General features: G+C 47.1%; 103 protein-coding genes (1 of these 103 running past the window's edge). 62 read left to right on the forward strand and 41 right to left on the reverse strand.

From position 1 onward, the window contains the following. Window positions 1–169: 169 nt before the first annotated feature. Entirely contained in the window at window positions 170–1,417 is a 1,248-nt protein-coding gene (locus tag Q1V85_RS23410) for a PQQ-dependent sugar dehydrogenase (protein ID WP_300604046.1), read from the reverse strand. A gap of 41 nt (window positions 1,418–1,458) precedes the next feature. Between Q1V85_RS23410 and Q1V85_RS23415 the strand changes: the two genes are divergently transcribed. The 4 genes from Q1V85_RS23415 to Q1V85_RS23430 all read left to right on the forward strand — a co-directional run bounded on the left by Q1V85_RS23415 (window position 1,459) and on the right by Q1V85_RS23430 (window position 4,381). Continuing rightward, on the forward strand, window positions 1,459–1,695 hold the full coding sequence (locus Q1V85_RS23415) for a hypothetical protein (protein WP_300604049.1): 237 nt from the start codon (window positions 1,459–1,461) through the stop codon (window positions 1,693–1,695). 65 nt (window positions 1,696–1,760) lie between these two features. Further along, the gene (locus tag Q1V85_RS23420) at window positions 1,761–2,585 is read left to right on the forward strand and encodes an SCO family protein (protein ID WP_300604052.1); all 825 of its coding nucleotides are present in this window, start codon (window positions 1,761–1,763) and stop codon (window positions 2,583–2,585) included. Further along, entirely contained in the window at window positions 2,557–3,096 is a 540-nt protein-coding gene (locus tag Q1V85_RS23425) for a DUF420 domain-containing protein (RefSeq protein WP_300604054.1), read from the forward strand. Before Q1V85_RS23420 ends, Q1V85_RS23425 begins: the two co-directional genes overlap by 29 nt. Before the next feature lie 229 nt (window positions 3,097–3,325). Further along, window positions 3,326–4,381: a PDDEXK nuclease domain-containing protein gene (locus tag Q1V85_RS23430; RefSeq protein WP_300604057.1), complete on the forward strand. Its 1,056-nt coding sequence runs from the start codon at window positions 3,326–3,328 to the stop codon at window positions 4,379–4,381. Window positions 4,382–4,407: 26 nt separating this feature from the next. Here Q1V85_RS23430 and Q1V85_RS23435 read toward each other — a convergent pair whose 3' ends face one another. The 3 genes from Q1V85_RS23435 to Q1V85_RS23445 are packed head-to-tail and all read right to left on the reverse strand — an operon-like array spanning window position 4,408 to window position 7,275. Further along, window positions 4,408–5,073, reverse strand: coding sequence for a hypothetical protein (locus Q1V85_RS23435; RefSeq protein WP_300604059.1), 666 nt, complete (start codon window positions 5,071–5,073; stop codon window positions 4,408–4,410). A 58-nt stretch (window positions 5,074–5,131) separates the two neighbouring features. Next, window positions 5,132–6,178: a hypothetical protein gene (locus tag Q1V85_RS23440; protein ID WP_300604062.1), complete on the reverse strand. Its 1,047-nt coding sequence runs from the start codon at window positions 6,176–6,178 to the stop codon at window positions 5,132–5,134. 38 nt (window positions 6,179–6,216) lie between these two features. Next, window positions 6,217–7,275 carry a hypothetical protein gene (locus Q1V85_RS23445; protein WP_300604065.1) on the reverse strand — a complete coding sequence of 353 codons (1,059 nt, stop codon included), beginning with the start codon at window positions 7,273–7,275 and terminating at the stop codon, window positions 6,217–6,219. A gap of 215 nt (window positions 7,276–7,490) precedes the next feature. Here Q1V85_RS23445 and Q1V85_RS23450 point away from each other — a divergent pair, with 215 nt between their 5' ends. From Q1V85_RS23450 to Q1V85_RS23510, 13 genes are all read left to right on the forward strand, one after another. Next, window positions 7,491–8,726 (forward strand): hypothetical protein, encoded by a 1,236-nt coding sequence (locus Q1V85_RS23450; protein ID WP_300604067.1) that lies wholly within the window; start codon window positions 7,491–7,493, stop codon window positions 8,724–8,726. A 58-nt stretch (window positions 8,727–8,784) separates the two neighbouring features. Further along, window positions 8,785–10,095, forward strand: a complete 1,311-nt coding sequence (gene murA / locus Q1V85_RS23455) for a UDP-N-acetylglucosamine 1-carboxyvinyltransferase (RefSeq protein WP_300604070.1) — start codon at window positions 8,785–8,787, stop codon at window positions 10,093–10,095. Continuing rightward, a complete protein-coding gene (gene murI / locus Q1V85_RS23460) occupies window positions 10,092–10,961 on the forward strand; it encodes a glutamate racemase (RefSeq protein ID WP_300604073.1) in 870 nt (289 codons plus the stop codon). Before murA ends, murI begins: the two co-directional genes overlap by 4 nt. A 98-nt stretch (window positions 10,962–11,059) precedes the next feature. Further along, a complete protein-coding gene (locus Q1V85_RS23465) occupies window positions 11,060–11,923 on the forward strand; it encodes a sugar phosphate isomerase/epimerase (protein ID WP_300604076.1) in 864 nt (287 codons plus the stop codon). A 143-nt stretch (window positions 11,924–12,066) separates the two neighbouring features. Then, window positions 12,067–12,222 carry a 50S ribosomal protein L34 gene (gene rpmH, locus Q1V85_RS23470; RefSeq protein WP_026309617.1) on the forward strand — a complete coding sequence of 52 codons (156 nt, stop codon included), beginning with the start codon at window positions 12,067–12,069 and terminating at the stop codon, window positions 12,220–12,222. A gap of 22 nt (window positions 12,223–12,244) precedes the next feature. Further along, entirely contained in the window at window positions 12,245–14,611 is a 2,367-nt protein-coding gene (locus Q1V85_RS23475) for a glycoside hydrolase family 95-like protein (RefSeq protein WP_300604086.1), read from the forward strand. 385 nt (window positions 14,612–14,996) lie between these two features. Further along, window positions 14,997–15,398: a ribonuclease P protein component gene (rnpA, locus tag Q1V85_RS23480; RefSeq protein ID WP_300604089.1), complete on the forward strand. Its 402-nt coding sequence runs from the start codon at window positions 14,997–14,999 to the stop codon at window positions 15,396–15,398. Beyond that, window positions 15,382–15,612: a membrane protein insertion efficiency factor YidD gene (gene yidD, locus Q1V85_RS23485; protein ID WP_300604092.1), complete on the forward strand. Its 231-nt coding sequence runs from the start codon at window positions 15,382–15,384 to the stop codon at window positions 15,610–15,612. Before rnpA ends, yidD begins: the two co-directional genes overlap by 17 nt. A 139-nt stretch (window positions 15,613–15,751) precedes the next feature. Next, a complete protein-coding gene (gene acpS / locus Q1V85_RS23490) occupies window positions 15,752–16,126 on the forward strand; it encodes a holo-ACP synthase (RefSeq protein WP_300604094.1) in 375 nt (124 codons plus the stop codon). Window positions 16,127–16,189: 63 nt separating this feature from the next. Beyond that, complete coding sequence (locus tag Q1V85_RS23495) at window positions 16,190–17,935, forward strand: hypothetical protein (RefSeq protein ID WP_300604097.1); 1,746 nt, start codon at window positions 16,190–16,192, stop codon at window positions 17,933–17,935. 497 nt (window positions 17,936–18,432) lie between these two features. Continuing rightward, window positions 18,433–20,343: a DUF5123 domain-containing protein gene (locus Q1V85_RS23500; protein ID WP_300604100.1), complete on the forward strand. Its 1,911-nt coding sequence runs from the start codon at window positions 18,433–18,435 to the stop codon at window positions 20,341–20,343. Between the two features lie 151 nt (window positions 20,344–20,494). Continuing rightward, entirely contained in the window at window positions 20,495–21,694 is a 1,200-nt protein-coding gene (locus Q1V85_RS23505; RefSeq protein WP_300604103.1) for a hypothetical protein, read from the forward strand. 181 nt (window positions 21,695–21,875) lie between these two features. Next, the gene (locus Q1V85_RS23510) at window positions 21,876–23,171 is read left to right on the forward strand and encodes an AMP-binding protein (RefSeq protein ID WP_300604105.1); all 1,296 of its coding nucleotides are present in this window, start codon (window positions 21,876–21,878) and stop codon (window positions 23,169–23,171) included. 477 nt (window positions 23,172–23,648) lie between these two features. Here Q1V85_RS23510 and Q1V85_RS23515 read toward each other — a convergent pair whose 3' ends face one another. After that, entirely contained in the window at window positions 23,649–23,882 is a 234-nt protein-coding gene (locus Q1V85_RS23515) for a hypothetical protein (protein WP_300604108.1), read from the reverse strand. Between the two features lie 274 nt (window positions 23,883–24,156). On the opposite strand from Q1V85_RS23515, the gene Q1V85_RS23520 reads away from it, so the two are divergent. The 6 genes from Q1V85_RS23520 to Q1V85_RS23545 all read left to right on the forward strand — a co-directional run bounded on the left by Q1V85_RS23520 (window position 24,157) and on the right by Q1V85_RS23545 (window position 29,640). Then, window positions 24,157–24,720 carry a hypothetical protein gene (locus tag Q1V85_RS23520; RefSeq protein WP_300604111.1) on the forward strand — a complete coding sequence of 188 codons (564 nt, stop codon included), beginning with the start codon at window positions 24,157–24,159 and terminating at the stop codon, window positions 24,718–24,720. A 218-nt stretch (window positions 24,721–24,938) separates the two neighbouring features. Beyond that, complete coding sequence (locus Q1V85_RS23525) at window positions 24,939–26,060, forward strand: family 20 glycosylhydrolase (protein WP_300604114.1); 1,122 nt, start codon at window positions 24,939–24,941, stop codon at window positions 26,058–26,060. A 69-nt stretch (window positions 26,061–26,129) separates the two neighbouring features. Further along, entirely contained in the window at window positions 26,130–27,665 is a 1,536-nt protein-coding gene (locus Q1V85_RS23530; RefSeq protein ID WP_300604117.1) for a histidine ammonia-lyase, read from the forward strand. A 68-nt stretch (window positions 27,666–27,733) separates the two neighbouring features. Further along, window positions 27,734–28,462: a 3-oxoacyl-ACP reductase FabG gene (gene fabG, locus Q1V85_RS23535; RefSeq protein ID WP_300604121.1), complete on the forward strand. Its 729-nt coding sequence runs from the start codon at window positions 27,734–27,736 to the stop codon at window positions 28,460–28,462. Between the two features lie 48 nt (window positions 28,463–28,510). Further along, window positions 28,511–28,975 (forward strand): hypothetical protein, encoded by a 465-nt coding sequence (locus Q1V85_RS23540; RefSeq protein WP_300604124.1) that lies wholly within the window; start codon window positions 28,511–28,513, stop codon window positions 28,973–28,975. 185 nt (window positions 28,976–29,160) lie between these two features. Beyond that, the gene (locus tag Q1V85_RS23545) at window positions 29,161–29,640 is read left to right on the forward strand and encodes an RDD family protein (protein WP_300604127.1); all 480 of its coding nucleotides are present in this window, start codon (window positions 29,161–29,163) and stop codon (window positions 29,638–29,640) included. A 196-nt stretch (window positions 29,641–29,836) separates the two neighbouring features. Here the strand turns inward: Q1V85_RS23545 and Q1V85_RS23550 are convergent, their stop codons facing one another. The 7 genes from Q1V85_RS23550 to Q1V85_RS23580 form a co-directional block, all read right to left on the reverse strand. Continuing rightward, window positions 29,837–30,136 (reverse strand): hypothetical protein, encoded by a 300-nt coding sequence (locus Q1V85_RS23550; RefSeq protein WP_300604130.1) that lies wholly within the window; start codon window positions 30,134–30,136, stop codon window positions 29,837–29,839. A 127-nt stretch (window positions 30,137–30,263) separates the two neighbouring features. Continuing rightward, complete coding sequence (locus Q1V85_RS23555; RefSeq protein ID WP_300604133.1) at window positions 30,264–31,802, reverse strand: TPM domain-containing protein; 1,539 nt, start codon at window positions 31,800–31,802, stop codon at window positions 30,264–30,266. Between the two features lie 124 nt (window positions 31,803–31,926). Then, the gene (locus Q1V85_RS23560) at window positions 31,927–33,177 is read right to left on the reverse strand and encodes an alkaline phosphatase family protein (RefSeq protein ID WP_300604136.1); all 1,251 of its coding nucleotides are present in this window, start codon (window positions 33,175–33,177) and stop codon (window positions 31,927–31,929) included. Between the two features lie 10 nt (window positions 33,178–33,187). Next, window positions 33,188–34,081, reverse strand: a complete 894-nt coding sequence (locus Q1V85_RS23565) for a metallophosphoesterase (protein ID WP_300604139.1) — start codon at window positions 34,079–34,081, stop codon at window positions 33,188–33,190. Window positions 34,082–34,099: 18 nt separating this feature from the next. After that, a complete protein-coding gene (locus tag Q1V85_RS23570) occupies window positions 34,100–34,558 on the reverse strand; it encodes a hypothetical protein (protein ID WP_300604141.1) in 459 nt (152 codons plus the stop codon). 63 nt (window positions 34,559–34,621) lie between these two features. Further along, window positions 34,622–36,418, reverse strand: a complete 1,797-nt coding sequence (locus tag Q1V85_RS23575) for a RagB/SusD family nutrient uptake outer membrane protein (RefSeq protein ID WP_300604144.1) — start codon at window positions 36,416–36,418, stop codon at window positions 34,622–34,624. A 27-nt stretch (window positions 36,419–36,445) separates the two neighbouring features. After that, window positions 36,446–39,694 (reverse strand): SusC/RagA family TonB-linked outer membrane protein, encoded by a 3,249-nt coding sequence (locus tag Q1V85_RS23580; protein ID WP_300604147.1) that lies wholly within the window; start codon window positions 39,692–39,694, stop codon window positions 36,446–36,448. 314 nt (window positions 39,695–40,008) lie between these two features. Between Q1V85_RS23580 and Q1V85_RS23585 the strand changes: the two genes are divergently transcribed. Next, window positions 40,009–40,626 carry a TetR/AcrR family transcriptional regulator gene (locus Q1V85_RS23585; RefSeq protein WP_300604150.1) on the forward strand — a complete coding sequence of 206 codons (618 nt, stop codon included), beginning with the start codon at window positions 40,009–40,011 and terminating at the stop codon, window positions 40,624–40,626. Here the strand turns inward: Q1V85_RS23585 and Q1V85_RS23590 are convergent. From Q1V85_RS23590 to Q1V85_RS23610, 5 genes are all read right to left on the reverse strand, one after another. Continuing rightward, on the reverse strand, window positions 40,601–40,876 hold the full coding sequence (locus Q1V85_RS23590; RefSeq protein ID WP_300604153.1) for a hypothetical protein: 276 nt from the start codon (window positions 40,874–40,876) through the stop codon (window positions 40,601–40,603). The two genes, Q1V85_RS23585 and Q1V85_RS23590, sit on opposite strands and share 26 nt — an antisense overlap. A gap of 258 nt (window positions 40,877–41,134) precedes the next feature. Beyond that, the gene (locus Q1V85_RS23595) at window positions 41,135–41,365 is read right to left on the reverse strand and encodes a hypothetical protein (RefSeq protein ID WP_300604156.1); all 231 of its coding nucleotides are present in this window, start codon (window positions 41,363–41,365) and stop codon (window positions 41,135–41,137) included. Between the two features lie 11 nt (window positions 41,366–41,376). Next, window positions 41,377–41,673 (reverse strand): hypothetical protein, encoded by a 297-nt coding sequence (locus Q1V85_RS23600; protein ID WP_300604159.1) that lies wholly within the window; start codon window positions 41,671–41,673, stop codon window positions 41,377–41,379. A gap of 70 nt (window positions 41,674–41,743) precedes the next feature. Next, window positions 41,744–44,008, reverse strand: a complete 2,265-nt coding sequence (locus Q1V85_RS23605) for a hypothetical protein (protein WP_300604161.1) — start codon at window positions 44,006–44,008, stop codon at window positions 41,744–41,746. 141 nt (window positions 44,009–44,149) lie between these two features. After that, on the reverse strand, window positions 44,150–45,472 hold the full coding sequence (locus Q1V85_RS23610) for a hypothetical protein (protein ID WP_300604163.1): 1,323 nt from the start codon (window positions 45,470–45,472) through the stop codon (window positions 44,150–44,152). A gap of 348 nt (window positions 45,473–45,820) precedes the next feature. On the opposite strand from Q1V85_RS23610, the gene Q1V85_RS23615 reads away from it, so the two are divergent. The 3 genes from Q1V85_RS23615 (at window position 45,821) to Q1V85_RS23625 (ending at window position 51,363) form a co-directional block, all read left to right on the forward strand. Beyond that, the gene (locus Q1V85_RS23615) at window positions 45,821–47,974 is read left to right on the forward strand and encodes a cation-translocating P-type ATPase (protein WP_300604166.1); all 2,154 of its coding nucleotides are present in this window, start codon (window positions 45,821–45,823) and stop codon (window positions 47,972–47,974) included. Window positions 47,975–48,378: 404 nt separating this feature from the next. Next, the gene (locus tag Q1V85_RS23620) at window positions 48,379–50,295 is read left to right on the forward strand and encodes an ATP-dependent DNA helicase RecQ (protein ID WP_300604168.1); all 1,917 of its coding nucleotides are present in this window, start codon (window positions 48,379–48,381) and stop codon (window positions 50,293–50,295) included. A 339-nt stretch (window positions 50,296–50,634) separates the two neighbouring features. Continuing rightward, on the forward strand, window positions 50,635–51,363 hold the full coding sequence (locus Q1V85_RS23625; protein ID WP_300604171.1) for an SMI1/KNR4 family protein: 729 nt from the start codon (window positions 50,635–50,637) through the stop codon (window positions 51,361–51,363). A 10-nt stretch (window positions 51,364–51,373) separates the two neighbouring features. Here the strand turns inward: Q1V85_RS23625 and Q1V85_RS23630 are convergent, their stop codons facing one another. The 6 genes from Q1V85_RS23630 to Q1V85_RS23655 all read right to left on the reverse strand — a co-directional run bounded on the left by Q1V85_RS23630 (window position 51,374) and on the right by Q1V85_RS23655 (window position 57,809). After that, on the reverse strand, window positions 51,374–52,045 hold the full coding sequence (locus tag Q1V85_RS23630) for a lysoplasmalogenase (RefSeq protein ID WP_300604174.1): 672 nt from the start codon (window positions 52,043–52,045) through the stop codon (window positions 51,374–51,376). A gap of 58 nt (window positions 52,046–52,103) precedes the next feature. Continuing rightward, window positions 52,104–53,504 carry a Gfo/Idh/MocA family oxidoreductase gene (locus tag Q1V85_RS23635; RefSeq protein WP_300604177.1) on the reverse strand — a complete coding sequence of 467 codons (1,401 nt, stop codon included), beginning with the start codon at window positions 53,502–53,504 and terminating at the stop codon, window positions 52,104–52,106. A gap of 232 nt (window positions 53,505–53,736) precedes the next feature. Further along, window positions 53,737–54,693 (reverse strand): 2-dehydro-3-deoxygalactonokinase, encoded by a 957-nt coding sequence (locus Q1V85_RS23640; protein ID WP_300604180.1) that lies wholly within the window; start codon window positions 54,691–54,693, stop codon window positions 53,737–53,739. Window positions 54,694–54,703: 10 nt separating this feature from the next. Continuing rightward, window positions 54,704–56,014 carry an MFS transporter gene (locus Q1V85_RS23645; RefSeq protein ID WP_300604183.1) on the reverse strand — a complete coding sequence of 437 codons (1,311 nt, stop codon included), beginning with the start codon at window positions 56,012–56,014 and terminating at the stop codon, window positions 54,704–54,706. Between the two features lie 11 nt (window positions 56,015–56,025). Continuing rightward, on the reverse strand, window positions 56,026–57,174 hold the full coding sequence (gene dgoD / locus Q1V85_RS23650; RefSeq protein WP_300604186.1) for a galactonate dehydratase: 1,149 nt from the start codon (window positions 57,172–57,174) through the stop codon (window positions 56,026–56,028). A gap of 11 nt (window positions 57,175–57,185) precedes the next feature. Continuing rightward, on the reverse strand, window positions 57,186–57,809 hold the full coding sequence (locus Q1V85_RS23655; RefSeq protein WP_300604188.1) for a bifunctional 4-hydroxy-2-oxoglutarate aldolase/2-dehydro-3-deoxy-phosphogluconate aldolase: 624 nt from the start codon (window positions 57,807–57,809) through the stop codon (window positions 57,186–57,188). Between the two features lie 288 nt (window positions 57,810–58,097). On the opposite strand from Q1V85_RS23655, the gene ispG reads away from it, so the two are divergent. Then, the gene (gene ispG / locus Q1V85_RS23660; RefSeq protein ID WP_300604190.1) at window positions 58,098–60,113 is read left to right on the forward strand and encodes a (E)-4-hydroxy-3-methylbut-2-enyl-diphosphate synthase; all 2,016 of its coding nucleotides are present in this window, start codon (window positions 58,098–58,100) and stop codon (window positions 60,111–60,113) included. Between the two features lie 120 nt (window positions 60,114–60,233). Here ispG and Q1V85_RS23665 read toward each other — a convergent pair whose 3' ends face one another. The 7 genes from Q1V85_RS23665 to Q1V85_RS23695 form a co-directional block, all read right to left on the reverse strand. Then, window positions 60,234–63,038: an outer membrane beta-barrel protein gene (locus tag Q1V85_RS23665; protein ID WP_300604192.1), complete on the reverse strand. Its 2,805-nt coding sequence runs from the start codon at window positions 63,036–63,038 to the stop codon at window positions 60,234–60,236. A 216-nt stretch (window positions 63,039–63,254) separates the two neighbouring features. Then, window positions 63,255–63,728 carry a YdeI/OmpD-associated family protein gene (locus Q1V85_RS23670; RefSeq protein WP_300604194.1) on the reverse strand — a complete coding sequence of 158 codons (474 nt, stop codon included), beginning with the start codon at window positions 63,726–63,728 and terminating at the stop codon, window positions 63,255–63,257. A 128-nt stretch (window positions 63,729–63,856) separates the two neighbouring features. Next, window positions 63,857–64,423, reverse strand: coding sequence for a hypothetical protein (locus Q1V85_RS23675; protein ID WP_300604197.1), 567 nt, complete (start codon window positions 64,421–64,423; stop codon window positions 63,857–63,859). Between the two features lie 92 nt (window positions 64,424–64,515). Beyond that, window positions 64,516–64,905, reverse strand: a complete 390-nt coding sequence (locus Q1V85_RS23680) for a DUF1801 domain-containing protein (RefSeq protein ID WP_300604199.1) — start codon at window positions 64,903–64,905, stop codon at window positions 64,516–64,518. Between the two features lie 216 nt (window positions 64,906–65,121). Beyond that, window positions 65,122–65,661 carry a type 1 glutamine amidotransferase domain-containing protein gene (locus Q1V85_RS23685; protein WP_300604202.1) on the reverse strand — a complete coding sequence of 180 codons (540 nt, stop codon included), beginning with the start codon at window positions 65,659–65,661 and terminating at the stop codon, window positions 65,122–65,124. Window positions 65,662–65,818: 157 nt separating this feature from the next. Next, window positions 65,819–66,154: a TfoX/Sxy family protein gene (locus Q1V85_RS23690; protein WP_300604205.1), complete on the reverse strand. Its 336-nt coding sequence runs from the start codon at window positions 66,152–66,154 to the stop codon at window positions 65,819–65,821. 11 nt (window positions 66,155–66,165) lie between these two features. Further along, window positions 66,166–66,546 (reverse strand): nuclear transport factor 2 family protein, encoded by a 381-nt coding sequence (locus tag Q1V85_RS23695; protein WP_300604208.1) that lies wholly within the window; start codon window positions 66,544–66,546, stop codon window positions 66,166–66,168. A 97-nt stretch (window positions 66,547–66,643) separates the two neighbouring features. On the opposite strand from Q1V85_RS23695, the gene Q1V85_RS23700 reads away from it, so the two are divergent. Next, the gene (locus tag Q1V85_RS23700; RefSeq protein WP_300604211.1) at window positions 66,644–67,051 is read left to right on the forward strand and encodes a helix-turn-helix domain-containing protein; all 408 of its coding nucleotides are present in this window, start codon (window positions 66,644–66,646) and stop codon (window positions 67,049–67,051) included. A 3-nt stretch (window positions 67,052–67,054) separates the two neighbouring features. On the opposite strand, the gene Q1V85_RS23705 is transcribed toward Q1V85_RS23700, so the two are convergent. Then, a complete protein-coding gene (locus Q1V85_RS23705; RefSeq protein ID WP_300604213.1) occupies window positions 67,055–67,939 on the reverse strand; it encodes an alkaline phosphatase in 885 nt (294 codons plus the stop codon). A 251-nt stretch (window positions 67,940–68,190) separates the two neighbouring features. Here Q1V85_RS23705 and nadB point away from each other — a divergent pair, with 251 nt between their 5' ends. The 5 genes from nadB (at window position 68,191) to Q1V85_RS23730 (ending at window position 74,504) form a co-directional block, all read left to right on the forward strand. After that, complete coding sequence (gene nadB, locus Q1V85_RS23710; protein WP_300604215.1) at window positions 68,191–69,807, forward strand: L-aspartate oxidase; 1,617 nt, start codon at window positions 68,191–68,193, stop codon at window positions 69,805–69,807. A 107-nt stretch (window positions 69,808–69,914) separates the two neighbouring features. Next, the gene (locus Q1V85_RS23715) at window positions 69,915–70,793 is read left to right on the forward strand and encodes a lysophospholipid acyltransferase family protein (RefSeq protein ID WP_300604217.1); all 879 of its coding nucleotides are present in this window, start codon (window positions 69,915–69,917) and stop codon (window positions 70,791–70,793) included. Window positions 70,794–70,883: 90 nt separating this feature from the next. Further along, a complete protein-coding gene (locus Q1V85_RS23720; RefSeq protein WP_300604218.1) occupies window positions 70,884–72,014 on the forward strand; it encodes a transglutaminase-like domain-containing protein in 1,131 nt (376 codons plus the stop codon). Window positions 72,015–72,042: 28 nt separating this feature from the next. Then, window positions 72,043–73,638, forward strand: coding sequence for a histidine kinase (locus Q1V85_RS23725; RefSeq protein WP_300604220.1), 1,596 nt, complete (start codon window positions 72,043–72,045; stop codon window positions 73,636–73,638). Window positions 73,639–73,754: 116 nt separating this feature from the next. Further along, a complete protein-coding gene (locus tag Q1V85_RS23730) occupies window positions 73,755–74,504 on the forward strand; it encodes a LytTR family DNA-binding domain-containing protein (protein ID WP_300604222.1) in 750 nt (249 codons plus the stop codon). A 20-nt stretch (window positions 74,505–74,524) separates the two neighbouring features. Here Q1V85_RS23730 and Q1V85_RS23735 read toward each other — a convergent pair whose 3' ends face one another. Beyond that, window positions 74,525–74,902 (reverse strand): cupin domain-containing protein, encoded by a 378-nt coding sequence (locus Q1V85_RS23735; RefSeq protein WP_300604225.1) that lies wholly within the window; start codon window positions 74,900–74,902, stop codon window positions 74,525–74,527. Between the two features lie 202 nt (window positions 74,903–75,104). On the opposite strand from Q1V85_RS23735, the gene Q1V85_RS23740 reads away from it, so the two are divergent. The 3 genes from Q1V85_RS23740 to Q1V85_RS23750 are packed head-to-tail and all read left to right on the forward strand — an operon-like array spanning window position 75,105 to window position 76,440. Beyond that, window positions 75,105–75,680 carry an RNA polymerase sigma factor gene (locus tag Q1V85_RS23740; RefSeq protein ID WP_300604227.1) on the forward strand — a complete coding sequence of 192 codons (576 nt, stop codon included), beginning with the start codon at window positions 75,105–75,107 and terminating at the stop codon, window positions 75,678–75,680. A gap of 11 nt (window positions 75,681–75,691) precedes the next feature. Further along, window positions 75,692–76,036, forward strand: coding sequence for a hypothetical protein (locus Q1V85_RS23745; RefSeq protein WP_300604229.1), 345 nt, complete (start codon window positions 75,692–75,694; stop codon window positions 76,034–76,036). A 38-nt stretch (window positions 76,037–76,074) separates the two neighbouring features. Continuing rightward, entirely contained in the window at window positions 76,075–76,440 is a 366-nt protein-coding gene (locus Q1V85_RS23750) for an Hsp20/alpha crystallin family protein (protein ID WP_300604231.1), read from the forward strand. A gap of 28 nt (window positions 76,441–76,468) precedes the next feature. Here Q1V85_RS23750 and Q1V85_RS23755 read toward each other — a convergent pair whose 3' ends face one another. Continuing rightward, entirely contained in the window at window positions 76,469–77,056 is a 588-nt protein-coding gene (locus tag Q1V85_RS23755) for a Crp/Fnr family transcriptional regulator (protein ID WP_300604233.1), read from the reverse strand. A 45-nt stretch (window positions 77,057–77,101) separates the two neighbouring features. Beyond that, window positions 77,102–77,827, reverse strand: coding sequence for a ThuA domain-containing protein (locus tag Q1V85_RS23760; protein WP_300604235.1), 726 nt, complete (start codon window positions 77,825–77,827; stop codon window positions 77,102–77,104). Window positions 77,828–77,984: 157 nt separating this feature from the next. Here Q1V85_RS23760 and Q1V85_RS23765 point away from each other — a divergent pair, with 157 nt between their 5' ends. Further along, a complete protein-coding gene (locus tag Q1V85_RS23765) occupies window positions 77,985–78,611 on the forward strand; it encodes a glycoside hydrolase family 13 (RefSeq protein WP_300604237.1) in 627 nt (208 codons plus the stop codon). A gap of 6 nt (window positions 78,612–78,617) precedes the next feature. On the opposite strand, the gene Q1V85_RS23770 is transcribed toward Q1V85_RS23765, so the two are convergent. Further along, window positions 78,618–79,700, reverse strand: a complete 1,083-nt coding sequence (locus Q1V85_RS23770; RefSeq protein ID WP_300604240.1) for a COX15/CtaA family protein — start codon at window positions 79,698–79,700, stop codon at window positions 78,618–78,620. Between the two features lie 472 nt (window positions 79,701–80,172). Between Q1V85_RS23770 and serS the strand changes: the two genes are divergently transcribed. The 6 genes from serS to Q1V85_RS23800 all read left to right on the forward strand — a co-directional run bounded on the left by serS (window position 80,173) and on the right by Q1V85_RS23800 (window position 84,234). After that, entirely contained in the window at window positions 80,173–81,447 is a 1,275-nt protein-coding gene (serS, locus tag Q1V85_RS23775) for a serine--tRNA ligase (RefSeq protein WP_300604242.1), read from the forward strand. Window positions 81,448–81,583: 136 nt separating this feature from the next. Further along, window positions 81,584–82,042, forward strand: coding sequence for a mobile mystery protein A (locus Q1V85_RS23780; protein WP_300604245.1), 459 nt, complete (start codon window positions 81,584–81,586; stop codon window positions 82,040–82,042). After that, window positions 82,033–82,623: a mobile mystery protein B gene (locus Q1V85_RS23785; protein ID WP_300604247.1), complete on the forward strand. Its 591-nt coding sequence runs from the start codon at window positions 82,033–82,035 to the stop codon at window positions 82,621–82,623. Before Q1V85_RS23780 ends, Q1V85_RS23785 begins: the two co-directional genes overlap by 10 nt. A 4-nt stretch (window positions 82,624–82,627) precedes the next feature. Continuing rightward, window positions 82,628–83,329, forward strand: a complete 702-nt coding sequence (pnuC, locus tag Q1V85_RS23790) for a nicotinamide riboside transporter PnuC (protein ID WP_300604249.1) — start codon at window positions 82,628–82,630, stop codon at window positions 83,327–83,329. Between the two features lie 160 nt (window positions 83,330–83,489). Then, entirely contained in the window at window positions 83,490–83,807 is a 318-nt protein-coding gene (locus tag Q1V85_RS23795; protein WP_300604252.1) for a cytochrome c, read from the forward strand. 97 nt (window positions 83,808–83,904) lie between these two features. Then, window positions 83,905–84,234, forward strand: a complete 330-nt coding sequence (locus tag Q1V85_RS23800) for a cytochrome c (RefSeq protein WP_300604254.1) — start codon at window positions 83,905–83,907, stop codon at window positions 84,232–84,234. A 226-nt stretch (window positions 84,235–84,460) separates the two neighbouring features. Here Q1V85_RS23800 and Q1V85_RS23805 read toward each other — a convergent pair whose 3' ends face one another. The 4 genes from Q1V85_RS23805 to Q1V85_RS23820 form a co-directional block, all read right to left on the reverse strand. Next, on the reverse strand, window positions 84,461–85,252 hold the full coding sequence (locus tag Q1V85_RS23805) for a glycoside hydrolase family 25 protein (protein ID WP_300604256.1): 792 nt from the start codon (window positions 85,250–85,252) through the stop codon (window positions 84,461–84,463). Window positions 85,253–85,312: 60 nt separating this feature from the next. Next, on the reverse strand, window positions 85,313–85,942 hold the full coding sequence (locus Q1V85_RS23810) for a hypothetical protein (RefSeq protein WP_300604258.1): 630 nt from the start codon (window positions 85,940–85,942) through the stop codon (window positions 85,313–85,315). 203 nt (window positions 85,943–86,145) lie between these two features. Then, complete coding sequence (locus tag Q1V85_RS23815) at window positions 86,146–88,503, reverse strand: ATP-dependent helicase (protein WP_300604260.1); 2,358 nt, start codon at window positions 88,501–88,503, stop codon at window positions 86,146–86,148. Between the two features lie 54 nt (window positions 88,504–88,557). Further along, window positions 88,558–89,514: a UDP-3-O-(3-hydroxymyristoyl)glucosamine N-acyltransferase gene (locus Q1V85_RS23820; RefSeq protein ID WP_300604263.1), complete on the reverse strand. Its 957-nt coding sequence runs from the start codon at window positions 89,512–89,514 to the stop codon at window positions 88,558–88,560. Window positions 89,515–90,068: 554 nt separating this feature from the next. Here Q1V85_RS23820 and Q1V85_RS23825 point away from each other — a divergent pair. The 18 genes from Q1V85_RS23825 (at window position 90,069) to Q1V85_RS23910 (ending at window position 112,875) form a co-directional block, all read left to right on the forward strand. Further along, window positions 90,069–90,944 carry a YicC/YloC family endoribonuclease gene (locus Q1V85_RS23825; RefSeq protein WP_300604266.1) on the forward strand — a complete coding sequence of 292 codons (876 nt, stop codon included), beginning with the start codon at window positions 90,069–90,071 and terminating at the stop codon, window positions 90,942–90,944. A gap of 145 nt (window positions 90,945–91,089) precedes the next feature. Further along, window positions 91,090–91,566, forward strand: coding sequence for a gliding motility lipoprotein GldH (locus Q1V85_RS23830; protein WP_300604268.1), 477 nt, complete (start codon window positions 91,090–91,092; stop codon window positions 91,564–91,566). Window positions 91,567–91,568: 2 nt separating this feature from the next. After that, window positions 91,569–92,558 carry an ATP-binding protein gene (locus Q1V85_RS23835; protein WP_300604271.1) on the forward strand — a complete coding sequence of 330 codons (990 nt, stop codon included), beginning with the start codon at window positions 91,569–91,571 and terminating at the stop codon, window positions 92,556–92,558. 24 nt (window positions 92,559–92,582) lie between these two features. After that, the gene (locus Q1V85_RS23840; protein ID WP_300604273.1) at window positions 92,583–93,290 is read left to right on the forward strand and encodes a response regulator transcription factor; all 708 of its coding nucleotides are present in this window, start codon (window positions 92,583–92,585) and stop codon (window positions 93,288–93,290) included. A 16-nt stretch (window positions 93,291–93,306) separates the two neighbouring features. Continuing rightward, complete coding sequence (locus Q1V85_RS23845; RefSeq protein ID WP_300604276.1) at window positions 93,307–95,739, forward strand: hypothetical protein; 2,433 nt, start codon at window positions 93,307–93,309, stop codon at window positions 95,737–95,739. 112 nt (window positions 95,740–95,851) lie between these two features. After that, window positions 95,852–98,779: a glycoside hydrolase family 3 N-terminal domain-containing protein gene (locus tag Q1V85_RS23850; protein WP_300604279.1), complete on the forward strand. Its 2,928-nt coding sequence runs from the start codon at window positions 95,852–95,854 to the stop codon at window positions 98,777–98,779. Window positions 98,780–98,852: 73 nt separating this feature from the next. After that, on the forward strand, window positions 98,853–99,368 hold the full coding sequence (locus Q1V85_RS23855) for a hypothetical protein (protein ID WP_300604281.1): 516 nt from the start codon (window positions 98,853–98,855) through the stop codon (window positions 99,366–99,368). A gap of 206 nt (window positions 99,369–99,574) precedes the next feature. Next, the gene (locus tag Q1V85_RS23860; protein ID WP_300604284.1) at window positions 99,575–100,261 is read left to right on the forward strand and encodes a hypothetical protein; all 687 of its coding nucleotides are present in this window, start codon (window positions 99,575–99,577) and stop codon (window positions 100,259–100,261) included. 106 nt (window positions 100,262–100,367) lie between these two features. Then, window positions 100,368–101,582, forward strand: a complete 1,215-nt coding sequence (locus Q1V85_RS23865; RefSeq protein ID WP_300604287.1) for a DUF2062 domain-containing protein — start codon at window positions 100,368–100,370, stop codon at window positions 101,580–101,582. Between the two features lie 59 nt (window positions 101,583–101,641). Next, on the forward strand, window positions 101,642–101,812 hold the full coding sequence (locus Q1V85_RS23870) for a hypothetical protein (protein WP_300604290.1): 171 nt from the start codon (window positions 101,642–101,644) through the stop codon (window positions 101,810–101,812). Window positions 101,813–101,814: 2 nt separating this feature from the next. Beyond that, the gene (locus tag Q1V85_RS23875; RefSeq protein WP_300604293.1) at window positions 101,815–105,654 is read left to right on the forward strand and encodes a trifunctional MMPL family transporter/lysophospholipid acyltransferase/class I SAM-dependent methyltransferase; all 3,840 of its coding nucleotides are present in this window, start codon (window positions 101,815–101,817) and stop codon (window positions 105,652–105,654) included. Between the two features lie 688 nt (window positions 105,655–106,342). Then, the gene (locus Q1V85_RS23880) at window positions 106,343–106,996 is read left to right on the forward strand and encodes a hypothetical protein (protein WP_300604296.1); all 654 of its coding nucleotides are present in this window, start codon (window positions 106,343–106,345) and stop codon (window positions 106,994–106,996) included. A 766-nt stretch (window positions 106,997–107,762) separates the two neighbouring features. Next, window positions 107,763–108,275, forward strand: a complete 513-nt coding sequence (locus Q1V85_RS23885) for a hypothetical protein (protein ID WP_300604298.1) — start codon at window positions 107,763–107,765, stop codon at window positions 108,273–108,275. 14 nt (window positions 108,276–108,289) lie between these two features. Beyond that, entirely contained in the window at window positions 108,290–108,979 is a 690-nt protein-coding gene (locus Q1V85_RS23890) for a hypothetical protein (RefSeq protein WP_300604301.1), read from the forward strand. Further along, entirely contained in the window at window positions 108,969–110,471 is a 1,503-nt protein-coding gene (locus Q1V85_RS23895; protein ID WP_300604303.1) for an FAD-dependent oxidoreductase, read from the forward strand. The genes Q1V85_RS23890 and Q1V85_RS23895 overlap by 11 nt, the downstream gene beginning before the upstream one ends. Before the next feature lie 21 nt (window positions 110,472–110,492). Then, a complete protein-coding gene (locus tag Q1V85_RS23900) occupies window positions 110,493–110,720 on the forward strand; it encodes a UPF0175 family protein (RefSeq protein ID WP_300604306.1) in 228 nt (75 codons plus the stop codon). Further along, a complete protein-coding gene (locus Q1V85_RS23905; RefSeq protein ID WP_300604309.1) occupies window positions 110,713–111,168 on the forward strand; it encodes a DUF3368 domain-containing protein in 456 nt (151 codons plus the stop codon). Before Q1V85_RS23900 ends, Q1V85_RS23905 begins: the two co-directional genes overlap by 8 nt. A 42-nt stretch (window positions 111,169–111,210) precedes the next feature. Further along, on the forward strand, window positions 111,211–112,875 hold the full coding sequence (locus Q1V85_RS23910; RefSeq protein ID WP_300604312.1) for a C45 family peptidase: 1,665 nt from the start codon (window positions 111,211–111,213) through the stop codon (window positions 112,873–112,875). Between the two features lie 406 nt (window positions 112,876–113,281). On the opposite strand, the gene Q1V85_RS23915 is transcribed toward Q1V85_RS23910, so the two are convergent. Both Q1V85_RS23915 and Q1V85_RS23920 read right to left on the reverse strand, forming a co-directional pair. Then, window positions 113,282–114,565, reverse strand: a complete 1,284-nt coding sequence (locus Q1V85_RS23915; protein WP_300604315.1) for a glycosyltransferase — start codon at window positions 114,563–114,565, stop codon at window positions 113,282–113,284. A gap of 266 nt (window positions 114,566–114,831) precedes the next feature. Next, window positions 114,832–115,343: the 3' portion of a hypothetical protein gene (locus Q1V85_RS23920; protein WP_300604318.1), read on the reverse strand. The gene runs 370 nt beyond the window's last position; 512 of the gene's 882 nt are visible here — the last part of the coding sequence; its start codon lies off the right edge, out of view — the gene reads right to left on this strand; it ends in the stop codon at window positions 114,832–114,834.

Raw genomic sequence — 115,343 nt, forward strand, 5'->3', positions numbered from 1 at the left:
GCGATATCTGATAGACAATATACTATTAATGTTATTTAGCGTTCAGCCCGCTCTCACTCTCCTCTCACCTTTATTAAACTCAAAACTATTGGTAACTTTGATCTATATCTCAAAGAACTTTTTATAATCAAACATAGGAGCCATCAGATCAACTGATGGCTGATTTCGTTTACTTCTTTCCAATCCGGAACAACCTTCCCTTTTCTCCATCGGTGATGGCATATAAAGCACCGTCGGCACCCTGCGCTACATCGCGGAACCGCTGCTGCTGATCGGCCAACAAACGCTCCTCACCCACGACTTTATTATTTTCGATCACCAGCCGCACAATATGCATACCACTCAATGCCCCTATAAACAGGTTATTCTTCCATTCCGGTACCAGGTCTCCGCTATAAAAAATAGCTCCGCTGGGCGAAACTACCGGATCCCAGTAATAAACCGGTTGCTCCAGGCCCTCCTTCTGCGTAATGCCTTCTCCAACTTTTTTGCCGCTATATTCCCGTCCGTACGTAATCGTAGGCCAGCCGTAGTTTTTACCAGGCTCAATCCGGTTCACTTCGTCACCACCTTTGGGACCGAATTCATCCTCCCAAAGATCACCGGTTACCGGGTGTATGGCCAGTCCCTGTACATTACGGTGGCCATAAGACCAGATTTCCGGACGGGCGTCCGCCTCGTTAAATTTGGGATTACCGGGCGCCGGCTTACCGTCTTTGGTAATCCGTACTATTTTACCCAATGCCGAATTTAAATGCTGCGCCTGCGGACGGGATATGGTATCGGAGCGCTCGCCCGTACTCACAAAAAGATTTCCTTCCTTATCCCATACCAGCCGTCCTCCATAATGCAGTTTGCTGGGGAAAGCGGGCAGGGCCTGGTAAATGACGGTTGCACCTTCAACCGTTTTTTCATCTGCCGCCAATTTTCCCTTACCTACAGCTGTTAAGGTTCCGGGAGGAACATCCTGGGAAAAGGTAAAATAAATCGTACGGTTGGTTGTAAAATCCGGGTCAATGGCCACGTCCAGCAATCCGCCCTGTCCGTCACTGTTCACCGCGGGCAACCCGGTGATGGGTGCACTCAGTTGTCCATCGGCGGTGGCAATACGCAGGTCACCTTTTTTTTCTGTGATCAAAAAGCGGCCGTCGGGCAATGCCGTGATCCCCCAGGGATTTACCAATCCGTCCGAAAGCATTTTTACATCCAGCGGTGTTTGGGTATGTACGCCTTTTATACGGGTTTGCCCCTCAAACGCCGGTTTATAATCGCTGTTGGGCTTTTTCGTTTCTACAGGAGCTGCGGAAGAATCCGTATCTCCACCGGATTTTGCGCCATGTGATTGGTCACCATTACAGGCAATGAACAGGGAAGCTACCAGCACCCCTGTTAACAGTGGTTTAGCATGAAAATACATTGTTGGATCGTTTTAGAGAGTTTAAAAATAGCACAATTCCTATGAATTGGAGCGGTTTTGGTCACAAAATCAAGGCTGTGGCATCCGATGATATTGCCGCAGAGGCGCAGATTCCCCTGACCGCTAACGCCAAAATTTGCAGAGCACATGGCGCCCATCTGCGAATCAGTGGCATTTATAAATATAGCGTGCCTAACCGGCCCTTAAATATTTTATACCGCTGTGCTGCTAACAAAACAGCCGCAAAAGCGTTTTCATATAGAAAATATATTTCTTAAAAAAACGAAGCCTTTAAAAGCTTTTTACGACTTTTGCGGCTCGAAATCATTAATTACAGTTTGTTTTGAACAAAAAGGCAATATACGGTCTTCTCATTGCGATCATTTTACCGCTCACCTGCTATTTTATTATCAAGCATTACAGCGACCGGGCCGTGGTATTGCCCCAGCGTTATTTCCCCGATTCCATTAATTCCTCCCTCAGAGATGGTAAAAAGGTTTCGGATACGGTATGGCATCGCCTCAATGATTTTAAGCTGACCAACCAGTTGGGCGAAACGGTTACCCTGGATAAATACCGGGGTAAAATCATCGTTGCCGATTTTTTCTTTACACATTGTCCTACCATTTGTCCGCCGCTCACCTTAAACATGAAGCGGTTACAGGGCTCTATCACCAATTCGGAACGGGTAGGCGACCGTACCAATACCGACGTACAATTCATTTCCTTCAGCATTGATCCGGAGCGGGATTCTGTTCATCAGCTGAAGGCCTGGGCCGACCGGTTCCAGATCAATCCCCAGCAGTGGGATCTGCTGACGGGTGATAAAAAAACGATTTACGATCTGGCTCTGAAAGATATGCGGATCGGTTTGGTAGACGGCAAAGGCATCGATACCAGTTTTATTCATACCGACCATTTCGTACTGATCGATAGCAGTCGGGTGATCCGGGGGTTTTATCACGGCCTTGACAGCGCCTCCCTGGCAAAAATCTCCCGCGATATCGTACTGCTCACGCTTGAAAAAAACCCCAACGAAAAGAGTGCGCTCTCCGGCCAGTTCAATCTACTGTCCATCGTATTCCTCGTAGCAGCTGTATTAGTAGGCCTATTCCTGATCGTGTTTAAAAAGAAAAAAAATGTTGACCCCGTCGTGGACCAAAAATGATAAGAGGGCTAAGCTTCTTATTTATACCTTTTCCGTTATTGTATTTGCTGTTGTAGTAGCCCTGGGACGCGTTCAATTGAACATTCAGCCCGGTTTTGATGTACATATTTTTGCCCTGGTGAATGCCGTAATCAACTCCATTGTTGCCGTGCTGCTGGTAGTAGCGCTGTTTGCTGCAAAAAGCGGTAAATACCTGTTACATAAACGGCTGATGCTGGTGGCCATGGTCCTTTCCATCCTGTTCCTGATCAGTTATATTGCCCATCACCTGCTGGCGGGCGATACCAAATTCGGCGGCACCGGTACCATCCGCTTTATTTATTATTTCATTCTTGGTACGCATATACCACTCGCCGGCGTCATCCTGCCGTTTATTTTGTTTACGGCATACAGAGGATTGATTGGTGAATATCCCCGGCACCGGAAAATAGCCCGCATTACCTGGCCTATCTGGTTTTATGTGGCAATAACCGGTCCGATTATCTACATCCTGATCAGTCCTTATTATTAAGTTGTCCTCCCGTCTTATCTTTATATAAACGGATCAATCTCTGGCATTTTCCGGTACCGTTCCTACAATAACAATTAAAGTTCCCAAAGCCACTACTGCATTGAAGACTCCATTAGTCCGTTGAACACCATTATATAAAAATTATTTTTTATACTTTTTTTGTAGTATCTTTATAGGAGGAGCGTCTCTCTCAACAGCAAGCGCCGGATGAGGCTTTTATATACAACCTATGAAGAAGACAACATCTAACCAAAACAAGGACAAAAACATGTCCTTAAAGAAGCGGTTATTACCGGAACAGGCTTTACTTGCCGATCTCTCAAAGCTTATAGATCAAAGTCAGCACCAATTTGTGCAGCAGGCAAACAGTACCCTTACGATGCTTTTTTGGCATATTGGCAAGCGCATCAATGAAGAGATTCTCCAAAACAGGCGGGCTGGCTATGGCAAACAGATCGTGCCTGCACTAGCAACACAATTAAAAGCCCGCTACGGCCGCAATTTTGAAGAAAAAAACCTGCGCAGGATGCTGCAGTTTGCAGAACAATTCCCATCTGAGGAAATTGTCGTGACAGCGTCACGACAATTGAGCTGGTCGCATATCCTGGTATTGTTACCCCTGAAAGACCCGGAAGCAAAACGGTATTACGCCCGCATAGCCGCCAACAATGTATTGAGTGTAAGGGCATTGCGCCATCAAATAGCCACTAAGGAATATGAACGTACGACTATTGCCAATTTGCAGAACACCAGCAACCATCCGGCGCTTCAAAACAATTTCAAAGACCCTTACTTCCTGGATTTTCTTGGCCTTCAAAATACCTACCTGGAAAAAGATTTGGAAGCCGCTATTTTAAAAGAACTGGAAACCTTTATCCTTGAATTGGGAAGCGGTTTTGCTTTTATTGATCGCCGGAAAAGAATGATCATTGACGGGGAAGATTTTTACCTGGACCTCCTGTTTTATCACCGGGTTTTAAAAAGGCTGGTAGCCATAGAACTGAAGCTCGGGAAATTTGAAGCCAAACATAAAGGACAAATGGAGCTTTATCTCCGCTGGTTGGGTAAACACGAAAGGCAGGAAGGTGAGCTTCCCCCGGTTGGTCTGATTCTTTGCACGGAAAGCAGTCGTGAACAGATCGAATTGCTGGAAATGCATAAGGATGGTATTATGGTGGCGGAATACTGGACTGAGTTACCCCCTAAAAAAGAACTAGAAAAAAAGATACATCATATCCTTATAAATGCCCGCGAACGCATCGAAAATAACCGGTTGCTGGAATAATTAGTGTCTCGGCTGGATCCCCGATTTTATTTTATGATCATTTTCAGGTTTGCAAAAGCACCATCCGACTGATGCCCGGTCCAAAAACCGATGCGGCCTCCGCGCTGGTTGCTTAACCGTGTTACAACCAGGTCCGGTTCCGGATGATCATTTACAAATACACGCACTTTTATATGATCAATGACTACGCGCACATGAAACCATTCATCCGGTGCGGGAGGAGATTTGAGCGCCTGCTCATATTGATCCGGATGTTCGGCTCTGAGTTTTTTCCAGTCATTGTCCGGCAATGAAATATATTGAACGGAATGACTTCTGCGGACGGTATCGGCTGTCTGGAAATTAAACGGCCGGAAATAGATCACTTCCATCGTGCTGTCGTTTAGGCCATGAAAAGCAATGCCCACAAAGCTTTGCTGCAATACATCCCTGCCTTTTACATCAAATTCCAGTATACCATTCTCCAATTGATACCCGGTTAGCCAGGCCACTCCATAATTATCCCTGGCTTCTATATAAAGACCGCTCCTGTTTTTTGAATCCTTCAAAAGCGTTACATTCCGGTTAAATACTTCAAGTTTTTTCCCGGCAACTAATTTTCCCAGGTCGGGTCTTACTGTTTTTGCTGGTTGTCCCACGGAGCCCACAGCAAAAAATGCAAGCGGGATCAGTACCATTGTTTTTAGCATCATAACTGTTTATTGATTAAAATTTATTCCGGTATCGAAGACCCGTTTCACTTCCAACTTTCTATTTGCGTCCTTTCACCCTGTCTATGAAAATACCAGCGGGCATCTCATATCCCTCCGATATTGGAGAAAGATGCAGGTATCCTTTCTGCAGTCCATCCAGCCCCACCTCGTTTAATGTCACCGTAGCGGTCTTCCGGATATCATGCTCTTCAAAATTATTTTTATCGGTAGCGGCCAATCCGCCCTTATTCAGGTACACACCGGCATAATGCTTATTATTGGCAATAATAGAATGATTGAAAACATACGCAGGATCGGAGCCTTCGGGCCGCAGCCAGAAAAAATTGCAACCAGACACAATATTGCCCCGGAAGACAAACGGCGCAGTAAAAGGCCCAAACCAAACAGCCGCTTCATAAGCACCCACAATAATGGAATGGGTAACAGAGAAATCCCTGATGGCCTTAAACATCAGCAACGCATTTTTGCAGCCATAAAAAATACAATGGCTTACGTTGATACCGGCCCCATGCGCCCAAACAGCCCCTTGTATGGGCGCAGAGTTCCGTTCACCAATAAAATAGCATTGCGTAATATCCAGTCCGCTATAAATGGTATCTTCTCTTGTTACGGGATAGTAGTACCTGGTTTCAGGATTTGCATTCCCCAAAAACTTCAGACCTTTAATGATCACCCGGTCTGTTGCAGCAATAAAACCGGATGCATGCGGAAATTGTATCATTGAATTATTGGGGGATACCGACTGAATGACCGGCATTTTGGCGGGGGTCCATAACGGGTCATCCGGCAGCACCGATGCCTCGACCAGGTATACCGATCCCGGATGGCGGACGCTCTGTTGCCGGGTAAGTACGATTTTATCCTCCAGGGTATACAGGCCGGGCAGCAATCGAATCCGAACTGTATCAGCTCCATCATATTCCGCCGCAGCCGCCGCAGCTTTTTTCAAACTTTTAAAAGGCGCGGCCACACTTCCGCTGGCTCCATCGCCGCCCTTTAAGGGGTCCACAACAAAAACCTGTGCACGGGATAAATGGGCACATAGCAAAAACAGGATGCCAATCGCAATTATTCGTTTCATCATCAACTATTGAAATTGTATATTAATAAAAAGTACGCCGGTTATTTAATCGTGATCCCATCCATCGATTCCAGCCGGGCGATAATACCCCAGCCATAAAAATTATTGGCAATACCCATCAGCAGTTCATTGTTTCCGGCTTGCAATGGAAGCAAAAAGCTGGCATTCTCAATAGAAAGGCGTCCGTCCGGCTTCTTACGCAGTCCTTCCAGGTAAAGATTCTTATCTACATACACCATCTTTCCGTTCAGGAATACCCAAACCTCATCACTAAACCCAAGATCCATGATTTGCCGTTGCGCACCCTGCGCCGTTAGCACCACTTTCAGCCAGATCAATTGCCGGTTTAGAAATTGACCGCCGCCGAAGGACCGGGTCAGATTCACCAGGCCTCCCCGCTCGGCTGCCACCGGCCGCCATTGAATCGTACTATCCGGCAAATTTTTTATAGTAATGTCCCGGCCTGCGGCAAAATCAACCGGTGCACTAGCCATCCATTTCCGCAGGTAGCGGGGATCATTCAAGGTGATATCCATCCCCGCTTCAGGCGTTAGTTCCTCCGTATCTCCCTGCCTTATTTTCAAATTACTGATCGTTACTTTACCGTCGAAGGCGATGGTGCCTGTACCGGTATTTCCTTCCAATTGCGGAACCTGCAATGCCGGTTGTTGCATATCATTTACGTAGACCCGCATTTTTTTACCCGATATCACCAACTTTATATGATTGGACCGGGCCGGATACAGATCCGCAGCAGCCTGGTATTGCGGCAACAGGTCCCAGAGATTTACCCCCTTTAAAAAAGGGGCATACTGAACGGCATCCATGGCCACCGGGTTGCCGGCCCGCCCGCCGCGCAGATAAAAGCATTCGGTTTCCTGCAGATCCTGCATCCGGAAATATATACTGGCAAAGCCCCGCTCCTGCAATTGCACGTCATACTCAATTACCCCGTTGGTAAATGCCAGATCTTTTAACCGGATTAGTTTTCCGTTCTCCGCAATCTTCATCACCGCCTGTGCGCCCGTTCCGGAAAATGCCACCGCACCCGGTTCAAAAACCCAGTATTTGGGCTGAAGCAGATCCGTTAGTGACTTCATGCCATTTTTTTGACCAGATACACTCATTATAACACACAGGAAACAGAGCACCGATACCGCTTTTTTCATCGCTTTAAATTGTTTTATGTTAAAAAAGAGGGAGATATATTTACAAAATTTTATGCAGGGGAATCAGGCTCAAAATTGTTTCCCGTTTAATAAATTGTAAATTCATGGCCTGTTCAAGTTTGTTCAAGGCCGATCACGATTAAAAAATGACCGACAATCAACCGTTTTTGGAAAAATGCCGGAAACTCATCGAAGAAAAACTGGGTTGGGGCAATGCTGCTGAATGGCAGAACCAGGATTTTGAGAACCTGGGCGACCAAATTTTCGAGTCGACCGGGGTAGTTTTAAGCGCCAGTACCCTCAAACGCATCTGGGGAAAAGTACCGTATAACAGCAAGCCCAATTTAAGCACACTCGATGCACTGGCCCGTTTTGCAGGTTTTGCCAGCTGGCGGACGTTTACCGCTTCGGAAATTTTCCCCAAGCCAGCGTCCATAACACCCACCCCCTCTTTAAAGAAAAGGCGGCCCTTCAAGGTTGTTCTTTTTCTGCTGCTGCTCGCCGGAGCCTCACTTTTTATCGGTTCCATTTTTGTTCACAAGCCCGGCAGTCTGTTAACTTTTGAGCAGCTTCATTTTTCCAGCAAACCGGTTACCCTTGGAGTGCCCAACACGGTCATTTTTGAATATGATGCGACCCATTCCAATGCCGACAGCATTTTTATCCAGCAAAGCTGGGATCCTAAAAGAAGGTTCCGGGTTAACAAGAACCAGCATACGTACACCAGCACCTATTATATGCCGGGATTTTATAAAGCCAAATTGATTTTGAACGATTCGGTAGTAAAAGAACACGAGCTGATCATTGAATCCGGCGGATGGGTGGGTGCCATCCTGCGGGAACCGGCGCCTCTTTATGTAACGGACCGGCTGCAGCATGTTCCCGGTCAAACAGGGATCAACCAGCAGGACCTGAACGATCTGAACCTGGAACAGGATAAAAAAGCGCCCATATTTACACTGTCCAACGTAAGCCGGCAATTTGATATCAACAGCAATAACTTTCTTTTGAGCCTGGACCTGCAAAACACCTACATGGGAAACAATTCTCCCTGCCTTCATACCAATATTGTTGTACTCGGCACCGATGGTTATTTGCTCATTCCGCTTGGCAAACCGGGCTGTGCCGGTGAATTTAATATGATGTTGGGCGAAAAACCCATTGAAGGAAGGATCAATGACCTCTCTGCATTTGGCGTTGATTTTTCAAAGCCGGTGCCGCTGCAATGCGAAGTCCGCAACCAGCGCATTCACATAACGGTAAACGGTAAAGCAGCCTGGACCGACCGGTTCAAAAAAGACATTGGGAAGATCGTGGGAGTAGAGGTCAACTTCTTTGGTGCAGGCTTTATCCGGAACTTTCAATTAAAAGCGGCCGGATAGATTAAAAAGAACAGGGGTATTAGGCTATCTTCGCCCCATAAATTAATATTCATACAGAATGAACGTATTTGAAGTCCGGGGCGGAAACCGTTTAAAGGGGGAGATCCACCCGCAGGGTGCAAAAAATGAGGCGTTGCAGATCATTTGTGCCGTATTGTTGACGCCCGAAGCGGTAACGATCAAAAACATCCCGGACATCCTGGATGTAAACCTGCTGATCGAGCTGCTGGCGGAAATGAATGTGGAAGTAAACCGGGTTGACCGGAGTACCTGTGTCTTCCGGGCAAATGATGTTAATATTGATTACCTCCATAGCGAAGCCTTCCGTAAAAAAAGCGGTAAGCTGCGGGGGTCTGTAATGCTTGCCGGGGCCATGCTGGCGCGCTATAAAAAAGCCTTTATTCCAAAGCCGGGTGGTGATCAGATCGGCCGCCGCAGGCTGGATACCCATGTGATCGGTTTTGAAAAATTTGGGATCAATATCAATCATAATGAGGCAGATGGTTTTTTCCATTTATCGGCCCAGGAGCTGAAAGGCACTTATATGCTGCTGGATGAGCCTTCCGTAACCGGCACTGCGAATGTAGTGATGGCCGCTACGATGGCTACCGGTACCACCACGATCTATAATGCCGCCTGCGAACCTTACCTGCAACAGCTTTGTAAAATGCTCAATCGCATGGGAGCAAAGATCAGCGGTATCGGCAGCAACCTGCTTACCATTGAGGGAGTCGGTTATCTCTCCGGTACCGAACACGCGATCCTCCCGGATATGATCGAAATAGGTTCTTTTATCGGCCTGGCTGCTATGACCCAGAGTGATATCCTGATCAAAAATGTAAGCGTTCCAGACCTGGGTGTGATCCCCAACCGTTTTGAACAGCTGGGCATACAACTCGAGATCAAGGGAGACGATATCCATATCCCTTCACAGGAAAGTTATACCATACAAAAATATTTTGACGGTGGTGTGCTCACCATCTACGACCATCCCTGGCCGGGCTTTACACCAGACCTCCTGAGCATTGTGCTGGTAACAGCCATACAGGCACATGGCAGCGTACTCATTCATCAGAAAATGTTTGAAAGCCGCCTCTTCTTTGTAGACAAACTCATCGATATGGGGGCTCAGATCATTCTTTGTGATCCGCACCGCGCGGTAGTCATCGGACTGGGCCGCGAGCGGAAGCTACGGGGTATTACCATGAGCAGCCCCGACATCCGTGCCGGTGTGGCATTGTTAATTGCAGCACTCAGCGCCGAAGGAAAAAGTATTATCCAGAATATTGAGCAGATCGACCGGGGATACCAGCAGATCGACACCCGTTTGCAGGCCCTGGGAGCAGATATCAGAAGAGTTCAGAAATGAGCAATCAGCTATCAGATATCAGCCATCAGCCATCAGCCATCAGCAGTAATGCAGCGCCCATCGGTGTTTTTGATTCGGGTTATGGCGGATTAACCGTGCTCAGGGAACTTGTTACAGCACTGCCGCAGTATGATTATTTATACCTGGGCGACAATGCCCGTGCACCATATGGCAACCGTTCTTTTGAAACCGTATACGAATATACCCTGCAATGTGTACAGTGGTTCTTTGAGCAGGGTTGCAGCCTGGTGATCCTGGCCTGCAATACGGCTTCTGCCAAGGCCCTGCGCAGCATCCAGCAAAATGACCTGCCCCGCATAGCGCCGGATAAACGGGTATTGGGCGTCATCCGCCCCACTACCGAAGTGATCGGAGCCTATTCTGAAAACGGTGAGATCGGCATCCTGGCAACAAAGGGTACCGTCCATTCCGGTTCCTACCCCATTGAGATCCATAAATTCTTCCCCGGGGTACGGGTATACCAGGAAGCCTGCCCCATGTGGGTGCCCATTGTAGAGAATAATGAGATCGATACCGCCGGGGCTGATTTTTTTATAAAGAAGAACCTGCATGCCCTGTTTCAGAAGGGCCCGCAAATTGATGCCGTGTTGCTGGCCTGTACCCATTATCCGCTCTTAAAAGACAAGATACAGGAACACTTGCCCATTGATGTAAAACTGGTTTCGCAGGGAGCACTGGTAGCCAGCAGCCTGGCCGACTATCTCCACCGGCATCCGGAAATGGAGCAGCGTTGCAGCAAGAACGGGCAGCAACAATTTTTTACCACGGATTCCACCGAAGATTTTGACAACCATGGCACCCTGTTTTTTGGAGCCCCCGTCAGCAGTACCCAGGTGGTTTTATAAATAAAGGCACCAACGCCACCTGGTATATAGGGCGATTGTAATTTGCCCAATTTCAGTTAACTTCAGGAAACATTTTTTTACATTAAAACCGTATTGCGATGAAAAGAAGCCTTTTCCTGAAAACGATGGCAGCGGGTGCCGCTGGATTATATACGTCTAACCTGTTTGCAGCCGGCGCAAAGAAAAAATACATGGCCATGCAATTGTTCTCTGTAAGAGAAGCAGTGGCCAAAAACCTGGAAGGTACATTGGAAAAACTGGCCGGAATCGGCTATAATGAACTGGAGATTTATGGCTATGACGGAAGCTTCTTTGGTAAAACCCCGGCCGAATTCAGATCCATTTTAAAAAATACCGGTGTTAAAGTGGTAAGTTCGCACCACCTTACCGGGTTTCAGCTAAAATCGAAAGGAACATTAAAAAACGGATGGGAAAAGGCGGTAGAAGATTTACACGCAATTGGCGCCCGCTATATGGCCTGCGCCTATTTATTCCCCGAAGAAAGAACCAGCGAGGTATATGCAGCACTTCCGGACCTCCTTAATAAATCCGGGGAAAAAGCAGCAGTTGCCGGGATCGGATTTGCCTATCATAACCATGATTTTGAATTTGAAAAGTATAACGATACATTGGTATACGATTATTTAATTACCAATACGGCTCCCAAACTGGTCAATATGGAGCTGGATCTTTACTGGATCAGCAAGGCCGGGCACGACCCGGTGGCATATTTTAATAAGTACCCCGGCCGGTTCCCGCTCTGGCATGTAAAGGATATGGAAGCCGGAACAGGGGCCATTACGGAAGTGGGACATGGAACGATTGACTTTGACCGGATTTTTGCGGCACGAAAAACAGCCGGTCTGAAAAAGTGGTTTGTAGAACAGGATACCAGCAAGGGCGATATGTTTGAAAGCCTCAGATTCAGTCATGATTACCTGGAAAAGAAAAAATACATTTAAACCCGGTTGCGCCATTTTCCCGGTTTTTCCCTACCTTTGCCGTCCTTTCACAAACCAACGGGAGTGGTGTCCTGTGGTGGAAACTTGAAAACCAGCATGTTCTCCCATGCGCATTCAAAAAATAGTGAAAATTTAAAGATATTATGAAACGTACATTTCAACCCCATCGTCGTCGTCGTAAAACCGTTCATGGTTTTCGTAAACGTATGCAAACTGCTAACGGCCGTAAAGTGCTGGCAAGCCGTCGTGCAAAAGGACGTAAGAAATTAACAGTTTCCGACGAAAGGAAATTGAAGTAAGCGCTCACAACGCTTGAAAAGAATGGTAGCTCCGGTAACGGGGCTATTTTTTTTGATGGCCGTTATTGCGCAAACGATTGCCTCATTTTCGCCCCCGGCATCCTCAAAAATAGTTGTAAGTTCGGGAATGCTCAATTTCCTACATCGCTTGCCCGGGATCGCTCTTTGCAGCCTTTTTACTCTTTTTCTAACGGCACAACCCACCGCCAAACATAACCTGGAGTTTGACCACCTGGCTGCCCGCTGGGATGAAGCCATGCCGCTGGGCAATGGCATGTTGGGTGCGCTGGTGTGGCAAAAAAAGGACCGGCTCCGGCTATCGCTGGACCGTGCCGATCTTTGGGATGAGCGGAAAGCCCTGGATCTTTCAAAATTCAGTTTCCGATGGGTAGAAGAGCAGGTATTAAAAAAAGATTATAAACCCGTACAGCAATTGGGCGACTGGCCATATGACAATATGCCGTATCCTACCAAATTGCCCGCAGCCGCGTTGCAATTCAACCTGAAGGACCTGGGAACGGTGGTATCCAATACGCTCAATATTGCCACTGCTTTAAATACGGTAACCTTTCAATCCGGCACTGTATTCCGTTCCTATATACACGCCACCCGGCAGGCAGGATATTTTGAATTCGAAAACTTACCAGCGGCTGTCACCCGGCTGCTGATACCGGAACTGGAAATACACAATTATAATTCCGGAAAATCCGCCGCAGAAAATGACAACAGTCATTCAGGCGAAGGCCTGGAAAAACTAGGCTATCCCAAAGGAACCGTAACCACCGGAACAAACAGCATCCGTTATCATCAGCCCACGTATCAGCAGCATTATTTTGAAGTGTTGGTACACTGGACAAAAACCGAAAACCGGCTCACCGGGGCATGGACCATTTCCAATGACCAGGCGGCCGTATTGCCGGAATCCGGTTCAAAAGCAAACCAGCAAAGCCACCGGCAATGGTGGGCGCGCTTCTGGGGCCGGTCTACCGTGCAATTACCGGATGCCGCCATAGAAAAACAATATTACCTGGAGCTGTATAAACTGGGAGCCGTAAGTCGCAAAGGAGCACCTGCAATTACCCTGCAGGCGGTCTGGACCGCCGACAACGGCAGCCTGCCTCCATGGAAAGGCGATTTTCACAATGATTTAAATACCCAGCTCAGCTACTGGCCGGCTTATACAGGAAATCACCTCGAAGAGGCCGCTACATTTACCGATTGGCTTTGGAAGATCCGGGCAAAAAACCTGCAGTATACCCGGCAGTATTTTGAAGTAGACGGCTTAAATGTTCCGGGGGTGGTTACATTGAACGGCGATCCCATGGGCGGCTGGATCCAATATTCCTTATCACCCACGGTAGGCGCCTGGTGCGCCCAGCATTTTTACTGGCAATGGAAGTATTCGATGGATGATCAGTTCCTGAAAACCCGCGCCTATCCCTATATCCATGATGCGGCGGTTTACCTGGAAAAGATTACCCGGTTGCAGCAAGGCACCCGGAAACTCCCCCTCAGCTCCAGTCCGGAATACAACGATAATGCCATCACCGCCTGGTTCCGCAACTGGACCAACTATGACCTGGCGTTGGCAAAATTCCTGTTCACCGCAGCGGCGGAAACGGCAACAGCTATGCACCGGCCTTCGGAGGCCGGAAGATGGAAACAAACACTTGCTGAACTGCCCGCCTACAGCGTAAACGAAACCGGTTTAACCGTTGCCCCCGGCCAGGATATGGAATCTTCGCATCGCCATTTTTCACCTTATATGGCCATTTACCCGTTGGCCTTACTGGATGTGAATCGTCCGGGAGACAGGGCCATCGTAGAAAAATCGCTCCGCCACATCCAGGCCAAAGGCACCCGCGCCTGGTGCGGATATTCCTTTAGCTGGATGGCTTCTTTGTATGCGCGTGCTTATCAGGCAGACAGTGCGCTGCGGCAATTGCAGATCTTTGCCTCCAACTTTTGCTCATCCAATAGTTTCCATTTGAACGGCGATCAAAAAGGCGGGCAATATTCCGGCTTTACGTACCGCCCATTTACCCTGGAAGGCAATTTTGCCTTTGCGCAGGGGGTGCAGGAGTTGCTGCTGCAAAGCAGGCAGGGTTATGCAGCGGTTTTCCCGGCCATCCCAGCCAGCTGGAAAAACATCCGCTTCACCAACCTCCGTATCGAAGGGGCCTTTCTGGTAAGCGGTCAAATGGAAAACGGAACAGTCACCAGCATTAAAATTGTAGCGGAAAAAGGCGGGCGGGCACTGTTCAAACTTCCCTTTTCCAAATGCAGGATCCGCTCACAAAAAAATATGCAGTTAAAGGAAACCGGTAATGGCTTTGCGGAACTGGATGGCAAAGCCGGCGGAATGGTAGTGCTTGGCAGTGCAAATTAACGCTACCAGCTTGCGGAATACGATTATTGGGTCATCGCCGGCACTACTATCAGCTTTGCTTGCGTTGCACCCGTTGGCTTCAGCACTGCTATCAGCAATTTAAAGCCGGTCATTTTATGGGTAAGGAACGCTGTTCTGTATATATAGATGAATGCCGTTTCCCTAAAGCCGCGGATCACGCCCGGGATGTGACAAGTTGCGCTGATTATAAGCGGCACCTAATCTGCGGATCAGCGGCCTTAATTAAGTTGACAACAAAAAATTAAACCATCTTTTGGCAATTAACCCGGCAATTATAAAAATCACTTAAGGAAACAACATTGATATATAAACGACCGGTAGGCACTGAAACAATGCAGATCATCCTATTTTTGCATTTTATCCATTGCAACAAACAAAAACATACCCGTTTCCAAAAAACGCCCGGTTAAAAAGCCGTAAGAAATTACAGGAAGTTTTTAGCGGCGGCAAGCGTTTTCATTCCGGTTTTATAAAACTGCTGTACCTCGCCGGTCCGGCAGCATTGCCCGATGTAAAGTGCGGTGTGGGGGTCAGCAGCCGCTATTTTAAAAAAGCAGTGGACCGCAACCGCATCAAACGCTTGTTGCGGGAAGCCTACCGGTTGCAGCAGGCGCCCTTAAAACAAGCCGTCTTGCAAACCCAACGCCCGGTTTCGTTGTTTTTATTATTTACCGGGAAAGAGCTCCCGGATTATGAAGAAATTTATAAACAAACAGGTTCCTTATTACAAAAATTAGCAGGCAGGATCAATGAAATGGCTCCTTAAAATAGCAAGTCTGCCGTTTATCGTATTAATACGGTTTTACCAGTTGGTCATTTCCCCCTGGATGGGACCCAAATGCCGGTATACCCCCACCTGCAGTCACTATGCGCTGGAAGCATTTAAAAAATATGGCCCTTTCAAAGGGTTCTGGCTCTCTATAAAACGCATTTCCCGCTGTCATCCATGGGGTGGAAGCGGATATGATCCTGTTCCCTAGGACCAGGGCCGTTTCAGGTTCCAGGTTTAAAGCTTAAGGTTAGACAAAACCAGGAACCTCCCCCCCCCGCGGAACATCAAGTATAAAACGGATCTAACGTGAAACCATAAACCTGAAACTTTAAACCTGGAACAAAAATATGATCACCGGATTGGGCCTTGATGTAATAGAAACCGAACGCGTAGCCGAAAAGATCCAAAAGGAGCAGGGCTTCCGCGAACTGATTTTTTCTGCAGAAGAAATTGACTATTGCGAGCCTAAGGCGCACAAATATGAGCATTATGCCGCCCGTTTTGCAGCCAAGGAAGCATTCTTTAAAGCGCTGGGCACCGGCTGGGCAACAGGTACGGCTTTCAATGAAATTGTTATTTTGGGCGATCCGAACGGAAAACCGGTCCTCCGGTTAAAAGGCCAAACCGCGCACACCTTAAAACATTTGGATCTTGAAAAAGTAAGCGTATCCCTCAGCCATCTGAAAAATATCGCCGCCGCCGTGGTGATCATCGAAGCCTGACGGCCGGTTTGAAAAAAGCTTCTACCGCTTTCTGCTTATATTTACAGCACCAACCTAGTTACAGTGAAATTGATACCCCTATTGTGGTACCTTCTGATTAGTACAGCCTCTATTGCCCAGGGGCCGGATATTGCGCCTTATATAAAGGCCTGGAAAGTAGCTGATCGTACGCAAAGCTACCGTTCGCAGGTGTTTTTTGATTCATTGCTGATCCATAAAAACGACCCGGCATACAAAAAAAAATACCTGGGTCATATTGATCAATTGCGGCAATATATAAAAGCCCATCCTGACAGGCGACTGCAGGTGCGCCTGCTGATGTTTGAGATTATGGCGGCGCGGGAATATCATTATGAACAAAAATACTATACGGTTATTGACGAAGCTATAAAAATGGCATATCCCTTACAGGATGACCAGCTCAATGCCGAATTATACAGCATCCGTGCCGACCTGCCCCCTTCTGCGGAAACCCACCTGCTTTACAATTTAAAAGCCCTTGAAATACAGCGAAAGATCGGTTTTCAATATTTCCCTTATACCCAGAATCGCTTTTTTGGCGTAAGTTCATCGTTGTATGGACAGGGCGAATATGCAAAATCCATCACCTACGGCAGGGAATGCCTGAAGCTATGGGATATTGACACCACCCACCGGGATCCCCTGGTATACATTTTCCAGTGCGACCTCCTTGGTGCCTCCTATAAAAAACTAAATCGGTACGATAGCGCCCGCTGGTATTATAACGAGATCCTGCAGACGTTGAAACCAGATACGCATCCTTATATAGTACTACTTTGGGAAGGCATTGCCAAAGGAAACATCGGTCAAACATATACAGCAGAAGGTCGCTACGCGGAGGCCCGGCCCTTGCTTTCAGCCTATCTGCAAAGCAGCATTGAGGCGAAGGATTCGCTGAATATAGCCATGGCACACAATGCCTTTGCGTTATTTTACTTTCGTCAGAAGCAGTATGCACCGACACAGGCGGAAGCCCGGGCGGCCTGGAATATTGCCCTGCCTCAAAACCGATACCCCGAAATCATAGAAGCAGCCAGCCAGTTGAGCGCTGTTTACCGGCAAACCGGGCCAACCGACAGCGCCTTTTACTATTATGATATGTGGAACCGGTACAAGGAACTACAGCGTGAAGCCAATAAGAACAGTGCCTTTTCTGTTATCAAAGCCCAGATTGCCTTTGACAATCTGCAACATTCACTAACCCTCACACAAGCGGTTGCCAGCAGGGAAAAAAGTATACGCAATGCCGTGTTGGCGGGTATTGTGCTGCTTACCATTATCGTGCTCCTGTTGTATAACCGGAAACGGGCAAAGGAACAATACCGGCTGCGGGTGATGGCCCTGCGGCATGCCGCGGCTAAACGCGATATTGAAGAGGCGCGGGAACAAATCGACACATTTACACGCAATATTATTGAGAAAAACAATCTGATTGATTCCTTGCAACAGCAGCTGAATAGCCAGGAAACCGAGGCAGCCGTGCCGGAGCAGCTGCTTTCCTATTCCCTGCTAACAGAGGAAGACTGGGAAAAATTCAGGGACCAGTTCTCCAGGGCTTACCCCGCTTTTTTTGATAACCTGGCACGCCGGATGCAAAATCTTACCCCGGCCATGGAGCGGCTTGCTGCATTAATGTTCCTGAAACTGACCAACTATCAGATTGCCAACACCCTCGGCATCAGCAAAGACAGTGTAGCCCGCAGCAAACGCCGGTTGCGCACCGGCCTCAACCTTACCAATGACCAGTTGCTGGAAGATGAAATTTCGGTGCTGGGTGTCCGTTCCTGAGCTCATCCGTTCTGTCCGCTTTTTGTCCGCCACTAATCCGCCTCCATAATCCGGAATTCCTGTAATTTAGTAGCATCTTTATTTCTATATGAAACGCGGAAAGCATGTATATGTTACCCTCTTAATCATTCTTATAGCGCTTCTGCTGATATTGGCCGTCTGGGTCTATTTCGAGCGCAAAATCTACCCGTTCGATCCATAGAAAACTTTAAGGGGTCGCAATCAATAAAACAAAATGCTTAAAGACAATCGCCGATACGATTGTCTTTTCTTATGCCCCTAATCCAGCCAGCGGATCATATCACACCCCCGGAACCGCTGTCCGTACTTTGTCCGTGCCTTGTCCGGCTTTCGTCCTGCCCTGTTTTTGGTCCGGCTTTTTTCACAATGCACCTTTACAGCAGCAACAGTAGTCATCCCGCCGCCCCGGCGATGATAAACCAGAATTACCACACCTTAACAAACAATAGTTCACTATTTATACAAACGTTCAACAAATGAAAAAACGATACCTGCTTTCTTTTCTGTGCTGCGTCCTTTCCATATCCCTCCTGGAAGCCCAGGTATTATTTGTAAATGCCGCCGCTACCGGGGCCAATAATGGAAGCTCGTGGGCCAATGCCTACAAAAGCCTCAGCCTTGCGTTAAAAACGGCACAAACCAATCCATCTGTTACCGAGATATGGGTGGCCAAAGGCACTTACGCACCGGCAAGCACCAACAACCGCGATTCAAGTTTCTACATAAACCGGAACAACCTCAAACTTTACGGGGGCTTCGCCGGCAGCGAAACCAACCCCGGGCAACGCAATACGGCTGTAAACAGCACCATATTAGATGGCAGGAACATTGCCTATCATACGATGATCATTGAACTGGATACATTATCGGCCAATCCGCCGGCCATTGACAACACCACCCTCGTGGACGGGTTTACGTTTATTAACGGAAATGCCAACAAAGGAGGGGTTACCGGCAATTTTCATCCGCAATATGCCGGCGGTGCGCTTTTTATTTCCTGCAGCGGCGTATCTCAAAATATTACGCCGGCTATTCAGAACTGTACTTTTAAAAACAATTATGCGTTCCAGGGAGGCGGTGCCATTGCATATTATGGCATCAGCACCGCCTCCAATGCATTCAAAATTTTCAATTGTATGTTCCAGGAAAACCGCGCAAGCTACGCCGGCGGCGGTTTAAGCATCATGCAGCTGGATGCCGCTTACTATGAAGTTCCGGGCGTTTATAATGTAGCCCTTTCCCATTGTTCTTTTAAAGAAAATATCGTAGATAACGCATCGCAAAGCCAGGGTGCTGTCGGTGGGGGCGTTGATGCCCTTGGCGATGGGCAACTACGTATACTCAATACCGTGTTTGCCAACAATACCATCAACAAAGCAGGTACCCAGGCCATTTATAAAGGATCTGCCATCAGCCTCCGTACCGGCAACAGCAAACCTGCACCGGCCCTTACACTGGTAAACAGCCTGGTTTATTATTTGGGCGCAGAAAATTTTCCGGTCTTATACAATGCCGCGGGAACGGTGCATACCATTAACAGCACGCTTTTTAATGCACAGGGAGCGGCTTTATACATGAACGCGAACACCAGCAATACAATCGAGAACAGTATTCTCTGGACAGGGACCGCCAACACCGATGTAATGACGGCCGGCAATGGATCGCCCTCGGTCACATTCACTAATTCAATTTATACCGCCACTTACCCGCCATCCATTAACGTTACCGCCCAAAATGCGTCCAACAGTGATCCGTTGTTCAACAACCCGGCCGCAGGCAACTTTACGTTGCAGCCCACAAGCCCTGCGATCAATGCAGGCGACAATGCTCTTTACAATAACAATACGTATGGCAATGCAGACCTTGCCGGCTACAACCGCATTGCAAACAGCATTATTGACATGGGCGCCTATGAGACGAACAGCACCGTATTGCCCGTTGCCTTTGGTACCCTTTCAGCTCTGATACACAACCAGGCATTACAGGTAACCTGGACCACCGAAATCGAAACCAATAACGATCATTTTGAGATAGAAGCATCGGCAGATGGGCTGCATTTTAAAAAAATAGCGACCATCGCATCCCGGGCTCCCGGCGGGAACAGCAGCAACGCATTGGATTATGAATATAGTACCAATGCTGCAGCAGCCATGTCGGTACTGGGTTTGATGGGCGTTTCTTTTTTATGCCTGCTGTTTTCCCCCGTTAAAAGAAGATGGGCCTGGACGCTGGCCGTATTGGCCGCAGGTCTTATTTTTTACAGCTGTACAAAAAAAGAAACAGTCGCCGTTGATACGTCCGGTGCAAAATTCTATATCCGAATAGCACAGGTAGATAAGGATGGCAAAAAAACCTATAGCAAAGTGGTACAGGTAAGCAAAGAATAATCACCATGCAAAAAAAGATCATAGCACTTATTTACCAGGACTGATTACAGCGGCTGCTGCTTAAAAAACCAAACCGGCATTACGGTATCAGCATCTTTTTCGGATATATCTTATAAGGCCCTTGATTCTCTAAACTCAGAAATTTAAAACAATGAAAAATCAATTCAAGCTGCTGCCGGCATTTGTTCTGCTGGGACTGGCACTCAACATTTCATCCTGTAAAAAAGGAGATACCGGACCTGCGGGTCCGGCAGGGCCATCCGGTGCCACCGGAGCTGCAGGAGCCACAGGTTTAATAGGCGCAACCGGTGCCGATGGTACAAAAATCTTTTATGGCAATTCCGCTCCCGCGTCAGGAACAGGTCAAACGGGCGATTTTTTCATCAATACGACAGCAGCGCAACTATATGGCCCCAAAACAACTACCGGCTGGGGTAGTCCCATAAATATGGTAGGTCCCGCAGGAGCAGCTGGTGCTACGGGCGCCACCGGTGCAACAGGAGCTAACGGCAGTAATGGAATCACAGGGGCTACGGGTACCACAGGTGTTACCGGAGCAACCGGAGTTACAGGTGCAACCGGCGCTACAGGAGCCACCGGTGCTACCGGCCTAGCGGGGGCAAACGGTACCAGAATTTTAAGCGGCTTCACCGCGCCGGATGCGGCTACCGGCACCAATGGCGATTATTACCTTTGGATTCCGCTCTACTACCTCTACGGCCCTAAAACAAATGACACCTGGGCCACATTTATAGACCTCAAAGGCGAGAAAGGAAAACAAGGACCCACCGGCGCTACAGGTGCCACCGGAACAACCGGCGCAACGGGTGCCCAGGGGATTACTGGAGCTACGGGTGCCACCGGAACAACCGGAGCGGCCGGAATCACCGGCGCAACAGGAGCAACTGGGGCAACGGGATCAGCAGGTGCCCTGTCAAAAATATTTCTATCGTCGAGTATTAACTGGACAACTTATACAGCATTCGGTATCAACTACAATATTGCAGATTTAGCCATGCCCCAGTTAACAGCAGATATTAATGACAATGGTGCGGTATTGGTGTATATGAGAAACGGGATCGCAAACGACAACTGGACAGCCCTTCCCTTTACTTATGTTAACGATAATGCGGGCAGCGGAGATGTACAGGTAACCCGTAATTACATTTTCTCCTACAGCACCGGAGCTGTAAGAGTTTACCGTAGTTTCTCCGATAATTCAACCTCGAATCCGGCTCCGACTAAGGATTTCAAAGTAGTACTGATACCCGGAACTGCAGTAATGGCCGCTAAAAACAAAGGCATCAATTTTAAAAACTATGAAGCTGTAAGAATGACGTTTAATTTATAACAAACAACGGCCTAAATTCCATACATTCTTCCTGCAGCAACGGGAGGAACCGGGGTAACTCCGGACTGTTGCTGCAGGATTTTTATGAATTATAAGCGTTCGCCCGCCGGCGTACACAACATCACACAAAAAATAGCAGCGGCCATCGGAAGGGAAATATATAAATCCTACTTTTGGCCCAATGAACGAGTTACCATCCCTATCCTTTCAGCCGGCGGAGCAAATAAAAGCCTACCAGGAAAAAAAACTGGTAAACCTGGTACAATACCTCAAAGTGAATTCGCCATTTTATCAACAACTGTTCCAGGAAAACAATATCGATCCTGATTCGATCCGGCACATTGAAGACCTGGTGCGCATTCCGCCTACCGAAAAAGAGCATCTGCAACAGCACAATAAAGCATTCGTTTGCGTGCCCCAGCACCAGATCGTAGAATATATGGCCACATCCGGTACCATTGGTAGTCCGGTAACCATTGCCTTAACCGAGAACGACCTGCAACGCCTGGCCTATAATGAATACAGTTCCTTTGCCTGTGCCGATGGCAGCGCTTCGGATATTTACCAGCTCATGCTGACCCTGGACCGGCAGTTCATGGCAGGCATTGCCTATTACCTGGGTATCCGCAAGCTGGGTGCCGGACAGGTGCGGGTAGGGCCCGGTGTACCATCCCTGCAATGGGAAGTGATTGAACGGCTGAAACCCAATGCCATCGTAGCCGTGCCTTCCTTTATTGTAAAACTGATCCAGTACGCAAAAGAAAACGGCATTGACCTCAACCGTTCTTCTGTAAAAAAGGCCATTTGCATTGGAGAAAATTTGCGGAAGGAAGACCTGAGCCTGAACATTCTCGGCAGCCGGATCACCGAAAACTGGGATATACAACTCTACTCTACCTACGCCTCCACCGAAATGCAAACGGCCTTTACCGAATGCACAGCGGGTAAAGGCGGTCACCAAAACCCCGAGCTGGTGATCCTGGAACTCATTGATGACCAGGGCAACCCTGTGGCACCCGGGGAAATCGGTGAAGTAACTATTACCACACTGGGGGTAGAAGGTATGCCATTGCTGCGGTACAAGACCGGCGACCTTTGCCGTGCGTTTTATGAGCCCTGTTCCTGTGGCCGGCATACCACCCGGCTTTCACCGGTTATCGGCCGTAAAAAGCAAATGATCAAATTCAAAGGTACCACCCTGTTTGCGCCGGCCCTGTTTGAGATCATTCATAAGATCGATGCCATTAAAGAATATGTAGCGGAAGTATACAGCAACGAGATCGGAACTGATGAAGTGCTCCTGTACATCCTGCCCGCCAATACCTCCGAAGAAACGGATGGCAAAATCAAAACCTACCTGCAGGCCCGTTTGCGCGTGATGCCCCATATAAAATACCTCACCAGGGAAGAAATGCAGCAATTGCAGTTTCCTGAAGGCGCCCGTAAACCAGTAAAATTTATTGATAAAAGAGTGTAGTCCTGCTCTTTTTTAAAGCCGCAGATCCGCAAATTTGACAGCCCTTAATCGCACCCAGCCTATGCAAAGGCGCCGCTGGTACAATCAGCGAATCTGCGGCAACCATGCTTTCGGAAAAATCCCGAAGGGATGCCATTATTATAACAAACAGCTTTCCCGGTAAAACAAAACCTGAAGGAGTGATATGCACATCAATCCTGTTTCGTCAAAAGCCGCAGATCCGCAGATTAGCAGCCTTTAATCATACTTCAACGTATGCAGAAAAAGCGCCGCTGCTACAATCAATGTATCTGCGGCAGCCGCAACTTTCGGAAAAATCCCGAAGGGATGCCATTATTATAACAAACAGCTTCCCGGTAAGCCAAACCCTGAAGGGTGATATGCATATCATCTTGTTTCGTCAAAAGCCGCAGATTCGCAGATTAGCAGCACCATTAATCATACTCAACGTATGCAGAAAAAGCGCCCCTGCTACAATCAGCGAATCTGCGGCAACCATCGGAAAAATCCCAAAGGGATGTCATTATTATAACAAACAGCTTCCCGGTAAGCCAAACCCTGAAGGGTGATATGCATATCATCTTGTTTCGTCAAAAGCCGCAGATTAGCAGCACTTTTAATCATACTCAACGTATGCAGAAAAAGCGCCGCTGCTACAATCAGCGAATCTGCGGCAACCATGCTTTCAGAAAAATCCCAAAGGGATGCCATTATTATAACAAACAGCTTCCAGGTAAAGCAAAACCCTGAAAGGGTGATACCACCTGTAACACCAGCATTTCATCCCTGTTTGAATGTAGGATTAATTCCCCTTTTGCTGAAAAAAATCGGCACCACCCGGACCGGTTATAAAATGAATGCAGCTTCCATAGTTCGGGCAGGCACCGCAAACGTTTTATCACAGGCGCTTCTGTCTGTTTGCCTCACCGCAGTATTCTGCACTACCAGATCAGGCACCGTATTTGTTCCGGTATAAAAAAACATTATGGATACCAACAAAAACGAACAGGACCTGCAGGATACGGAAAAAGACAAACAGGCATTACAACCAGACGAAGGAACACTGGATCTGCCCGAAGTAAAAGATATCCCCGGCCAGGAAAATATCCATCCCCCCGATCTGCGGGAAATGGCCGATACTACGATTGCCTCCGATGATGAAGAGGGTGTGGGCATTTTTGATACTGACAGCGAACGCCTTATACGCGGGAATGCGCCGGAAGAAGAGGACCCGGAGGCGGCCCAAGCTCCGGAACCCGCATTTGACGAACAGCCTGGTACTGAAACAACCGGCCTCAACGCCCCGGAAGACGAAATCACCAAAGAAGAGATCGAAGCCCTGGAACAAACAGGGTCTGAAGATGACCGGAACCTGCGCCATGCCCGCCCCGACAATAAAGACGATGAAGGCGATCCGCTAAACGAAACCGCAGAAAATTCAGGAGAAGACCTGGATGTTCCCGGCGAAGAGCTGGATGATGAAGATGAGGAAAAAGGCGAAGAAGACGAAGAAAACAACAGCTACAGCCTGAGTGATGATAACGAATAAAGATCCGGGAAACAAAAAACAGGTCGCTTACAGCACTGCATTCATCCTGGCTGCCCCGGCAATACAGGATTGTTGCATCCCGCTCATTTGCAGGTTAGTCAGCATGCGTGGCTGCGGTTTATTCAATAGCCATCATCTAAAAATATCAGCGGCTGCATCCTTTATTCGTTTGTCTGTTATCATTGTCTAACCCCGGAAAAAGCTTATATTAGTAGGGTATGAGAACGAAAATGCCCCATGGCCTCTTACTGATCTGCTGTATATCGTTTTTCCAGGTTCATAACCTAAAGGCCGCGCCCCTTCCGGACAGTATTTTGCCCGTTCGCGGGTTTTGTATTGAAGCGCCACGGCCCTCAGGTGTAGATTCCTTTGTAACATTCATCAATAATGAACTGGCGCCCAGAAAGGTCAATACGTTGATCCTGCGGGTAGACTTTAATTTTCAGTTTAAAAGCCATCCCGAATTAAGAGACAGCATTGCGTTGTCAGAAGCCGACGTAAAAAAAATGGTACAGGCCTGTAAGCAGTACAATATCCGGCTGATACCGCAGGTAAACCTTCTTGGGCATCAATCCTGGGCCGCAAAAACGCATAACCTCCTGAAAAAATACCCGGAATTTGACGAAACCCCCTGGGTCAAAATGCCGGAAAAATATGTTTGGCCGAACCAGGACAGCCTTTATTGCAAAAGTTATTGCTCAAGGCATCCCCGTGTACATGAAATCGTTTTTGCGCTGGTAGATGAGATCTGCCAGGTATTTGAAGCGGATGCCTTTCATGCAGGTATGGATGAAGTATTTTATATAGGAGACTCCCGGTGCCGCCGCTGTCGTAAAAAAGACAAGGCCCGGTTATTTGCAGATGAGGTATGGCGCATCCGGAACCACCTGGCTACGACCAACCGCACCCTCTGGATCTGGGGCGACCGTATGCTGGATGGCTATGCAACCGGGATGGGCATGTGGGAGGCCAGCCAGAACGGCACACACACCTCTATTGACCAGGTGCCAAAGGATATCGTTGTTTGCGACTGGCACTACGAGCGGGCAGATAAATCTGCAGTATACTTTGCCATGAAGGGGTTTAAGGTTGTTACCTGCCCCTGGCGCGATCCCCAGATTGCCGTTCAACAGGTACAGGACATGGTCAGTTTCCGGAACACGGCCACCCCGCAGCTAAAACCCCTGTTTGCGGGAATCATGCAAACCATCTGGTCGCCTAACGGTGCGTTTCTTAAAGAATTTTATGCCCGCAAACAGCAAACCGGGGCCGTTGACGGAAACAGCAAAACCCAATGGGAATGTTTCACCCGGCTTTTTGATACCATAAATCAGCTATAACATTTTATTTTGATACCAGTGATCTTTTTCGTTTTTTTGCGCCTTGTTTAATAAATTACGAATACAACAATGATCACAGTAGGGGGAAAACGGCTTTCACTGCAGGATTTTAATGCAATTTTAATTGATGGCCAGCCTGTTACGCTTGATGAAGCTGCCTTACAGCAGGTAAACACCAGCTTTGAGTTTCTAAAACAATTTTCAAGTCATAAGCTGATCTATGGCATTAATACGGGTTTTGGCCCGATGGCGCAGTACAAGATCAGCGACGAAAATATTTTAGAACTGCAATACAACCTGATCCGCAGCCACAGCAGCGGCGGGGGTAACGTGTTACCGCTGCAGCAGGGGAAGGCCGTAATGCTGGCCCGGCTTAATAATTTAATGCAGGGGTATTCCGGTGTAGACCCCAAACTGGCCATCCTGCTGGCAAATATGATCAACCACAACCTGGTTCCCTGCATTTACGAGCATGGTGGTGTGGGTGCCAGCGGCGACCTGGTACAACTGGCGCACCTGGCCCTGGGCATCATCGGGGAAGGAGAAGTATGGTATGAGGATACCATTCAGCCGGCTGCCGAAGCCTTTAAAAAAGCCGGACTGGAACCCTTAAAAGTGCAGATCCGCGAAGGCCTGGCGCTGATCAACGGTACATCTGCGATGACAGGGGTAGGCCTGCTGAACCTGTTACAGGCACAGCAGCTCCTCAACTGGTCCATCATGCTTTCGGCCATTACCAATGAGATCATGGAGGTTTATGATGATCACTATTCTCATGAACTCAATATCGTAAAACATCATACCGGCCAGCAGCATATTGCCCGCCAGATGCGCGCCATCCTGGAAGACAGCAAACTCATCCGCAGCCGGTCCGAACATTTATACAACCCCGAGAACATTCAGCACGATGTATTTGAAGACAAAGTGCAGGAATATTATTCCCTCCGCTGCATCACGCAGGTGCTGGGACCGGTTTACGATACGCTTGCACATACGGAAGAAACCGTGGTGAACGAGCTCAATTCTGTAAATGATAACCCGGTAGTGGATGTAGCCAATCACAATATTTTTCACGGTGGTAATTTCCATGGCGACTATGTATCGTTCGAAATGGACAAGATGAAGATCGCCATCACCAAATTAACCATGCTGAGCGAGCGGCAGCTGAATTACCTGCTGAATGCGCGGCTGAATCAGAAATTTCCGCCCTTCGTGAACCATGGGGTACTGGGATTGAATTTTGGTATGCAGGGCATCCAGTTCACGGCTACATCAACCACGGCAGAGAACCAGACCCTCTCCTTCCCTATGTATGTGCACAGCATTCCCAACAATAACGACAACCAGGATATTGTAAGCATGGGCTTTAACGCGGCGCAGATTGCCAAAAAGGTGATTGAGAACGCGTACGAGGTGCTGGCCATCCAGGCGATGACCCTGCTGCAGGCGATCGATTACCTGGACCGGCACAACCAGATGGCCGCCAAAACCACGGCTATTTATGCTGCGTTGCGGGAACAGTTCCCCAAATTCAGCAAGGATTATCCGCTTTATAAAGACCTGGCAAAAGTGCGCGAGTTTATGAAAGCACATCAGCCTTTTTAATTTGACGTTTGAGGTTCATTGTTTGATGTTGACCTCAAACCTTAAACTTTAAACCTTAAACAAACGATATGAACTGGGCATTAGTAACCGGGGGATCCCGTGGCATTGGAAGAGCGATCTGCATACAGCTGGCCAAACAGGGCTTTAACATACTGATCAATTACAAAGGCAATAAAGAAAAGGCCGAAGAAACCCTTGCTGAAGTGGAAAAAGCCGGCGTTAGCGGGGCATTGCTGGCCTTTGATGTGGCCGACCGCGAGGCCGTGCAGCAAACCCTGGGAACCTGGATAGAGGCGAATACAGACAAAACCATTGAGGTACTGGTGAACAATGCCGGCATCAAGGACGATGTGCTGATGATGTGGATGAAGGATGAACAATGGGATGGTGTGGTAAATACCAGCCTGGGAGGCTTCTTTAATGTAACCCGGTTAGTGGTGAATAATATGTTGCGGCAACGCTATGGCCGTATCATTAACGTAGTATCGCTTTCCGGATTAAAAGGATTGGCGGGTCAAACCAACTATTCCGCTGCCAAAGGCGGGGTAATTGCGGCTACCAAGGCCCTGGCCCAGGAAGTAGGAAAAAGGAACATCACCGTAAATGCGGTAGCTCCTGGCTTTATCAAAACCGATATGACGGAAGATATTGACGAAGGCCAGATGAAGCAAATCATCCCGGCTAACCGTTTTGGCACACCGGAAGAGGTAGCACATGCAGTGGGATTTTTTGCCACGAAGGAAGCCGCCTATATTACCGGCCAGGTGCTTTCCATTAACGGGGGACTGTATACCTGATAAAAATTCATATCTTCACAGATATAACTACTGCAATAATATACTTATATGAAACACGCGCTTTTAAAACTAACCGCCTGGGCATTGGTTATTACCATGATCCTGACAGCTACGGGCTGCCAAAAAGAAACCGTTTATATCAAAGACCGGCTTGTTGTGCTTCCTCCGGCCCATACCATTGACGGCATCTGGATGGGGACCTATTCAGTAAACTCAATGCCGGAGATGGGGAAACAATGTTACAGCCTGATTCTAAAACCGGATGGCACCGTCATTAATGAAACAAAGTGGAAGGGGCAAACACATATGAATACCGGAACCTGGGAAATGAAAGGCGATACGCTTGTTTGCAATACCATTTGTATTTACGGATATAAAGACAATATTGGTGTACGGGAAGTGCATACAGCTATTTTCAGCAAAAAGAACGGCACATTAACAAAAGCCGAATGGCGGAACCTGGCTCCGGGCACAGGAAGGGGTGATGTTATTGTAGCGAAAAAGGTCGATTAGCATTGCCCGCTGTTTTTTGCCTGCCGGCCATTGCGGGGCATGGAACAGGAAGGATGCTAAAGCCCATCTGCCACAATTTTTTTTTGTTAGTATCCTCTTGTGACCGCTATCCCGTAAATACATTAACTTTCAGATACAATCGATTGCTTTATTTAAATATTTATTCATTACCAAATCATCACCTTATGCATCAGGATCCAACACCAACGGAAGAGTTTTCTTTATTTGAAACCGATTTCGAATATCTGCGTGCCAGTACCGGCAAGCGTTTTCTCAATTTCCTTATTGACCTGGTTGTTTATTATATGCTGACATTCGTTGTTGGATTTATAGCAGCATCCCTATACCCTCCCATAGCCTTTTATCTCGTTGAAGAGCAGCAACAGGGCTTTTCAATAGTGCTAAGCTTGCTGGCCTTAGTTATTTTCGTGCTCTATATGACGATCACTGAAGCATTTTTAAGCGGCCGGTCTATCGGAAAGCTCATTACCAACACAAGAGCCGTGAACCTGGACGGGACCCGTATTTCATTTAAAACAGCCCTCCTGCGGAGTTTGAGCAGGGCGGTACCTTTTTCAGCATTCAGTGCGCTGGGCGCTCCTTGTGACCCCTGGTGGGATCAATGGACAAAGACCCTGGTTATCGATCAGAAAAAAGCGCAATAGCCCGGGCTTTATCCCAGCCGGCATGGAGGATATCGATGCAGGACAAATGAAGCAATAGCCTTTTCCTGCGCTATTTGGACACTGTAAGGATTGGTTTATTCCTAATAGCAACGTTAATGATGCAATGGTCAATTCAATGCCGTTTCCTTAAGGGGTTTTTATGATTGCTGCAGATATGCCGATGGCGTCTGCGGCTTTAAGGAAACGGGCCCAAAACTATTTCGCCTGTTTTGTTCCATCGGAACAATTTATTGGTAGCCGGGTTATCGCCGAAGATCATTGGGTGTGCCGTAGGTACACCCAATAAAGACAATTTTGATGCCGGTTCATTATTAATAGTCAATGAGCCATCCTTAAAACCAGGTTCCCACATATTTTTCGCTCCGTGACCAGCTGGAGGTTTGTATTCAGGTTTACGCGTGCTGCGGTGTTGCATAAAAAATGTTGTGATCAAAAAATTTGTAATAGCAATTTTTATTACAAAAGTTTTGATCACAATTTTTGTAATCGTATTTTTTGTAATCGCAAAAAAATATTACAACTTTTTTGATTACAAAGGCTTCCCGTATCTAAAGACCAAACGTATCTTCAGCTCATCTTACAACTCTCTCTCTCTTACCATTTTACCAGTTGCTGCCAGCGCCACCGCCACCGGAACTGCCCCCGCCCCAGCTACTGCCGGAGCTGGACGAACTGCCCGATGAGCTGCCGGAGCTGCTGCTGGAACCGGACTCAGATTTTCGGGGAATGGTATACTCCTTACGCTCCTGGTAGTGGCAGAATTTGCAGGTATACACTTTCAATCCAATCCCGCTGCTGGAATAGGTTGCCGGTTCGATGGTTCTGTCGGACTCCAGGTAATACGCCATGGTATTACATTTGGGACAGTGACTATATTTACTGCTCAACAGCACCCCATGCAGCCTGAACGCTTTTCCGCCGTTTTCTGCCCACACATCATAATCCACCGACTGCAGCTGTTCTTCCATTTTTTGAGCATCCGTTAAATAGGCATCATCCTGCTTTTCATTCAGGAGGCGCATTTCGCCACCGGTATCACTGATCACCATTCCCTGCCTCAATTTTACCAGGTACTGCTCTACCCGTTCCCGGTAATAGAGCAATGGAAAGGGAAGTATTTTATTGGCTACCGGCTGCTTCCAGCGTTGCTCCAGTTGCCGGGCATATAAATACAGTACATCATCTTCTGTGCCCCGTTGCTCCTCCCGGCGAAGCTGTGCCAGCAGCCGGAATACCAGCGTAGCCGTTGCCGCCATAGCAAGTACATAGAAAAATGCCACACCGGTAAAAACATTAATGGGCAGTCCGGCAATCACAAAAAAAATGACCGGCAACAGTATATAACACCCCAGGAACCGGAGCAATAAAAACCACCAGGGTGCTGCGGTGTCAAAAAACGACGCCTTATCCTTTTTTCCAAATACACCTGCCAGTCCGGCTACCAGGAAAATCGCATATAACAGCAATACCCAAAAGCCTCCCCAACCCACATGCCGCTGATACAGGTCTATGATCCCTCCCGAACCGGCTGCATTGCCATATGACGACGGAGACGGCAGGGAGGCATCCGGAGGAAAAGCGGCATCTGCCGGCACTGCTTCCGTATGAGGACCCGCCAGAGCGGTTCCGGAGAGCAGCTGCGCCACCTGCTGTACACCATTTAATACGGCCGCATCATAATTTCCCTGTTTGGCATAGGGCACCATATAATCTTCCTGGATCTGTTTGGAAACCAGATCAGTCAGCTTTCCCTCCAAACCGTATCCCACTTCAAATTCCATGCGGCGTTGATCCATCACCAATAGCATCATTACACCGTTATTCTTATCCTTCCGGCCTACGCCCCAATACCGCAGCAGCTCCATGGCAAAATCCCGCGGTACTTTTTTTCCTATGGAATGCAGCACCACAACCGCCACCTGGTCTGTAGTGGCATCTTCCAATCGTTTCAAATATCCATTAATTTCCGCAACGGTACTGCTGCTTAATATTCCATCAGGATTGCTCACATAGTTGAAACCGGGCTGGCTTTTGGGATCCGGCACCTCCTTAACCGTCCATTTCCGCTGCGCTCTCACGGGCACCGGGATCAGCAACAATAAAAAAAGCAGGATGAGGGAAGATCGAAACGGGTGTGTCATGAAAGAAACCTGGGTTAAATAGCAACAAAATAACAAAAAGATCAGGGAACCGGAAATGTATTTATTACATCAGGTTCCCTGAGAACACCGGCCCCTTACCGGGCTACGGTTCAATTGTTGTGTTTTATTTCTTTTCCTCCACTACCACCCAGCGGTTCAGCGTATTGTTTGCTGCTTCCAGCACCACTTTATAAAAACCGGAGGGCTGATCCTTTACATCAAGTGTAACATGTTTCTGCCGGAGGGGCATTTCGCCCATCAGCCTATACGAATCGGTTTCTCCTGTTTTTGCCTGGTTGGTGGTCGTTACCCAAACCTTTACAGTGCCGCTTTCCCCGGGGTTAAGGGGCGTCCAGGTAATATCAAGTTTATGTTGAAAATAATTTACCTGCATGTCTGCCAGCGAAACCTTCCCAATCATCGCAATACCATCCAGTTCCCGGTTTACTTCCAGGGGCACCTTAATATTGAGATAACGGGCAATGGTTGGAAAAATATCTACCACACCCGGAATATAATGGTCCGGGTAGGTATTCAACCCCGGGTTATTGGTAATCATCCAGGTGCTGCGCTGCCGGGGCGACTGGCCGCCATGGCCCATTCCATTGGCTTCCGACCGCCCGTGATCCGTTGTAATAATGATCATCCAGTCTTCTTTAAACCGGTCCTGCCGGTAGCGGATCGCCTCCCATACGCGGCCCATTTGCCGGTCAAGCATTTGCACCGCTTCATAAAACCGGGGGCTATCGCCATAGCCATGGCCCATATCATCCGTATATTCCAGGTAAATCCAGGACAGATCGGGCGCCTGCTTCCGGATGCTTTCTGTGGCCCGGTCCACCACCTGTTCATCAATCAGGTGCATCCGGTGTACCGGTCCGTTTTTGGGAAACTTCAGGGTATCGTGCTCAAAGCCATCTGCGGAAATATCTACATGGATCTTGCCTGTTTCCGGAAGCCCGTCTCCCACCAGCTTGGTACGGTTATCTAACCAGCTGGAGAAAACGGCGATCTTCTTTTGCGGATACTGATCCTTCAGCAGCCGGAAGATGGTTGGATAATGATAATTGGGCGCTGCAATGTTATTATTCCAAACATTATGCTTATTGGCCCAGGTGCCGGTAAGCAGGCTGTTATAGCCTACCGCAGAAATTGTGGGGGTTTCGGAATAGGTTCCCTTACCACCGCCTACATAGGCCCTGCTATACCTTCCGGCGCGTGCAATGGCATCCATCTGTGGTGTGGCCACCGACTCAATCACATCCGCAGGGATTCCATCAGCAATGACAAATACCACTTTTTTAGGCCGCTGGGCAAACAGCGCCACAGAACCCGCAAGGAGGCCAATTGCCACCAATATTCCTTTTCGTATCATCGCATTTGTTTTAAAAACCATGTGCAATATATTCACTTTCAAAACCGCCATTCTTATATAATTTTAACAGGGCATAGCCCGGCGGCGTTTCTAGGTAATAACCAGGTCCTGCAGATTCTTTATCCCCCTGTCCCCACCAGAAGCCGCTCATGGCGCCGTGGCAGCAATACCATACACCATTATAAGACGTTTTATCATAAAGATGATTGTGCCCGCTGAGAGAGGCCCTTACCTTGTCTTTATGCTTATAAAAAATATCTTTCAACTTTTTATGATCACTATGGTTGCCGCCTACCAATATGGGCGTGGCACCAAAAGTAGGGTAATGCGACATTACCAGCGTTGGCGTGTTGGCGGGTGTTTTTTCCAGATCATCTTCCAGCCATTTAAACTGCTCATCATCCAGGGAAATATTGTGATTGTTACCATCCAGCACGATAAAATGCCAGCCGCTCCGGGTAAAACTATAGTACCGGTGCGGTATGTGCAACCGCTTTACTACATACTCTTTTCCATACATGGCATCCTTTTTATCCGGAGCGGCCCACCACATATCATGGTTCCCCAGACAGCTGTAGATATCGTAGTCCTTTATTTCCTTTATACAATCATCCCATATCTGCCATTGTTCGGTGACACTTTCTCTCTTTACATTATCGTAAGAGGCATCATGGATGGAGTCGCCCGTATTCAGAAAAAAATCAACCCCTGTTTTTTTTATTCTTTTCAAACAATCCCTAAAACGCTGGGGCGCATTATCGCCGGCACGGATATGCACATCCGTGATATGTGCCAGCGTAAGCACGGGTTTCTCTGCACTTGACCTACCGGCCGCTTCCAACCCGCCGGCAAATACGCCACCGGTGAGCAAAGACGCGCTTGAAATAAATGTTTTCCTGTTCATTCAAACGTCATTGATTCATTAAAGATTGATTACAAAATTTTCAAACGGTGTCCAGGAACCGCTGTTATCGTAAGATACTTTTATAAGCCGCGAAGAACTGCATCCCGGCTCCGATTTAAAAAATATACCAAAAATATTTGCAGCACTGGTAACCGGCACATACGTAACCGGAGCGCCAGAATTTACGGTATAAAACGGACAGCCATCTACGCTTTCTACCTGGAAATAATTGCCGGATATGCTGCCATATTTAAAGTAAATAGAATTTTGATAGGGCGCCGGGGGCGCGGGAGCAGGGTTAATGGTAATACTGCCAAACTTCAATAGACTTGTTATTGTGCTGTAACCCAACATTGCGGTATACGGAACCGTTACTTTTTCCCCGGAATTATTCTTTTGTGGGCCGGTCTTCGGTATAAAAGATACAACAACCAGGAACACCGGAAGCAGCATCAGTGGTAAGCATTTCTTTTTCATAAAAATGTTTTAAGATATTTTAAATTAAGGAATGACTTCATTCTCCAGGAGTATGATCCTTCATTATTCCCACCCAAAAGGCTGTATCAGTTTGGAGTTCTGTTTGATTTCCAAAGCCGGGATGGGCAAATAATAGTATTTAGGGTCAATAAATGTTCGGGGTGTACTCCCTGTAACAATAGGTCCGCCGCTTTCGCCGTTTTTAAGATAAACAGTGGCCCCGCTTTCCTTATAACCTCCGGCTTTATAATAGATCAGTTTTATACCCAGCGTATTTTTAATCTTGGCATCCTCTTCCGGAATCGACGCCGACTTACTGATCAGGATGATATCCGGTATACTGTCGCCGGTCAGATCATATTGTCCCAGTCCGGGGAAATACAACCCTTCTGCATACCGGGCAAATTCTTTACCGGCGTGCCAGCGCAGCAGGTCATCGTACCGCTGGCCCTCCAGTGCAAACTCAACCCGTTTCTCGCGGCGGATCTCCAGCAGCGTTCCTTTATTACTCCCCGTAACATCAGGATATTTTGCAGCCAGTACGGGGTCAGGATTTGCGTTGGCCGCTGCAAGGGACAGCAGCGGAACTTCCGCTCCGCTCCATGCACGTTTCCGTAATAGCCCAATCGTCTTATCCAGGTCATCCTGGGTAACGGTACCCAGCTCGGTTACCGCTTCTGCGTAGGTCAGCAGCACTTCCGCATACCGTATTGCCGGTACATCCACACTGCCAATAATAATATTGTCGGTGCTATTGATAAATCCTTTCAGCTGATGATAGCCGGTGAAGCTCACACTCAGATCCTGTATATAGGGCCGGGTATCCGGAAGTTTTATAAATCCCGGCGACATAAATGTTGTGTATATCCGCGGATCACGGTCTTTGAATTCATCTACAAACTGCAATTGCTGGTAGTTGGCCTTGTCTGTAAACCGGGTACCGTCTTTCATCAGGTAGGTTTGCACCAGGTCGCGTGAAGGCGACTGTTCATAGTTGCCGCCAATACCGATGTTATTGCCTCCGGAAACCCCTTTATTGGCATCATAAGCTGTATTCAGGATCACTTCCTTATTACCGCTCAGATCCTGGCTGTTAAATAAATCTGCATAAACTGGGGTAAGCATAAATTTGCCGGAGGCCATCACGTCACCAGCCTGCGCTTTCGCAATTTCCAGGAATTTGCCAGCGGTGCCCTGCAGGTTAAGCTCGGGATGGTATTTCCGGTAAGTACCTTCGAAAAGTGCCATACGCGCATACATGGCTTTTACAGCCCATAGCCCGGGTGTGCCGGCCGGTACCTTCTCCCGTACATTGGCCACGGCAAAATCCATATCGGCCAGGATGCTGTCCACAATCAGTGTTCTGGGATCACTCGCTTTGTAAAGAAAGGCAGAATCGGTGGGGTTAATCGTTTGACCATACCAGGGCACACTGGAATAATTTTTAACCTTGGCCAGGTAAAACCTGGCCCGGTAATAACGCGCCAGACCGGCATAATGATTTTTAACGTCATCCGCCACTTTCGCCTTTGAATAGTTTTGTAAAAAATAATTGATAGAGCGCAGTCTGCCCCAGCTCCAGTTGGCCGGTGCGTTCTGCGAGCTGATATTACCAGACAGGATATTTTTCATGGTAACATTGCCCGTTGTGGCATAATCATCAGTAGCCTGTTCCGAGCCACTGGCATAGATCCCGGTTCCCGGCTGGTCCAGCAGCCCGTTTACATAAAGCGCAAGATCGCTTTCTGAATTAAAGAAAAGTTGCGGAGAGATCTCTGTATGAGGATACCGATCGAGGAATCCTTTTTTACACGAAACGGATAAAACACAGATGCCTATTATGTAGAAATATTTTTTCATGTTTCTTTTATTTATACAGGAAGAAGATTAGAAAGTAAGATTCAGTCCCATGGAATATTTACGCTGGTAAGGATATGCCCATCCATAACCATCGATGATGGATTCGGGATCTACATACTTTTTAATTTTAGAAAATTCGAAAATATTTTCACCGGTGAAGAAGACACGGAGGCGGCTGATGCCGATCCGCTCTGTAAGCCGATTAGGAAAAGTATATCCCGCAGTAATATTTTTTATCCGCAGGTAAGCAGCGCTCAGCAGGTATTGGCTCTGGGGTATATCCAGGCCGGCTGCGTTACCGTTGCCATCCCTGTAGTTATTGTCTGCCAGCCAGGATTGCAGCACAGGATAATAAGCGTTGAGATTTGCATTGGCTAAACCGGCATTGATATACGCCTGCGGATAAGTAGCCCTCTCTGCATCCGTAGCGGCTGTGGGACGGTAAAAATCCAGGTTCCAGGGATAAATGTTGGCATAGGGTTGCTGATACAGCCCCCAGAACAGATAATGGTGCGGATAATAATCCATTTTGGCAACGCCCTGTAAAAACAGGGAAAGATCAATATTATTCCATCCCAGGTCCAGGTTAAAGGAATAACGGTAACGGGGTTGCGTATTACCAATAATGCGCAGGTCTTTGGGATCCTTATCACTCAGCCCCAGCTGGATTTTCTTATTTCCATCCAGGTCTTTGTAGCGCGGCCATCCGGGCACAATATCCAGCTCCCCCCAGGGAATAATGGCGGATTGATCCAGGGCTGCGATCTCTTCTTTGGATGCAAAAAGTCCATCGTTTTGCAGTCCCCATAATTCACCTACCGTTTGCCCCTGCCGGTATGCTGCACTAAACAATCCAAGTGGGTTATCGTACCTGGTGATTTTGCTTTTACTATCCCACACCTGCACTTTTGCATTCAGTGAAAAGGGCCTGTTTGCCACATCAAAGGAGGTATTGTATCCGAGGGTAAATTCCCATCCCCTGGTTTCCATATCCGCAGCATTCTGTTTCGGCGCTGCCGTTCCAAGAACCGCCGGCAATACCCTGGCCGGGGCAAGCATGCCCGTGGTTTTCCTGATATAATAGTCAAACGCCAGATTAAGCCGGTCGTTCAGAAAGCCCATATCCGTACCTACATTCGTGGTCGCTACCTGCTCCCATGTATAGTTGGTCGGATCTACGGTTAACCCGGGTGACCCGGTAATTGGCGGACGCACACCATCAACAAGGTATCCTGAAGTACCTTTGGGAAGATTTTGTATATACCCGTAATACTCTCCTACAGACTGGTTTCCTTGTTTTGCATAAGACCCTCTGATCTTAAACGTGGAAAACGCCGTTCCCATTGCTTCCCAGAATTTTTCCCGGTTCACCACCCAGGCACCGGAAATGCCCGGTGTAAATGCCCACCGGTTCGTTGGCGGAAAACGGGATGATCCGTCCCTTCTTGCAATAAGGTCGATGATATAACGGTTACTGAATGTATAGTTTAATCTGCCGAAATAGCTTCTTACGGCATAGTCATAATAGGGGGACCCAAAGCCTGTTTGCTGAATTGTAGGTTCCGTTCCCACCGTAAGGTGGATAAAGGGGAGCCCTGGTGAAATCAGCTGGTTGCGGCTTACACTCAGCGGATCCCACTGGTAATATTCCTGGTTGTAGCCCGCTGTAAGTTTGAACGCATGTTCACCAAACGTTTTATTATAATTTCCAAAAAGATCATAGATATCCTGCTTCACCGTTCCGTTCACATTAGAGATCACACCGGGCTTGTTGACGGCCCGTACATCATCGGGTCCGTAACCCACATTAAAAGGGAGACTTGAGTAATCGCTTTTCCACAGTTCCCGCTTATGACTCATGGTACCGGTAAAGATCAGGTCCCCTTTTAAAAAGGTGGCCACGCCACGCAGGATATTGGTAAACCCAAAACGTGTCTCCATATTCCGGCCACCGTCCACCAGTCCGCCCGCAAGTATCCCCGCACTGTTGTTGCCCCAGGTTCCATCCGGGTTTTTGGGAACGTTCACCGGCTGTGTATAATATACATCGGTCACATTATACGTGGGCATATCCTTGATGAGCTGGTAGGTTGTCAGGTTATCTTCCACCTTCAGCCAGGATACGGGATTGATACCAAGATTTGCCCGGAGGCCATACCGGTTCCAGTCATTCTTGGTAATTTTTATCAGACCGTTTTCTTTGGTATAGTCCGCGGATAACAGATAGGTGATGGGGGCCTTCCCGGCAGATGACCCGCTGAAAGACAACGTGTGATAGGTAGAAAAATTACTATTGCTAAAGAAGTAATCATTAAAGTTATAGTTGCCCATATAAGCCCATTCTGCAGGCTTATCGGGGTTGGGCATCACTTCCGGTGCAGAGGAAGGATCTTCTGACCGTTGTCTGGCCCAGGTTTGCTCCCAGGGTAAAAACGTTCCGTAGTTGGGTGTGTTCCAGGGTGAATTGTCAATAGCCAGCTTGCGGAGTTTTTTATAGATAAAAGGATCTGTGATCGGGTCCGGCATCACGGTTCTTTTAGACAGCGCAAAGTAGTTATTGTAAGATATCACCTGCTTGCCCCCGGTCTTACCCTTTTTTGTGGTGATCATCAATACCCCAAACGCAGCACGGGCACCATAAATAGCCGCAGAACCTCCATCCCGGAGCGTAGTGATCGATTCCACATCCGAGGGATTTAACCGCAGCAGATCATCATTTTGCGAAGCCACACCATCAATCAATATCAGCGGAGAACCTCCGTTGATAGACCCCATACCACGGATGTTGATATTAGGAACAGCTCCAGGTGCACCACCCGCATAAGAAATATTCAGTCCCGCACTCAAGCCCTGTAGTCCCTGGAGGATGTTGGCCACCGGACGTTCAGCGATTTTTTTCCCGGCGATCTGATCCACAGCACCGGAAACATTGATCCGCTTCTGGGTACCATACCCTACCACTACCACCTCATCCATACCCTGATCACTTTTTTTCAGCACTACATTCAGCGTACCTGAAGCAGTTACCGTAACATCTTTGGTTTCATATCCCACGGATGACACGGTGAGCACATCGTTTTCTTTTGCCGGCACCACAAATAGACCGGCGGTATCTGCCAGCGCCGTAATCCTTGTCCCCTTCAACAAAAGGGTGGCATTCACTACCGGAGCGCCACTTTCATCCCTTACAAAGCCGGTTATTTTTTGGGTTTGAGCGAATGCTGTAGTAACGGAAATTGAAAAAAGCAGCAGCGCAAAAAGAATGGATCGGGTCATTATACTTGGTTTTATAATTGACAAAATTATTTAGATAACGGTCCGGGTGTTATTATCTTAATGTTACGTTTTATTCAAAAAAAGAAAGCAGCAAACAAGAAAGCACTCAGTCTCAAACTCAAGCCCATCGCGGCACAAATATATATAAGGATTTTTCCTGAAAAAAATATTTTGAATGAACATTTAATTAATTTATTAATACATAAACAACATGCAATCGTTTGCACATACCCCGCCGATTCCATTTTTTTTCATCACTTTTGGCAGCAGAAGATTTTTTTCATACCTTAAAAGGAAAATCAAAAAGATAACGCATGGGACGTAAAAGTCTTAAAGAAGCCCGACAGAAACAGATCATTAAAGCATTTTACAAGCTTGCGAAGAAAGAGGGGCTCGAAAATGCTTCGATTGCAAAAACAGCCGACCTGCTGAAGATAAATCCCAGCCTGGTGATCCATTATTTTAAAACCAAGGAACATCTTATATACGGTCTTGTGGAATACATACTGGACCGTTACCTTTTAATCTTTGATGTACCGGAAACTTCACAGAACAACCCTAAAAAAAAGCTGCTGGCCGTTATTGACAATATTTTTTCACATAAGTGGAATACACTCTTTGATGATAGTGTTTCTTACAGCTGCTATTCGCTGGCCTTCCGCGATAAGGTGATTAAGGAAAAATACAAGATCCTGCTGGACAGTCTCCGCAAGAACCTGGAAGAGCTGATCATCGAATGTAAGGAAAAGGGATACCTGAAGGTTGATGATACAGCCGCAGCAGCCGACCTTGTCTTTATCCTGGTGGATGGTGCGTATTATTACCTGAGCCTGGTCTCCAACAAAAAAGAATACAACCAGAAACTGAGTGTATACAAGAAAAGAGCACTTGGCCTGTTGAGCTTTTCTACTGCGGCTTCTTCCGGAGGATGAACACGACTGCAGTGATTGCAATGATACCCCAGGCCAGGTTCACCACCAGGTTGGGATAATCTTCCAGTTTTAAGGCATGAATGACCAGTCCCAGGGCTCCGATCATATTCAGCAAATGATAGAGCGGACGCTCCGCCTTTAACCGGTTCATACTTAAAAACAGGTAGGCTAACAGATACGCAATACTACCTACCCATCCCATAACCGATGACATTTTATCGCCTGACAAAAAGAGAAAATTTTGCAGCATGTTTTTTATTGAGCTGATTTCATAATTTAACAGATGCGTACACCCTTACATCCTGGTTATAAAATTAACAGAAACATTCTTTGTGGCTGCCTTTTATTCTATGAAGCATTTAAGAACGACTGCCCGGTAATGGCAAGAACCGTCCCGATCCTGCCCCGGCCGCTGTTTACGCCGGCCGGTACTTTTTCGCCTGCACATAAAAAAAGCGCCCGGAGGCGCCTGATTTGAATGCCGGAGCAAGACTCCGGGTCATGCTTATTACTTTCGCTTTAAAGAAGGAACCAGGAGCATTTTCGCAGCGTCGCGGTAATCGACCAGCAGTACCGCACCCCGCTCCGTAAACCGGTATATGCGCCCCGTAATAAACCCTTTTACGGTTAAGGCAGACCGGCCGGTATACTCAAACCATACATCGCTCCACATACCGGTTCCCGGTGCCTGGCCGCTGCTCAGTACCAGCTGACTTCTTTTGTCGCCACAATTACACATTGTTGTTAATTTTAATCTTCTTTATAAAACGGGACATCCGGCTTCGCCGTTGCCTGTTCCAACAAACAGGCCGCTCCTGAAACAGCCAGCCAGTACAAAAAACGTTCCCACCAGCCAGCGCCCAGCCAGCAGCCAAAAGGAAGCGCCACCCAAATGCTGGTACAATAGAAACAATCCATCAACTTTCCCCAGAAGCTGAGACCTGCTTTTTTGCGGAGGAGGAACACCACATCAAACGGGCCATCTTCTTTGGCGATCAGATGCGTGATCCTCCACACTGCAAAAACGGAGAGCAGGAAGTAAAACATATTGAAACGTTTTAAACATTTGCACGGCAATCTGCCGCAGACCAACGGCACTCCGGAAACATCGGTTCTATCAGGGTTCCAGGGCAAATGCAGCTACCTGGTAGGGCGCATCTTTTCCACTTTGGCGGTACGTTCCATCCGTAGCCATCGCAATCACTGAGAGCGTTTCCGCAAAAGCCGCCTTTCCGTCTCCCCCGGCATAGCAGCTATCCAGCAACTGAACCGGTGTAAATTGCTTGCGGTAAATACCGCCTGCCAGTGTATACCCGGAAGCGTCATCAATGACCATTCCCAACGCACCGGCATTGGCAACCCCACCACAGGTACCTTTTGATACGCCAAAACTGAATACGGCAAAATTGTTAGGATGTGTGGCAAGGAAGGATAGCTCAAGATCCGCTTCCACCCCATCCGGTTTATATTTTACAAAACCGCAGCAATCCGATGCCGCCGGTGTTCCGTTTACATTAACGGTAAACACGGCAGAATTGCAGGCGCTGTTATCCACACGTACCAGCATCTTAAAAGCCGCTGCCGTTGTTGCCGTTACGCCCGCCAGCAGTACATCCGGAGCATTTACGCTGGTATTGGCATCGTCAAACGCTGGTACTTTAAATGTTGTTTTTGGAATATTGGTCAGCAGTACACCAGACTGGTTAAATAATTCCAGCTTAAACTCATATAACCCATCTCCGCCCGGCGTTGCTCCGTTCCTTAATTGCGCGGAATCGATACCAATGGTATGTGTGTTATGCGTACGTTCATACCACTGCGGATCCGTTTGCGGAGCATTGAACGGTGCCTGGCTGGGCCGCTCCGGCGGAATGATATACAGGTTATTCTCGCCGCCAACCGTAAAAGGTCCCAGCTTCACATTGTCGTGACCGATCTGCTGGTCACCATTACCATCTATAAAAATAAAATCATAGCTCTTATACTCCGGGGTATCGATCTGTTCGGTTGTGCCGCTTACAGGATTCAGGTCCGCCGCATTCACCTTCCGGTAGCTCCACCGGTAATAATAGATTTCATTGCGGGGCAGGCCCTGTCCAAAACCCATGTAGAAATGAAATGCTCCACCAAAGGGCCGTTTGTAATCCCCCACGGATGTGCTGAAAAATCCATCGCCAATAGCGGCTGCATCTGTAAGACCAATGCGGTTGTAAGAAACGGACTGACCGGCAGGAGCCTGCAGGTAGCTTTGCTGGTTGATATGGGTAACACTGGTGCCGCCGATACTGCGGATCATTACCAGGTCGCCCGGAAGCGGGCAATTACAGCAGCAATCTACCGGAACACGCGGGTCCGTGATATGAATAGACAATTCGGTTCCGCAATGATAATTCCAATAGGTGTTGCAGGGTTTGGGAGGATTATATACGATTGTCCATACGCCGTTTACCAGGTATTCTATCCAGATATACAGATCCGGCCGGTCTCCAAAACAACGGTAAGTGATATTGGTATCAAAACGTCCGCTGGCATCGGTATACACCAGTTTCCGCTCCGTACAACGGTAGAGCCAGGGCCACCACCAGGGCCGCAAACAAAACCAGGGATGCAGCAGTTCATAGTTCGCAACAATGGTGCTCCGGATCTGGTCCAGGTTCCCGGATAAGAGCTGTTGCCTTACATTGGCACCAATATCCGGAAGCTTTTCTGCCACCTGTAATTGCAATTGCTCCGGAGACCGGGTTTTAAAAACCGATGCATCCGGTACCGCTCCACTCCGGGCTGTTTGTACAAACGGAGGCGGGTCCGGAACGGGAACCGGGTTGCGGATCACTTCGACAGGGTCCAGAAACAGCTCCGGGATTTTTGCGATAATGGGATCGGGGACCCGGTGAATCCAATAAATGATCGGATCTATTTCACAGATATGCACCCTGGCGCGACATACCGGACGGTCGCTCCAGCCATCTCCGGAATGAAACCATTTGGAAACCTTACCGGTGACCCTGCAGCGGCAAACCGGCCAAAAACGGCTAATGGCAGCCGGAACGGGTAAAATAGAAACCTGTCCGTCTTTAACATTGCTGTTTAGAAGGGCCTCGTAAGGTTGCAGCGTTTCCAGGTCTGTAATCGTCTTTATTTTTTGTACTTCTTTATCCGTGCCTGCAGCCAGGAACAGCCGTAGTTCATCGGCACGTACGCCATTTTTATCCGTCCGGAACGCTGTAGCTTTTGCAAGATCAAATTCCAGCAGACTGTTCCGCACCGGTTGCACCTGTAACAACGGCCCGTTGCAGTAAAAAAGAAACCCAAAGACCAATAGTTCCTTTTCCGGCGGTTGCTCATAGTTTACCGCCAGCGATAGTTTTCTTATTGCTTCCATAAAATATATTTAAAGAATGATCTGGTTGAGATTTAAAATTTGTTTTTGCGTATTGCCTTTGGTGATTCGGCTTTTGAGATTTGATTTTTGTGATTTGGTCTTTGTGATTTGGTCTTGTGATTGCGCCAGCACTCTCACCGGTTACACATCGGTATCTTTATCCTCCGCAACCGGACAGCAGCGGTACTCCTGCGATTTTTCCAGCAATTCGATCTGTTTGCGCAACAGGTCGTTTTCCAACTGTAAGCGTTCTTTTAACAGCGGCTCACAAACATCGCAGTCATCCAGGCAGCCTTTTACGATAATGCCGGGTGTGGGCAACGAAAACTCCGCTTCAAACCCGATCATCCGTTTGATCTCATCGCTTACTTTCCCGGCTTTGTCGATCAGACTTTTTGCCGCCAACTGCTCATCTACCTCCCGGAGGGCCTTCGATCTTGTGGCATCATCAATGGGGCTACCCAGATCCGCCTTAATACCGGCACCGGATACAGCCGTAGCCCTGGGCGCTTCAAAGAGCGCATTCAGATTGGTATTTACAGAAAGGGTATTGATCCGGCCCGCCACTGCCGTTTCGGCCACCCTGTTCAGAGCCACGGTAGCCGGTATATCCTGTGGCACGAAGGCGATGGGAAGCTTTACTGCACCGGGTTTCAGCACACCACCCACCGGCGCATTCTCATCCAGTACACGTCGCTCGATGGCCACCAGCTCAAATTTTATTTTTTGCTTTTTATTCAGCCTGTAAAACATGTAGGTAACGGCATGGCATTGGTTCCGGTTACTGAATTCCCTCGAGGATGCTTCAAAATGATCCTGCGACTCGCCTTCGATATGCGTACGGCTGCTGACCTCTCCAATAGATACTGCGTGCGTCTTTTTTGAAGCTTCCGCAGCCTGCGAGGCCGCGCTTTCCATATGCGAACGCTGCTGATTCAGGTAGTCGAAGGTGGAATGACTGTTATGACTGCCCCGGGCATTGGTACTGGCACTGGCGCTAAGACTAAAAGGATTGACACTGCCGCCGGCATCACCATGAAAATCCCATTTTCCCTCTGAAGAGCTATCTGCCTCTCCCGACTGTGCCGCCGAGGCGTCTGCCATATATTTTTGCACGGCCGACATATAATATTGCTCCTCCGAGATCTGCTCGCTCCGGTAGCTGAGTTTGGTTTCGCTGTCATAGCTGAACGTGCTCCTCCGGTCGGTGGTTGTTAACCGCACTTTTTCCCCCGGAAGCAATGTAGTACTGTATACCGGATCGCCCAGTACCAGTCCCAGGGTACATCTTGAAAATTTAAAGCGGAGGATCACCTCCACTACTACGTTCCTTCTTCCGGCAACCAGTGTGGCCGTGGGATAGGTTAGTACACGACTGAAATTGATCACATCACAATGATCATCGGGGACCAGTTCGGGGCAGCAGGGGATCGCCGGCTCTTTCTCCGAAATATGTTTTGACATTTCTATGAGTTTTAAAGGTTAAATAAAGCGAAGGGCTACAGTTTAAAGAGAGGCAGCGAAAGAACATTCAATGGCCCGGCCGGGTACCGATCATTATACCGCTCTGATAATATTACTTACAAACGTCTTTCCTTAAAGGCAGCGTTGATACAAAACTACTGCGTGGCAAAGCCGAAGTCAATCGCCAAATAAAGGGAGCGCCATCCATCCGTCATGGACCGCAGCATAACGCATCCCGCGCCGTTTTTGAAACAGAGTTACAATAAAAGCAGCCCGATCTGCAACATGGTTTTAATAATAACCCGGATTTGAACCAACAGCCATTTTCTGTTGTAGTAATTTTGTATTATGGAAACAGCAGCAAAGATCAAATGGAAAGTGGAGGGTATGGATTGCCCAACCTGTGCCCTTACGATTAACAAATACCTGGAAAAAGAAGGCATGGAAAACGTGAAAGTGAACTTTGCCACCGGTGATGTCAGCTTTGAATTGAAAGGACAGAAAAATGAATCGGTATTATCGAAAGGATTAACCGGTTTGGGTTATACCGTAATGGATCACGATGAAGCACAGGCACATCAGCACACACATACGCATAACCATGACAAACAGCGGGGATGGTTAACCACCAATATGCAACGCTTCTGGTTTTGTTTACCTTTTACCCTGGTATTGATGCTGCATATGATACCGGCGCTTCAGCACTCATGGCTCATGCAACCCTGGATCCAGTTTGCCATTACCCTTCCGGTGTTTGCGGTGGGCATGTCTTATTTTGGCGTCAGCGCCATTAAAAGCATCCGTAACCGTATGCCCAATATGAACGTGCTGGTTACCATTGGCGCCCTGGCGGCGTTTATTTACAGTTTGTATGGCACTTTGACCGGCCAGCATGATTATATTTTTTATGAAACCGCCGCCACGGTGATCACGCTGGTATTCCTGGGCAATTACATGGAAGAGCATACCGTTTCATCCACCCAGGCGCAATTAAAAAAGCTGGCTCAAACACAAGTGGTAATGGCCAATATGATTGCCTACGACCAGGAGCATCATGAAAACATCTTTCCTGTAGAAAGCACTGCCTTAAGGACGGGCGACCTCATCCTTATTAAAAGCGGTGAGCAGGTACCTGCAGATTGCAAAATATTATGGGGGGAGGCGCAGGTAAACGAAGCCATCCTTACCGGGGAAAGCGTTCCGGTAAAAAAGCAGTCGAAAGACATCCTGATCGGCGGCAGCATGATGGCAGACGGTACGGTAAAGGCGCAGGTAACCGCTGTAGGAAAAGATACCGTGATGGCCGGCATCATTAACCTGGTAAACGAAGCCCAGGGAGAAAAACCACCCGTACAGCAGATGGCCGATAAGATCAGTGCCGTTTTCGTTCCCGTAGTCATTGGCATTGCCGTTCTTACATTTATGGTCAACTGGTTTATTTTACAGGATTTTACCCCTGCGTTAATGCGGGCCATTGCCGTGCTGGTGATTGCCTGCCCCTGCGCCATGGGACTGGCCACTCCGGCAGCTATTGCTGTGGGCCTGGGACGTGGCGCGCGCAACGGCGTATTGTTCCGCAATGCCACCAGTCTGGAAAATTTCAAAGACATCCGCCAGGTGGTATTTGATAAAACCGGTACCCTTACCACCGGAAATTTTACGATTGCCGGTTTTCAGATCCTGGATGAACATATCAGTGAAGAAGCATTTAAAACCATTGTATATTCATTGGAAAAATATTCGAACCACCCCATTGCAAAAAGCGTTGCCCGTAACTGGAAAACAAAAAGCGAGATCCGCTGGAAGCAGGTCAAAGAAGAAAAAGGCAGGGGAATGTTTGCTACCGACAAGGAGGGTGTTGAATATGGGGCGGGGTCTTTTGAGATCGCCGGCGAACAAACCAGCGCCGACCATCATAATATTTATATTACCCGCAATCAACAGCTGATTGGCACCATCGACTTGAAGGATGAACTGCGGCCGGAAGCCAAAACAGTCATCAACTACTTTCACAGTAAAAATATTAAGACCATTTTACTGAGTGGCGACCGGCTTTCGAAGGCGAAACAAATTGCGGAAGAACTGGGGATCGATGAGGTTATTGCAGAAAAAACACCGGAAGAAAAGCTACAGATCATTGGTGAAAAAAATGCACAGACGCCCACCGCCATGGTAGGTGACGGCATCAACGATGCGCCAGCCCTGGCAAAGGCTACCATTGGCATCAGCATGAGCGACGCCTCGCAAATTGCAATGCAGACGGCGCAGGTAGTACTCACGAATCATGGCTTAAAACACCTGCCGTTGGCAATGGGATTGGGCAGGCATACCTACAAAACCATTAAAGAAAACCTGTTCTGGGCCTTTTCTTACAATATCATTGCCATACCGGTAGCCGCAATCGGATTGCTGACCCCGATGTTCGGAGCGCTTATTATGGCGTTTAGCGATGTGATACTGGCGCTGAACAGCGGAAGGCTAATGGTGAAAAAAGTGGTGTAACGCCGTGCAATAAGGAGCCAACCACAGGCATGCTTCCTGCTTTAGGACGGAAATGCCCAACCGGATTTTTAAGGATACGGCAGGCAGTGCATGGATTGTATAAAACCGGGTCGAAACAATACTTCAAAGTCAGTTTCAGCGTTCAATTGGGATGCAGATGCTCCATAAATCTATGTTAAAAACCTGCGGAGATGGTATTGCTCCCCTGCTGCATTCCCGGTCTTCAAATGCATGAAACTGCGGCGTTGCCATATCACCTGCGGATTTTCCGGGAATTACGGCTTGTAAATCCGTGAAACGCCCGGCACCCGGTTGCTGCGGCCCTTCGGGATTTGAAAATTCCGTGTACCTTTGAATAGTAAACGAATGGGGCTCAATATCAGGTTATCAGAAGATCAGCATCTATGGAACAGGCGTTGCGGGAAACTTTAAAGAAGTATTTTGGGTATGACCATTTTCGTCCATTGCAGTCAGCAATCATCCAAACGGCCATTGAAGGGAAAGATGTGCTGGCCCTGATGCCTACCGGTGGCGGCAAATCACTCTGTTACCAGATACCGGGTTTATACAAAGAAGGGCTTTGCCTGGTTATTTCGCCGCTGATCGCCCTGATGAACGACCAGGTACAGAACCTGCGCAAAAAAAATATCACGGCCTTCGCCATTCATACCGGTATGCAGCGCAAAGAAGTGATCCATGTACTGAAGACCGCTGCACACAGTAACTGCAAATTCCTGTATGTTTCTCCGGAGCGACTGGAAACTAACCTCTTTAAGGAATACCTTCCGGCACTGCATATAAACCTGGTTGCAGTAGATGAGGCCCATTGTATCTCTCAATGGGGGTACGATTTCCGCCCTCCCTATTTACGTATTGCCCGGTTACGGGAGGAGCTGCCCGGCGTGCCCATCATGGCGCTGACGGCCTCAGCAACCCCAAAAGTACAGGAAGACATTTGTGAAAAACTTTCACCGGAGGGTGCAAACAACTTCACCATTTACCGCCAGTCTTTTGAACGGCCGAATTTATCTTACAGTGTTTTTAAAGTAGCCAGCCGTATCCATAAAATAACGGAGATCCTGAAAAATGTTCCGGGGTCAGCGATCGTTTATTGCAAAACCCGCAAACATACCAAGGAACTTAAGGACCTCCTGCTGATGGAAGGCATTGCCGCCGACTATTACAATGCGGGATTGCCGGCCGAAGAACGCACCCGAAAACAACAGGACTGGATCCGGAACAAAACCCGGGTGATCGTATGCACCAATGCCTTTGGTATGGGCATCGATAAACCGGATGTACGGGTAGTTATCCATGCGGATGTTCCGGACTGCCTGGAAAATTATTACCAGGAAGCGGGACGTGCCGGAAGAGACGGAGAAAAATCCTATGCTGTTTTACTGTATAATGATGCAGAACTGGACGTACTGGAGAAAATGCCCGATCAACGCTTTCCCGATCTGGAAACCATCCGGAAGGTATATGGCAGCGTGATACACTACCTCCAGTTACCGGAAGGAGAACCGCCTGGCGAGTTTTATGATTTTGACCTGAAAGATTTTATTAAAAAATTCGGGCTGGATGTTACCACAGCCATCTATGCCCTAAAGGCACTGGAGCAGGACGGCTGGCTTACCTTTAATGAACAGGTTTTTATACCGTCAACGGTCCGGTTTACGGTGTATAAAGAGGCACTGTATGAATATGAAGCAACCCATGCCGATTCAGAGCCGCTGATTAAAACCCTGCTGCGCACCTATGAGGGGATCTACGATTATCCCATCGGAATTTCAGAAAGTTATGTGGCTTACCTGATGAAAACGGATATTCCCGTTATCAAAGAGCAGCTCCTGCGGCTGCATGCGGATGGCGTTATTGACTACCAGCCGCGGAAAGAAGACCCGCAGCTGATGCTCACCCGCACAAGGATCCGGATTGCTGAACTGCAAATCAATATGAAGAACTACATGGCCCGTAAACGGCTTTTTACCGAACGGATCGAACAGATGAAACAGTTCATTCTCAATGAAAGAGAATGCCGCAGCAAAATGATCGGTCAGTATTTTGGAGATATGGCGATAAAGGATTGCGGCGTTTGTGATAACTGTTTAAAAAGAAGAAATAATCAACTTACACACGAGGTCTTCAAAACCATTCAAACCCGGATCCGGGAAACACTTACAGCCCCCTGCACCATCCCGCAACTGATGACCCAGTTACAGGGTATTGAAAAAGAACATATCTGGACGGTGATCAATTTTCTTACCCGCGAAGAGCAAATCCAGATGCTGGAGGACGGCACCATCAGCTGGAAAAAATAATCTTCAACAGCATGTCATCCGCCAACAGCGTCTGAGTATCCCCTTAAAACATTATGACCATTATTTGACGGGAAGCCGGTATGTGTGGGCATAAAGAAGGCCGATTGTAAAAACAATCAGCCGTTGCTAACCTATGAAAAACACCTACTGTAAAGGTACGAAAAAGATCGTTTAAAAAAATCAGCGCACCGGAATTTTCTTAAAAATTTGTCAAAATCATCCGCGCCATTAAAACATAAATCGCGGATTCGCAAAATTTAGTCCCGGAGCTCAGTAATGGCTTGGTTATTGTGCATATTTTCCTGCCCTTTATTACCCTCTTAACAATCGTGAACACATATGCAACAATTAATCAGGATCCGGGAAAAACTGGATCAACTCCGTAATATGGATATCAGGCAGGAATTGCCTGGTGCCGACGCCCATCAATACCGGCTGAACCCGGTGCTAAAGCCGGAAGAAGTGCACCGGTTTGAAACGACGCACCAGGTACAATTGCCGGAAGAATACGTAGCCTTTCTTACCAACCTGGGCGACGGTGGCGCAGGTCCGTTTCAAGGTCTTCGTCAACTGGAAGGCAGCCGGATCAGCTTCTTTGACCCTACCGGTGCCCACCAGTACTTTGATTTATCCCGGCCCTTCCCCCACACTGAAAAATGGAATATGGAATGGGAACTGGAGGCGCTGGATGCCCGGCTGGAGGCTGCGTATGAAGCGGGAAACCAGCAGCTGGAAAAGCAGCTTTTTGAAAGAAAATGGGACCTCATCAGCGGGACTGAGCATGATCAGGGGCGGTTATATATGACCGATGATGGCTATGGCACCCAGATCAGCCTGGTAGTAAATGGCCAGGAAAAGGGAAACATGTGGTCCGACGAACGGATCAACGACGGTGGCATTCATCCCTCAAATGAACTGGGCAATACGGGAAAGATATCGTTCCTGAACTGGTATGAACTATGGCTGGATCACGCGCTCAAAAAAATGCGCGGCGTTCAGCGAAGGTTCTTTCCGTTCCTGTCGCTCAACGAGCCCAGGAAGATCCGGGATTCCGTTTCCTGTAAATAGCAAAAAAAAATCATCCCTTTTGCCGGATATACCGGATCATTCCGCGTGTAAGCAGCCATTGTGCCAGCACATAGGTGGTCATAATAGCCCAGCCGCCCCATGCTGTTGGGTGATAAAATTTATTCATTGCAAGCACAGAATCCGATACCACAAAAAAGATCGCTCCGGTCAGGATCATCTGTGCCGTTTTATGATCCGCCAGGTCATATAAATGCATCGCCAGCAGCAGCATAAAACTGATGACGATACCATATACCAGCACCGGAATTTTTAACGCGTCCAGGTGCGGCAGCAAAAAGCTCATCATAAAAAAATAATACACGCCTACTATGATGGCCGTATACCATTTTCCGGAAACAGATTCCTGTGTTTTTATAAAATGAAAACACAGGATGTAAAAAACATGCGCAATCAAAAAGGAAACCAATCCCAGGATAAAGTATAATTCCTTGTTATTGGCAAACATTAACAGCGTGTCTCCCCCTGCAGAGAACAGCAATGCACCAATGATCCATTTTTTAAACGGCGAAATAATACCGGCAGTTTCAGCAATAAAGATACCCAGTAAGGTGCCTGCCAGCAGGGGTTTTAAGAAAAATTGCAGGACATCATTTTGCAGGGCCATCCCGGCAAAATACAGGAGCACCACGCCGATAAAAACAATATTCCAGGCAGCCTTCATTTTAAATTAAAAATAAGCATTCCGGTGATAGCAATAAAAAATGCATACAGGATTGCTCCTATCCTTTTACCGGCTTTACGCCCGTAAGGTTGCCATGATCAATAGAAAAAGTAAGCGGCAGGTTGGTTTTCCAGGCTCCTTTTGTAAAATCGGGAATGGACACAGGAACCGATTTCCCGGCCACGGATCGCTCGCTTAACGGACCAATAGATGACCAGAGCGCTGCGTCATACACATTATGATCTACCGGCAAACCGTTGCGCAAACAATCGACCCAACGCCAATCCATTAAAAAATCCATTCCGCCATGACCACCGATCTGCCGGGCCATTTCTCCCAGGTGCTTTACCAGCGGCAGGGTATATTTTTCTTCGATCTTTTTCATTTCTGCCTCCGGCAGCCAGCCATCATGCCCTACGGAAATTTTCCCCGGCAACGGATATTTTTGTGCCGCCGCCCGGGTTCCGCTTACCAGGTGCAACCTGGAGTACACGCGGGGCGAGCTGGTATCATGCTGCAGCATAATGGTTTTTCCCTTATGGGTTTTGATCACCGATGTATTCATATTTCCTCTGAAAGGCGCATTCAGAAAGGGTTTGAAGGTGGCTGCATCTTTCTGGTACGCCTCCTTTTCAAGCCCGTTCAATGTAAAATCATTGCTGCTCATCGATACCAGGTAATCCATCTGATCGCCCCGGTTGATGTTCATAATATTGCAAATGGGTCCCAGCCCATGGGTCGGATACAGGTTCCCGTTGCGTTTGGCATTTTCACGCAACCGCCAGAGATCGTACCGTTTGGTGGTATCAAAAAGACTATCGGCAATATCATGTATATATGCGCCTTCTCCATGAATGATCTCACCAAAAAATCCCTGCCGGGCCATGTTCAGCGTTAGTAATTCAAAAAAATCATAGCAGCAGTTTTCCAGGAAAATGCAATGCCGCCGGTAGGTTTCCGAAGCTTTAACCAGGTCCCAGGCCTCCTGTACATTATCGTTGGTACCTATTTCCATGGCCACATGTTTGCCATGTGCCATTGCATAAATAGCAATGGGAATATGCAGCTTCCAATGGGTAGCGATATAAACCACATCAATATCCTTTCGTTCACAGAGCCGCATCCAGGCATCGGCCTTACCGGTATATAATTCAGGATTGAAGCCTGTGTTTTTTATGCTTTCTTTTGCCAGCTGCGCCCGTTCCGGCCGGATATCGCAAATAGCATTTACGGCCACATTTTCAATATAACAAACCCTTTTAACCGCTGCCGCACCCCGGTTCCCCACGCCTACAAACCCGATACGTACGGTTTCCAGTTTGGCGGCGCGGTAATTGTTCATATTCACACCTGGTGCCAGCAGCGCCGAAGGCACCGAAGCCGTTGCTGTTCCAGCGGCTGCAGTACCTGCACCTAAGATTCCCAATACCTTTAAAAAGTCTCTCCTGTTATGATTCATAAAACAACATTTTTAATAGCTGCGCTGCAGATCCGGCGTGCCCGGTTGCAGTACCATTTTCATTGGCAACGATCTTTAAAACAATCATCGGTTCCCACGCAGCCGGTTAAAAATACAAAAACCTTTTATGGACCATCGGCCAAACACCGGCAACGTTCCCGCTAACGAATCGGCCGCCAACATCCAAATGCTAAAGGTATTGTCCCTTCAATCATGTGTACAAACAGATGGGCTATTCCTTAAACCCTGAATATTTTTTGAGAATCTTTAGTTGTCCTTTTACAAGGGCTTCATCTGCATCGGGCAATACGACTACCGGGACGTTCAGGGCTTCGCAGGCCAGTATATAAGCAGACAGATGTGTTGCATTGCCCAGCAGGTATACCGGCTGGTTTTGCGGCAATGTCTTCAGCTCTTCACCAATCAGCAGCCCGCTGAGATAATGATAATTTTGTTCCGGTAGCACCTGCTTTAATAATTGATTGGTACGCACTCCAAAAAGATGATGCAACAAAGAATGCGTTTGGCTAAGGCGTACAGCACTTATAAACCAGGCCCGGCAGCCGGGATCCGTTAGCTCCGTATTACGGATAACTGAACCCGAAAGGATACTCTGTTCCGCCAGCAGGCCAAACACCTCCCCGGTCATAAAGGTTTGAAAACCGGAGACCATGCCATTCCGGATCTGCACATGCTTGGGATGGGTTCCCGGTAACAACAGCAGCAGTTCCTGCTCCGTAGCAGGCAGGGCATCTGCAATTCCTATGATCTTTGTTTCCTCCCCCCGCATCACATCCGTTTCGGTACAGGCCCCGGAGATCAGCAGCAGCGGGTTACGATCATTTGGAAGCGGCTGCAATACCAGGCCGGAGCCATCCATAGCAAAGGGCAGCTTTTTATAAGACAATTCCATCAACCCAATGGAAGAAGAAGCCATGCCGGATATAACAACAGAGACTCTCTCGAGGGAGTAGCCCAGTTGCTGCTCCATAATATAAATCTGCCGGTTTAAAAAGTCCGTATAATATTCCTGTCTGCTGATGTGGTCACGGACCTGTTGCCAGTCTGCCGCCGTATGTGCAATGCCTTGCTGATGTTGCACAGTTGCCTGTATAGCCAGATCATGTATTTGTACCAGTCGTAACCGGAAGGTACTCGTTCCCCAATCGCAACTTAAAAAACTATCCATACAATGAATGTTATTGCTCCGATGAAGTGCCGGCAGCCACCCGTTCTACATTTCCCACCAGGAAGATGTAGGAACAGGCACCCAGTGCGCCCAATACCGCTATAAACATCAGTGCCGGCGCAAAATTGCCGCCACTGGCCAGGAATCCGATCACAATCGGCACTATGATACCGGAAAGCTGGCCAATAAAATTAAAAACACCGCCGGTAATATCGATCAGGTGTTTGGGAGCCAGCGTAGATACAAAGATCCAGGTAATAGAAGCAAAGCCTACTCCAAAAAAAGACACGGACATAAACAGGATGATCCAGCCCGGCGTGTGTACATAATTAGCGCCCACAATACATACGGATAATAACAGCCCTGCAATGATGGGCCATTTGCGGGCACGTGCAAGCGGTACCCCCCTGCGCACCAGGTAGTCTGAAAGAAATCCCGAACTGAGCACGCCTGCAAATGCCGCCAGGTAAGGTACTGAGGCCCAGTAGCCCGATTGGATAAAATCCATCCCCCGGTAATCGACCAGGTATTTGGGAAACCAGGTTAAAAAGAACCATAGGGCACCATTTACGGCAAACTGTCCCAGGTAAATACCCCATAATTTCCGGTGTGACAGTACTTCCCGGAGATCGCTCCATTGAAAGGCCCTTTTGGCATTATTATCCGGCTGGTTGTTTAACAGGCCGCCGCCTTTTTCTATATGCGCCAGCTCTGCCTTATTGGCTTTTTTATGTTGCAATGGGTCCCGGTAAAAAAAGTACCACACCAATCCCCATACAACACCGATCAGCCCGGTGATCACAAACAACCCTTTCCAGCCGGCCTGCAGCTGGATCCTGGAAAGCACCGGCATCAGGAATGCCAGTCCCAGGAACTGCCCGGAAGTATACACCGCAATAGCCGAAGCCCGCTCCTGCATAGGAAACCAGCTACTGACCACCCGGTTGTTGATGGGGAAAGCCGGCGCCTCCAAAGCACCGGTAACCATCCGCAATCCAAACAGGGATGCAAAGCCTCTTGCAAAACCCTGCAATACGGTAGCCAGCGACCAACTGATGAGGCTGATGGCATACAGTACCCTTGGCGCAAAACGGTTCACCAGGATGCCGCCGGGGATCTGGAATAACAGGTAGGTCCAGCTGAATGCGGAAAAAATAAGCCCCATCTGTACCGGCGAAAATTGGAATTCCTTTCCGATGGCGGAAGCCGCCACCGCCAGGTTACTGCGGTCCATATAATTGATAACCACATTTACAAATATGAGGAACAATACCTGGTACCGGATCCGTGTAGGCCTTGCAGCCGGGTTATTTGTATTCATATTTTTTTATTTTACCATTCTGCGATACTTCCATCATGGTGCCGCCATACCGGGTTTCGCCAGTTATGCCCCACCGCAGCCATTTTGCGTACCTGCGCCTCATTCATATCAATGCCCAACCCGGGTTGGTCCGGTATCTTTACATATCCATCCTTGTATTCAAAAACCGTTTTATCGCTGAGGTAATCCAACAGGTCACTGCCCTGGTTGTAATGGATACCCAGGCTTTGTTCCTGTATAAAAGCATTGTGGCAGGTTGCATCTACCTGCAAACAGGCCGCCAGGGCGATAGGGCCCAGCGGACAGTGCGGTGCAGCCGCCACATCAAAAGCTTCGGCCATCGAAAGGATCTTTTTGCATTCTGTGATGCCTCCCGCATGCGATACATCCGGCTGAATGATATCCGCATACCCTTCTGTAAGCAGGGTTTTGAACTGCCACCTGGAGAACATCCGCTCCCCGGTGGCAATTGGAATGGCTACATGATTTGCAATTTCCCGCAATACCTCATTGTTTTCCGGCAATACGGGTTCTTCAATAAACATCGGGCGGAACGGTTCCAGTTCCTTTGCCAGGATCTTTGCCATGGGTTTGTGTACCCGGCCATGAAAATCGATGCCGATCCCAAAATCGGGCCCGGTGGCCTCCCTTACGGCGGCGATGCGTGCCACGGCCTGATCGATCTTATCATAGCTATCTACATATTGCAATTCCTCCGTGGCATTCATCTTTACCGCCAGGAATCCCTGTCCGGCCATCTGGCGGGCCGCAGCACCCACATCTGCGGGGCGGTCACCACCGATCCAGGAATAGACCTTCATAACATCATGCGCCCTGCCGCCCAGGAGCTGGTGTACCGGTGCGTTATAATACTTTCCTTTAATATCCCACAGTGCCTGGTCAATACCGGCAATGGCACTCATAAGGATGGGGCCTCCACGGTAAAACCCTGCGCGGTACATCGTGTTCCAGTGGTCCTCGATGTTTAATGGATCCTTACCCTCCAGGTATTCCATCAGCTCATCTACCGCGGCCTTTACAGTGGCGGCCCTCCCCTCAATCACCGGTTCGCCCCAGCCCGTGATGCCTTCATCGGTTTCAATTTTTAAAAACAGCCAGCGGGGTGGCACCTGGAACAGTTCATAACTTTTTATTTTCATAAACATCTTGTTTAGGAGGCCATCGCCCTGATAAATTTCCGGGCATTTTCTTTCAGCGTTTCCAGGTAGGCGCCGGTTATTGGCTCCTTGGTATTCACCAATGCGCTGCCAATGCCAAATCCAACCGCCCCGGTCTTCAGATAGGCCCCAATATTCTCCGGTGTAATACCTCCGGTAGGCAATAAGGGAATATGCGGCAACGGAGCCCTGAGGTCTTTAATATACGCAGGAGAAGGGGAAGGGAATACCTTTACAATATCTCCGCCAGCGCGATGGGCCGTATAAATTTCCGTAGCGGTATAGGCACCGGGAATACTGACAGCTCCCAGTTTTTTTGTAGCAAGGATCACGCTTTCATCCACTACGGGAGAAAGGATAAAACGGGCCCCGGCGCTCACCGCATCTGCAGCCATGGTGGCATTTAGTACGGTTCCGGCTCCAATGACCATATCTCCACCCAGCTTGTCCGCCACCTGTTCGATGGCCCGCAGCGGCGCTTCCGAATTCATGGTAATTTCCAGCAGCCGGATGCCGCCCTCATATAAGGCAGTGGCAATGCGAACTACATCTAAAGGATCCGCGCCCCGTAAAATAGCAATGAGTTTGTGGGTCGTTATTTGTTGATAGACGGTCATATCGTTCCTGTTATTTTTAATGCGAAATCGTTAATGAGAGCGAAAGATAAACAGAAAAGGTAAAAAAGCCAATGCGCTGTTCATGCAGACAAAGCAGCTATATCCAGAAAAAGCCATCAGCGTAGATTCGCGGAAAATATCTGCGAAAAATCTGCGGGAAAGGTATCCCGCAAATGACGCGGATCTACCGCAGAAGGCGAAACGATCAGCAGAAATCAGCGGGAAAAACCGCCGGCAGCCACAAGCTTATAAATGAATCCACACTCAAACATTGGTTATCTTTGCACCATGGAATTATACGCAGCATCACTCACTTCATATAAAAGACTGTTAACCAAAGAGGTAAAGATCGGAGATTTATTACTCGGCAACCATCATCCCATCCGGGTGCAAACCATGACCACCACCGATACCATGGATACGATGGGTACGGTGGAACAATCCATCCGGTGCATTGAAGCAGGTGCGGAACTGGTACGGATCACCGCGCCTTCTAAAAAAGAAGCGGAGAACCTGCTGAATATAAAAAATGAGCTGCACAAAAGAGGGTATAACACGCCGCTGGTGGCCGACATCCATTTTACACCCAATGCTGCGGAAATTGCGGCACGTATCGTAGAGAAAGTACGGGTGAACCCCGGCAATTATGTCGATAAAAAGAAATTTGAACAGATTGAATATACCGATGCAGAATATGCAGAGGAGATCGACCGCATCCGCGACCGCTTTACACCGTTGATCAAAGTGTGTAAGGAATATGGTACCGCCATGCGCATTGGCACCAATCATGGCAGCCTGAGCGACCGCATCATGAGCCGTTATGGCGATACGCCCATGGGCATGGTAGAAAGTGCGATGGAATTTTTACGTATTGCAAGGGATGAGCAGTACCACCAGATTGTGCTGAGTATGAAAGCCAGCAACCCCATTGTAATGGTGCAGGCCTACCGGCTGCTGATCAAAACCATGGATGAGGAATTTGGAGAGATCTACCCGCTGCACCTGGGCGTTACCGAAGCGGGCGACGGAGAGGATGGCCGCATCAAATCAGCGATCGGTATCGGAACGCTTATGGAGGATGGCATCGGCGACACCATCCGTGTTTCGCTTACCGAAGATCCGGAACTGGAAATTCCGGTATGCCGGGATATTGTGAAGCGGTATGAAACCAGTTTACAAGTTGAAAAGTTGAAAAGTTTACAGGAGAGAGAGACGGCTACCCCCTCTCTGTCAACTAATCACTACAACCCCTTTCAATCGCGGAAACACAAGACCATCAGTGTGGGAAATATTGGCGGGGAGCAGGTGCCGGTGGTCATAGCAGATCTGAGCAAACTGGCAGCAATTACACCTGCCTCGTTGCAGGCTGTGGGTTATACCTATGATGCCGTTAATGATAAATGGCATATTGCCGATGCGGCTGCGGATTATATCTACACCGCCAAGGCCGAACTGGATTTTTCTTTACCCGGTCTGCTGAAGGTGATTACCACGCCTGAGCATTGGGCCGCGGCAAAAGATCAGGCAAAATATTTTCCCCTATACGAGACTGATACGTTTTTGAATACCGGCACAACAAGCCAGACCCTGAATTTTGTGCTGCTCGATGCCGGTAATTTGCAGGCATTGGACGCGTTAGCAGCGAAAACAAACATCGTGCTTTGCCTGAACAGTCATCAAAAAAACGCCATGCAATCGGTACGCCGCATGTGTATTGCATTGGAAGAACGGGGCATCAACCATCCGCTGATTTTTATTACGGATAGTAACTGGAGCACCGCAGATGAGCATTTGATCCATTTTGCCACAGAAACCGGTGCGCTGTTCCTGGATGGATATGGCAATGGTATTTGTCTTGGAATGCATGCGCAGGCTTACCAACAATTTAACGACGCCCAACTCAGCGGACGCCGCTATACTTTGGCTGCAGACACCGGCGCTGCAGAACAGTTTATGAACAACACAGCCTTTAGTATTTTACAGGCTACCCGTACCCGCATTTCAAAAACTGAATATATCTCTTGTCCCTCCTGTGGCCGAACCCTGTTCGATCTGCAGGAAACCACAACAAAGATCCGTTCGGTTACCAATCACCTCAAAGGAGTGAAGATCGCCATCATGGGATGTATCGTCAATGGTCCGGGCGAGATGGCCGATGCTGATTTTGGGTATGTAGGCAGCGGTCCCGGAAAGATCACCCTTTACAAAGGCAAGGACGTGGTAAAACGGAACGTGAACAGCGATATTGCGGTGGAAGAACTCATCAATCTTCTAAGGGAGAATGAGGTCTGGATTGAGCCTTAGGGCTGCTTAGCTATTAGCGATCAGTTTTCAGCCTTCAGTTATCAGTTAATTGCGTTTGGGATCGATGATCCGGGTTGCGAGCATAAACCGAATCTGATGTGAACATTGAACCTGGAACCCTTAAAACAAAAGCAGCGACTGCCCCCCTACTTTTTTCTTGGCCCCGGTTGGGCGTATATTATACGTAAACGTGGCCATATAATAGTTGCCCAGTACATTGCCGCGGCTGTATTTAAGCATATTCTGTGCCAGCACCACATCGGTATTATTCATCTTCCGCAGGATATCGTATACCCCCAGGCGTAATACACCGGCTTCATTTTTCAACATCGTAATGTTCAGTGCCGCATTCCAGCGCACAAACCGGCGAAGGGAAGGATCCACGATAGCACTGTTCTGTATAAAAGCTACATTGTTCTCCAGGATGATGTGCTTGGGCCAGCGCAATATCTGCTCTGAGCTGATCTCATAATTTGAGACACGGTATGATTGAAACAGGGCGGTATTGGAATTTCTTACCCGCTGCCCGCCGTAATTGACGTTATTGTTCCATTCAAATACATCGTTCCAGTTTAACCCGATACCCGCCCAGAGATTGGTATTGTTCCGGTATTGTTTGCTCAGCTCATTGTTATAACTGAAAAAGTTTTCATTGTACTCATAAAAGAACCCGATGTTGGAGTTCATTGTAAACCGCTGTGAAAATTTATTCTGTTTATTAATGCCACCGTTTCCGGAAATACTTTTGCCACCATTAGCATTCACAGGCATAATGATCTGGGTACCGTTATCCTGTAACACGATGTTTTGGATCACATCATTTTTAATCTTCGCTGCACGGGCCCATCCCCAAACATTCAGCCCCAGCTTGGGATCATAGGTGTACATGTTTACCTGCAAGCTATGCCGGATAGCCGGCACCAGGTTCGGGTTGCCGTTACTGATCACATACGGATTGGTATTATCAAATACCGGGATCAGGTAGCGGTAGTCCGGCAGGATCACTTCTTTCCGGTAATCGATGTTCAGCTTGCCCAACACAATTCCCAGCTCCGGCAAAAAAGTATTTAATCGCTGTACCACATCTTCCGGCATCGACACCAGCCGGTTTGTAAACCGCTGTGACTGGTAGCGCAGCCTGGGCGTAACGGTTAATTTTTTGTATTTGTATTCCAGCCCCAATGCGGTAGAAAGGTTATTGCTGGTTCGCTCGAACCGGTTGCTAAGACCATTGTTCAATATCGTAAAGCGGCCCGATCCATCGAGGCCATAGGTGTGGATGGTATTGGTCAGGTACTCGTACTCATATCTGGCATCTACCCGGGCGGAAAGATTTTTAACAATCGGTTCGCTGTAATTACCATTGATATTGGCATTAAGCGTAGGCACTTTCTCCTGCCGTAACTGGTCAAACAGGCTGTCTTTCGGCTGTGGATATTTGTATTGAATGAACGAATGCGTGGTGGCAGCATTATCCCGCAACTGCCAGATCAGCTGGTGATTTACCGTAAAGCGGCGCCCTTTACGGGCTCGGGATAACCGGTTGTATGTAATGTAATGCCGGTAATTCCGGCTGATATTATCCCGGTCCAGGTCTACCCGGCCATCGCTCAAATTGCCCAGTACCGAATGCGTGCTTTGCACCAGCGTATAACGGTCATCGACCGTATTGCCCGTCATGTAATTGATGCCGGCCTGGATATTGGTTATAGAATCCGGCCGCAGTTTGGCCCCCAGGCCGATGTTATGCGCATTGATCAATACTTGGGCCTTTTCATCTTCGGTTCTTTTTAAAATAGTATCTCCATTATTGTATTCGGTATACCCATCATTCTTTACATCCACTTTTACATTCCCGTAAAAATATTGCCCGAAAATGGATTGTTTACTATTGGGCGAATGGTTGATGTTCAAACCCAGTCCGGAACTGGTGCTGATGCCCCCGTATTCTGTAATACCTCCAAAATTGATATTGTTGATCCGGATGCCGGTGCCCCCGCTGGCATTGCGCCAGATGCTGACACTGCGATTGCTGTTTACGTCGGAATTGCGTTGTATGCCACCGGTCTGCATCAGCTCGGAAAAACTAAATCCCGGACGGTTAAGGTTATTAGTATATCCCAGCGCACTCACCTGCAAGGTATCCCTGAATACATTGGCTATGGCCCCCGCTTCATAGGTACCAGCCGTACCACCGCCCGCATAAGCCTTCCCAAACATTCCTTTTTTTACGCCTTTTTTAAACGTCAGATTGATGACCTTGCCCACATTATTGATATTATCATCACCCCTGCGCAGCAGCTCTTCCTTATCATCCGTTACCTGCACTTTATCGATCACATTAGAGGGAAGGTTGCGTGTGGCCATTTTCGGGTCGTCACCAAAAAAAGCCTTTCCATCTACAGTAATCCGGTTGACGGGTTTCCCGTTTACGGTGATATTTCCATCCCGGTCTACCTGCACCCCCGGCAGCTTTTTCAGCAGGTCTTCCACCAGCGCATTGGGCAGGGTTTTAAACGCCGCTGCATTGAATTCAATGGTATCCTTACGCACAGCCATGGGCGGACGCTCCGCCACTACCAGTACTTCATCCAGCGAGGTACTGTCCGGAGCCATCCAAAGCGTATCCAGGTTTAGGGAACCCGAACTTAACGTAAAGTCTTTTCGCATTACCTTATACCCGGTAAAGGTTGCAATGAGCCGCAGCGGTGTATTTAATGGCAGGCCCGGAACTTTAAACGCACCATCTGTAGCAGACAACCGGTAGGTAATAATACTGGTATCTGCTGCCTTGTATACCGTAACTGTGGCCAGGTAAAGTCCTTTCCTGGTTTGTGTATCCAGCAGCGTTCCGGTGATACCGCCCTGCGCCTGCACCCATAGGGTAGCCAGCAGCAGGAAGGCGATCATTCCTGTTTTCTTCATGAGCATTCTTTTAAGCAAGGTTATTTAAAAACACCACCTCCTGTTGATACCCTGTGACGAAACGGCAAAACAATGGTATAAAATGAAGAAAGTGCTGTGCGAAATTATACGACATAATTCGTATTAAGAAATCGTAGGTGCTTTTTAGGAAATTGATAACATTTGTTTTTGATCCCAGGGAGAAGGTATTGTTCCGGGAACGGTTGGTAAATGACTTTACTTCCGGCCTGATCCCTGCATCAATTCGTCGATCATGGAAAGGATCCGTTTTGCCTTTACGATAGCCGTTTTAGGCGTATAGACCCAGCTGATCCATTGCTGTTGTTTTCCTTCCGACAGTTGCAGAAATTTTTCATAAGAGCCGGGTACATCCTTCATACATTCGATCAGTTCCTCCGGGATGGTTAGCGGCGTATCGTCTTTATATAAGATCAGCTTTACAAAATCGCCGGCCTCTTTTTTTATTTTTTTGCGGATCTCAGCCTTCAGCGGAAAGAACAGGCGGCCATTACCCATCGGTTGCAACCGGTAATGCTGAAACGCCATCCCATCAACACTGCCCTTTACCCTTACCCAACCAAAAGGAGCCTGTTTATCCGGGGCAATCTCGGGGATCTCCGCATAGGTCCACCCGCCTTTACCAGGAATTCTTTTTAACAGATAGATATCGCACACCAGGGGTTTCTCCATTTCTGATATTCTTTTAACGCATTTTTAATACTGAACGGCAGCTCCTCTCTATCGGGATATTACCGTATACAATATTACACTCATCAAATGACAACGGGCTGTCAGGAGAAAATCGCGGCGATTTGCCCCTAAAAGAAATAATGCCGGAGGATATAGGAAATTTCATACAGGATAAAAAGCAGGGCCAGCACATATTGAAACCGGATATTGTTAAACCGCATGCCCAACAGGCATAGCAAAATATGCACGAGGTTGCGCACGGGATATTCCCAATGCAGCGACTGGAAGTATTGTTTTCCTTTTAAAAGGGTATCCGCGAAGTCAATAATAAAGATGACGATCAGGAAGGAAAAGAACCATTTTTTCCGGGAAAAGAAATAGTCTGTATACCCGTTGTAGTCATTGATATTGTCCGGGAAGATCAGTACAGACAGGGCAAAATACATGGTTGTATAAAAAATAAGGAACAGGTATTCCAGGAAATTCCAGTTTCCCACACTAGTGAGCCGCGCCTCCCACCACCAGAAGTGAATGATCAGCAAAAACGTATACCCCACCCACATTAAATGCAATGGGCTTGGCCTGGGGCCTTTGCGTTGATCGATCAGCTTTACGGCGTTTTTAAGCAGCTGGGCGATCCCGAATCCCAGGATGATGCTGATCATCGTTCTTACATGCGTGAAGGTTTCCTCCATAATAGTGATGTTTGCGGATAGTTTACAATACAGATTGGAAGTTCCTGCTGCAAAACGGGGAATGCTCCGGCAATTCTTACAAGCGTTCCGTATTACTTCAGACGCTCCAGCACACCCTTTCGTTTTACGATATTTTTATAATCCCACTGAATGTCTGCTGCTTTTTTAAGCCACCGTTCCAGGTCTTTTTTATTAATGGCATTTTCCCGGGTGTAGCGGACTTCCGCTGCTTTAAAACTGCCCTCAGGCAGTAAGTCCGGTTCCTCAAACGACTGGCCGCTCCAAAACAACAAACGCACACTATCCTTTAATTTGCTATAACCCACTACTGGATTACCATCGAGAAACCATACCGGATGCCGGTGCCAGATCTTATTTTCGCCCTGCGGAAGATGGATGCAGATCTCACTGGCCAGCAAATCGCAGATAGCCTGATCATCTTTTGTCAGAGCCTTGTTATAAGCGGTTATATCCGGGTTCATGGTGCCATTTTAATGGAAGATACGGCATTTATCCTTCCGTTGCCGGGTTGTTACACAACAATGCTTAACCGTAGAGAACGAGTGGTACAGAGGTCGGCGATGATACTCCTTCGCAGAACGCTACGGCCACTCCTTCCCCGCGGTAAAAGCAGTGTAAAAAAATACGGGCGGCTCATTGCGCAACCCCGAATTCACAGAAGGCCTTAATCAGCAATTTTATCCTGCATGCACACCTTCCATGATTTCTTCTACCATTCTTTTGTTAAACGCAGGCAGGTCCTTGGGTGTACGGCTGGTCACTAAACCGGCATCTACCACCACTTCTTCATCGGCCCATTCAGCGCCCGCATTCACAAGATCTACCCGGATAGCGGGCACCGATGTCATCCGCCGGCCGCCCACCACTCCGGCATTGATCAGCAATTGAGGGCCGTGACAGATGGCTGCTACCGGCTTCTGCTGATCGAAAAAGTCTCTTATAAAATCCAGCGCCTCTTCATTTGTGCGCAGTTTATCGGGGTTTAATACTCCTCCGGGTAATACAAGGGCGTCGAATGTTGAGGAATCTGCTTCTGCTACCGTTTGATCTACCGGGTATTCCTTTCCCCAGTTTTTGTCGGCCCAGGCCTTTATGCTGCCCGCTTCCGGACTAATGATCAACGCTTCCCAACCCTGTTGTTCCAGGTATTCCTTTGGCGATTTCAGTTCGCTTTCTTCAAAGCCATGCGTAGCAAGGATGGCGACTCTTTTTTTCATGTTGCTGTGTTTTTGTGGTTCATTCAATTTGTTTAGAGGGATCGGATGTCCCTTGCATTACTGCCACAAAAACCAGTCCCGAAGCCCGGCACATGTTCCGGAAGCTGTTAAAAAATCCAATAAAAATTTCCCGGCGGGGCTGTTAATACCGCATTCTTTAGCGACCTACTCCCCCAATCAATTTGTTATACGCTAATGCCAGCCCCATCCAGTAATCCAAGGCCACCGTTGTACGAAGCTGATCCTCATCTACATGCACATATCCACGGTATCGGCGTCCTTTCATAATAACGGTATCGCAACCTTCTTTTGCCACCAGCATATCGTGCAGATCGGGGTTTACCCGGCACATGATCCTGCCAGGGCCAACGGTAAGGCACATCTTTCCATGGAGCATAAAGGCCAGCCCGCCAAACATTTTCTTTTCGATAACATCGGGCAGGGATGCCAGGGCCTGCCGTATACGTTGTGCAAGAGATTCGCTATATGCCATACGAAATGAATTTAGGATGGTATGTTTTTCTGAAACGTCAGCGTATCAAAAAATATCGTAAGGGCCTGCAATTTCCCATTCCGCGCTTCCCAGATCTCTGCTACATCGCCCGTCATCTGCACTCCATTGGGAAACCTATAATCATACGTACCGATCACACAGGCCTTATCACCATCTACGATCATTTCTTTGATCCGCATAGTGGTGAACACCCTGGAGAACCGGTCGATCACCTGCCGGTAAGCCGCTTTGCCTGTAAGTGGCTGCGGATGGGTCATATCGCCACCGGTGAATGTAAAATCATCGGCAAGTACGGTTTCCCATCCCTGCTTTTGAGCAAAGCCGCTGTAATAGCGTTCCAAAAGTTGTGCTGTGGTGGCTGCATTTTCCATGATCTGTTGTTTTTAATTTTAAGCAATCCGTATCTTTGTTCTTGCATTTTGCAAGTACTAAATTAGGAAAGTTATTGCAAATTGCAAGTACTTAAAAATGAGTAAGCAAAGATCCGACTGTCCCATCAGCTGTTCGCTGGATATTTTTGGTGATAAATGGTCACTTTTGATCATCCGCGATGTGATGCTGCGCGGTAAATGTTCGTATAGTGAGTTTTTGAAATCGGAAGAAAAGATCGCTACCAATATCCTTACCAGCAGGCTTGCATTGCTGGAGGAGGCACAGATCCTGTCAAAAGAAGTAGCGCCCGAAAACCGGTCGAAATTCATTTACCACCTTACACAAAAGGGTGCCGACCTGCTGCCCATCATTATTGAACTGATGGATTGGGGCGCCCGGTACAATAGCAATTGTCCACGCAGGGAACTGGGGAAAAAAATAAAAAAAGATAAAGCCGCCGTTGTTACTGAATACACGCAGCGGCTCAAAAAACAAGTCCGGTAGCAGTTACCGGAAGGCCTCCTTTACCGGTTGGCCCCGCCAGCTTTCCGGCATTTTCAGCTTTAACAGCCAGGCGATGGTAGCCGCTGTATCGTATGTAATGATGGGCTGTTTTAATGCCTTGCCTTTTTGTACGCCCCGGCCATAGATAACCCAGGGGATCTGTACTTCGTCCAGTGATTTACCGCCATGGCCCTTGCCTTTTCCCCCATGGTCTGCAGTTACCAGGATCACCGATTCACCGGCAATACCGGCATCTTCCACCGCTTTTACGATCCGGCCAATACGGGCATCTACTTTCTTCAGTTCTTTATAATACTCCGGCGTGCGATGACCAATGTTATGACCCACGCCATCCGGTTCATCCAGGTGTACAAAGGTCAGTACCGGTTTTTGCGTCCGGATAATAGCAATGGCCGTATCCACACAAAAATCGTCATTATCCTTTCCTGCTACGCGTATGGTGGTTGCCGCCTTTTCTACCAGCGGACCAATCCCCTGCCAGCTATAGATCAATGCCGACACGGCCTCCGGCCGCTGTTCCTTCAACAGCGAAAAAACGGAGGGGAACAATCCATACCGGCTGGTATCCGCCGAAGGTATCTCCGGAACCGCGCTATTCCATTCGGTATAACCATGTACCGTAGGTCCGGCCCCCATCAACAGCGAAGCCCAGTTTACCGAGCTGGAAGAAGGCAGTACCGAACGGGCGGTTAAGGACCAGGATCCTTCCTGCATCAACTTTTTCAACTGGGGCATTTCAGCTTCCGGAAGCGCATAAGCACCAAATCCGTCGCAGCCGATCAGGATCACATGTTTTACTTTAGATGGCTGGGCCATGGCCGCAAACGGCAATACCATCACCATGAACGCTATTATAACTTTACGCATATTGCTCATTATCGTTTTTATTTTTAAACCGTCAGAACGGCGAAGATACACCAGAAGCCTTACCGGAATTACCTTGCAGCAGGACAACCGGTTGCACGTTTGCAAAGTGTCCCTTCGGGTTTTGCCTACATTTGAAATGGTTGCAGCTACCATTCTTCCGCCGGTTTTGAAAAACTATTTTAGAAGCGTTTGACCGCGCCTTATATGCTCCAAACCAAATAAATCCTATTTTTACTGTTTAAACAAAGCACATGCAGCAGGTAGATTTTTTGGTGATCGGAACGGGTATTGCCGGACTTACATACGCCTATAAAATGGCGCGTCAGTTTCCTGATAAAAAAATACTGGTACTTACCAAGGCCGCCGCGGATGAAACCAATACCAAGTATGCGCAGGGTGGTGTGGCCGTGGTGAACGACCTGGAACACGATAGTTTTGAAAAACATATTGAAGATACCCTGATCGCAGGCGATGGTCTTTGCAGTAAAAAGATCGTAGAAATTGTGGTTACGGAAGGACCCGAACGTATTAACGAATTGATTGCCCTGGGTACTAATTTTGATAAGGAAGAAGACGGTGATTACAAACGGGGAAAGGAAGGTGGCCATAGCGAGTTCCGGATTCTGCATCACAAAGATATTACCGGCTGGGAAATGGAACGGGCCCTGCTGGAAGCCGTTGGCTCCTGCCCCAATATCGAAATCATTAAGCATTGTTTTGTAATAGACCTCATCACCCAGCATCATCTTGGCTACCTAGTAACCAAGGCAACCCCCGATATTGAATGCTATGGCGTATATGTACTCAACCTGCGCACCAATGAGATCGAAACCATATTGGCAAAAACCACCTACCTGGCTTCCGGAGGCAACGGGCAGGTATACCGTACCACTACCAACCCGGGCATTGCCACCGGTGACGGCGTAGCCATGGTATACCGCGCCAAGGGACGTATCGAAAATATGGAGTTCATCCAGTTTCATCCTACCGCTTTGTTTGAAGCGGGACTAACCGGCCAGGCATTCCTCATTACAGAAGCCGTTCGGGGTGATGGCGGTATCCTGCGCAATAAAGACGGGGAAGCCTTTATGGAAAAATATGATGAGCGCAAAGATCTGGCCCCGCGCGATATTGTAGCACGGGCTATCGACAGTGAGATGAAACGTACCGGTACCGAACATGTATGGCTGGATTGCCGGCACTTTGAACTGGAAAAGTTCCTTGAGCATTTCCCCAATATTTACGAAAAGTGTAAAAGCATCGGCATCGATATTGCGCAGCAGATGATCCCGGTATCGCCGGCGGCCCATTACAGCTGCGGCGGTATTAAGGTAGATGAATGGGGACAAACCTCCATACGCAATTTATATGCCGTTGGCGAGTGTAGCAGTACCGGGTTACATGGTGCCAACCGACTAGCCAGCAATTCCCTGCTGGAAGCAATGGTTTTTGCCCACCGCTGTTTTGAGCAGGTGTCTGCAAAAGCGCTGAACAACGAATTGAACCATCATCGCTACGAGGGCGATATTCCGGAATGGAATGCCCGGGGCACTATGCAACCCAAGGAAATGATCCTGATTACCCAAAGCCTGAAAGAGCTGCGGCAGGTGATGTCGGACTATGTAGGTATTGTACGCAACAATATCCGCCTGGAACGGGCCTCTAAACGGCTGGATCTTTTATGGGAGGAAACGGAACAATTGTACCGCTCCAGCAAGGTGTCGCCCCAATTGCTGGAACTGCGCAACCTGATCACGATTGGGTACCTGATTGTAAAAGGCGCCATTTTCCGCAAGGAAAGCCGGGGTCTGAACTACAATACCGATTACCCGGAAAAGAGTGTACTGGTTCAGAATGTAGTGTTGTAGCAATTTTTGAGATTTGGAACTTGAGATTTGGAATTTATTAGTTGAGATCTGGATCTTGCTATTTGAGATTTGAATCTTGTTATTTGAGGTTTGAGATTTAGTATTTAATGTATTATATTGTTTACGGTTTTTTGTATCTATGTTCCCTGCTTCCCCTGCCGGTACTCTACCTGCTGTCAGACTTTTTTTACGCCGTGGTATATTACCTGATCGGGTACCGGAAAAAAGTAGTGATGGACAACCTGGCCATTGCCTTTCCGGAAAAAACAATGGAAGAACGGAAACGCATCGCCAAAAATTTTTATCATAATCTCATCGACTCTTTCATAGAAACGGTAAAGCTCCTTTCTGCATCGGATGCTTTTTTTGAGAAACGCTTTACCGGCAACTGGGAGGTGGTAGACCGCTATTACGACCAGCATCGCAGCGTGCAACTGATCCTGGGGCACACCTTTAACTGGGAATGGGGCAATGTGCAGATTGTGCGAAAGATCCGGCACACTTTCCTGGGTGTATACATGCCCATCAGCAGTCAGCCGCTGAACCGGGTTTTTAAAAAGCTCCGTTCCCGCAGCGGCGCCGTTCTGTTGAGCGCGCACCATATGACCCGCGAATTTTTACCCTACCGGAAGGCCCTGTATTGCCTGGGACTGGTAGCCGACCAAAGCCCGGGACATTTAAAGAATGCGCGATGGTACAACTTCTTCAACCGGAAGACCGCCTTTACCGTTGGCCCTGCAAAAGGCGCCATCACCAATGATGCTGTTGTGGTGTTTGCTTCTATTCAACGCCGGAGAAGGGGCTATTACGAGGTTACTTTTACGGTAGCCGAAGAACACCCTAAAGGCCATGTGGATGAAAACCGGCTCACACAAAAATTTGTACAATTCCTCGAAGCCACCATTCGCCGGCACCCGGATATGTGGCTTTGGAGCCACCGCAGATGGAAACATGAGTGGAAGGAAGGGGATATTATGGGGGAATGATGCCAAATACACAATAAAGGCACCCAAACACTCAATACATCAGAATTGGGTTGTACCAAAGGTTTACATTTGTGATACAAAAAACGCACAATGAAAACAACAATGCTTATATTCCTGTATCTGATTGCCCCGGGTCCGGCAGCCCTTGCTCAAAAATCACTGTCCGTTATAAAAGCCACTTCCACCAGCGTTGATATAAGAGATGATGGAACACGGGTAAAAAATGCATGGCGTATTGTTCCCGAAGAAAAATTAGACGTATATACGACTTCCGCAAAACGGGTAACGTTTTATACAGATATTGACTCCATTTCCTTCAACATCGACCCTCAAAAACAATACGATTTTGTGATTCTGCTGAATGGAAAAGATTCGGCGAAAACGCGGATCCGGTACCAGCCCTCCAGGTTGAACATTTTGAAGGGCGCCGGGAAATATAATTTGGAAGACAACCGGTTCATTCCCCGATTCACCTATCAATCGGCAGACGATTCCGGCTTAAAGAGAATCCGAACCTATTTACAATTAGACTCGGTAGCCGGAAAAGGAAATGAATTATCTCAAATTTTCAACCTTTTGCATTGGGTGCACAATCTTATTAAACACGACGGCGGCAGCAATAACCCCGTACTGAAAAATGCCATTGATTTAATAAAAGTCTGTAAGGCTGAAAATCGCGGTGTCAATTGCAGGATGATGGCAACCATTCTTAATGAATGCTATTTATCGATGGGTATAAAATCGAGATATGTAACCTGCATGCCAAAAGAAACAAACTTTGATGATTGCCATGTGATCAATATGGTGTACAGTAAGGACCTGAATAAGTGGATCTGGATTGATCCCACATTTGATGCATACGTGATGGATGAAAAGGGAAACCTCCTGGGAATAGAAGAAGTGCGGGAACGATTGATTAAGGTCCAGCCGCTGGTTTTGAACGCAGACGCCAACTGGAACCGAAAAAGCAGCCAGACCAAACAGGGATATCTTGAAGGGTACATGGCAAAAAATTTATACCGGCTACAAACCCCGCTTGTTAGTGAATATGATACCGAAACCTGGAAAAAAGGGAAAACAGTAACCTATGTAGAACTGCTTCCGTTAGATGGCATTGAACAATCCCCACAAAAAAAGGAATCATTAAATAACGTAACAGGCGTTACATTTATTCACTACAAAACCAACAACCCCGGTCTGTTTTGGGTGAAACCGGAATAACCGGTATGGTTTAAAAACAGCAGGCAACTTGAAAAAAGCTTTTTTTATCTTATTATGCTTAGCTGCAGGGATGGTGCATTCAGCAGCACAAGAAAACATAACATTTGATACATCTACAGCCATCCGGGTTGCCGGGGACAAAATAGATGGGGGCGATTTCAATGTTCTTTTAACAAAACAGATCGGGCCGGCTAACACCACCCGTTTCAGCAAATTTGCTGACACATCATTAAATAACACATATAAGCGCATCAATGACAGTACCTATGAAATCTTTATCCGGAACCCCGCCAAAACAGTATATTTAGTAAGAACGGAGCTTCCGGAGGGCCATGGCACTAATTTCGATTATCAGCGAAAAGATGCCCTGGGGTTTTCACTTTCATTCGCAAATGAACTTCCAGCAGCGTTTTCAATAAATTACCAAACAGCAAAGGAACAAATACAATATACCTACGCCTACGTACTCAATCCGTTTCTTGTTCGGTTTCGCATGGAAGCAGGAGGTAACAAAAAAAGATCAAGAACCTTTATTTTTAACTATACCTTCCCCAAACCCGTGCCAAGGTTTGTAACCACGGAAGACACCCTTATAAAACTGAAACAGCGCAATCCAAGTTATGATTTCAGAAGTTCGGAGAGCTGGCGGGACACCGCATCAAACTTCCGCTCATCAACTGCTACATTTGGCAAAAAGGCCTTTTTGCTATCTTTTGAACATTATGGAAGCTGGGAGTACAGAGATGTTCCCAATCTCTTAAAATACAAACTGGACCATGAAACCGACTGGAGGTACACTTCTTTAAGCAATACTCCATCCATTTTGTTAGATGGCCTGGCAACAGGAGATCATGAATTACAGGTATCATACACAGGAAATGTTTCTGATGTTTTTATTTACAGGTTCAAAATAGTGCCCAACTGGCTCCATTTTCCCATTTGGTGGGTACTTGCGGGCATTTTGTTTTCAGCGATCCTCTTTTATTTTATCTACAAAGCCCGTTTACGCACTGTCCGTGAAAAAGCCCAAAAGACCCGGCTGGAACTGCAGGCCATCCAATCGCAGCTCAACCCCCATTTTATGTTCAATGCACTGGGCTCCGTGCAATACCTGATGCATAATAACGAAAAGGAAAAAGCCGATCACTATCTTACCGAGTTTAGCGCATTGCTGCGTAGCTCGCTTAGCAACAACGAAAAAGAAATGATACCGCTTTCCCGGGAATTGCAGGTACTGAACAGTTATATCGCATTGGAACAGCTACGTTTCGGGTTCCGGTATCAATGCACAATCGATGAAGAAATAGCAGTAGCAACCATTCCTGTTCCCACACTCCTAATGCAACCGCTGGTAGAAAACGCCATTAAACATGGCATTTCCCCGCTGCGCGAAAAAGGGGTTCTTGAAATACAAATACTCCAGGAGGAAAGGGATCTTTTCATAGTGATCCTTGACAATGGCTCCGGCTTTGCTTCCACGCAGTTGTATACCGGCTTAGGAACAAAACTGGTTAAAGAACGGATCTCTATACTCAAACGCAATGGGTACCATATTGAACTAACTTTTAAAACCAATCAAAAAAACGAAACAAAAGTCTGCCTGAAATTCAGCAACTGGATCTGATGCCCAATAATTTCGGTTTATGAAATAACTATAAAAACGCCCGGGCAAATTTGTGCCGGGCATTGAAAATTTTTATACTAAATTCCATATGGCTACAAATCCATAAAAATATGCACATGAAAGCGATCATTATCGATGACGAGCCCAACAATGTCCGAAACCTGGAGCTGCTGTTAAGAGAGCATTGCAGCAACGTTCAGATCATTGCTACCGCTATGAACGCCCATGAAGGCAGGGAAGCCATTTTGCGCCATCAGCCCGACCTGGTATTTTTAGATATCCAGATGCCCGGGCAAAACGGGTTTGAACTGCTGCAATCCCTGCCATCCCCGGCATTTGAGGTAATTTTTGTAACGGGCTTCGACAAATATGGCATTCAGGCAGTGAAGTTTTCCGCCATCGATTACCTGTTGAAGCCCATTGTTGTAACAGAGCTCAAAACAGCTGTTGATAAAGCTGTTTCAAAAACAGAAACCAAACGTAAGAACAGCCAACTGGAAAACCTGCTGCTGCTCCTGCAACAGAAAAGCAGCCGGAAAGACCATAAAATAGCGCTGCCTTCTGCCAGGGAGATCCGTTTTGTAAGCCCTGCAGATATCATCTATTGCGAAGCCAAAAACAACTATACAGTTTTCTATCTAACATCACAGGAAAAGCTGGTCATTGCCAGGCCGCTTTACGAGTATGATGAGCTGCTGGAAGATTATGATTTTATTCGTTGCCACAATTCCTACCTGGTAAACCGGCATTTTATAAAAAGTATCCTCAAAGAAGACGGTGGCAGCCTGTTGTTGGAAAACAATGTACAGCTTCCCATCTCCCGGCAAAAGAAGGAACAGGTCCGGCAGGCCCTGCTAAAAAAATAACGTGTTAGCCCGGTACCTGTTTAAATAAAATCTTCTCGGCTGGGACTGAACGCATCCACCAGCATACCCGCTTCCAAACAGGTACATCCATGCAATACATGCGGCGGCACATAAAAGCCATCGCCCGCAGCGATCACTTTCTTTTGATCGCCAATGATCACTTCAAAAGAACCACTGGCTACATAGCTTGACTGCGAATGAGGATGCGTATGCAATGCACCCACTGCTCCTTTTTCAAATTGTACCTTCACCAGCATCAGGTGCGCATCAAAGCCATATACCTGCCGCTGTGCCCCCGGGCCCGCATCCTGCCAGGGTATTTCGTTGTTTGTCTGAAAAAAATCACTTTGAACCATGCTGATTATTTTAATAGGATCGTTTGTTGTTTTTGCGCCCATGCCTCATTTGTTAAAAGACATGGGCGCAAATGTATTAAACCCGCGGGTTTTGTATCCACAAACAGCATTTTTATCCCGGAAGATCCGGGCAAAAGGTACTTACAACCCGTTTTTCTACTCGCAGCCTGAAATTTTTCAATAAAAATTTAAAAATCAAGGTTTTTTTAAAGTAATTTATCCGCCTGTTCGTCTTACCTTTCTGATGCAGGAGCAAAAACTGGCAATATTGGGGGAGGAAAGGAAGCAAAACGTCATCCAGACCGTAAAGGATTACGGTAAACGTCTCTTTGGTTTTATTCGTAAAAACGTAAACACCGATGCCGACGCTGAAGATATTTTGCAGGATGTTTGGTACCAGTACACCAATGCTACGGCCACTCAAACCATCGAACAGGTCAGCGGCTGGCTGTTTAAAGTGGCCCGCAACAAAATCACCGACAAATACCGGAAGAAGAAAGACAACCGGATCGATGATTTCCAGTATGAGAATGAAGAGGGCGAGCTCCAGTTCCGCGAACTGTTTTTTACCCTGGATAATGATCCCGAACTGGCCGACATCAAGAAGCTGTTCTGGGAAGCGCTGTTTGCAGCACTGGAGGAACTGCCGGCCAATCAGCGGGATGTATTTATCCTGAATGAGCTGGAGGAAAAAACCCTGCAGGAAATAGCCGATGCGGCCGGTGAAAATCTGAAGACCATCATCAGCCGGAAACGCTATGCGGTACTGCATCTGCGCAACCGGCTGCAGTATTTATATGATGAATTAATGAACTATTAAACGATATTATTATGAATTATAGAAGAAAAGGCAGGCGGCCCCGGGTGTTTTTATTCGTGCTGCTGGGATTATTGGCCATCCTCCTGTTTGGATGGATCGTGATGCTTTTATGGAATGCAATACTGCCCGATCTGCTGAATACAAAGCATATTACCTTCTGGCAGGCCGTAGGATTACTGATACTTTCAAAGATCCTTTTTGGATTTGGTCCTGGGGGAAAGCATCATCATCACAAGGGTCCGTCGGATCGTCTCCGCCAGAAATTCCGGAACATGAGTGATGATGAACGGAAGGAATTCCGGGAGGCATGGCGGCAACGCTGCGGCCAGTGGCGACGTTCTCCCGGCGGGGAATAAGACCAGGTAACACATTAAACAACATAACCCTCTCTTTTATGGATATACAGGACTACAGAAGGCCCAAATATAATGTGCCCATCAATATTGAAGAACGGGATGATTGCTACCGGTTAATGGCATATGTACCCGGATACGCGGAGGAAAACATCCGTACCCATATCATTAATGACACCCTTGTCATCACCGGCAACCGGGATGAAGATGATGCTATTGTAGAATTTTTAAAGCAGGAATTTCCCGTAAAGGATTTTGAACGCAGTTTGCAGCTGAACGGCCTTGTGGATACGGCCTGTATCAATATCCGGTTTCACGAAGGAGTACTGACGATCTTCTTACCCAAAAAACAGGAAGCATCCCTGCATCATATCCGGCAGCAGCTGGAAACATCGCTTGCAGGATAACCACCGCACAATACCAGGAACCGGCGGCTTATGCTTTTGTCTGAAGACGGGCTGTCCGCTTCCGGATCCTGCTGAGGCTTTCCGGCTCAATGCCCAGCATGGAGGCAATATATTTTAAGGGTACCCGGCGGATGATTTCCGCATCATGCTCCAACAGCTCCAGGTAACGGGTCTCCGGCGATTTAACCATAATGTCCAATGTACGCTGAACGGTAGTTAAAAAAAGCGATTCGGCCATCTTGCGCCCAAAGCGCTCAAACACTTTCGCCCGCTCATATCCTTTTTGCATCTGATCATAATGAAGCTGGATCAGCACCGTGTCTTCCAATGCTTCTATATTCATTACCGATTTGGAGCGGGTCAGGAAAGCCGCATAGTCGCTGGCCCACATATTTTCCCGGAAGATCTTGTAGGTATGTTCTTTTCCCCCAATCTCATGATAAAAGCGGATCAATCCCTTATCAATATAATAGACATGGTTGGCAACATCACCTACCCGGCTTATTTTTTCGTTTTTCCGCACCGTTCTTACTTCCATATCCGCGGTCAGAAACGCAAGCTCATCTTCATCAAAATGAAGATACCCTTCCAGGTTTTTAATCAGGTTGTTAAACATATCGTTTGTCTTAATTAACAGGTATAGCAGCAACCGGGATGGAAATTACTTCCATTTTTTATTCTTTCCCATAGCATACCGGATACCGCCCAAAATATGTTCCAGGAACAACGGATCTGTATAGGATTCATTTACATGACCCAGCTCCGTATAAAAAACACGGCCGCCCTCAAAATTGTGGTACCAGGCCATTGGATGAAAATCTCCGTTTTTGCCGCCCTCATAACTTTTTTCATCGATCGTCATCAGCACTTTTACATCCTTGCTGATATTCTTAAAATTGTACCACTCATCCTTACGCACCCATTGCGCAGGCAGATGTTTGGTACTGATATGTGTTCTGTCGGTAATATTTAAAGTAGCGGTTTGCTGTTTGGGGTGACTCAAAAACCAGGCACCCATCATCTGGTTGTACCAGGGCCAGTCATACTCCGCGTCGGTGGCCGCGTGAATACCAACAATGCCACCGCCCTTGTGTACATATTCCTGGAGCGCTTTCTGCTGTGCCTCGTCAAACAGGGTACCCGTGGTGCTCAGGAAAACGATCGCCGCATATTTTTTAAGATTCGCCGCGGTAAATGCACCGGAGTCCTTTGTACTGTCTACCGAAAAGCCATGCTCCTGCCCCAGTTTATAGATCGCGGGCAAACCGGCCTCTATGGATTGATGATAAAACCCCGCTGTTTTATAAAAAACAAGCACCCTTGGCCCGGCGGCGCCGGCTGCCGCTGCCACTACCAGCAGCAGCATGAATATAATTGTCTTTTTCATATCAGAATTTAAACCGTTTTCAAATTGGTTTTAAAGATAATACGCCTCGTGTAAATATAACCCTATAAGGCTCATAAACTTATCAATAAATGAGAATTCCTTCCAAAAAATCCCCTGGGAATCGTTACTTTTGCGTATTATATAAATTTTATTGAATATGAAAGATGTCGTATTCTCGCTTCCGAGCGAGGCGCTCGGAACCGCAAATTCAGCTGTTTTGCTGGGAGACTTTAACAACTGGGACATTGATAAGGCCATCGCCTTAAAACCTCATAAAGACGGAACATTAAAAGCCAAAGTAAAACTGGAACCCGGACAAACCTATGAATATCGCTTTTTGCTCAATGACGGACGCTGGGTAAATGACTGGGAAGCCCAGGGATATGTGCATAAGCAGCATTTTGGAATCGACAATTCCGTGATCACTGTTGAAGTGGAGGTGGAGTTGCTGGTTGAAAAAAAGCCAAAGACCAAAGCTGCAGAGAAAGCCCCCAAAGCCGCCACCAGGGCAGCCAAAAAGGTAGTAGAGGCCGTAAAAAACGATCTCACCAAGATTGAAGGTATTGGTCCGGCCATTGCTAAATTACTGGAGCAGGAGGGTATCCAAAACTTTAAAGATCTTTCCAAAGCCACTATCAAAAAATTAAAGGGTGCGTTGGATGCTGCAGGAAGCAAATTCGCTATGCACGATCCGAAGAGCTGGCCCAAGCAGGCAAAACTCGCAGCTGCAGAAAAGTGGGAAGAGCTGAAAGCGTTACAGCAGGAGCTGATCGGCGGAAAATAAAGAAACTCAGGAAACAGTCGTTGGCACACCCGCGACTGTTTTTGTTTGCAGCGCCGGCACTTTACGTACCAGAAAGAGGGTCACTACCATACAAACCAGTAACAACATGCCTACTAACTGATGCAGGATGCTAAGCAACAGCTTATCCGGCGTAAGATAATTTATCAATGCCAGTATCCCCAGTATTACCTGTACCAACACCAGTGTCATGGGCAGGAAGCGCATTTTATACAGCAGGGTTGATTTCGGAAGTTTTGTAAGCCGCAGGGTAAAAAATAGCATCAGTACCGTGATCAGGTAGGCCAGGCCGCGATGGATAAACTGGATGGTGATCAGGTTATGGGTAATATCGCTCCAAAAACCACCTTCATTCAGCATCGATGCCGATGGGATCATACTGCCATTGATGGTAGGCCAGGTAATAGAAGCCTTACCGGCATGCGTTCCGGCCATAAAAGCGCCGTAGGTCAGCTGAAGGGTGATGACTACCAGCAGCAGGATGTTGAAACGGTGCGTGCCGCTGTCGGCAGCGATCTGGTTTTCCCTAACGGTAAGCTTTAGTGCAAACCACACTACATAGCACAACAACAGCAGGGCCGCCAGGAAATGTATCGCCAGCCGGATATGACTCACATATACAAGGTCGGTTCCTACACCGCTGCTAACCATGATCCAGCCGATAGCCCCTTGCAGCCCCCCCAGCAAAAAGAGCACGATCATGGGGCTCAGCATGCTGCGGTCTATTTTCTTTTTTATAATAAACCAGATAAACGGGATCAGGAACACGACACCGATCAGCCGTGCCCAGTCGCGATGCAGCCATTCCCAGAAATAAATGCCCTTAAAGTCGGCCAGGGTAAAATGGTTATGGATATACTTAAATTGTGCGATCTGTTTATATTTTTCAAACGCCTCATTCCAGGCCTGTTCATTCATAGGCGGCAATGCACCCAGGATCGGCTGCCATTCGGTAATGGAAAGTCCCGAACCGGTAAGCCTCGTAAGTCCGCCCAATAAAACCTGGATAATCAGCATTCCGGCGCCGATAAATAACCAGGTGGCCACCGGTTTATTCTTTTGTAATTGCATAACGCGCAAAATTATCAAATTATTTGGTTCCGGGGTTCAGGTTTCACCGGTGAATGCTAAAACTAAAAGCTAACCGCTGATGGATGAGAACTGAAAATACCAGGAACCAAAAGCCAGGATCCAAAGAACCAGATTGCCGGATATGACGCCACCGGCTGAGAACTGAAAACTGATCACTGAAAACTTAATTTCAAAGATCAAACTTTCATATTAAGGTCTAAAAGCTAACCACTGATAGCTGAAAATACCAGGAACCAAAAGCCAAGATCCAAAGAACCAGATTGCCGGATATGACGCCGCCCGCTGATAACTGAAGACTGAAAACTGATAACTTAATTCCAAGAATCAGACTTTTCATATTAAAGGCTAAAAGCTGACCGCTGATGGCTGATGGCTGAAAACTGATCACTGAAGACTGATAGCCGACCACTCCGCCAACAAACATTTATCTTTGCAAAAATTTTTTTGAAGCATGTTGCAATTACAGGTATTACGACAAGACACAGAAGCCGTTAAACAGCGGCTGGCAGTAAAGAACTTTAAGGAACCCGGGCTGGTGGATGCAATCATTTCGCTGGACGATCTGCGTAAAAAATCGCAGCTTGAGTTCGATACCACTCAATCCCTTGTCAACAGTGCTTCGAAAGAGATCGGTCAGCTGATGGCCAAAGGCGACAAAGAAGCCGCCGAAGCCAAAAAAGCGGAAGTGGCCGCGGCCAAACAAAAATTACAGCCCATCAGCGAACAACTGGCCCGTGCAGAAAAAGAGCTGCTGGAAAAACTGGTACTGTTACCCAACCTGCCTTCTCCCCTGGTGCCCCCGGGCAATAGCCCAGAAGACAACGAGGTGGTAAGAGAGCATGGAACAAAACCCATATTGGGTGCAGATGCCGTGCCGCATTGGGACCTGATCAAAACTTTTGACCTGGTTGATTTTGAAACCGGCGCCAAAATAACCGGCAGCGGATTTCCCCTGTATAAAGGTCAGGGAGCCCGGCTGCAACGGGCACTGGTGCAGTATTTCCTGGATCAGAATATAGCGGCCGGATATACCGAGTACCTGCCCCCGTTTATGGTAAATGAAGCATCGGCCTATGGTACCGGGCAATTACCGGATAAAGAAGGACAGATGTACCATATGCCTGCGGATAATTTTTACCTGATCCCGACCTCAGAAGTTCCGGTTACCAATATTTACCGCGATACGATCTTAAAACAGGACCAACTACCGGTAAAAATGACGGCTTATTCACCCTGCTTCCGCCGTGAGGCCGGCAGTTTTGGAAAGGATGTGCGCGGCCTTAACCGGGTTCACCAGTTTGAAAAAGTAGAGATCGTGCAGCTTACCCATCCCGATAAAAGCTATGAAGCGCTGGAAGAGATGGTGGCCCATGTGGAGCGCCTGTTACAAAGCCTGGAACTGCCTTACCGCATCCTGAGGCTTTGTGGTGGTGATATGTCATTTACATCGGCCCTTACGTATGATTTTGAAGTATACAGCGCAGCCCAGGAACGCTGGCTGGAAGTAAGCTCTACATCTAATTTTGAAGCCTACCAAACCAACCGGATGAAGATCCGCTTCAAAGATGAAAATGGTAAAACCCAGCTGGCGCATTCGCTCAACGGCAGTTCCCTGGCCTTGCCACGCATTGTGGCCTGTTTGCTGGAGAATAACCAGCAGGGTGATAAGATCATATTACCCAAAGTGCTGGCTCCCTACTTTGGAAAAGAAGCTATTACAAAATAGATATAACAAACTGTTATAAGAAGTTTAATCTAAATTAAAGTTTAAAAATGTCAACCTGTAGGTTGACATTTTTTTTATTTTGTCAACGTATATATTGACTTTTTAGGTAATTTTGTCAATGTATATATTGACTTTTATGCAAAAAAGATCACTACAGATACAACAACTGAACGCAAAAATGCAATCCTACAGGGCGCTACAGCACATAAAGGCGCCTGCTACCGGGTGGTTAAAAGCCATCCGGACCACCTTAGGTATATCACTCAAACAGCTGGGCAACCGGTTGCAAAAAAGCAAGCAAAATATTGCCATGCTGGAACAGCGCGAAAAGGACGGGAATATTTCCCTCAACTCCCTGTGCGAAGTGGCCGAGGCACTGGATATGAAACTGGTGTATGGATTTGTTCCAAAAGATACAACGCTGGAACAACTGATCGACCGCAAGGCCACCGAGCTTGCTACAAAAATTGTGCAGCGAACCTCTCAAAACATGAAGCTGGAAGGGCAGCAGAATAAAGACGCCCGTATCAAAAAAGCCATCGAGGAAAAAGCACAGATCTTTAAAAGTGAATTACCAAAAATACTATGGGATTAAAGATCAGCTATACCGCGGGACAAACACCATTGGATGAGGACGAAAAAGAAGGACTACTGATTGAAACCATTACTACAAAAGCAGAACTAGACGAGTTTGAACAGTTGAATATTGAAAATGCTGTGCAATGGACCATGCAGCAGCAATTCAGACAGGAACTCCTTTTAACAGGAACTTTTATTAAGCAGCTGCACCAGAAAATGTTCTCCGACACCTGGGCTTGGGCGGGTGCATTCAGAAAAACCAATAAAAATATCGGCGTTGATAAACTCCAGATCAGCATTGAACTTAAAAAGCTATTGGATGATGCCCTGTTTTGGATCCATAATGAGACATTTGAACCGGATGAAATAGCTGTCCGGTTCAAACACCGTATTGTAAGCATTCATTGTTTTGCCAATGGCAATGGCCGGCACAGCCGTTTGCTGGCCGATGTAATTGCAGCCCATATTTTCAGACAGCCTGTTTTTAGCTGGGGAGCGGCAACCTCCACAGGGGATGCAAGAATGCGCTATCTTCAGGCATTAAAAGCAGCAGATCTTGGCGATATGCGCCCCCTGTTTTTATTTGCAAGGTCGTAAACTTTTGCAAAGAACAATAACGATAAAACAAATTGCACTGAAAAATATTTTTGATATCCAGACCGAGCTGTTCCATGTATTGGGCTACTCGATGAGTTACCTGGAATTTTTTGGAGTGCTGAGCGGACTTGCAGCAACCTGGCTGTCGGCGCGGGCGCACATCATCAGCTGGCCTGTGGGCATCGTGAATGTGGTGCTTTCCTTCTGGCTATATTTCCAGGTGCATCTTTACCCGGATATGCTGCTACAGGTGTTCTTCTTTATCACCAATATCCTGGGCTGGTGGCGCTGGGCACATCCCAGGGCATTTGAAGCCGATCCCAAAAAACAGCTGAAGGTCAGTTTTATGAAACCGGCACAGCTCACACGTACCATCCTGGTTGCCGGTGCCGGAACCTTTCTGTTGGGAAACTTTGCCGGCCGCCTGCACGAATGGTTCCCGAGCATTTTTTCAGCGCCCAGTTCGTTTCCCTTTGCCGATTCTTTTATTATGGTGATGAGCATCCTGGCTACCTTTTATATGATCCAGAAAAAGATCGAATGCTGGATCATCTGGATGCTGGTAGATGTAACCGCCACCGTGCTTTACTATGTTAAAGGCATCCGGTTTTATAGCCTTGAGTACCTGGTATTTACCGGTATCGTGCTCTTTGGCTTCCTTCACTGGATAAAGGAATACCGTTCCTATTCATCACAACCGGTTTGATACACATACTGGTCATTGGGAATTCCGGTTCCCGGAAAAGGTGCATGAAGCGCGGAATCGAATTCATCAAAACGACGGTCCCGGTTTAAAAACATAAAAATAATTGTCATGAAATTGTAAGTTGGCGTATTTATTGCTAATTTTAAAGAAACAATCGTTTATGAAAAAGATAATTCTTTGTGCATACATCGCTTTAGTAGCGGCTATTGCCTGTACGCCCAAGGCGTCTCCGTCTACTACAGATGCAGTTATTCCTGAGGCCTCCAACGTTAGCAGCAGTCAGGCAACTATTGATGCCGGTCATACGATCTTTACCACCAAATGTACCAAGTGCCACGGTGAAAAGGACAAAGCTGTTGCATCCAAGTCGTACGATGAGCTGAGGCCCATCCTGGCCGCTATGTCCAAAAAGGCCAAGCTGAGCACAGAAGAAGTACAGCAGGTTTCCGCCTATGTATATGCCCATGCTAAAAAATAATAGGGTCCGGGTATAAAAAAAGTAAACCTCCTTTAACAGGAGGTTTTTTATTTTTTAACGGCTTATGGTTAATATTGCATAAACCATTCCAGAGTATATGAAGAAATTAGCAGGTCTGTTTTTTGTATCCGCTGTTGTCATTTTCAGTTGTACCCGCAAGGCCGCCCCTACCATACCCAACCGGCCGGTAGAGCCGGTAGCCGGTAACAAAGCCGATACTGCGGACTTCAGTTCCAGCAATCCGCTGGTGGCCGGAAAGGCCATTTATGAAATAAAGTGTACCAAGTGCCATAAAGCAAAGAATATGGCCGACTGGACGCAGGACGAGTGGAAACCGATCCTGAATTCAATGGTAAAAAAGGCCAAGCTTAACGATCTGCAGATATCGCAGGTTACGCAATACGTAAACGCAAACGCGAAAAAATAACGGAAGAGCGTTTCTAAAAGGAACGTCACCGGTATTGTTGAGCGGATTTTTCTATCTGTGACAACTTTTTTGTGACAAAAAAAAATGGTCACAGATTTCCTGTCACAAAAAATCCGGCGCGCCCTTCCGGGCCGGGTCAAAAGCTCTTTTATAACGCATGATACCGGCAGCAATTCAGGCGATAACATCAAGGCCATACCGAGGCAGATGTTCCGGAAGCCGGGGATCATTTGATCAAAAAGGCACGGAAGGCCAGGGAATCCCCGTTAAAAACATTAAAATCTACGTTTGCGTCGATCCCGTTTACATGGCCTGCATCATTGTGTTGCCATAAGGTCCAGTCGCGTTTGATACGCGGCTTTCGCTTTTCATAGTAATGAGCCACCCATAAAGGATAGGCATCAAAGGCCTTGCCCAGGTATTTGTCATAAAAATCGGCATTGGTATAAATAACTGGTTTTACCCCGTAGTGCTGTTCCACCAGCCGCAACCACACTTTTGACCGGGCCTGGATCACAGATGCCGGAAGGTTGCTGGTTTGTTCTACATCCAGCACGGGTGGCAGGTCGCCCGGTTTCAGCGTCACATTTTTGATAAAATTTGCCGCCTGTTTCACCGGGTCCCGGGAGGGAATAAAAAAATGATATGCGCCGCTCGGCAACCCGCTTTGCCGGGCATTCTTCCAGTTGCGTTTAAACTGTGCATCCTGATCATTTTCACCTTCTGTGGCCTTTATAAATACAAAACTGATGCGGATATTCTGGATGTCCATGGCTTTTACGGCCTCCCAGTTGATCCGCTTTTGATACCGGGATACGTCAATTCCATGCAGGGAATAATCTACCGGGATCTCAATTCCAAATTCGGGATACTGCTTTACCTCAAGCTCAAACCGCCGGTTCCAGTCCAATAAAAACAATCCTCCCACCAGCAAAATCAACACAAGCAGGGACAATACCAGTTTCCACTGGTACGACATGCCTTTTTTCTTCCGTTTCCTTTTTTTCCTGGTAGCCATAAAAAATGCCGGGTTCCTGAATGAACCCGGCAAAAATATTTGATTAATAGATGCTATCTTTTATCGGCGATTAAATTTTGTCTTAAACATGCTTTTACGGTTTTCAATATCATCCAGCGCCTGTTCCACGGCACTTAACCGGGCAATCTTTACCAGCCCTTCGGTACCTGTTTCATAATCGGACGCTGAGCTATAGATAAAATCCGATGCATACCGCACGATCCGCTCCTGTACAGGAATATTGTGCAGCAACTCCAGGTGCTCCGCCATAATCTCCGGCCTTGCCAGATCTATGGAAAGCATTTCTTTTACCCGCTTCCAAACCTCCAGTTTCTTCTGTGCGCCCAAAAAACCATAATTTTTTTGAAAGTGCTCAATCAGCCACTGCCGGCGTTCTTCAGGTTCGTTATAAACCGCCTCTATCACTTTTTCGGTTGTAAATTGCTTAAAGGCTTTCCGGAGGTCTTTAAAAGAGATGTTTTTCTGTACCTGGCAGATGATGTACAGTTTATTAGGCATGAGGCACCAACCATACACGATCAACCCTTTGCTGCTGATATAATGATTCAGCGTGTGTACAATAATTTGTTTGTACACCGGCCTGATGAAGATATCAGTAAGATCAACGGTTTCCAGTGTTAAAAAATAACAACCGTGATCATCAAATGATATAACCCGTTCATTATCCATGACTACTATTCGAACATTTGATTCAATTACCACCTGCCCCTTTTGGGGAATGTTCAGTAAATGTTAATGTTTTACTGAGGGCAAAACTTGTTCCAATTATTGTAAACTGATTCCAAATTTTATGCAGCAACAATCACCTTGATCTTATTTAGTTAATAATCAAGGAGTAAGAATAGTTCTTTTTTCTAATATTATGAAAAAAATCAGGATAAAATTTTCAACCGGGCATAATTCAGCAAAATTTTCTTTTCCCCGTTAGCGTCGAACCGGATGATTGCCATCTTATTATGCTGATTGCCCTCCAGTTTCAGCACTTCGCCAAAACCAAATTTCTGGTGCTCTACTTTTTGTCCTACTGCAATATCGCTGATATCACTTGCCTGGAAATCGACTGAAGGCGTATGCTCCACCACCTTCTTTGCCTCCGGCTTGGGGCCCAGGTATTCCGGGGTTGTTTTCTTTGCGGGTGGCGGGCCATATTTTTTCTCCGCCGCCATGGCATTCTTACCAGAACTCCATCCGCCGCCGTTCATCCGTTCATATACAGAGCCGGTACTTCCAAACCCAAAACCGCTTTGCATTTTTGTTCCGCCTCCCGCGTAGGTATTATCGATATGGTCCTTCGGCAGTTCCTCAATAAACCGGCTGGGCTCATTCTGCACCAGGGAACCAAACTTGTAACGGGTATTGGCATAGGTGATCCATAATTTATGCTTGGCCCGGGTTACCACTACGTAAAACAACCGCCGTTCCTCTTCCAGTTCTTCCCGGGTATTGATGGCCATGGCATTGGGAAATAACTGCTCTTCCAGTCCGGCCGCAAAAACACAGGAAAATTCCAGTCCTTTCGCCGCATGGATTGTCATCAGTTTTACGGTATCCGCATCGGGGTCCTTATTATCAGAGTCCGTCAGCAAGGTGATCTGCTGTAAGTAAGCGCCCAGGCTTTTGTCAATCACCTCGCCTTCTTCGTTATCCGGACTTTCTACCCACTCTTTAATAGAGTTCAGCAACTCCTGGATGTTTTCATAACGCTGCAGCCCTTCGGTGCTCTTATCATTAAAAAGCTCTTTTACCAGGTTGGTGTGCTTGCCTACATGAAAGGCCACATCATAGGCATTTTGTTTTCCCAGCATGCTGGAAAAGCTTTTGATCATGACCACAAAATCCTGGATGGCACTCAGTGTACCGGCACGAAATCCCAGCTGATCGGCCTTTTCCAGTACCTCCCACATAGTGATCTGGTGCGTATTGGCCAGCAGCAGTACCCGGTCGATGGTGGTTTTACCGATGCCCCTTACCGGATAATTAATGATCCGTTTAAGTGCTTCTTCATCCCGGCTGTTTACGATCAGCCGCAGGTAGCCCACCAGGTCTTTCACTTCCTTACGCTGATAGAAGCTTACACCTCCGTACATGGTATACGGAATATTCATGCGTCGCAACGCTTCTTCAAACGCACGGCTCTGGGCATTGGTACGGTATAAAATAGCAAATTCCTTATTGGAAAAATGGTTGCGCAGTTTTTGTTCCTGGATGGTGTCGGCCACAAACTTTCCTTCATCATTATCCGTCATGGTGCGAACGATCCGGATCTTTTCCCCGTTGGCATTTTCGGTAAATAACACTTTCGGGATCTGCGCCTTGTTGTTGCGGATCACCTCGTTGGCTGCATGAATGATGGTTTGGGTACTCCTGTAGTTTTGCTCCAGTTTTACCACTTTTACATCATCATAATCTTTTTGAAATTGCAGGATGTTTTGAATGGTAGCTCCGCGGAAGCTATAAATACTTTGTGCATCATCTCCTACCACACAAACATTTTCGTGCATGGCGCCCAGCAGTTTTACGATCTCGTACTGGGCGGGGTTGGTATCCTGGTACTCATCAATCATAATGTACCGGAATTTATGCTGGTATTTGCTCAGTACTTCCGGAAAGGTTTTCAGCAGCTCGTAGAACTTCAGCAGCAGGTCATCAAAATCCATCGCGCCGTTTTTAAAGCAGCGCTTACAGTAGGCATCATATACCTTGGCGATGGCCGGGCGGTTGGCCCGCAGGTCTTCCTGCTGTATATGATAATCCGTGGCATAATCCATCGGACTTACCAGCGCATTCTTTGCAGACGAGATCCGGTTATATACCGTCGCCGGCTTATACAGCTTGTCATCCAGGTGCATTTCATTGAGCACCGTTTTTACAACGCTTTTGGCATCATCGGTATCATAGATGGTAAAACTATTGGGATAGCCGAGGCGATGTGCTTCCGACCTCAGGATCCTGGCAAATACGCTGTGAAAGGTTCCGATGTACAGATTCCGGGCTTCATTGTTTCCCAGTATACGCTCGATCCGTTCTTTCATTTCCCGGGCGGCCTTATTGGTAAATGTAAGCGCCAGTATATTAAACGCATCAATACCCCTGGCCATCAGGTGGGCGATACGCGTGGTGAGTACTTTGGTTTTACCGCTGCCAGCTCCGGCAATGATCATTAAAGGGCCGTCAATATGTAATACGGCCTCTTTCTGCCGTTCATTTAATCCTGCTAAATAGTCCTGCATGGCCGCAAGGTACGAAGCAGAACGCGGGTATAAAAGGAATCCTTAAGTTTTTTGCTAACTGGATGATTCGCTTTTGTTTAACCGTTCCCAGATCTGCGGGATCCGTTTGATCCATACCAGTTCCTTCATTTTTTCACGGGAAGGAACAGCCGGGCTTCCAAAATAGGCCCCCCCTCCTTTTAGTGAAGAAGGAACACCGCTTTGCGCATTGATCACCGCGCCCTTGCCGATGGTGAGTGTTTTGCTTACGCCTACCTGTCCCCATAAGATTACCTCATCTTCAATAACCGATGCACCGGCAATTCCTACCTGGGCTGCAAACAGGCAGTTTTTACCCACCAGGGTATCATGCCCCACGTGCACCAGGTTATCCATCTTTGTACCTGCTCCAATGCGGGTTACCCCCGTAACCCCACGGTCGATGGTACAACCTGCGCCAATTTCTACACCGGATTCTATTTCAACGGTACCGCAACTGGTCATTTTTTTATAATGTACCGGCCGGTTGGTTTTCTTATTATAATAAAACGCATCACTTCCGATCACCGTTCCGCTTTGTATCACCACATCATCACCAATGGTGCAGTAATCCATGATCGTTACATTCGGATAAATGATGCAGTTGGCACCAACGGTAACATGATTGCCCAGGTATACATTGGGCATAATCACCGACCCGGTTCCGATCTTCGCTGTTGCAGCAACGGCCTCCATGGAAGGACGAAACGGCCGGAAGGTAGCTACGATTTTCAGATACGCTTCAAACGGCTCATCAACAATCAGCAATGCCTTGCCTTCGGGCACTTCGCGTTCTGCATTGATGATGATGAAGCTTGCTGCCGAATGAATACTGGTATCGTAATATTTGGGATGATCTACAAAAACAAGGTCACCTTTTTCCACCTGATGAATCTCGTTAATGCCCGTTGCCTCAGCGCCGGAGTTACCAACAATTCTTGCAGCAATGAGTGCTGCTATTTCTGAAAGCGGAACAGGATTTTCAAATCGCATATCTTTTTTTTCAAAGGTAGGCGTAACTCGTTGTTCCCATACAAAACACCAAAGTTTTTCACATTCCCGCAGGTTTTTCACGCAGTTCCGAAAAGATTTTTATCACTCTTTTTTATCGAAACCGGGCATCCTGATTTTCATTAAATACACATCTGAATGATTCGCCGAATGATCCAAACAAAAAACAACGTTCGCCTGAAACCCTTTATTCATCAATATTTCAGCGATATCATTCATAACAAAATCCCATTGCTTCATCCCGCTGCTTCTTAACAGGGTTATACAATCAACCACAAACAGGCGCTACATATCCACAGGTCATTTTAAAATGTGAATAAATTTTGTACTAAATAATTTTTATATCGACAAAATAATAATTAATATTGTGGTGAGAAATTTTATTTCTCATACTTACTAACCCATCTTTATAAAATAATCCCTTCACTTTCGGAGGGATTTTTTTATGCTCGGAAGACAAGCTATCCTGACCATGAAGCTTCTTTTTATTTTTAAAAAGAGACGCTGCGAATAATTATCTTTACAAAAATCACGCTATGTTCAAATCAATGACGGGCTTTGGCCGTGCTGAAAAAACGATTGGCAATAAAACCTTTCTTGTAGACATCAAATCGCTAAATGGTAAACAGTTCGATCTGTCGTTAAGACTACCTGCATTATTGAAGTCGCAGGAATTCAATATCCGTAAAACACTGGCAGAAGGATTGAGCCGGGGCAGTGTAGAGTGCAGCATCAGCCTGAAGGATACCGGCGATGCAAAACCCGTAACCATTAACACGGATCTTGCCAAAGCATATTATCATTCGCTTGCCGCGCTTTCCCGCGAACTGAATATCGATACCTCTAATATCCTGAATGCATTGATCAAACTTCCGGAGGTGATTACACCAACGAGTGAAACCCTGACGGATGAAGACGCCGCTGTTTTTATTGAACTGGTGAAAGCCGCCATCACGGACCTGAACCAGCATCGCGCCAATGAAGGGCAGATCCTGGAGGAAGAACTTACAGGCCGCATCCGGAATATTGAAACCCTGCAGGGCGAAGTGGAAAAGCTGGATCCATCGCGAAAGGAAATGATCCGCGAAGGCATTGTAAAACTACTGGAAGAGAAAGTAGGAAAAGACAATTTTGACACCAACCGGCTGGAGCAGGAACTGATCTATTACATCGAAAAGATTGATATTACAGAAGAGCTGGTGCGACTTAAAAATCATTGCGACTACTTCATGCAAACCGTAAAGGAAGATTCCGACATCAAGGGCAAAAAGCTTTCCTTTATCCTGCAGGAAGTAGGCCGGGAAATCAACACCACCGGATCCAAAGCCTATCATTCGTCCATTCAGAAACTGGTAGTTATGATGAAAGATGAACTGGAAAAAGCAAAAGAGCAGGTATTGAATGTGTTATAATCCCTAACCGGTTTGTGCCATCCATAAGGGCACTCTTCTTTCCTGGGTTGCAGGGATTGCTAAGCGCAGAACAGGGATGTGCGTTCTCTGTTTCAGCGGCTGTATATGAGCTGTATTAATAGTACATTTGCAAAAATGCACCCTGATGAATCGGTTCGTTTCTGTTTTACTTTTTATTTTGACCGCCCCTGTTTTCTCCTGCAAGCATATTGAAGTAAGAGAGCGGGTAGCAGATATACCCCGGCATGAGTGGGGAAAAAAATTCCCTGCGGTTGTTGAGCTTGATGTAGCTGACTCTGCCACCTATCAACTTTACCTGATCCTGCGTCATACACAGCAGTACCGTTATAACAATCTTGTAGCAGCCGTTTCCATTAAAGACACTACCGGCCACCCCGTTACCACCTTCCGGGTAAACGCTTCGCTGGTAACACCTTCCGGAAGCTGGGCGGGAGGCAATATTGATGACCTGTACGATCACCGGATCCGTTTAAACACACCCGTCGTTTTAAAGAAGAACCGGTACCGTTTTGCGATCAGTCAGCTAATGAAGGACGATCCCCTGCTTTTTATACTTAATGCGGGTATCGGCATTGAAAAAATTACTGAAACCCGGCAATAAATATGGAACAGAAGCGGAAGCGATATTCGAGGAAGGCCACCATTTTATTTTATTTGCTGGTTGTATACATCCTGGCGGCACTGGTTTGGTGGTTCATTTCCCTGGAGCAACAAAACAACCGGCTTCACCAGTCCAAAATTGAACATTTAAACATCGCTGAACCCGACAACCACTCTGCTCACTACAGCGAACAGCTGAGCCGTCTTCAGGATGAATACCGCCGCAACCGGATCAAATATGCAGGCGAAGGCATTGTATTCCTGGGTCTGATCCTGGTAGGCGCGCTCTTTATTTACCGCTATATTACCCAACAGGCCCGCCTGCAGCAGCAACAGCAGAATTTTACCATGGCCGTAACCCATGAGCTAAAGACCCCTATTGCGGTAGCTACCCTTAACCTCGAAACCCTGCTAAAACACAACCTCGATGAAAATAAACGACGGAAACTGATCGCCATGACCCTCGAAGAAACTGCACGCCTTCATTTCCTTACCAATAATATCCTGGTATCGGCCCAGCTGGAAGGCCAGGGACAAAAGATCAGCAAGGAAGAGCTGGACCTTTCTAACCTGCTGGCCGACCGGGTAGCAGAATTTGAAAAAAGGTTTCATGACCGCCGCTTTGAAGCCGCCATCGATCCGGATGCGGATATAAAAGGCGATCCGTTACTCCTGCAGATACTGATCAATAACCTGATCGAAAACGCCCTTAAATACAGCCCAAAAGATGGCGCCGTTTTTATACGTCTTGACAAACAGCCGCAGGCCGTTGTTGTTTCCATTACCGACGAAGGACCGGGCATACCCGAGGAAGAAAAGAAAAAGATCTTTACAAAATTCTACCGCATCGGCAATGAATCTACACGTAAAAAACAAGGCACCGGGCTGGGGCTTTATTTATGTGATAAAATCGCCAAAGATCATAATGCAGACATTTCAGTGACAAATCATGAGCCGAACGGAAGTACTTTTGCGGTTAAGTTTTATACTTAGTAGTTCGATAAAAGACAATAAACTATGAACGGAGACAAAACGGCTACTATATTATTGGTGGAAGATGAAGAGAACCTTCACGAAGCATTAAAATTAAATCTTGAACTGGAAGGCTATGCCATCACATCGGCCTTCGATGGTGTACAGGCTATAGAGGCGATCAAAAACGAATATTTCGACCTGGTTATTTTGGACATTATGCTGCCGGAAATGGATGGTATCGCCGTTGCTGAAACCATTCGCCTCGGCAACAACGAAGTGCCCATCCTGATGCTGAGCGCCAAAAACACCAGCAACGATAAAGTGCTGGGGCTGAAAAAAGGGGCAGACGATTACCTCACCAAACCCTTTAACCTGGAAGAACTGTTGCTTCGGATACAGAAGCTGATCAATAAAAATCAGAAACTCCAGGATAAAAGCACCGTAGGCAATACCTATACATTTGGAGATAATATCATCGATTTCAAAGCCCAGGAGGCCGTAACCAAGTATGCCGGAAAGATCCAGCTGAGCAAAAAGGAAGCCATGCTGTTAAAGCTCCTCATCGAGAACAAGAACGAGGTAGTGCCCCGCGAGAAGATCCTGCAGGCGGTATGGGGCTATAATGTGTATCCGACCACCCGCACCATCGATAATTTCATCCTGAATTTTAGAAAGTATTTTGAAAAGGACAGCCGCAATCCAAAATTTTTTCATTCAGTAAGAGGAGTGGGCTATAAGTATACAGAATAGTTCTGTATTTTGTGGTATGCTTCGCCATGCCATTATTATATTATGGGGCCTGCTCTTTTCTCATTTTTATACAGCTGCGCAAACGCAGCCGGATGAGGCTGCATTACTTCAAAGCAGGCTGGATGCATACAACATTCAAAACCCCAGTCAGACGCTGATCGTTGTAACGGATAAGAACGTATATGCAAAAAATGAAATGCTGTGGTTTGCCGGCTACATCTTATCGCATCCCGATCATCTAAAAGATACGGCCTCGGTGCTGATCGCCACCTGGGTAGACGATGTAACCAACAAAGTACTGCTGCAAAAGAAGTTTCCCATCCGCAACCAGCTTTCAACCGGAAATTTCCTGGTTCCGGACAGTACCATGCCCGGTGCGCATCATGTTATTTTCAGCACCAACCTCCTCAACCATAACCAATCCATAGGAACATACAGCCTTCCTGTTTCAGTTAAAACCAATTTAGCTCTTAACTATACCACTGCGCTTACCTTGCCCGACAGTTTAAACAGGGCGGATAAGATGGGCGTTGGTATTGCATTGGTTCCAACGGTATATAAACAACTGATGCCGGGTGCCAAATTTACTTACCGGCTGAATGGTCAAAAGCCCCAGCGCGTCGAATTAAATAAGTTGGGAAAGGGAGTGGTCTATATTGATAAAAAAGAAATCCGTCCCGGTAATAATACGCTGTACACCACTACCCATTTTAATAATGAGGAATACGCCGCGAATATAAAACTACCGGTTGCGCAAAAAAATGAGGATAGCCTGCACATCCGGTTTTATCCCGAAGGCGGCAACCTGGTATATGGATTGGAAAGCCGGGTGGTATGCGAAGCCCGGGTTGCCGGTAATCCGGTACCGGTTGCATCTACTTTATTGCGGGATGGGAATACGCTTTTCCCGGTATCCATAAATGCGGATGGAACCGGCAATTTCACGATCCGGCCGCAAAAAGGTTCCCGCTATTCGCTCAAAGCCATATGGAAAGATAAAAGCTATTACTTCAGCCTTCCGGAGATCCTGCAGGAAGGGGTGGTTATAAAAATACCCGAAGCCGTGGTCGATGATTCGGTACATATAGAAGTACAAAGCAACCGGCCGCGCGATATTTCTATTACCATGCATAACGCAGCTGTTGCTATCGGCACTCCCGTGATCACCGTAAAAAGCGTTTCCAATATCTTGATCCCGATAAAAGAAATGCGGGGTATTTATACGATCACGCTATTCGATGACCAGGCGCGACCCCTGGCCGAGCGGCTGATCTTTGCACAATACCATCAAAAAGCACATGTAGATATTACGCTTAATAAAGACGGGTTTGGATCCAGGGATAGCGTACACGCCCTGCTGCAAATTAATGGTGCCGGCCGTCAACCGCTTACCTCCATCGTTACAATCAGCTGCGTGGCTATGAACAGGATGGCCACTGATATCCGGAAAGATCTTGAAAGTGTGTATTATTTAGAAAACGAACTGGAAGATGTTAGCCTGTATATTCCACAAGGGCGGCTGATCGATAACAAGCCCCTGCTGGAAGAAGCGCTCCTGCTAAAAGGCTGGCGGCGGTATAAATGGCAGCAACTGCAAAACACCGGTGGCGATACGGCAAGCGTTATAAAATCGGCCGTAACCGGTCAACTCCTCCGGTTTGAAAAAAAGGTAAAAAAGCCGGAACAACTGGTATTGATCAAAGACGGTAACCTGAGTACGGGTGATGCGGATACAGATGGAAACTTTCTCCTGGATGAACACGATTTGCTGGTTAAGGACGGAAGAAAGCTGTTTATAAAGGTGATGGGCAAAAACAAGGACGGCTTTCAATATAAAATTACCGACAGTCTTTTGAAGCTTACTGCTGATGCAGCCCATAGTCAAAACGTGGCCCCTCCCATTATTAAGATCCGGCTGGAAGATGATCTGCTAAACGATATGAACAAACAGGAAAAAGGCAAAACACTGGAGACCATTGTGGTAAAGTCCCAGACAAATTTTCTATCCTCTGGCGCAGGTGGCATTAATGAATGCGGCGACTATGTTTGCCAGTTCGGCATTCTAAATTGCCGTAACCATCCTTTCCCATTTTCGAAGCCGATAGTTGGCCACACCTATTCCACCAATATGGGCGGCGGAGCCATGACCACTGTATATCAGGGGTGCAAAGGTGGAACTATTCCAAACGCGAGTCCTGTTATCAATACCGATTATTTAATTTACCAGGCCCGCGAGTTTTATGGTATGGACAGTACCCTCCGGAAACAGGACACCGAAGAAATGATGAGCACGATCTACTGGAAGCCCTTGTCATATACGGACGATACAGGAAAACTGGAGTGCTCGTTTTTTACCGCTGATCTAAAGGGCGCCTACCTGTTCACCGTTCAGGGAATTGCGGCCGATGGGAGCCTGATCTTCGGGCAAAAATTGCTACGCGTACAATAAACAACACACCGGCCACCCGCAAAAACCCGCAGTTATTGGACCGTTCAAACGCCCCTTTACACGTCCAATTATCCTAAATTTGCAACCATCTGTAACTGAAAAATAGTAACGCATGAATAATAAGCGATTGTTTGCATTATGGATCCTGATCCTTTTTTCGTATCAATCGATCAATGCTCAATACAACAGCAATCTCCCGGCAGGTAAGTGGGTAGACAGTGTATACAAAAGTTTGAGCAAGGACCAGCGCATTGCGCAGCTGATCATTGTAAGAGCGCATTCGAATAAGGGTGCCGATCATATCGCCGCCGTGGCGGATGATATTAAGAAATATAATGTAGGCGCGCTTTGTTTTTTCCAGGGTGGTCCCATCCGGCAGGCAAACCTTACCAATTACTATCAGCAGCTGGCCAAAACACCGCTGATGATCACCATTGATGGTGAATATGGCCTGGGTATGCGCCTTGACAGTGTGATTAAATTTCCTTACCAGATGACGGTAGGTGCCGTTGCGGACAGTTCCCTGGCCTATGAAATGGGACTGGCAGTAGGCCGGCAGCACAAGCGCCTGGGGGTGCATGTAAACTACGCCCCGGTGGTAGATATCAATAACAATCCTAACAACCCGGTGATCGGGTTCCGCTCTTTTGGAGAAGATAAGTACAAGGTAGCCCGGATGGGCGTGGCGTATATGCGGGGGATGCAGGATGCCGGTATTATGGCCAGTGCCAAGCATTTTCCGGGACACGGAGACGTGGCAGTAGATTCGCACCTGGATCTGCCGGTGATCAACAAAACCGTCGATCAGTTGCAGGAGCTGGAGTTGTATCCTTTTAAAGAGCTGATCAGGGCCGGTGTACAAAGTGTTATGATCGGTCATTTATTTGTACCGGCTATCGACAATACGGCACACCGGGCAACTTCCATTTCAAAAAATGCCGTTACCGGATTGCTGCGGGATCAACTAGGTTTTAAAGGGCTTACTTTTACTGATGCACTGGAAATGGATGGGGTAAAAAAATACTTCCCCGGAGGTACCATTGCTGTTGAAGCGCTCATCGCCGGCAATGATATGCTTTGCCTTCCCGAGAGTGTTTCGGGTACCATTAAGGCGGTTAATGAAGCCATCAAAAAGAAACGCCTGAACTGGAAAGAGCTGGAGGCAAAAGTAAAACGCGTTCTGCTTGCCAAATACAACCTGGGGCTGCATCGCCTGGATCCCATCAACACCAGCCATCTTACAGAAGATCTGAACGAGGCTACCAACACCGTACGGAAAAAAATAGCCCGCGAGGCATTAACGGTGGTCAATCTCATCAACCCCGATGGGTTCCGGAATGACTTTTTTGCGCGTCCCTTAACCGGTAAAAAAGTGGCATATGTTGGTTTTAATGACGAAGGCTCTACCACATTAGCGCAGCGCCTGAAACAGGATCTGAATGCAGATATTTATTATATCCGGTATAAGGATGTCAAAGGCCAGGGCGGCACGGTGGTTAAACAGGTCATCGAAGGCAAATACGACGCCGTGATCCTGGGTTTTCATGATGTGACGCTTCGTAAAGGCAGCAACAACTTCGGCATTTCACAAACGGCCCTTCAAAACTGGCAGCAGCTGAACCAGAATAATGCAGTAACCCTTGTTTTTGGAAACCCCTTATCCCTGGGAAGTTTCTGTATGGCCAAATCGCTGGTAGGCGCTTATGAAGACGATGCTGTTTTTCAAAATGTAGCGGCCGATTGGCTGAATTCCCGGTTCAATGCTACCGGCACACTACCCGTAACCGTGTGCAACTGGAAATATGGCACCGGCGTTATCCAGCAAGGAACCGAGGTAAGCTACATGGAGCCTGTTGGGGACGCACGTTTCGCAGCAGTGGACGCCATAGCAACAGAAGGCATCGAAAAAAAAGCGTATCCTGGCTGCGTGGTACTGGCCGCCAGAGACGGACAGATCGTATATCATAAGGCTTTTGGCAATTATGCGTACGACTCGATCGGTCCTACAGCGCTGAACAGCATTTTTGACCTGGCTTCGGTTACAAAGACCTCGGCCACTACGGTTTCCGTTATGAAACTGTATGAAGAGGGCAGGATCGATCTGAAAAAAAGACTGGAAGATTATCTTCCCTGGACCAAAAAAACCAACAAAGCAAAACTGACCCTGGAAGATATCATCCTGCACCAGGCCGGCATGGTTCCCTTCATCCCTTTTTATAAGGCCACCCTGAATCCTGACGGAACCGTACGGTCTGACCTGTACCGGAATGCAGCGGTAGAAGGCTTTACCACCCAGGTAGCCCGGGACCTCTATATCCGGAATGATTATAAAGACACCATCTGGAAAACAATCCTGGAAAGTCCGGTAGAAACGCCCGGCAAAAAATATGTTTACAGTGATAATGACTTCTGGTTCCTGGGAAAAATTGTAGAAGCCATTACAAAAATGCCCCTGGAACAATATGTGCAAAAAACATTTTATCAGCCGATGCATATGACCACCACCGGCTATCATCCGCTGGAGCGTTTTCCGTTAACCCGCATTATGCCTACTGAAAACGAAACCGGTTTCCGCAACCAGCTTATATGGGGTACGGTGCACGACGAAGGTGCTGCGCTGGGCGGCGGTGTAGCAGGACATGCCGGCTTATTCTCCGATGCCTATGATTTGGGCAAACTGTACCAGATGTTGCTGAACGGCGGTGAGCTGAACGGGCAACGGTTTTTGAAATGGGAAACCATCCAGTATTTTACCGGTTATCACAGTTCCATCAGCCGCCGGGCGTATGGATTTGATAAACCGGAAAAAGATCATGCTACCAGCAGCGATCCTTACCCCAGTAAATATGCATCCCAGCAAACGTACGGCCATACCGGCTTTACCGGCACCTGTGTATGGGTAGACCCTAAATACAATATCGTGTACATCTTTCTTTCTAACCGGGTATATCCCACACGCAATAGCCCGGCCCTTGGCCGTTTAAGCATTCGCGGCCGTATACAGGACGCGCTGTATAAAGCGCTGATCCCTGCGCTGTAATTTTCATTTTGTACATAAACAGGCGGTTTTGGTATGTTTATTGATAACTCGTTCCTGTTAAATCTCGTACAAAATGAAGAAACTCGTTTTTTTTGCAGCCGCGATGGCTGCTGTTGTGGTTACCCATGCACAATCCAGTTACCGGCACGCGATTGGTGCCCGGTTAAGCACCCAAACCGAATATGAGGCCTTTGCCGCTTCCTATAAGTTTTTTGTTTCCCGGCCAGGCGCCATTGAACTGAACCTGGGTTTTGGAGATCAGCGCTACTGGTATTACAATGAGCATAAAAATGCACCCAGCGTTAGTTTTTCCGGAACGTATCAGCATCACTTTCCCATTAAGCCGGTTCCGGGTTTGAAATGGTTTGTGGGTGGCGGTATGGTATTCTTTAATACCAGTTCCAAGCTGGACCGTTACAATGGCTTTGGCGCAGGCATTTATCCTACCGGTGGTATTGACTACAAGTTTGCAAAAATCCCGTTGAACCTTTCGGCAGATATCCGGCCAACCATTCATATAACAGCACCGGATGGCTATAATACGTTCCAGGGTGATGCCGTTGGAATTGCTGCCCGCTATACATTCTAAACAATCATGACAAGCTGTATTAAAAGTCGTTTGAAAAGGGGATGGCATGCAGCACTTGCTGTAGTCTCTTTCATTACTCCTTGGATCCTGAAGCCCGAATAGATCCCGGAACAAGCCGGGATGGCATCTTCAGGACAACAATGAAGACTTTTGATACAGCTTCTTTTTTATCCCTTTTTGTCAAAAAACGGCGCCTGTCTCAAAAAATGGAGCGCGTTTTTTTATTTTTCAACTACTTCGCCGCCAATTATATAGGTGCCACAATAAAAAAACAGCGCATTACTAAAGAGAGCCCTTCATTTTCAGGCAGGCCAATCGCTTATATTTGCAGTGCCGGTATTGCCCGTAAACCCTTCCGGCAACTTTTAATGAAACGACTCGTACTCTCTCTTATTGCCTTTGCTGCAATCACTTCGATCCATGCCCAGGAAAAAAACGAAAAAGCTATTGGTATACGCATCAGTTCCCATGTGGATTATGCAACACTGGCAGCCTCTTACAAATTTTATATCTCTGAGGCGGGCGCTATTGAACTCAACGCAGGATTTGGTCATCGGAACCGCTATTCCACAGACGATTACCATTATTGGAACACGACCGGCATCAGCCTTTCCGGTGCCTACCAGCATCATTTCGACATTGTTACCGTTCCGGGCTTAAAATGGTTCCTTGGAGGTGGATTGCTGGTTTTCAATTCATTTTCGAAGCAAAAATACTATGATGGCTTTGGCGCAGGCATTTTGGCTGACGGTGGCATTGACTATAAATTCAGCAACACGCCCCTCAACCTTTCTGCCGATTTCCGGCCGGTATTGCATATTGCAGCCCCTTCCGGCTTCGGCACCCTGCATGCCCATACTTTTGGACTGGCAGCACGGTATACATTTCGCTAACCGCAACCAAGGTATTGGCTGTATATTACATTCCTGAGAAAATCGTCCTAAATTTAATTTGCAGAAGTGTCAAAATCCCCCCTGCAAGTTTTATTTTTGGAGCTTCGTGGAACCAGATACTTCAATTATACCGGCGCATATTTCAGAACGTTTTTCCGTACTGGGCGTATGCGTTATGATCCCAACCTATAACAATGCCACCAGCATTGAGCAGGTGATTACCGAAGTGCTCCGGTATACCGGGCAGGTGATCGTAATCAACGATGGCTCTACGGATGCCACACCAGGGATCCTTGATAAATTTCCACAGATAACCGTGGTGTCCTATACGCCAAATAAAGGAAAGGGCATGGCCCTGCGCACCGGCTTTAAAAAAGCGATGGAGCTGGGCTACCGGTTTGCTATTACCATCGATTCGGACGGGCAGCATTTTGCAAAAGACCTGCCGCTTTTCCTGGACCGGCTGGAAACAGGGGGTACAGCATTGATCATGGGCAGCCGCAATATGGCCACTGCAGATAACGTTCCGGGCAAGAGCAGCTTCGGACATAAATTCTCCAATTTCTGGTTTAAGGTAGAAACGGGCATCGATTGTCCGGATACCCAAACCGGCTACCGGCTTTATCCGCTGGCGCCCATCAGCCGTATGCGCCTGTTTACCCGGAAATACGAACTGGAAATTGAAGTGATCGTACGCCTTGCCTGGGCCGGAGTGCCGGTAACATCCGTTCCCATCACCGTATACTATCCACCCAAAGAAGAACGCATTACACATTTCCGGCCGTTTAAAGACTTCAGTCGCATCAGCGTATTAAATACCGTATTGGTACTGATCACATTTTTATATATAAAACCCCGTGATTTTTTCCGGCGTTTTACAAAAAAAAACTGGAAACAGGAGTTGAAACGACTCCTGATGAACCCCGGTGAATCTACTGTTACCAAGGCCAACTCGATGGCCTTTGGCGCCTTTATGGGCATTGTTCCCATCTGGGGATTCCAGTTGCTTGCAGGCATTCCACTGGCCCACTGGATGCGGCTGAACAAGGCGCTTTTTATTCTGGCAGCCAATATCAGCATTCCCCCCATGATTCCGCTGATCGTTTTTCTCAGCTATAAAATGGGAAAACCCTGGATGGGCAGCCGTTCAGTAGATATCTCGTTCAGCAAGCAACTCACGTTGAAATATATGGGCCAGAACCTGGAACAATATCTTTACGGGAGCATTACGCTGGCTGTTGTAGCCGCTGTTTTGTTCTGGCTCCTCACCTTTTTGCTCCTCAAAATTCCTTTAAAACAAAAAAGCGTGCATGCAGAATAATATTCATGACAAACATGCTCTAAAATTTTGAAGTTATCCAGTAAAAATCCCGTAGCATTATGCGTCGCTTTTACATCCCGGATCATTATTTTTTGCCTGTCAATCGCACGGATGAAACACAGGAAGAAAGAATCATCAGCGAACGTCAGCGTAAAAAACCGGTGGAAATCCGCGGGAAAGACCATCGGGAAATTCGCGTTGAGCCTTCTTCTGTTATCTTTGCCGGCTAAATATGCAAAAAACTTTTCTCACCATATACCAGTATTTCCTCACGCGTAAACCGCTGTTGTATATCCTGTTTTTATGTACGTTCGGTTTATTCCTGCTGCTTGCCAGCCGTATCCGGTTTATTGAAGACGTTTATGCCATCATCCCTAAGGATGAAAAAACAGAAAAAGTAGCAGAGGTCTTCAGCAACTCAAAGTTTGCCGATAAGCTGGCCATCATGGTCTCCTTAAAAGATACGGTGCAGACAGCCCCCGACAGCCTGGTCGTTTATGGCGATGCGCTGGGTGCATCCCTGGAACAATCCGCAGCACCTTATATAAAAAATATCCGTTACCGGATCGATGATGATTTTACCCTGGAGCTATTCCAGACCATACAGGAGCACCTTCCCGTTTTTCTTTCAGAAAGAGACTATGCAAAAATTGATACACTGATCCAGCCGGCGGTTTTAAAAACCACACTTGAAAACGACATAAAGTTATTGAGCAGCCCCGGCAGCTTTGCCATCAATGATGTTATTGACAGGGATCCCAGCGGCATTTCATTTATTGCACTAAAAAAATTACAGGAGTTACAGGTAGATGACAATTTTGAACTGTACGACAATCATATTATCACCAAAGACCAAAAGACCCTCCTGCTGTTCATTACCCCCAATTTTACAGCGGGAAATACCGGTAAAAATAAATTACTGTTTGAAGCATTGAACCGGAGTATCGACTCCGTAGGAACAATGTATCCGAAAGTACAGGCGCTTTATTTTGGCGGAGCCCTTGTTTCGGAAGGCAATGCCACACAGCTGAAAAAAGATACACAGCTTACGCTTAGCATCACCATCCTGTTCCTGGTATTTTTTATCAGTATTTATTTTAAAAAGAAACGCGCGCCGGTACTCATCCTGGTACCCGTGGCTTATGGCGCTGCCTTTGCACTGGGTTTTATTGCGCTGTTCAAAGGAAGTATTTCCATCATCGCCCTGGGCACCGGTTCTATTGTACTGGGCATTGTAGTGAACTATTCGCTACATGTATTCAATCATTACCGGCATACCGGTGATATGCGCCAGGTGATCAAAGACCTGTCCTTTCCCTTAACCATCGGCAGCTTTACTACTATTGCCGGTTTTCTGACATTGCAGTTTGCTACTTCAGATATGTTGAAGGACCTGGGATTATTTGCCGGGTTGAGCCTGATTGGTGCCGTATTGTGCTCCCTGATTTTTTTACCGCATTTCATTGGCAATACGGCTTCAACACCGGCGCGGGAACATTCCTGGATCGACCGGATCGCAGCCATCCGCCTGGAATCGAACAAATGGCTGGTTGGGCTGATCGTGCTGCTGACCATTGTGTTTTCCTTCTTTGCCGGCAAGGTTCAGTTTGAACCGGACATGATGCAGCTGAATTATATGTCGGCCGAACTAAAACAGGCGGAGCAAAAACTTAACCGGATCAGCGGGGCCGCATTAAAATCGGTGTACCTGGTAACCGAAGGCCGCAACCTGGATGAAGCATTGGTCAAAAGCGAGCGCCTGCATGTCCGTATTGAGCAGCTTCGTGCAGCAGGAAAGATCAGCAGCGCCGGAGGGGTATCTTCCTTATTTATGTCCGACTCCCTGCAACAGGCACGGATTGCCCGCTGGAACGCCTACTGGACTGCGGGAAAGAAGGATCAATTGCTATTGGACATCAAAAACCAGGGCACCGCACTGGGCTTTAAAACCGAAGCTTTTCAAAACTTCGGGCAGCTGCTTCATACCTCCTTTGCCCCCCTGGAACCTGCACAACTCTCCGGTATCCGAAAAAGCTACCTGGACGATTATATTGCCGAAACACCCGGGCGGGCGTCCGTGGTAACCCTGCTTAAAACACCCCAGGCATTCCGGCAGGCAGTTACCGACAGTCTTGAATCCGGCAGTGATGCCACCATCCTGGACCGCCAGTACCTTACCAGCCGTTTAACGCAGATGGTGAACCAGGATTTCAACCGCATTGCGTGGATCGTTTCCATACTCGTGGCGGTAGTGCTCTTTCTTACCTTCGGACGGATTGAGTTGATGCTGATGGCTTTTATCCCCATGTTCATCAGCTGGGTATGGATCCTGGGGATTATGGGAATGGCGGGCATTAAATTCAATATTGTAAACATTATTGTATCCACGCTCATCTTTGGTTTGGGGGATGATTACAGTTTGTTTGTAATGGATGGACTGTTATCAGAATACCGGACCGGAAGGAAATTGCTGGGGTCGTATAAATCTTCGATACTGATCTCTGCTATTACCACCATTGCCGGGTTGGGTGTACTGATTTTTGCCAAACATCCGGCATTAAGATCTATTGCCTTTATATCTGTAACGGGTATTGTTTGTGTGGTGCTGATGGCCCAGGTATTGATTCCCTTTTTCTTCGCACTGCTGATCAAAAACCGCATCAAAAAACAATTTCATCCCTGGACCTTATGGAGCTGGCACCGGTCTTCTTTTTCATTTCTATATTTTACATCTACCAGTGTATTGCTGACCATTGTGGGCTTTTTCCTGGTACGGCTCAATCCCTTTAATAAAGCAAAAGGGAAATACATCTACCACGTGTTGTTATCCAAATTCTGTATGTCGGTACTGTACATCATGGGTAACTTCCGTAAAAAGATCAACAACCCGCTGAACGAAACCTTCAAAACTCCTGCGGTGGTGATTGCCAATCATCAGTCGTTCCTGGATATCTTAAAAATGGCGATGCTCAATCCCCGGCTTATCCTGTTAACCAACCGGTGGGTATGGAAATCGCCCGTATTTGGCTGGGCCATCCGTATGGCCGATTTTTATCCCGTTGCCAACGGCATCGAAAACAGCGTACCCTTATTAAAGACGCTCGTTGACAAAGGCTATTCCATCGTGGTGTTTCCGGAAGGCACCCGTAGTCCGCGCCCGCCCATGAAGCGTTTTCACAAAGGCGCTTTTTACCTGGCGGAAAAACTACAGCTGGATATAGTGCCGGTACTCTTACACGGTTTGGGATATACCATGACCAAGGGTGATTATTTATTAAAGAACGGCCCCATAACCGCGCAGTACCTGCCAAGGATCAAAGCAGATAATGCAAGCTGGGGCACCAACTACCAGGAGCGTACCAAATCCGTTTCAAAATATTTCAGGGAACAACATGCGCATCTGACCAGGGAACTGGAGCAACCCAACTATTTTAAAGAGCAGTTATTCTTTAATTACATTTATAAAGGCCCGGTGCTGGAATGGTATTTAAAGGTAAAACTGCGGCTGGAGAATTATTACCAGCAATTTCATAAACTGATGCCGGCGCAGGGCCGCATCCTGGACCTCGGCTGTGGCTATGGCTTTTTATGTTATATCCTATACTGGAGCAGCCAGGAAAAGCGGCAGATCACCGGTGTGGATTATGATGAGGAAAAGATCGAAACCGCCCATCATTGTTTTAGCAGAACCGATGATGTGCATTTTATGCATGCGGATATCAGCCAGTTTGTTTTTGAGCAGTATGACGGCATTGTGATCAGCGATGTGCTCCACTACCTGCAACCAGAGCAGCAGGTGGCGGTTATTGAAAGGGCCATTCATAGTTTATTACCCGGAGGTACACTGGTGATCCGCGACGGGGATAAGGACCTGAAGGAAAAGCACAAAGGCACAAAACTGACCGAGTTCTTTTCTACCAAAGTTTTTTCCTTTAATAAGACGATAAACGAATTGCATTTTCTTTCAGGACAAATGATCAGCGATTTAGCCGGCAAACACGGGCTTTCCTTTGAGCGGATCGACCATACGAAGTATACATCAAATGTGATTTGGGTGCTGCGAAAAGTATAATGTTCTCAGCGGCGGCGCGTGAAGAGGCCGCAGCTGAGGGACGGTGGCACCAACGATAGTTCATGCATTTACAGACCAAAAAAATGCGCCCTTAAACAGAAGCAACCTTGTAAATTTAATATGGGATGTCAAATTTGCAAGGTCGTCAAAATGCATCTATTAGACGGAATAACTTGGAGGCTATTCAACCATTCCTCTTTTCATTTACAGACCGCCCCTACGGGGCTCAATCCATCCTTCTGTCATTCATGTTCTACCGGTATTTAGCCCCTATGGGGCGGCAGCACGTATACATCACCCGTTTCGAGATCCTGGTCTCATCCCCTTCAAACGGTACTTTTCTGTTGTTATGCAACTATGGGTAAAACGCAATTATCACCTGTTATCAGCCCCTGCGGGGCGATATAATGGTAACATTCATGCACCGGTATTTTCTTCAGCCCCGTAGGGGCGGCCTGTTTTTACATATTGCCTCAATGATGTATTTTATACCAGTTCCGGGATAAGCTTCCTGATTTTATGCACGGCATCCTGATAAAGAAAAGTATAAATTTGAACCACTGATAAACATAAAATATTGAGCAGAATCATTTATATTTTAATATCCGCATTGCTGGTAAGCTGCGCAACGGCTAATAAACCCATTGACTACAAACCTAATTTTCCTGTTAGCCTGGACACATTGACCATGTTTGATCAGGCGCGGCAAAGGCAAATTCCGGTTGCTATTTATAAACCCCAAACCGACAAAAAACTAAAAAAACAAAGAATCATCATTTTCAGTCATGGCTACGGACAAAACAAAGGTGGTGATTATTTAATCTATTCTTACCTGACGGAGTTTTTAGCTTCCAAAGGCTTTTTTGTTGCAAGTATTCAACATGAGCTTTCTACAGACAGCCTGTTGCCATTAACCGGGATTCCGCAAATCGTCAGGCGGCCATCTTGGGAACGGGGTGCGGATAATATCTATTTTGTGATTGATGCGTTTAAAAAGATGCGCCCGGGTTTAGACTACAAGCACATTACATTAATAGGCCATTCAAACGGTGGAGATATGACCGCATTGTTCCCGCAGAAATATCCGGGCATCATTGACAGGATCATTACATTGGACAACAGGAGAATGCCGCTACCAAGAACTAAAAATCCCAGAATTTATTCTTTGCGGTCAAGTGATCAGCCCGCAGATGAAGGGGTATTGCCAACAGAGCTGGAAATAAAAAGGTATCGAATAAAAATTATAAAACTGCAAGGCATACCACATAATGAAATGGACGACGATGCCAATGACGAACAACGAAAAGAAATCAGGAACTATGTCTTGTCTTTTTTACGTTAAAGGTTACCGTTCGCAAGCAATAAACAAGACTAAGCAAACATTCTGATGTGAATCATGCCATAAATTTTGCAACTTATTCACCAGCCAAATTGCCACAGGATATATACATATCTTATATGACACTGCAATCTTTATCGCGACGCAGTCGATATCTGGTAAATGAAAAAGATGATAATTTAAAAGAGCAAAAGGCTTTTCTGATTTTTGAAAAACATCTGGCTAAAAGCCTGCGGCACCTGGAGCGCGTGATTAATCACTTTTGTCATTTGTACGACATTGACATAAAAAGCGAGTTCCTGGTTTGCCGGGAGATAAGCAATACTCACGAGTTCAAGCACCTATCTATCCGTTAATTGGCAAAGCTTTGCATAAATATTACTGAATACTTTCAAGCGCAATTGAACGTTCTCATCAGAAGCGGCCTATTTTACTGATCACACGATAACATAAAATATCAATCCCATTAAAAAATAAGAAAGTTGCACAAGGAAAAAATTGTATTATTGGAAGGGATGTTGAAGGGAAAAAACGAGATGATGGCGAAGGTTGGAAAAATTGGTTGATTAAAAGAAGGATAACATTCATAATCCGGTTTTTCTGAGCTTTATCAGGAGCAATCGGTCAGGAGTTAATCAGCGCAGTTAAAAGAGGGCGCAGCATTAAAATTATTATTTTTTATACACTATTATTTATTACAAATTAATGAATTATCCATTTTGTTCGCTGTTTGCAAACAGCGAACAAACAAATGCCGTTACTTTGCACCATGAAGTCACATAATGGCATGCGTCCACAGGACATCGTTGTCTTATTAAAAATACTGTCACTTGACCAGGCCCGATGGCGGTACAGGGATCTGGCACTGTCCCTATTCTTAAGTATTTCGGAAGTTTCTGAAGCGTTAACCAGAAGCCATATTGCAGGTCTCATTGACGAAAGCCGGCGAAAAGTATTTCGAAAATCATTGATGGAGTTTATCGAATATGGCCTGCATTACGTATTTCCCCAGCAACCAGGAACACTGATTATAGGAATTCCTACTGCGCATTCTCATCCTGCATTTAAGGCTCATTTTACAACAGAAACCGATTATGTATGGCCCGATGACAATGGCAGCATGCGGGGTTTGTCCATTACGCCGCTATATAAAGGTGCATCAAAAGCCGCTCTACAAGATAGCACCCTTCATTTAATGCTTGCCGCGATTGACATCATAAGGGTTGGACAAACAAGAGAGTTAAAGTTTGCTCTCAATACACTATATAACACCATCCTATGAGTGATCGGACCAATATGGTAAGAATTGCCGCCGTATATAACGCCCTGGAGGAATTAAGCAATAATGTTGTGTTTGTAGGCGGAGCCACAGTATCCTTATACAAAGACCGTCCGGCTTCTGAAACAAGAGTCACAGATGATGTGGATATTGTAGTAGAACTGGCAAGTTATAGCGGGTTTGCAGCCATAGAAGATCAATTGCGTAAAAAAGGATTCGTAAACGATGCTGATTCTCATATTATCTGCCGTTATAAGATAAATGGAATTATAGTAGATGTAATGCCAACGGAAGAAAATATATTAGGCTTTAACAATCAATGGTACCCGGAAGGGTTTCGAAATGCAATAGAATATACACTGCCCGGAAATGAGAAAATAAAAATATTCAGCAGTGTTTATTTTTTAGCATCTAAGTTTGATGCTTTTTGTGACAGAGGTAACCATGATGGACGAACAAGCAGTGACTTTGAAGATATTGTTTTCCTGCTCAATAACCGGAACAACATTTGGAATGAATTAAATGTGGCACCGGAGCCTGTAAAACAGTATTTGAAACTGGAATTCTCACAATTGCTGCGCCACGATTATATCTACGAGTGGATAAGTGCCCACCTGGATTTTGGTGAACAAAAAAGAGTTAGTTTTATCATCGCTGGCTTAACCGCTTTTATTGGCTTATCAGAGAGCAATACGCATGCAATTTGACATCATCATCATCGGAAGCGGCCTTGGCGGCCTTTTATGCGGCAGCATCCTGGGCAAGGAAGGGCTAAAGGTATGTGTGGTGGAAAAGAATAAACAGCTGGGCGGTAACCTGCAAACCTTTTCGCGCAACAAACAGATATTTGATACCGGTGTACACTATATCGGTGGGCTGGGTAAAGGACAGAATCTTTACCAGGTATTTAAATACGCTGGTATTATGGACCGGCTGCGGCTCCAAAAAATGGAAGAAGCCTTTGACTACATCCTGCTTGAAAACGATCCGAAAGCCTATGTCCAAAGCCAGGGCTATGATGCCTTTATCTATAATCTTGCGGTTGATTTCCCCGAAGAAAAGGAGGCCATTATCCATTATTGTGAGCGGGTAATGGAGGTATGCAGCAAATTCCCGCTTTATCAATTAACTACTGATGATGCATCTGTAAAAGACGAAGTGCTGGGTCTGAGTGCGGAGGAAACCATCGCAGCCATTACCCCCAACAAAAAATTACAGGCGGTACTGGCCGGCAATAATCTTCTTTATGCCGGCGTATCCGGTAAAACGCCCTTTCATGTACATGCACTGATCGTAAACAGTTATATCGAAAGCAGCTGGAAATGCGTGGATGGCGGTTCACAGATCGCCAAACTGCTGGCTGCCGAAATAAAAAAACAGGGAGGAAGCATCATCCGGAATTGTGCCGTAAAAAAGATCGTGGAAACCGGCGGTACCGTATCTCATATTGAAACAGAAGACGGGCAGCACCTTACCGCACGTTACATCATCTCCAATATCAACCCGGCGGCTACGCTACAGATTACCGATTCCGCATTGTTAAAAAATGTATACCGCAAACGGATCACCGGTTTGCCCAATACGATTGGCTCTTTTTCCCTGCACCTGGTGCTGCAACCCCGATCCGTTCTTTACAAAAACCACAATTATTATGTTCACAAAGACGGACATCTATGGAACATGAATGATTACACGGAGTCTAATTGGCCCCTGGGTTATGGGCTGTATTTTACGCCCGATCGGAATGATCCGCGTTATACAGCTTCCGTTTCCATCCTCACGCCCATGTGGTTCAGGGATGTGGAGCAATGGAGCGGTACCTATAACCGGGTAGGAAAAGAAACCGCGCGCGGAGCGGATTATGAAGCGTTTAAAAAACAGAAAACAGAAAAATTGCTGGCGCTGGTAAATGAGCGGTTCCCCGAAGTTGTAGCCCATATCCAACATAGTTATGCCGCTACCCCCCTTACCAACAGGGATTATATCGGGCTGGAAGATGGTTCGATGTACGGGGTACAAAAAGATTATCAAAATCCTTTGCAAACGGTGATCAGTCCGCGCACTAAAATTCCCAACCTGTTTTTAACAGGCCAAAGTCTCAATTTGCACGGAATTTTAGGAACTTCGCTTTCTGCAGTATTAACCTGCACTTTATTGTTGAATGACAATACCCTGGTTGATAAAATAAGAAATGCTTAAAAATTGTAGTAAATTTGCAGTATGAAGGTTTTAACACTTAATATACCGGATAATGTAGACGTAGACAACCAGCAACTCGCGATGCTGGTAGCAAGCCGGCTTTACGAAACAGGGAAACTTTCATTGGGGCAAGCTGCTGAAGTTGCAGGGCTTACAAAAAGGACCTTTGCAGAGCTATTGGGCAGCTATGATGTTTCCCTCTTTAACTTCCCTGCATCGGACCTTTCAAGAGATATAGCGAATGCCTAAAACAATTATCTCGGACACCAGCTGTTTCATTATTCTAAGCAATATTGGTGAATTAGAACTTTTACACAAAGTTTATGGGCATATTATTACTACGCCTGAAATTGCTGCAGAGTTTGGCGATCCACTTCCTGAATGGATAGCGATCGTTGTTGTAAAAGATACATACCGGCAGCAGCTTCTGGAAATGCAGGTCGATAAAGGCGAATCCAGTGCCATTGCCCTGGCACTGGAAATTCCAGATAGCACTCTTATCCTGGACGACATAAAAGGAAGAAGGGTCGCAAATCATTTAGGACTAACCTATACCGGTACCCTGGGTGTGATTATAAAAGCGAAATTAAAAGGCATTATTCCGTCAATAAAACCTATACTGGAAAAAATAAAACAAACCAATTTCCGTTTATCGGCGGAAATTGAATTTCAGGCATTGAAGGCAGCAAACGAATAAACAAGATTTCGGTATTGGTGTTGTACCGTAACTAAATATAGCATGAAGAGTCGGTTTTTACGAAGATTATTGCGGGTACTGGCGGTGATTGCTTTACTGTTCGGTGTATTATTTGCCTACCTTGTATGGGTATCTGATATTCCTGATCCAAAAATAAAAGATACCACCGCCCTGCAACTGCAGCGGCAGCAACCCGATTTGGGTTTGTATACCATCAATAACAGCTGGTTCCGCAAGAGCAACTCCGGACTGTATGAATTATATGTAGAGGGCGCACCATTTGAACGGGGTGTCATCAACGGAAAGCTCAGTAAAGAGCTGGTACAATTGCAGGAAGATTATTTTAGTGCACAGATCAACAAAATGGTGCCCTCAACATTTTACCGGCATTTTTTAAAATACTTTATCGGCTTCTTCAACCGGAAATTACCGGATTATATAACGGATGAATACAAAGAAGAGATTTACGGAGTGTCAAGATCTGCATCCGATAACTATGGTTGTATCGGCGATAAATACCAACGCATCCTCAATTATCATTCGGCGCACGATATTGGCCACGCCCTGCAAAACCTGGCCTTAGTGGGCTGTACTTCTTTTGGCACCTGGGGCGCCGCTTCGGAAGATAGTACGATGATCATTGGCCGGAACTTTGATTTTTATGTGGGGGACGATTTTGCAAAGAACAAGATCATCGCATTTGAAAACCCATCTGCCGGTTATAAATTTATGAGCGTTACCTGGGGCGGATTTATCGGTGTCGTTTCCGGGATGAATGAAAAAGGCCTTACCGTTACCATCAACGCGGCCAAAAGCAGCTATCCTACGGGAGCCGCCACACCCGTTTCGCTGGTGGCACGCGAGATCGTTCAATATGCAAAAAACATTGAAGAGGCAGTGGCTATTGCTCAAAAACGGAAAATGTTTGTATCGGAATCCTTCCTGGTAGGGTCTGCAGCCGACAACAAGGCGGTGATCATTGAAAAAACACCGGACTCCCTGTCGGTTTATGATCCTAACAAAAATGAAATCCTTTGTACCAACCATTTTCAAAGCGGTACATTCTGGAACTCGAAGCCCAATAAGGAAATGCGTGAAAAAAGCTCTTCCGTTTACCGCTACAACCGGCTGAACCAGCTGTTAACTGCAAACGGAAAGAACTCCGTCCAAAAGACCATTGATATCCTGCGCGATTACCGGGGAATGAACAATGCAGATATTGGTCTTGGAAATGAAAAAGCGGTAAACCAGTTCATCGCACACCATTCGATTGTATTTGAGCCGCAGCAATTGCGGGTATGGGTTTCTACCACACCCTGGCAGCTGGGGGCCTTTGTATGTTATGATCTTAAAAAAGTATTTGCGCTAAAAGGAATGAAACAGAACCAGGAGATCAATGAAGCGCAGTACACCATTCCGGCCGATCCGTTTATTTATACACCGAAATTCAAACGTTTTGAAGCATTCCGGAATTATAAGGCCGCGATCCAGGATGGTAAAAAAATAAACCCCGACAGCCTGGTGGCGGAAAATCCAACTTTTTACAATAGCTATATTATTGCAGGCGATTATGTTTATAAGAAAAAGGATTATAAAAAAGCCATTCAATATTATCAAAAAGCGTTAACGCTGGAAATTGCCAACCATGGCGAACGGGAGCATGCGGAAGCCATGCTGAAGAAGGCCCGGCAAAAAACAGCGCGGTGAGGCTTTGTTCATTGGTTAAACAGACCGTTGTCCGCTGATCTCCGGATGAAATGCAATGCAGCTCCCCACTGATTTATTTCCAGGGCTTATCGCCAATAGTTAAAAATGAAAAACCGGAACAGTGCACGCCTTTATGCACTATCCCGATCAGGGTCAGTATTAAGATGATCCCTATAGCCACAGACACGCAGATATCGGAGCAACTGATCTCAAAAAATTGCCAAAACTTTATTGCTCCCCTCATAAAACACTGCATGCTTTTTACAGCAACTAACAACATACCCTCAATGGAAGACCGGGTCTCCGGGCTCAAATGCTACGATCCCGCCATGCGTAATCTGCGCATCCGTGGCAATAAAAACATCACGTTGGCCCTGGCCGGCAATCCTTATTTACAATAATATTCCTAAGCGCCCGTCGGCATCGGGATGGCTGGCACCTGCGTTTTAAAATAGGCTTCCAGCTTTGAAGCTGTCTCAGCAGCCCCGTTCTCCTGCTCCATCATGCTGCCTACCTCCTGAACGGAAGTCCTGATCGTATCCTGGTCAGCGGCGCGGATGGCATTCAAAAGTTTTTCTGCCGTTAGTTGCTTAAAAGGAAGATGCGCGCCCCATCCCTTCCGTTTAACAAACCTTCCCCAAATTGGCTGATCGCCCAAAACGGAAACGACAACCACGGGTATTTTAGATCGAAGTCCGGCCCCCACGGTTCCAATACCTCCGTGCACCACTGCCAGTTTGCATTGTGGAAATAACCAGGAATGATCGATAGCCTTTACTTCAAACACCCGTTGACTTTTGGGCAGTTCCGCAGGCTCACTCCAGCCCTGGCAGAAAATATAACGCCCTTCGGTATGGCTTAGTAAATATTCCAGTATCCCGTAAAAAATGGTTGGATCGGGCACCGCGAAACTTCCAAAACCAATATAAACAGGTGGAGTGCCCTGCTTCAGCCAATTGCTGACCGCTTGCTCAGTACCGGAGTCCTGTCCGGCGGCTTTCAGGTCTAAAAACCCGGTAATATCGGCTTCCTGCGGCCAATCGGATGGCCGTTGCAACAGAAAACGGCTGAACGCATGTAATTGTAATACCTGCTGCTCATCGATCTTTTTCGGCATCGGTTTTTCAAGCGGCGGGAGCTTTAACAGTGCCCGCTGCTCCTGTATATCCTTTTTATGTTCTTTCCAGAAAAGCCAGCGCATCAACCGGTAGGTAAACCGGTTGTAGGAGGGTGCATTAAAAAAATCGAGTCCAAGGTATGGAAAGACCGCCGTTGGCACCGAAGGAACGGTTAACTGAACAATGGCCCAGGGTTTTCGCAACCGTTCCGCTACAGAAAATACCCATACCACGGTAAGCGGGGTTGCCACCAGCACATCAAAAGGTTCACAATAGTGGACCATGTTTTGCAAAACAGCGTCTTGCCCTTTCCGGATGATCTTTCCTAACTCCCGTAAATACGTGATCACATTGCCAGACTTAAGAATGCCCGCTATTTCCGGGGACTGCAGTATTTTTTGCGAATCCACCGGAAGCGGATAAAACGGGATCCCGTAGGTAGCTACGAAATCAGAGAAATTTTCATTTCCCACAATACTAACGCTGTTTCCTTGTTCAATGAGCTCCAACGCCAGGGCAATATAAGGCTGTACGTCTCCCCTGGAGCCGAAAGTAATGATTCCATAATGCATCGCTTCGCTTATTAGATTTGGTTAAAAAATGTACAATTAAAACACTTAAATGATTATTAAAAATAGTATTTATTCATAAATATGCCACAAAAATTAATTTTATCTAAAAAGCAACAGATCCGATCCGGACAAGCGGCTCAAAAATTCTGCACAGACAGGCGCAGCCGCAGGACCAGCAAAACCGGTCATTCCGGGCTGGTTTCAAAATGGCCAAAGCCAATATGTAAACGGGAAATAAAAGTGAACTGCTGATTTAAAATCAATGATTAAAACCGGTATCCCAGCCCTGCGCCAAAAGCAGTGCCGGTAGTGGTAACCCAGTTTAACCGGGTATCAACAGTGCTGCCATCGGAATAATAGGCTCTGTCCGTGCCCTTCCAGGCATCTGCGTGTGCGATGCGGTAATACCCCATAACTCTTAACCGCTGCCATAATGTATAGCCCAATTCTACCGTTCCTTTTAATTGGTATGCTGCTGTATAATGCCGGAAACTTACCGGCTTTGCAAATTTGTCAATCAGGTTCCACAGGGCCTCCGCCCGGTAGTTTAGTAGTCCGCCCGAAAGATCGATCCGCAGATCCAGCCGGTTAAACGCCCTCGATGCATTTACACCGGCCTGTGCGCCCATCCATGTAGTTTTATAGGAACTGTGCAGATCGCGCGCATTCACCTCATCCCCCAACATCAACGCTTCCTGTTTTTTTAAGGTATACCCGATAAAGGGACGGATCTGAAAACCCGATATGCTTCCGGTATGATAATTTAACACGGCATCCA

The sequence above is a fragment of the Niabella sp. genome (assembly GCF_030150205.1).
Classification (GTDB): Bacteria; Bacteroidota; Bacteroidia; order Chitinophagales; family Chitinophagaceae; genus Niabella.

Bases quoted from the DNA above. Each gene is read 5' to 3' on its own strand.
- Q1V85_RS23645 (WP_300604183.1), bottom strand. From the start codon at position 56,014: ATGAATACAAATAACCCGGCTGCAAGGCCTACACGGATCCGGTACCAG.
- Q1V85_RS23905 (WP_300604309.1), top strand. From the start codon at position 110,713: ATGCCTAAAACAATTATCTCGGACACCAGCTGTTTCATTATTCTAAGC.
- Q1V85_RS23735 (WP_300604225.1), bottom strand. From the start codon at position 74,902: ATGGGCGCAAAAACAACAAACGATCCTATTAAAATAATCAGCATGGTT.
- Q1V85_RS23600 (WP_300604159.1), bottom strand. From the start codon at position 41,673: ATGTTTTACTTCCTGCTCTCCGTTTTTGCAGTGTGGAGGATCACGCAT.
- Q1V85_RS23870 (WP_300604290.1), top strand. From the start codon at position 101,642: ATGCGTCGCTTTTACATCCCGGATCATTATTTTTTGCCTGTCAATCGC.
- Q1V85_RS23610 (WP_300604163.1), bottom strand. From the start codon at position 45,472: ATGTCAAAACATATTTCGGAGAAAGAGCCGGCGATCCCCTGCTGCCCC.
- Q1V85_RS23675 (WP_300604197.1), bottom strand. From the start codon at position 64,423: ATGGAGGAAACCTTCACGCATGTAAGAACGATGATCAGCATCATCCTG.
- yidD (WP_300604092.1), top strand. From the start codon at position 15,382: ATGAAATGGCTCCTTAAAATAGCAAGTCTGCCGTTTATCGTATTAATA.
- Q1V85_RS23555 (WP_300604133.1), bottom strand. From the start codon at position 31,802: ATGACACACCCGTTTCGATCTTCCCTCATCCTGCTTTTTTTATTGTTG.
- Q1V85_RS23880 (WP_300604296.1), top strand. From the start codon at position 106,343: ATGTTTGATCAGGCGCGGCAAAGGCAAATTCCGGTTGCTATTTATAAA.
- Q1V85_RS23560 (WP_300604136.1), bottom strand. From the start codon at position 33,177: ATGATACGAAAAGGAATATTGGTGGCAATTGGCCTCCTTGCGGGTTCT.
- Q1V85_RS23885 (WP_300604298.1), top strand. From the start codon at position 107,763: ATGAAGTCACATAATGGCATGCGTCCACAGGACATCGTTGTCTTATTA.
- Q1V85_RS23520 (WP_300604111.1), top strand. From the start codon at position 24,157: ATGGATACCAACAAAAACGAACAGGACCTGCAGGATACGGAAAAAGAC.
- Q1V85_RS23820 (WP_300604263.1), bottom strand. From the start codon at position 89,514: ATGCGATTTGAAAATCCTGTTCCGCTTTCAGAAATAGCAGCACTCATT.
- Q1V85_RS23450 (WP_300604067.1), top strand. From the start codon at position 7,491: ATGACCGACAATCAACCGTTTTTGGAAAAATGCCGGAAACTCATCGAA.
- Q1V85_RS23680 (WP_300604199.1), bottom strand. From the start codon at position 64,905: ATGAACCCGGATATAACCGCTTATAACAAGGCTCTGACAAAAGATGAT.
- Q1V85_RS23440 (WP_300604062.1), bottom strand. From the start codon at position 6,178: ATGATGAAACGAATAATTGCGATTGGCATCCTGTTTTTGCTATGTGCC.
- Q1V85_RS23670 (WP_300604194.1), bottom strand. From the start codon at position 63,728: ATGGAGAAACCCCTGGTGTGCGATATCTATCTGTTAAAAAGAATTCCT.
- Q1V85_RS23760 (WP_300604235.1), bottom strand. From the start codon at position 77,827: ATGAAAAAGACAATTATATTCATGCTGCTGCTGGTAGTGGCAGCGGCA.
- nadB (WP_300604215.1), top strand. From the start codon at position 68,191: ATGCAGCAGGTAGATTTTTTGGTGATCGGAACGGGTATTGCCGGACTT.
- murA (WP_300604070.1), top strand. From the start codon at position 8,785: ATGAACGTATTTGAAGTCCGGGGCGGAAACCGTTTAAAGGGGGAGATC.
- Q1V85_RS23745 (WP_300604229.1), top strand. From the start codon at position 75,692: ATGAATTATAGAAGAAAAGGCAGGCGGCCCCGGGTGTTTTTATTCGTG.
- Q1V85_RS23525 (WP_300604114.1), top strand. From the start codon at position 24,939: ATGAGAACGAAAATGCCCCATGGCCTCTTACTGATCTGCTGTATATCG.
- Q1V85_RS23590 (WP_300604153.1), bottom strand. From the start codon at position 40,876: ATGCTGCAAAATTTTCTCTTTTTGTCAGGCGATAAAATGTCATCGGTT.
- Q1V85_RS23640 (WP_300604180.1), bottom strand. From the start codon at position 54,693: ATGGATAGTTTTTTAAGTTGCGATTGGGGAACGAGTACCTTCCGGTTA.
- Q1V85_RS23850 (WP_300604279.1), top strand. From the start codon at position 95,852: ATGAATAATAAGCGATTGTTTGCATTATGGATCCTGATCCTTTTTTCG.
- Q1V85_RS23500 (WP_300604100.1), top strand. From the start codon at position 18,433: ATGAAAAAACGATACCTGCTTTCTTTTCTGTGCTGCGTCCTTTCCATA.
- Q1V85_RS23810 (WP_300604258.1), bottom strand. From the start codon at position 85,942: ATGGATAATGAACGGGTTATATCATTTGATGATCACGGTTGTTATTTT.
- Q1V85_RS23595 (WP_300604156.1), bottom strand. From the start codon at position 41,365: ATGTGTAATTGTGGCGACAAAAGAAGTCAGCTGGTACTGAGCAGCGGC.
- Q1V85_RS23430 (WP_300604057.1), top strand. From the start codon at position 3,326: ATGAAGAAGACAACATCTAACCAAAACAAGGACAAAAACATGTCCTTA.
- Q1V85_RS23665 (WP_300604192.1), bottom strand. From the start codon at position 63,038: ATGAAGAAAACAGGAATGATCGCCTTCCTGCTGCTGGCTACCCTATGG.
- Q1V85_RS23690 (WP_300604205.1), bottom strand. From the start codon at position 66,154: ATGGCATATAGCGAATCTCTTGCACAACGTATACGGCAGGCCCTGGCA.
- Q1V85_RS23835 (WP_300604271.1), top strand. From the start codon at position 91,569: ATGGAACAGAAGCGGAAGCGATATTCGAGGAAGGCCACCATTTTATTT.
- Q1V85_RS23570 (WP_300604141.1), bottom strand. From the start codon at position 34,558: ATGAAAAAGAAATGCTTACCACTGATGCTGCTTCCGGTGTTCCTGGTT.
- Q1V85_RS23575 (WP_300604144.1), bottom strand. From the start codon at position 36,418: ATGAAAAAATATTTCTACATAATAGGCATCTGTGTTTTATCCGTTTCG.
- Q1V85_RS23585 (WP_300604150.1), top strand. From the start codon at position 40,009: ATGGGACGTAAAAGTCTTAAAGAAGCCCGACAGAAACAGATCATTAAA.
- Q1V85_RS23845 (WP_300604276.1), top strand. From the start codon at position 93,307: ATGCTTCGCCATGCCATTATTATATTATGGGGCCTGCTCTTTTCTCAT.
- murI (WP_300604073.1), top strand. From the start codon at position 10,092: ATGAGCAATCAGCTATCAGATATCAGCCATCAGCCATCAGCCATCAGC.
- Q1V85_RS23565 (WP_300604139.1), bottom strand. From the start codon at position 34,081: ATGAACAGGAAAACATTTATTTCAAGCGCGTCTTTGCTCACCGGTGGC.
- Q1V85_RS23685 (WP_300604202.1), bottom strand. From the start codon at position 65,661: ATGAAAAAAAGAGTCGCCATCCTTGCTACGCATGGCTTTGAAGAAAGC.
- Q1V85_RS23780 (WP_300604245.1), top strand. From the start codon at position 81,584: ATGCAAAAAAGATCACTACAGATACAACAACTGAACGCAAAAATGCAA.
- ispG (WP_300604190.1), top strand. From the start codon at position 58,098: ATGGAATTATACGCAGCATCACTCACTTCATATAAAAGACTGTTAACC.
- Q1V85_RS23510 (WP_300604105.1), top strand. From the start codon at position 21,876: ATGAACGAGTTACCATCCCTATCCTTTCAGCCGGCGGAGCAAATAAAA.
- Q1V85_RS23800 (WP_300604254.1), top strand. From the start codon at position 83,905: ATGAAGAAATTAGCAGGTCTGTTTTTTGTATCCGCTGTTGTCATTTTC.
- Q1V85_RS23415 (WP_300604049.1), top strand. From the start codon at position 1,459: ATGAATTGGAGCGGTTTTGGTCACAAAATCAAGGCTGTGGCATCCGAT.
- fabG (WP_300604121.1), top strand. From the start codon at position 27,734: ATGAACTGGGCATTAGTAACCGGGGGATCCCGTGGCATTGGAAGAGCG.
- Q1V85_RS23445 (WP_300604065.1), bottom strand. From the start codon at position 7,275: ATGAAGTCACTAACGGATCTGCTTCAGCCCAAATACTGGGTTTTTGAA.
- dgoD (WP_300604186.1), bottom strand. From the start codon at position 57,174: ATGAAAATAAAAAGTTATGAACTGTTCCAGGTGCCACCCCGCTGGCTG.
- Q1V85_RS23900 (WP_300604306.1), top strand. From the start codon at position 110,493: ATGAAGGTTTTAACACTTAATATACCGGATAATGTAGACGTAGACAAC.
- Q1V85_RS23750 (WP_300604231.1), top strand. From the start codon at position 76,075: ATGGATATACAGGACTACAGAAGGCCCAAATATAATGTGCCCATCAAT.
- Q1V85_RS23435 (WP_300604059.1), bottom strand. From the start codon at position 5,073: ATGATGCTAAAAACAATGGTACTGATCCCGCTTGCATTTTTTGCTGTG.
- Q1V85_RS23475 (WP_300604086.1), top strand. From the start codon at position 12,245: ATGGTAGCTCCGGTAACGGGGCTATTTTTTTTGATGGCCGTTATTGCG.
- Q1V85_RS23540 (WP_300604124.1), top strand. From the start codon at position 28,511: ATGAAACACGCGCTTTTAAAACTAACCGCCTGGGCATTGGTTATTACC.
- Q1V85_RS23765 (WP_300604237.1), top strand. From the start codon at position 77,985: ATGAAAGATGTCGTATTCTCGCTTCCGAGCGAGGCGCTCGGAACCGCA.
- Q1V85_RS23840 (WP_300604273.1), top strand. From the start codon at position 92,583: ATGAACGGAGACAAAACGGCTACTATATTATTGGTGGAAGATGAAGAG.
- Q1V85_RS23730 (WP_300604222.1), top strand. From the start codon at position 73,755: ATGAAAGCGATCATTATCGATGACGAGCCCAACAATGTCCGAAACCTG.
- Q1V85_RS23740 (WP_300604227.1), top strand. From the start codon at position 75,105: ATGCAGGAGCAAAAACTGGCAATATTGGGGGAGGAAAGGAAGCAAAAC.
- Q1V85_RS23785 (WP_300604247.1), top strand. From the start codon at position 82,033: ATGGGATTAAAGATCAGCTATACCGCGGGACAAACACCATTGGATGAG.
- Q1V85_RS23805 (WP_300604256.1), bottom strand. From the start codon at position 85,252: ATGGCTACCAGGAAAAAAAGGAAACGGAAGAAAAAAGGCATGTCGTAC.
- Q1V85_RS23505 (WP_300604103.1), top strand. From the start codon at position 20,495: ATGAAAAATCAATTCAAGCTGCTGCCGGCATTTGTTCTGCTGGGACTG.
- Q1V85_RS23915 (WP_300604315.1), bottom strand. From the start codon at position 114,565: ATGCATTATGGAATCATTACTTTCGGCTCCAGGGGAGACGTACAGCCT.
- Q1V85_RS23410 (WP_300604046.1), bottom strand. From the start codon at position 1,417: ATGTATTTTCATGCTAAACCACTGTTAACAGGGGTGCTGGTAGCTTCC.
- Q1V85_RS23830 (WP_300604268.1), top strand. From the start codon at position 91,090: ATGAATCGGTTCGTTTCTGTTTTACTTTTTATTTTGACCGCCCCTGTT.
- Q1V85_RS23890 (WP_300604301.1), top strand. From the start codon at position 108,290: ATGGTAAGAATTGCCGCCGTATATAACGCCCTGGAGGAATTAAGCAAT.
- Q1V85_RS23700 (WP_300604211.1), top strand. From the start codon at position 66,644: ATGAGTAAGCAAAGATCCGACTGTCCCATCAGCTGTTCGCTGGATATT.
- Q1V85_RS23530 (WP_300604117.1), top strand. From the start codon at position 26,130: ATGATCACAGTAGGGGGAAAACGGCTTTCACTGCAGGATTTTAATGCA.
- Q1V85_RS23695 (WP_300604208.1), bottom strand. From the start codon at position 66,546: ATGGAAAATGCAGCCACCACAGCACAACTTTTGGAACGCTATTACAGC.
- rpmH (WP_026309617.1), top strand. From the start codon at position 12,067: ATGAAACGTACATTTCAACCCCATCGTCGTCGTCGTAAAACCGTTCAT.
- Q1V85_RS23715 (WP_300604217.1), top strand. From the start codon at position 69,915: ATGTATTATATTGTTTACGGTTTTTTGTATCTATGTTCCCTGCTTCCC.
- acpS (WP_300604094.1), top strand. From the start codon at position 15,752: ATGATCACCGGATTGGGCCTTGATGTAATAGAAACCGAACGCGTAGCC.
- Q1V85_RS23755 (WP_300604233.1), bottom strand. From the start codon at position 77,056: ATGTTTAACAACCTGATTAAAAACCTGGAAGGGTATCTTCATTTTGAT.
- serS (WP_300604242.1), top strand. From the start codon at position 80,173: ATGTTGCAATTACAGGTATTACGACAAGACACAGAAGCCGTTAAACAG.
- Q1V85_RS23815 (WP_300604260.1), bottom strand. From the start codon at position 88,503: ATGCAGGACTATTTAGCAGGATTAAATGAACGGCAGAAAGAGGCCGTA.
- Q1V85_RS23425 (WP_300604054.1), top strand. From the start codon at position 2,557: ATGTTGACCCCGTCGTGGACCAAAAATGATAAGAGGGCTAAGCTTCTT.
- Q1V85_RS23655 (WP_300604188.1), bottom strand. From the start codon at position 57,809: ATGACCGTCTATCAACAAATAACGACCCACAAACTCATTGCTATTTTA.
- Q1V85_RS23625 (WP_300604171.1), top strand. From the start codon at position 50,635: ATGCAACAATTAATCAGGATCCGGGAAAAACTGGATCAACTCCGTAAT.
- Q1V85_RS23770 (WP_300604240.1), bottom strand. From the start codon at position 79,700: ATGCAATTACAAAAGAATAAACCGGTGGCCACCTGGTTATTTATCGGC.
- Q1V85_RS23860 (WP_300604284.1), top strand. From the start codon at position 99,575: ATGGAGCGCGTTTTTTTATTTTTCAACTACTTCGCCGCCAATTATATA.
- Q1V85_RS23875 (WP_300604293.1), top strand. From the start codon at position 101,815: ATGCAAAAAACTTTTCTCACCATATACCAGTATTTCCTCACGCGTAAA.
- Q1V85_RS23635 (WP_300604177.1), bottom strand. From the start codon at position 53,504: ATGAATCATAACAGGAGAGACTTTTTAAAGGTATTGGGAATCTTAGGT.
- Q1V85_RS23795 (WP_300604252.1), top strand. From the start codon at position 83,490: ATGAAAAAGATAATTCTTTGTGCATACATCGCTTTAGTAGCGGCTATT.
- Q1V85_RS23545 (WP_300604127.1), top strand. From the start codon at position 29,161: ATGCATCAGGATCCAACACCAACGGAAGAGTTTTCTTTATTTGAAACC.
- Q1V85_RS23605 (WP_300604161.1), bottom strand. From the start codon at position 44,008: ATGGAAGCAATAAGAAAACTATCGCTGGCGGTAAACTATGAGCAACCG.
- Q1V85_RS23580 (WP_300604147.1), bottom strand. From the start codon at position 39,694: ATGACCCGATCCATTCTTTTTGCGCTGCTGCTTTTTTCAATTTCCGTT.
- Q1V85_RS23895 (WP_300604303.1), top strand. From the start codon at position 108,969: ATGCAATTTGACATCATCATCATCGGAAGCGGCCTTGGCGGCCTTTTA.
- Q1V85_RS23515 (WP_300604108.1), bottom strand. From the start codon at position 23,882: ATGGCATCCCTTTGGGATTTTTCTGAAAGCATGGTTGCCGCAGATTCG.
- Q1V85_RS23855 (WP_300604281.1), top strand. From the start codon at position 98,853: ATGAAGAAACTCGTTTTTTTTGCAGCCGCGATGGCTGCTGTTGTGGTT.
- Q1V85_RS23465 (WP_300604076.1), top strand. From the start codon at position 11,060: ATGAAAAGAAGCCTTTTCCTGAAAACGATGGCAGCGGGTGCCGCTGGA.
- Q1V85_RS23620 (WP_300604168.1), top strand. From the start codon at position 48,379: ATGGAACAGGCGTTGCGGGAAACTTTAAAGAAGTATTTTGGGTATGAC.
- Q1V85_RS23615 (WP_300604166.1), top strand. From the start codon at position 45,821: ATGGAAACAGCAGCAAAGATCAAATGGAAAGTGGAGGGTATGGATTGC.
- Q1V85_RS23910 (WP_300604312.1), top strand. From the start codon at position 111,211: ATGAAGAGTCGGTTTTTACGAAGATTATTGCGGGTACTGGCGGTGATT.
- Q1V85_RS23705 (WP_300604213.1), bottom strand. From the start codon at position 67,939: ATGCGTAAAGTTATAATAGCGTTCATGGTGATGGTATTGCCGTTTGCG.
- Q1V85_RS23720 (WP_300604218.1), top strand. From the start codon at position 70,884: ATGAAAACAACAATGCTTATATTCCTGTATCTGATTGCCCCGGGTCCG.
- Q1V85_RS23630 (WP_300604174.1), bottom strand. From the start codon at position 52,045: ATGAAGGCTGCCTGGAATATTGTTTTTATCGGCGTGGTGCTCCTGTAT.
- Q1V85_RS23825 (WP_300604266.1), top strand. From the start codon at position 90,069: ATGTTCAAATCAATGACGGGCTTTGGCCGTGCTGAAAAAACGATTGGC.